Consider the following 115,343-nt stretch of genomic DNA (forward strand, 5'->3'; position numbering starts at 1 on the left):
TTTTTATTTACTAGATATGCAAAATTTAATTTGATAAAGCATCGTCACTAGTTTTGATTAGCGACTATAAGTCAGAAATAATGGAGTAAATAAGATGACCATTGAATTTAATAAAGATAAATCTCTATTTAGCAAAAAGGTAGTCTTTGACGCCTTAACTTTTGATGATGTCCTACTACTACCTTGTTATTCAGAAACTCTACCACATGAAGCAAACGTAAGTAGCTATATTTCCAGTACTATAAAACTACAAAGTCCTATCATATCGGCCGCTATGGATACAGTTACAGAACACGAACTTGCAGCATGCATGGCGAGATTAGGAGGACTTGGGATTATTCATAAAAACCTCACACCTGATGCACAAGCCGAGGAAGTTCGTTTAGTTAAAAGATCAGAAAGTGGTGTTGTTGCAAATCCAATTACAATCTCCCCTCTTGATACTATTCAAAAAGCTAAACTCATCATGCAACAAAGAAAAATTTCAGGCCTACCTGTAGTAGATAATGAAAAACTTTTGGGTATCGTCACAGGAAGAGATATTCGCTTTGAAACAGATGAAACTAGACACGTTAAAGATATCATGACTGAACGAGCAAAACTTATAGTTATGACTAAAAAAAGCAAAGATGCTCCTTTTGATCAAAATTTATTTGAAAGCGTTAAATCACTTCTACAAAAGCACAGAATCAAAAAGCTTCCAGTTGTAGATGAGCACGATAAATTAGTAGGACTGATCACAAGAAGAGATATAGAGAACGCAATTCGCTATCCTATGGCGAGCAAAGATTCTTCAGGAAGACTTTTAGTTGGGGCTGCAGTGGGCGTTACCCCCTTTGATCTAGAACAAAGAATTCCTGTATTAGTAGAAGCAGGTATTGATGTTCTTGTTATAGATACAGCTCATGGCCACAGCAAGGGCGTCATTTCAACAGTCGCAAATGTACGTAAACAATATGGTTCGAAATTTTCAATCGTCGCTGGAAATATTGCTACAGGTGAAGCCGCAAGAGCTTTAGCCGACGCTGGGGCTGACTGCGTAAAAGTTGGAATAGGACCTGGTTCTATTTGTACTACTCGTATTGTTGCTGGAATAGGCGTACCTCAAATAAGTGCAATTATGAATGTTGCTGAAGCACTGCAAGGAACTAATGTAAAAATAATCGCTGATGGTGGAATTAAATTTAGCGGAGATATTGTAAAAGCTTTAGCCGCAGGGGCTCATACTGTAATGCTAGGCGGTCTTTTAGCCGGAACAGAAGAGTCCCCGGGAGAAAGAATAAGCTTTCAAGGTAAAGTTTATAAGAAATACAGAGGAATGGGCTCTTTAGGTGCAATGAAACAAGGCTCAAAAGATCGTTATTTTCAAGGCACCCAAAGCGATAACAATAAATTAGTCCCAGAAGGAATTGAGGGGCAGGTACCTTATAAAGGATCATTAAATGAAGTGCTTCATCAATTAGTTGGTGGAGTTAGAGCCGGAATGGGTTATGTTGGAGCAAAAAATTTAACGGAACTTCATCAAAAAGCTCAATTTGTAAAAATTACTGCCGCTGGATTACGCGAAAGCCATGTTCACGATGTTAATATTACTGAAGAAGCACCAAATTATAGTTTGAGCAGAAGTTAATTGATTAGTTAAATAAAATACTAAAAAAAGGAAAAATCATGATACTTGTTATTGATTTCGGCTCACAATTTACTCAATTAGTCGCAAGAAGAATTAGAGAAATTTCTGTTTACTCTGAAATAGTCCCATTTAGTAAAGCAGAATCAAGAATTATTGAATTACAAAAACAGAACTTACTTTCAGGAATTATTTTTTCTGGTGGGCCACATAGTGTTTATGAAGAAAACTCACCAAAAATTAATCTAGATCTAGAGAAAATTGGAGTACCAATTCTTGGTATATGCTACGGACTACAATTAATTAATTATATGCTTGGAGGCGTTGTATCACCAGCAAAAAATAGAGAATATGGCTTCGAAAAAATATTAATTTCAGGGAATATTGGGAAAAATAATCCATTATATTCTGTTAAAGGCATCGAAGAAAACATTGTTTGGATGAGTCATGGAGATGAAATTACTGAGCTTTCTGACAAATTAGAAATAGATTCTAAAACTAGAAATAATGTTGTTTCTTCATTTCACCATAAAAATTTACCAATTTTTGGTGTTCAATTTCATCCCGAAGTGGAACATTCAAAATATGGGAAAGAAATTATAAAATATTTCGTAGAAGAAATTTGTAACGATAAAAAAGTCTGGAACAGCAATTTGCAAATCGAAAGAGCTGTTGAATTAATACGTGAAAAAGTAGACGAAGAAGGGCCTGACACACAAGTTATATGTGCATTAAGTGGCGGTGTTGATTCTTGTGTAGCTGCAGTTTTAACACAAAAAGCAGTTGGTAATAAATTATTGTGTTTATTTATTAATAATGGCCTTTTAAGAAAAAATGAATACGATGAAGTTTTAGAAAGATTCCAAAAAGATTTAAATTTAAATGTAAAAGGAGTTGATGCTTCAGAGTTATTCTTATCAAGATTAGCTGGGGTATCAGACCCAGAAACTAAACGTAAAATAATTGGAAATACCTTTATAGATGTTTTTGAATCAGAAACTAAACATCTTCCAAATGCTAAATTCTTAGTACAAGGAACTTTATATCCTGATGTTATAGAATCTATTTCACTTCATGGCACAAGTGTTACGATAAAAACTCATCATAATGTTGGTGGTTTGCCCGAAAAAATGAAATTTAAATTGATTGAACCATTACGTGAGCTATTTAAAGATGAAGTAAGAAAATTAGGTGCTGAATTAAATATTCCATATGATATGCTTCAACGACATCCATTTCCAGGACCAGGATTAGGAATTAGAGTTTTAGGCGAAGTAACAAAAGAAAAATTAAGTATCTTAAGAGAAGCTGATTCTATTTTTATCCAAGAATTAAAAAAGAACAACTTATATCATTCAACTTGGCAAGCTTTCGTAGTATTATTGCCCGTAAATTCGGTAGGAGTAATGGGTGATGGACGTACGTATGAAAATGTTGCGGCTATTCGATGCGTTAGCGCTACAGATGGAATGACTGCAGATTGGAGTAAATTACCTTACGACTTCCTTGCACATGTTTCTTCTAGGATAATTAATGAGGTAAAAGGTATTAATAGAGTTGTTTATGATATAAGTACAAAACCACCAGCAACAATTGAGTGGGAATAGTTTAAGCAAAGAATTTATTATGAATATTTATGATTTTGCTAATTTTGTTCCGGAAAAAGAAAAATTAACCGCAGTAATCATTACTTTGAATGAAGAAAGAAATATTGCGCGATGCATTAGATCTTTAAAATTTGTTAATGAAATTATTTTAATTGATTCAGGAAGCACTGATAAAACTGTTGAAATTGCAAATACTTTTAGCAATGTTACGATAATTTCTACTGAATGGTTTGGTTTTGTTGAAAATAAGCAAATAGGCATAGACCATGCAAGTCATGACTGGATTTTATGGGTTGATGCTGATGAAGAAGTTCCTGAGGCTCTAGCAGAGGAATGGATCACTAGAATTAATGCAGGGACTTTTCATGAAACAGCAGCAATTGATTTCCCTAGAAAAACTTTTTTCTTAGGGCACTGGGTTAAACACTCTGGTTGGTATCCTGGAAGAGTTATCCGTTTTTTTCATAAAAGAAGAGCTTATTTGAGCCAAAATATTCTTCATGAAGGAGTTATTCCTAAACCTGGATATACAATTGAGCATTTTAAGACTGATCTTTTGCATTATTCATATACATCTCTTTACCAATATTTTGATAAAATGAATAAATATGGACTTGCAGGTGCGAAAGAAATAGTTAGAAAGAAAAAAATAGTTTTTTTACCACAAATAATTTTGCAACCAATATGGACCTTTTTTAGATTTTATTTCCTAAAAAAAGGCTTTTTAGATGGAAGAATTGGTTTAATTATTTGTATAGGATCTGCTTTTTCAAATTTTATAAAATATTCTAACTACTTTTTTATGAAAAAATACAAATATGTTGATTTATATAATAAAAAAAATCTAACCTAGGATAGTTCATGGATGAAACAAAGCTTATTAGAAATGTAGTAATCAGCAGAACAGATAATATAGGAGATGTTGTTCTTACGTTACCTTTGGCAGGAATATTAAAAGAATATATTCCTGAAGTAAAAATTTTTTTCCTTGGAAAAAAATATACTGAACCTATTATTTCAGCTTCTAAACATATTGATCATTTTTTAAATTGGGACCTTTTAAAAGATTCTAAAAATTTAGCTTCAGAATTCAATAAAAACAAAATTGATACTATTTTTCACGTTTTTCCAAATAGAGAAATTGCTAAGGCCGCTTTCACTGCTAAAGTTAAGAATAGAATAGGAACCAACAGACGAATTTTTCATTGGCTTTATTGTAACAAAAAAGTTAACTTAACTAGAAAAAATTCTCAATTACATGAATCTCAATTAAATACAATTTTATTATCTCCTATAAACATTACAAAAGCATTTTCTCTTAGTGATCTTTCTAGTTACTATGGTTTATCAAAATTTAAATCTCTTAACAGAAATTTCATAAATTTAATTGATTCATCTAAATTTAATTTAATTTTGCATCCTAAATCAAAAGGTAGTGCTAGAGAATGGTCTAAAAAAAATTTTATTGATTTAGCAAATTCACTTTCAGGAAAGGAATATCAAATATTTTTTTCTGGTAGTAAAGAAGAACAACCATTTATAGAAAATGAAATTATACCATATTGTAATTCTAGCAAAAGTATAGCTGGAATATTTGATTTACCAGAATTTATATCGTTTATTAATTTATGTGATGGACTTATAGCAAATAGCACTGGGCCATTACACATTGCATCAGCCCTTGGCAAAAAAACAATTGGTTTATATCCACCAATTAAATCCATGACACCACAACGCTGGGCGCCAGTTGGTTTTAATGCAAATTTCATTGTTGGAAAAAGCAGTATTGAAAATCAAAATTGTCAAAATCCCTGTTTAGTAACACAAAATTGTGTTTGCATGAATTCTATACTACCAAAAAATGTAATAGATATTATTTCAACTTGGAGAAAAAATTTAGAATAGTTGCCTTAAGCAACTCCTTTCCGTAATATTAAATTATTAAGTATAAATTATTTTATACTTAAATTATAAAATCTAAAATTTTCTTGCTATCTGGAGATAAAAATGGATTATAAAATTAAAGATATTTCTCTTGCTGATTTAGGTAGAAAACAAATAGAACTTGCAGAAAAAGAAATGCCTGGTTTAATGACTCTCAGAGAAAGATATTCTCATTCAAAACCATTAAAAGGTTCAAGAATTGCTGGCAGTTTGCATATGACAGTAGAAACTGCAGTATTAATTGAAACACTAACACTTCTGGGCGCTGAAGTTCGTTGGTCAAGTTGCAATATATTTTCGACTGTTGATGCCGCCGCCGCTGCAATTGCAGCAAAAGGTATTCCTGTATTTGCATGGAAAGGTGAAACAGAAGAAGAATATATTTGGTGTATTGAACAAACTTTAAAATTTGCAAATAACCAAGGTCCAAATCTTTTATTAGATGATGGTGGAGACTTAACAAGCCTAGTCCATAAAAGATTTCCACATTTGTTAAAAGACATTAAAGGCGTTTCAGAAGAAACTACTACAGGAGTTCACCATCTTTATTTAATGGCACAAAAAGGTGAATTAAAAATCCCTGCAATTAACGTAAATGATAGCGTAACTAAAAGTAAATTTGACAACTTATATGGTTGTAGAGAATCTCTCCCTGATGGAATAAAACGGGCAACAGATATTATGATAGCGGGCAAAACTGTATTAGTTGCGGGATATGGCGATGTTGGAAAAGGCAGCGCGCATTCAATGCGTTCACATGGTGCTCGTGTACTGATAACTGAAGTAGATCCAATAAATGCTCTTCAAGCAGCTATGGAAGGTTACCAAGTCGTTCGCATTGAAGATGTTATTAAAGATGTTCATATTTTTGTTACTGCTACTGGATGCTGTGATATAATAACTGCAAATCATATGGCTCAAATGCGAGATCAAGCCTTAGTTCTCAATATTGGACATTTCGATATAGAAATTGATGTTGCTGGGTTAAAAGCATTCAAAGGAATTCAACAGATAAACATTAAGCCACAAGTTGATAAATATCGTTTTCCAGATGGGCATGAAATTATATTATTAGCAGAAGGTAGATTAGCAAATTTAGGATGTGCAACAGGTCACCCTGCTTTTGTAATGAGTAATAGCTTTACGAATCAAGTTTTAGCACAACTTGAGCTATGGCAAAATACAAGTAACTATAAAGTTGGTGTATATACTCTTCCAAAAAAATTAGATGAAGAAGTTGCTCGTTTACATTTAGAAAAATTAGGGGCAAATCTTACTCGCTTATCAAATAAACAGGCTGAGTATTTAAATATCTCGATAGATGGGCCATATAAATCAGAAAACTATCGTTACTAAAATTTCGATGATAGATTGTGAGATTAATTTCTCTTTTAATAAATGAATCTTAAAAAACTTCTCATTTAAATAAATAACATGTTATTGAATTGATATGTTTACTTAATTGATAACACCCCTCTTATTCAAATCTGGGGTAAAATCTAATTACAAAAATGAAGCCTTAATAAAGCCTCCCATTGCTAAAAATCAGAATATTTTATTTTAAATATTGAGTAATTCTTAAATACTTAAAATTAATTTCACAAAAGTAAGAAAAATATAAGTTTAAAAATCGGTAAAAAAATTAAAGCTATGGAAAAACTTACTTTAAATAACTCATAAAAAGCAATTAAAGATAATTTACTTGCTTTCTTTTTTTGTTACTAAAATAATTGCTAATAAAATCAAGAAAACAGATAGCCACTCAATAGGTTTGATGTTTTCATTAAAAATAACGTAACCCCAAAACAAACCTGCTAAAGCAACAATACAACCAACAAGACTATAAAATACCGGTCCAGCAATTCGAAGTAATTCGAAAAAAAGAATATATCCAATACTTGATAAAAATATTTCAATTAGAATAAATAAATCTGGCGTATTAAGCGGGAACGCAATAGGATGAAATGCTTTTGAAGAAATTACTAAAGGCAAAATAAGTATCGTTGAAGCAAAGAGCATCCCTGAAGATAATTCAATGGATGAAGTTTTGGTAGGTCGAAATTTTACCATGAAAATAGTACAAGATGCTAACAGAATTGGAGTGAATAATGAAAAAAGCATCCACTTATATTCAGAATAACTTGATAATTTTGGGAGAAATAAAATAAATAATCCTATAAAACCTATTAATATACCACTCAATCTTTGCCATGAATATTTTTCAATTAAAAAAATTAATGAAAATACATATGTTATTATTGGGGAAGTATTAACTATTAACCCCAGAATTCCAGATGGAACATGGGTTGCCGAAAAATACATAGTTAAATTTGGTAAAGCTATTCCAAGTAAACCACAAATAAAGTAAAATATAATATGTTTAATATTAGTTGGTGGAATTTTTTTATTCTTGATTATCGCAAAAATAAAAACAAGAACTGCAGGGCCCAAACTTTGCCAAAACGAATAACCCAAAGGAGTTATTCCACTTTCCATAGCAAATTTAGCTATGGAAAAGCTTGTACCCCATGTAAAACCCAAACAAAATAACAAAAAAATAGCGTAAAAAGAATTTTTTGAAATAGAAAAAATCATTTATATCCTTCAATTTAAAAGATAAAACTTTCTTAATGAAAAACCTGTGGGTGATATTCCCGGAATAACTAAGGCTATTTTTACACCACTTTTTCTAGCTTCAAGCAATAATTTAGAATAATTAGAATCTATTTCATGCGCAACTCGAAAACCGTTTTTCAAAATTTCAGGTTCTATTTCAGAACCTCGCATTAAGACAAAAAATAACCAAGAATCATCTCCATTTTTTTTTGCGAGCATTAACTCTTGTAAATGTTTTTGTCCTCTTTCTGTTACGGCATCAGGAAAAGCCCAGGTATTTTCTGATAACTTTAAGCTAACACTTTTAACTTCTACCCAGCATTTTCTTACTTGTTCTTTTGCTGATAAACAAAAATCAAATCTTGTTTTGGAATTAAATTTTACTTCTTTTTTAAATTCATTCCAATCCAAAAATAATTCATATGGAAATTCAGCGTTTAGTATTTCTTTATTTTTTTCTTTGCCAATAGTATTTGTAAATAATTCGTTGATAAAGTGATTTGCTCTTGAAGTATTTAAACATGCATATCCATCATCTAAAGAGAGCAGTTCTAAAGAATATTGAAGTTTTCTTTCAGGATTTTTCGAATCTAAAATATAAGCAGTAGAGTTTTCTATTAAACAACTTTTCATACTACCGCTATTTGCACAATGTACAGTTTTTAAATTACCCTCGGAATCTTTAACATCAACAAAAAATCGTTTATATCTAGAAAGAAACTTCACTTCTTCTAATTTAGATTGGTAACTTAATAGTTCCATATTAATTCATTTCATTTGAATTAGTTGAATTTACTTGGTTACGGCTTGCATAAATTTGTGTTATTGTTTGCATTGAAACAATATAATTTTTATTACAATAGTGACATTTCATCTCTAAATCTTCAGCTTTATTTAATATATCTGAAAGCTCACTGAGAGGTAATGTTACAATAACATTTTCAACTCTTTCTTGTGAACAAGAGCAAACAAACTTAGGATTAATACTTTTAACGGCTTTAGTAATATCTGGGATGAGTTTTTTAGATAAAACATCAGCGTCGTTATCAAGTAAAAATAATTCTTTCATTGATGGTAAAGAATCGATGTGCTTCTTTAATTTAATAGATACTTCTTCTGGAATATCAGGTAATTCTTGATAAATAACTCCAAAAGCATTCAGCTTTCCACTTACAGAATCTATCCAACTGCTTATTTTTAAGACAGTATTCATTTGATAACTTGCTGCCAAATGTTCGTTTAAAGCCTTTTCTAAAGAATTCGCTTTTGTAGAAGTAAGGCCTTCAAATAAGTTAGGTTTTTTTCTTTGTGAACGCATTGAGCGTACTTGAAATTCGGGAATAATATTGTTTCCAAGATCTAATTGTTTAACAACTTCAGAATTTTCGTTGCATTCAATATATCCCCGCGTTTCTGCTTGAAAAGAAGTTTCTGTACCAATAGTAAAGTCACCATTGCAGTGAAACCGCAGATTTACGCGTTCTTCATAATCTAAAATTGAAGACAAAAGAACACTTCCTAGTAAGGCATCTGACAAAAGAAGAGCTCTGTTTGTATTTAGATTATGTAATTGTTTGGCTTCTTCAACTAAGTGGCTCAAATGCAGCATTCTATAACTGTAATGAACTTTTGTATCCACCCCAAAAAAAAGATAGTCTTGAAACATAAAAAGAACCCCTATATATGCTAAAAAGAGTAAAGTTACTCTTTTTTCAGATATTTTCACATATAACAGAATCTGAAAGATTGCGACAAATTATTGAATATGAAGGTGTTTTCTTCAACTGGAAATATTTTCAATATTTTCATTAAGTTAAATATAATTAACCCTTTGAAAGCGAGTTCCCTATGAAGGTTCTTGTAACAGGTGGCGCTGGATACATTGGAAGTACTATTTGCTCCGCCCTTGAAGATAATGGCCATACGCCCGTAATTTTGGATTCGTTAATTACCGGCAAAAAAGAATTTGTTGAAAATAGAATATTTTATCATTCTGATATTACAGATAAATCAACTTTATTAAAAATCTTTTCAGACCATCCCGATATATCTCATACCATTCACTGTGCAGCACTAATTATTGTCCCAGATAGTGTAAAAAATCCTTATGAGTATTATAGAGAAAATGTAGCTAAATCCAATGAATTATTCAAAATATTAACTGACTTAAATTGTTGCAAAATAGTATTTAGTAGCTCCGCCTCGATTTACGACACTGTTCCAGGATTTAAAGTTGAGGAAAATTCACCTTTAAATCCCTTAAGCCCATATGCAAAAACTAAGTATATGATGGAGCTTATTTTAAATGATTTTTGCAGTGCATATTCAAATTTTCAGGCAATTTCTTTAAGATATTTTAATCCCATTGGAGCTGATCCTAAATTAAGAACAGGAATGCATATTAAAAATCCAAGCCACGTTTTAGCAAAACTAATTGAAACAGCGACAGGAAAAAGTTCAGTTTTTCAAGTCACTGGAACAAATTGGCCTACACGAGATGGAAGCGGAATAAGAGATTATATTCACGTTTGGGATCTTGCCCTTTCACACGTCAAAGCAGTAGAAAATTTTTCCAAGATATTTTCTGAAACCAACAATAGCTTTCAAGTAATCAATATAGGTTCAGGAAATGGTGTAACAGTTAAAGAGCTTTTGCAAGCATTTGAAAATGTTTACGAAGCTAAAATAAATACAGTAGAAACTATTCCTAGACCAGGGGATGTTGCTGGAGCTTTCGCAAGCTGCGATAAAGCAGCAAAATTATTAAATTGGAATACTTCACTAAGCATTGAAGATGCTATTAAAGATTCATTAAAATGGAATGAAAAATATCTAAAATTATTTTCGTAAAATTCAACTTTAATGATGGGGTTTGTAGAAAAAATATTAAGTATGATACTGATTTTTTTTCATGTGTAGAATAAATTGCTTAATTTACCTTACCTTCATAGGATGAAATACCTTCAACTTTCCAATGCCCTGAATGAATTACTTTATCTAATTCGAAATTCTGAGAGCTATTTGCTAGATAGTGAATATTTCTTAAAATTATCAAAGCATCAAAAATTTTTTCTTCTTCATTATAGTCATTGTCTTTTGGTTTTATTAAGTCTTCAAAGTAGTCTCTAAATTTACCATTTTTTGAAATATATTTAATAGAATTAAAACTACTATTATTGGATGATGAAAAAGACAAATTTTTTCCGGTATAAATAACTGGAATAGAAAAAATATTTGCTAAATAATTTAAATCATTTTTATCTTTAAAACTTTCAGGAACTATTATTGAATGAACTAAATCTCTAAAAATTAATTTTTCAGCGGCTTCTGAAAGGCTACCTTCATCAAGATTAGACTCAATTGGAATAATATTATATTTCACTCCATTAACTGCTGGTGACGCCAAAAAGCTTGATATAGATCGCAAAATATTTTGATTACTTTCCTGTCTATTTTTATTTATTGGAAGAATTATTCCAATTCTCATTTCTAAAGGGTCATCGCTTATTAATTTTATAATTCTTGTTCTAATTTTATCATTTGATAAATTTATACCAAAATTTAATAATAAACTATCTCTATTAGAAATAATATTCTTTTCTAATATATTTAGAGCAAGCTGTAAATCACCTTCTTTTATTTTTGCAAGCAAAACATTTTCAATAAAATTTGCTTGAAACTCATTGTCAATATTTTTATCAAAATTTAGAACTGAAAGCCTTGATTCAATATCTTCTACTTTTATCCTTTTATTTGAAGTATTTAACATATTTACTTCTATAAAATTGTTTTTTTTCATGAGAGCAAGTAATTGTTTTAAAAAATTTATTTCTTGTTCTTTATTTAATGATATTCTAGAAATTTCAGCAGATATTGCTAAAAATTTTGCTAAATAAATAGGTTGTAAATTTGGTATCCCAATTTTTTTAATTAAGTTTAAGCCATTTTTATAATCACTTTTCATATAATATAACTGTAACAATGCATATGAACAAATCGAATTCATTGCAGAAGGAAGAATATCTTCTACCAAAGATTCTTCTAAATATTTTAGATTGAAATCAATGTTTGCATTACTATTATTTATTAAAGCAACTCTACATTTTGCTATAGCAATTTCTTTTTTAAGAGAAAAATCATTTGAAATAACATTTTTATAAAACAGTGTAGCCTGTTTAAAATCCTTATTATAAAAAAAAGTCTCAGCTTTTTCAAAAGATGAGACTTGGCCAACAACTATAAGCGGAAAAAGTATAATAGAAATAATAAAAACTTTACTAGTCTGGAGCACCAACTCTAACCATAGCTGTACGCAATATTCTATCGCCAATTTTATAGCCGGCCATAAATTCATCTATCACAGTTTCCTGAGCATAAGTTGAGTCCACTACTTTTGCAATTGCATTATGATATGCAGGGTTAAAAGGAGCATTTTTACCAGGAAGTTTTTCAATTCCATGTTTTTTTACAGTGTCCTGGAATACTTTTGAAACAAGCTGAACACCTTCAACAATTCCTGCTACTTTTTTCCCTTCTTCAGTTTCAAAGTTTATTTGAGAACTTTCAATGGCAGACATTGCCTTATCAAAGGCATCAATGACAGGAAGAAGATCTTTCGCAAACTCTTGAATTGCATAAAGACGAGTATCTTGTTTCTCTTTTTCCATACGTTTTCTAGTATTTTCAAAATCAGCGGCTATCCGAAGCATTCTATCATGCGTTTCAGCTAATTTGGCCTGAGTTGAGGCGCATTCTGCCTCCAAAGCTGCTATTTTCTCAGCTTCTTCACCCAATATTTCAGAAGCATTTTCTTCGCCATTTTTATTGGGATCGGAAGTTGTATCACCAGATTGAACTTCTTCGGACGTGTAACTTATTTTATTGTGTTTTAACATATTTTATTCCCTCATCTAGATTATCTTTCACGATCTAAACTGTGATCGTTAAGAGTTTAAACACCGAAAAGCAGTGGTCAACAATAAAAATTTTGAATATAAGCATTTGGTACTTGAAAAGTCTTTACCTCTTTATAAGAATGAACAGCGTTTAGGCTTTATTACAGGAAAGGCTTGTTATGCTTGATCCAAAATTTATTAGAGATAATTTAGAAGAAATAGCTATCGCAGCTAAAAACAAACGCTTTGATTTTAATCCAAATTATTTCAAAGAGTTATACGAAAAAAGGTTGCAACTAATTAAAGATACTGAAGAATTAAGAAGCAAAAGAAATTCTGGATCAGATGCTGTTAAAAAGGCGAAGAGTAAAGAAGAAAGAGAAATCCTAGTATCTGAGATGAGAAAAATGGGGCCTTTGCTTGAAGAAGCCGAGAAAAACCTTAGAGAAATAGAAGCTGACTTTGAAAAACTTTTATTAGCGATTCCAAGCATTCCTTCTTCAGACACACCAGTTGGAGCCTCAGATGCTGATAATGTTGAAATTAGAAAAGTTGGAAATATTCCACATTTTTCTTTTCAAACAAAAGACCATATAGAGTTAGGCAAATCTTTGGGTATTATTGATTTTGAACGCGGAGCAAATATAGCCGGAAGTAGAAGTTACTTTCTTCTTGGAGCAGGGGCTGAACTGGAAAGAGCTGTTCATTCCTTAGCTTTAGATCTTTTAAAATCTAGAGGTTACAAACAACTGTCGGTCCCAGTATTAGTAAGAACTTCAGCTATGCAAGGTACCGGTTATCTTCCAGGTGGAGCTGATCAAGCATATTTTGTGGAAAAAGACGATATGTGGCTTGTAGGAACGTCTGAGGTTCCATTAGCGAGCTACCATCAAAATGAAATTTTGGAAGAACAAAGTTTACCAATAAAATATTGCGCTTGGTCTACATGTTTTAGAAGAGAAGCAGGAGCTGCCGGAAAAGACACAAAAGGTCTATATCGAGTGCATCAGTTTCAAAAAATTGAGCAAGTTGTAATTTGTGAACCAAAGATTGAAACTAGTGACAAATTGCATGCTGAATTGTTAAAAAATGCTGAAGATCTTCTACAGTTACTTGAATTACCGTACAGAGTTGTACAAGTCTGCACAGGAGATTTAGGGCAAGGTCAAGTTAAAAAGAATGATGTAGAAACCTGGATGCCAAGCCGTAATAATTATGGTGAAACGCATAGCTGCTCAAGTTTCTATGATTTTCAGGCAAGAAGATTGAAAATTCGTACTAAAGATTCCAATGGAAAATTACAGTATTGTTTTACTTTGAATAATACAGCAATCGCAACTCCAAGAGTGCTCATTCCACTAATTGAAAATCATCAAACAGTTGATGGAAGAATAAAAATACCAAAAGCTCTGCAAAAATATATGAATGGAGCAGAATACATTGGTTAATAAGGGATAAAAAATGCTTGCTTGTATCTGGGATTACTATGGTTCTTCTGCTTTAGGAACGGCCGAACATTTTGAAAAACATTTGCACGAATTTATTACAGCAAAAAAGGTGATAATAAAGCAAACAGGAGTAGTAAGTAAAGATACACAAGCATTTGTTTGGTGCGCCGGATTAAAAGCAGATTTAGAACTTATTATTTCAATTTTAAAGCCCAAATATTTTATTGAAGAAAAAGATTTTAAAAATTTTGAGATCTATCTAAAGTAATTCTTTAAACTTGTAAGCCAAATTTTTGGCAATCTCATTGTTCTTGTAAATTATTAATTTAAAAACATAAAATTATATTATTTTAAATTGGAGTTTTAAATGAAAAATATATTCGTCCAATTCTTCGTTACTTTATTCTGTGTTTTTATAATTGAAAATGTTTTCCCGTCTTCGAAAGATATTGTTGTCATAGAAAGCTATAGCAAAAGTCACAAGTGGGATACTGATTACTGCAAAGCTTTATCTGAAAAGCTTGGGAAAAAATATAAACTCACTTTTTTTGAAATGGATACTAAAAGAATTCCCAAAACTGAACATGAAAAAATGGCTGCAAAGGCATGGGAATTGATTCAACAAATAAAACCAATTTTAGTTATTCTTGGTGATGATGCTGCCCTAAAATTTGTAGGCCCCAACCTTGAAAATAATAAAATACGTTCAGTGTATTTAGGTATTAACAATAATCCAAGAGCATATTTTGAGAATGCTCCTAAGTATTTAACTGGAATTTTAGAAAGACCTCTAATTCGAAGATCTGCTCTTTTCATAAAAGAAATTATTCCAACTGCAAAAAATGTACTTATTATGTTTGATAGCGATAGAACCTCTGAAATAGTATATGAAGACTTTTTTTCCAGCAAACCTTCTGTTGTATTCAGTGGAATAAATTATGATATTTTTTTAAATAAAACTTTTCTTGAATGGCAAAAACATATAAGCAATGCACCAAAAAAATATGATGCTATTATAACTGGACTTTATCAAAGTATAACAGATAAAAAAGGGAAAAATGCGGACGAAGATAAAACAATTTCTTGGACATCTCAAAACTCTAAACTTCCTTTGTTTGCTTTTTGGGATGTTACAGTAGGTAAAAACAAAGCACTAGGAGGGCTTGTTATAACAGGATATACCCAAGGAAAAGCAGCCGCTGAAGTAGCAGAAAAACTTCTAGCCAGTCCAAATTTACTGCCAAGCTCACTTTTTCCAGTTTATTTACAAGAAGGTATATTTCTTTTTAGCAATCATGAAGTTAAAAAATTTAATATAAATATCCCTAGTGATATTAAAAAAGATAGTAAATATGTTGATTAATAGGAATGATCTAAAAAAATAGTTTCATAATCTTGTATTTCTTCTTTCTGAGAAAAAGCCAAAGCGTAATTATCATTAAAATTAACTATATAATTATTCCATTTTGAAAAATTTGATTCTTGATCACAATCAGCTAAATTTAAAATTTTAGGCTGTAATGATTTATTGTTCAAAATACTTAACAAATTAGGAGAAAAAAACAATCCAACCCCAATCCCCTTTAAAATTGCTTCTTTTAATGACCAAACTTGATAAAAATAATTTACTTTATCTTGAAATAATAGTAATTTATTAAAGTATTGCTCTTCATAATCAGAAAATATTTGAGACTTTAAGGATTCGAAATCAACTAAAGTATCTTTATATTCAATATCAATTCCTATTTCATTAATAAAAGATATACCTATTGCCAAATATTCTTTAGAGTGAGATATATTAAAAAATATTTTTTTATTAAATTTATCTATATTAACAAAAGGTTTTTTATATTTACCAGAATAGAATTCAATTAATTTATAACTTAAATTTAATTCACTAGAAAGTATTTTTTTTATAAAAATTCTTGTCATTAAATACCTGATTGTATCATTTAAAAATAAAAACTTTTCCGCTTTTATTATTTCATCATCGTTAATATATTCATTAAAATTATTTTTTAATACAATGTTAAACATAAAATTCTTAAACTCAAATTCACTATTTTTGAGAAATGGATTCGTATTTAAATATGGTAATTTTATAATAAATATTTTAGACTGTAATAAATTCTTCACAAACTACCTATAGTTTTCAAAAATGAAATCTCTTGCAATTTTTATATCGTCCGAAAAAAATCTGTCGCTTTCATAAAACTCAATCTTTGTTCTTAAGTTTTTGTAGATACTTAAAAGTTTTCCTGAAAATTTCTTAATATTTCTTAAATCACATGCTTGTAAAGCTGCAAGAAATTCAATTGCAACAACATAAGCCGCATTTTCTGTCATATCTAACAATCTATAGGCAGCATGAGTAGCCATACTAACATGATCTTCCTGATTTGCAGAAGTTGGAATACTATCAACTGAACAAGGAAATGATTTTGATTTATTTTCACTTACCAATGCTGCAGCAGTTACTTGAGCTATCATAAATCCCGAATTTAATCCACTATTATTAACTAAAAAAGGCGGTAAACCACTTAAATTCGAGTCTAGTAAGATTGAAATTCTTCTTTCAGATAGTGATGAAATTTCTGTACAAATAATAGCCAATATGTCTGCAGCGATAGCTACAGGCTCAGCATGAAAATTTCCGCCGGAAAGAAACTCATTCGATTCAAAAATTGAAATTGGATTATTTGTTACAGCATTTGCTTCTATTTCTAAGGTTTTTTCAATAGCATTTAATTGCTCAAAACAAGCACCTAATACTTGTGGAAGACATCGAAAAGAATAAGGATCCTGAATTCTACCAGATTTATTTAAACACTCAATTTCTATCCCGTCAGCAAGAAGATTACGCATTTTTTCAGCAATTATTATTTGCCCTTGGTGACCTCTTAATTCATGTATTCTTTTATCAAATGGTTCTGTATTGCCTTCAATAGCTATGAGGGAAAAAGCGCTTGCTTCTAAACATGCTGACATAATTGTTTGTGTTTTAAATAGAGATATTAAGGCAATTGCTGTCGATACTTGCGTCCCATTTAACAATGATAACCCTTCAAGCGGTTGCATTTCTAATTTGACTAACTTGCACTCCTCTAAAGCCTGTGACGCAGAAATTATTTTTCCATTTTTTCTAACACTTCCAATCCCTATTAATGGGGCAACCAAATGAGCTAACGGCGCTAAATCACCAGAAGCGCCTACTGATCCTTTAACTGGAACACAAGGGTAATATTCTTTATTAATTAAAGTTAAAAGAGAGTCTAAAACCTCAAAACGTATTCCAGAATATCCCCTTGCTAAACTAGAAATTTTCATTAACGCTATTAATCTTACTGACGAATCATCAAAAAATTCACCAACTCCTGTGCAATGCGATTTAATTAGGTTATGTTGCAAAGTTGTTAAATCTTTTAATTCTATCCTAGTAGATGCTAATTTACCAAACCCAGTATTCACTCCATAAACACTTTTTAAACTATTATTACTTAACAAATTTTTTATATTTTCTACTGACTGATTCATCGAAGTTTTTGCTTCACTACAAAGAACATATTTTTCATATTTACCAAAGTAAATATCTTTTAAATTTGAAATACATAGTTTACCTGGATTAATTATAAAATTATTGCTATTATTCATAGAACCCTCATTATATATTTCGCTTTTTTATTATTAATAATTAATTGAATTTTCATACTTAAGTCGTGTCAAAGCAAGTCCACCACTTATACTCCAAACATTTTTGATTCCAATCCTTCTTAGACTTTTCGCAATTGCTAGTGAGCGATTACCCGTAGAACAAAGCAAAGCTATAGGTTTATTTTTATTTTCATTATTAATTACATGATTAAAAAAATTAACAATTTTAGTTAAAGGAATATTTTTTGGAGCTTTTTTAAAATTTAAAATTTTCCAATCTTTAAATAGAATAGATTCAGCATTTTCTCTTATATCAATTATATCGTAAATATTTTCATCTAAGTCATCAATAGTTATAATTGGTAAACTTTTATCTGTTAATACAGAATTATTAATTGTCCCACAAACTAATTTTCCTTGGATATCTGTTTCTAAAAGTTGAGAATCTATCAATTTTTTTTCTGTGAAAAAGTCAATTTCATTCATTAAATTTACTGGATCGAATAATTTTTTTAGCAAGATATTATTTCTTTTTTCGGTACCCCATGTCGTAACAATTGATTGATTATAATCATGTGCTGGGCAAAGAACAGTATTTGCATGAAGCTTATTATCAAGATTTCTTAGTGTATCATAAAATAATTTATTATCACTTATGCTAAAATCAGTTCTGCCTAAGCCACCTATGAGAACAGTATCCCCAATAAATACACATTCAATTTTTTCATCTATTGAACATTTATTTTTTAAAAAATAGCTAACACTATCTAAAGTATGGCCTGGTGTTTCAAATCTTTCTAATTCCCATGTGCTTGAGTTAAAATTGAGAATGCATGTCTGTGAATTCCATCCTAAGGGATCAAATGCAGTATCTTTTAGTGATAGTTTTTCTAAAAGAATAGATCTTGCTGAAAGGTGATCCGCATGGGAATGTGTATCTAAAACAGCTTGTAACTCTAAATTCTTACATTTTATAAAACTAATTAATCTATCAATACTCTCAAAAGTTGGATCAATAATGACACAAGATTTTGTATTAATATCAGAAATCAACCATGTATTTGAAGAATCATATTCTAATTGGGTTATTCCATGAATTAAAGAATTTTCAGATTGATTTTCTGATTCATCACTAATTTTACAGGTTAAGTTTAAGCATGAATTACGCAAAGCCTTTCCTGCTGCTTGAATATTTTTTATCCCTAGAAATATTTCTTCTTGAGAAGTCGTCAATCCAAAAGAAAGTCTAATTGCTGAGGCTTTTCTCCACTCTGGCAAATTCATTGCTTCTAAAACATGACTGTATTCAAGGGATTTAGAATTACATGCAGAACCTCCACTTAAACTCACTCCTGCAGCATCAAATACCCGCATTAATTCTTTTGATGAAAATCCATAAACTGAAAAATTCAAAGTAGTTGCAACAGAATTTTCCATGTCTGTATTTATTTCAATAGTTGGAAAAGCTTCCATTAAAGTGTTTAATAATAACTTTCTATAATTTAGTAATTCATGATTAGATTTAAAATGAAAATCTATACAGCCATCTTTAATTTTATTTAGCTTTTCCAATATAACACCAAATGCGGCTATTCCTGGATGATTTTCGGTTCCAGCACGAATTCCTCTTTCTTGTCCTCCTCCAACTATTAATGAACACTGAGGCGCGTTATCTCTCAAATATAAAAATCCGACACCTTTTGGAGCATGTACTTTATGTCCACTAAAAGTGGCATAGTCTACACTTAATTCATTAAAATTTAATGATAATTTCCCTAAAGCTTGAACACAATCAACTAACCAAAAAACTTTACTAGCTGAACTCCTAATTATTTTTTCTATTTCTTTCAAATTTGTAATTAACCCTGTTTCGTTATTAACCGCCATAGTGCATAAAAAAACAGTTTCATTTAGATACTCTTTAATTTCATTTAAGTTTACATGTCCTTTGTCATCAACATTAATTTGCATAATTTCAATATTTAAATCTAAAATTTTTTTCCAATGTAATATTGAATTATAAACAGCTTTATGTTCTGTTTTTGAAATTAATATTTTCTTTTTTTGAAAAGATACATCTTTTTTAGATTGTTCTTTAATCCAATTTAATACAGAAAGAACAGAAATTTGAATAGCTTCTGTTGCACCACTAGTAAAATATATTTCTGATGACTTAACATTTAGCAACTTACTCGCTTGTAACCTTGATTCCTCTAATATTAATTTAGCTTCTGCTCCTGCAATATGTGAACTACTAGGATTTGCATATACTCTTTCCATTGACCAAAGAGCTGCTTGGCAAGCATCTTTTAAAATTGGAGCAGTTGCGTTGCAATCAAAATATACTTTTGAATTACCATTAATTTGATTTTTGCTCATTATGCCTCCATTTCAATTTTTTATCTAGTCTTTTTTGATTACCACACATAAGTTAATATTACTATTTAAAATTGTTAATTTAAAAATTTTTATTTAACTATGATTAAAAAATTTTCTAATCTTAAAATTTTTACTTTTTAGATTTAATAAAAAATTTATAAAAGTCATTTTTTTGATATCTAATTTCTTTTTTCTAGTGTTATTATAATAAATTACTATATCCTGCAGGAGTTAAATAAATGATAGATTATCGAAGAATAATTTTTTCTTTTTTAGCTTTTTTTATAATGGTTGGGTATGCTATGGCTGACAAAACAGATTCAAAATATGAAAATGTAGATAAAAATAAAAAGATAAAAGAACTTTCACCAATGCAGAGAGAAGTTACTCAAAATAATGGCACTGAAGCTCCCTTTAAGAATGAATATTGGAATAACAAAGAGGAAGGAATCTATGTTGATGTTGTTACGGGGGAACCTTTATTTAGTTCTTTAGATAAATTTGATTCTGGGACAGGCTGGCCAAGCTTCACGAAACCAATTGATAATAAATTTGTCCAATTTAAAGAAGATAAATCTTTAGCCATTGAAACACGGACTGAAGTGAAATCAAAATTTGGAAACTCTCATTTAGGACATGTATTTGATGATGGTCCAGGGCCAACGAAAAAAAGATATTGCATAAATTCAGCTGCTTTAAAATTCATTCCTGTATCTAATTTAGAAAAAGAAGGTTATGGACAATATCTTTCCTTATTTAAAAAACTAAAAAAAGAAAAGTAATAACTTCTTAATTACCACAGATCCAGTATCCATACCCATTAAAATTAAAATTTTCAGTTGTTGCTTTTGCTCTAAAGTTTAATTTTATTAAAGAGGATAAATTTGGGTGAGAATAATCAGTCCAAGGTATCGTCTGGTCCCAAACAAACTGCTGAACTTCTATATTATTTAAATTTTTATATATATTTACACCAATATCTTGTTGAAATGAATACATTTTTATAGGCAAAATTCTTGAAACGACTATTGAATTATCAATTTTTACACTATAATTTGTAACAATTTTATTTTCATTAGCCGCTGAAACTGAGGCTAAATTAACAGTATTTATATAAAATTTTTCCCCATTTACTTTTTCTAAATTGAATTTCACATACTGCCCAGAAGTAGCTGGATTTTCACTTTTAATTATTAAATATTGATCAGAATTCTCTTCACTTTGTGCAGCATTAGAAACTTCTAAATTTTGAGATTTAAATCCTTCTTTAATATAAATTGGTTCAACTTTATTTTTTGAACTTACTAAATTATTTGATGAAGCTGCGTTCCCATAGATAATTAAAGGTTCTCCACCACCTGTGCAAGGATAGAATATTTTTACTCCATTATCATCAAAGTAACTTCCATTTATGTGCTTTATATTCGCATATATATTCCCCGATAGTATTAAAGACAAAGAAATTTTAATTAGTTGATTAAGCATAGTAATTCCCTACTTTTAAATATATTTTGAATTTAAGTGATATGTCTCACCAAAATATTGTTTGGTCAAGAATGATTTTGAAATTACTAATAATTTATTTATTTTTAAATGATTTTAAAAATACTACATAATAATTATCACTGCTTAATATATAAATTTATTTTATTAAATTTAGTTTAACTATTTTATTTCTTTTATAATAAAATATTTTTAAAAAATTTATTGATATTTTTATTAATTCAAAGTAAGTTTCAAAAGTCCGTAACTAAAAGTTATGCCTTCCATATATAAAATCCAGAATTTTCACAAGGAGTTAATTCCATTATGAAACTAGGAATAAAATACTTATTTATACTATTCTTCAATATATTATTAACTAATCAGGCCATGACAAAAAACTATTGCCCTCCTGAATTAGATGCTTTAGATTGTATAAAATTTTTAACAGCAAAATATTCTTTAAATTATTTAAAATTAGGAGAAGAAGTACTTCAAAATGAACTTAAAGTAATCGAGTACGAATTAGTTTCACAAAAATACCCAAACAACGAATATTATCCAAGTACAGAATGGAAACATAATTTAAAAATATTTATTCCAAAATCTTATTCAAAAAATACAACACCTATTTTTTATGTAGACATAGATATTAAAAATAAACAGGATGAAGAATTTTTTGTAAATATTTCAAATAATACTTCTTCAATTGTTATAAGATTAACAATGGTTCCAAATCAACCTATAAGTTTCCCAAATATTGCAAATTTATTTGAAGATGATCTAGTCGCCCACACATGGAAAGTATTTTTAGATGATCCAATTGAAAATAAAACAATGCCCTTACATTTACCAATGGCATTGAGTATTATTCGCGCTTTTGATCTTATTCAAGCCGAGTTTTCAGCAGATAACTATAACATGAGTAGTTTTATTTTATCAGGTGCATCCAAAAGAGGTTGGGCGGCTTGGCTTGCCACACTTGCCGATGAAAGAGTAAAAGCTATTATTCCTATAGTTATTGACGTCTATAATATTAAAAATCAATTTCTAAAATTAAATAAAGTTTATGCTAACCACTGGCCTATTGCATTGTATCCTTACTATAAAATAAATTTATATAAATATCTTGATGCTGAGAACTTTAACTCTTTAATTCAAATTGAAGATCCTTTAGCATATAAAAATTCAGGTAAACAAAAAAGATTAGAAATTCCAAAGTATATCGTTAGTTCAAGTGGAGATGATTTCTTCTTGCCAGATTCAATATATGATAGTTATATTGATATCCCTGGTGAAAATATTTTTCGCTATATCCCAAACTCAACACATTTTATAAATAAGAGTATTATTGAAGAAAGTATTATTCAATATGCTAATGCACTAAATTCTAACACTCCTGGTAAAAAATTAAACTTTAAATTTTATGAAGATAAGTTTGGAGAGAAAGTCAAAATAGTAATTGAGCTTAATAAAAGCATTAAATACATATCACTTTGGGAAGCAATAAATTCTCATGAAAGAGATTTCCGTTACTCTTGTGGAGTTCAATATAAGAAAAGAAAATTAGAGATAAAAAACAATGCAAAGTTTTTTTCTATTTGGATAAAAAAACCTAAATTAGGGTGGAAAGCATCGTTCATTGAAATAACACATGACAACAATTTTATTCAAACAACTCCTAATATAGTGTTACCTAAAAAAGAATATCCTATGAATATCATAAATAACAAAAGCAAATATTGCAGTTCTCTTCCATTACATTAAAATAAAATATTTTGGATCAATAAATTAAAGATATTTAAAAATAATAAATATTCATATTAGTTAAATTATATTTAAACCTTTACCAACAGTATAGTTATAATTAAATTAGTATACCTAGTTATTATTTATTAAGAAATTTATATACTTTATATATTTGTACTAAATTATTAATTGCACTTTTCAACTATTAAAGAATGTTGCTTTTTTTAAATTTAAAATTTAAATAAAAATTGTTTTTATTATTTTTAAAAACAATTGAAATTTTAATAGGAGAGTTTATGATTAGTAAAAAATTTATTTATAATTTTTAGTTCTTTATTTTTTACACCAATATTTGCAACAGAATCTAAGTTATACAATAAAAATATAAATTTAAATAACAATACTGAGCATTTAATAGATTCAAAAATTAACAATTTAGTCAATAATGATTCTCAGGAATCACTTAAAGATAAATATCCTATTGATAATAATAAAATATACTTTTTTGAAATGGAAAAATCTAAAGAATTTCGAAAAAAAATTTCAGTATCTTTTGACAAAGCTTATTTAGAAACAGAAAATTTAAATAAAATAAAATATTATGAAGAAATTTCTGAATATTATAAAAGATGTGATATTAAAAATGGAAAATTTAACATAATTCAACTTAATCAAATTAAAAGTTTAAGCTTAGAAATTGGTGATGAAATTAGCAAGATGACAAGTAAGATATACGAAATTAAAAAAGAAATCACAGAAAAACCTACTAGAGTTGAATTATATGTTCAATACTATATCAATTATAATTTACTTATTCTTATGAAAAATGCTTATTATGCCACCTACAATGCTGCACCACCCTATAAATTTGCTGAAAATGCAAAATCTGCGGCTGCAATTTATAATAATAATTCCAAGGCTGATTATGCAAGAGAACTAAGAAAAAAAGCTGATGAGGCTTACAAATTAGTTGATAAAGCATATAAACTATATGCTGGTGCTGATAAAAGTAATAAGAATGAATTTTTAGAATTAAGAAAAAGATTCTATGAAGCTGAAGATCTTGCTAGAAAATTAGATGATGAAGCAGACTTTGCATTTAATTCTATAAGGTAATGATTTAAATCAAATTAAATATCCAAGTTGAAATTTGTTGAATAGCATCTTTTTACTTACCATACCATTAAACATTTTCTCAATTAAGACATATGTAAGTCTATCATTGCAAGACAGTAAGTAACTAATAAATACATTTTTTGACTTGTATCATATTCATGTAAAAAAATCTTATAATTTCTATCATTTTAAACTTTTATAAAGAATTTTTCTTATTTAGATGAAATTTTAAAGAATTTAAAGTATGCAACATAAAAGCATTTGATTTTTCTTCATTTTCTTTACTAATTCCTATTAATCTATTAGATTGCATATGTATAAAACTTACAATAATCCTATTTCTATCATTATAAATCTGTTTCAACTCAATATTTTTAAATAATTGATTTGAGTATTTAATTATTTCATTTCTTCTTTTTTGAATTAACTCTTCTAAATTTGAAAATATTTTATCCTTATACCAATGTAAATTATTTTTCATAAATAAATCTATAATATATTTTCTACTTTTTCTAAATTCTTCGATAAATTTATTTTTATCATTTCTTAACATCAACCAATTTAATTTTTCATCAAAATTAAAAGAAAAATTCTCTAAAATTTCTAAAGCTAAAAAACTGTTAATATGAATTAAAAGGTACTCTTTCTCAATTACTTTTTTATTTTTAATTAATAAACAAGCTATTTCGCTATCATACATAAATATTTTTTCTGCAAGGTGAATTAAATCAGGACCTCCATATCTTTCAATTTCAGGTTCGTAAGAATCTATACAACATGAGTTAAGAATACCATTTTTAGACACTTCATCAAAATATGAATTATATTTTTCCAATAATTCATTAGAGTATTTTTTATCTTTCAATAAAATACGAAGTCTGATATGTTTTTTTGGATCTTGATACCTAATAAAAAACCAAGTTTCAATTTCTATTTCTTTCTTAACTTCTTGAATAAAATTAACAATACATTTAGAAATAAATTCATCTTCTCTATAACTATTGAAGTACAATTTTGAATAAAACCATTCACCACCAGGTATAAATTTACGAGTACAATTCAGAGAATTAAATTTTCTAATAATTTCTATTGATTTATCAGTTTTTTTGTTAGATTTCAAAGGAGATACTATTTCATAACTAAATACATTTTTTAGCCCATAGGAATTCATAAAAGAAATTTCTAAGTTTTCCTGTAGTAATAGTTTTCCATGCCGAATAAACTCTTTTTTTAGCTCTTTTACGTGATCTTCTTTTTTTAAATCTAATAAAATTTTATTATCAGCATGAATCAAATTGATGTAATCTGGGACATTCCAAAATTTTTTCCATGCACAAAAAATTAAGAGAAAATCTTTTTCTAGATCATATTCTTGTTTAAATTGTTTTAAAGATACTAAAGAAAGGTTCCAGGATTTTGGATAAATTATTATGTTTTCATACTCTATTCTCGGCACAAAAGTTAAATTACTAAATTCAGTTAAAGGTATGCGATTCCAAAGAGTAAATCTTTCAAAACTAACTTCTCTCAGAAAGCGGACAATATTAGGCGCATTCTTAAAATTAAGCATATTCGATGCAACAAAAACAACTTCTTTTTGATACTTCAAAGATTTGAAGTATAGTCTTTTTCTATTAGCACAAACAACAATATCGTTTAGATATAAATTGGAATTATTTTTTTCTTGAAAAGTATCCAAATGAAGCTGATAACTCCAATAACTTTTACCAAGAACAACATTAGCTCCTCTAGAATTTTGAGGTGAAAATATTAGCTCGCAAAATATTATTTCAGGATACTTATCTTCAAAATTTTTTATATGAGAAGATAGATCTGATATATTTTCCTCTGAAAATAAATTTGTAAATCTACCAAAACTTGCACAAACGCTATATGAATTTTGAATTGAAGAAAGATATATTTTTAAATTGTTATTATCTTCACCATTAATTATTTGAAAATATACTTCTATAGAATCTGGAATATTATCAGTATTTATATTTTGATCTTGAATAAATTTTAAATCTTTTCCTGATAATGTTATGCATTCTGTTTTTTCTTGATATGAATAGAAAATTTTATCATATAAAAATTTTATTCTATCTTCACTTTCTGCATCTTTAGTTATTTTTTTTCTACTACTCTGTGGAAATTTATAGTCTGCTGGAGCTCCTAATCCCAGATTTTCATCAAGTAATTCCAGAATTCCCACTTCCTTTGCAAAACCATATTTAATTAAAAATTCTTCATGATACTTTCGTATTTCGTTAAATCCTAGATATAATTTAGTAAAAGATATAAAAAATTCTGATACTCTACTTAAATTCAATTTAAATGCATTTTCTAGTGAAATTTTTTTATTGATTGAAGTACTTAAATCTATTTGTAAAGGGCTTTTAACATAATTACTTTTTTGCATTTCCTCAATAATAATATTTAGTTCATTTATACCTTCACCAATTTCTAATTTTTCATATATATCAATCTGCTTTTTTAATTTCAGTAAGTACTTATAATTTTCTTCTTGCTCTGGCCAATAAGAAAGTTTTAAAATCAATTCAGACAAAATATCAAATTTTCCTAAAATTGGTTTAATTTCAGTTATAATGAATTCATTATTAATTAATTCTTGAAGATATTCATATATATTCACATTATTATTCAATTTAAAATTATTTTTTATCTTCTCAACAAGTTTATTAATCTCAAGTTCATTCTTTAAATTTTCAAAAATAAATTTCATTAGTGAATTTATTTTTATTGACATATCTTTATCAAAATTTAATTTTTTTTCCCCTTGTTCAGTATTTATTACACTATTAGAGGAGTAAGAAAGATAAATTCTATCACCATTTTCATATGCTATTGGACTAAATTTTATTTTTATATTTGGAGTCTTAGTGATATCTTCTTCTATCTTTTTTACAAATTTATATATCCACTCCATATCAGGTCGAACTGCTTTGTAATACTTAGAATTATCAGTAGTCAAGTTTTGTACATCAGAGTAATATCCCATATTAACTGCAGCGAAATATCCATATGGAGTTGCTCTAGTGCACGAACGAGAAAAATATTTTAAAATACCTGATTTTAATTGATCTATTTTTTTTAAATCTTTTATTTTTTCTTTTTCAAATAATTCTAAACTATTATAAAGTGATTTACTTGATGCTAAAATTGCTTCTTTAAATTTCCCATAATATTTTTGCTTCAATAAATATTCCAATATATCTTCATTACTATTTAAATAATCAATAAAGTAATTATTTGGAAAAAGAGGCGTTCTTAGCATAAAAAATGAATTTGCACTATACATGTTTTAAATCCAAGTTAAAAATTAATATAAAAAATTAATATGTATACTAAAACAGAAGAATACTTGATTTTTTTGATGTTCTCAACAAGAATCGCATACTAAGTTTACATAAAGAAAACGTGTTAAGCTTTTTATTAACTGAAGAAAGCTATCCCCATAACTTTAAAAAATAATTTTATGACACTTCTATTTTTAAAAATTTCAAAATTTATTCCATAGTTCAATCACCGAATAAAAATTATACTAAATTTTTAAGCATAATAATATTATTAATGCATACCAACAAAAATTCAACTAGCAAAATTTTTAAATTACTTGCTATTTTTATATTTTTTGTTAAATTTTATTTCAATCCAAAAATTAATTTTAGACTATTTTTAGCGAAACAAGTTTTTGTAATTTTTTTCCTAGAAAAAATTCATATATTAAATATTATTTTTTAAAAATATCTATATTTCAAAGTATACTACAGTTTAGTAACAAATTATTTATTCTATAGTATTGACAGCAAAAAATTTTTTTGTAATAATTTTTAAAATTTCGTGTACGTGTGTTTAAATAAAATTTGCAACAAGGAGGAATTATGAGTAGTCAAGTCATGGTTTTGGATGATATCAATTCGCTAAGATCTGAATTAAATAAAATCCCAAGAGCAAAACTTCAATTTTCAAAAACGGTGATAGATTTATTGAGTTCTTACAATATTAGTGTAACAGGTGATCTACTCGGTAAACTGACACTAGCTACTTGTAATGAGATAGTTAGCAGTGACGATGACGTTCGCACAGTTTGGACAAACTAACAATGAATCTTTCAGGTTCAGAACTTGAAGGAAGATTTAAAGAAGTTGCAAAATCGATTTATATTGGTGAATTAATATCTGAGTCATTTTGCAACGATCTTCTTTTAGAGATTCGTGATTTTCAGGATTGGAAACAAGCAAAAATTGCAATTTCAAGAAAAAATAATGAAGGAATAAGTGAAATACTTGAAGTTATAGATACCAATCACCGAAGCGCGAATAGTATAAGACTTTCTGATTTAAATTCAAATGAAATACCTATAATTGTTCAGTCTTTAAAAAAAATTCAAACCTTAGTCGGGGAATTTGCTACAAAGGAATTTGGATTAACTTTCAATGAATTTGGAGATGCTGAACTCATTCGCTATAATGTAGGTGGTTTGTTTAAACCTCATACAGATGCACATAACGAGAATTCTCACAGAGCCCTGACAGTAATAACTTATCTTAATGATAATTATACTGGAGGAGAGACTTATTTTCCCGATCAAAATTATAAATGCATTCCTAAAACGGGACGTGTTTTATTTTTTCTTTCAAGTGAATTACATGCAAGTTTACCTATAATAGAAGGAAATAAAAATATTATCGTTTTTTGGGCATTTTATCCAGGCTCAATTGGGCGTAAAAATATTAAAAGCTTTCCTTAAAAAATATAATTATTTCTAAACAAAAAAAGTGCAGAGATTCTCAAGTTTTTGAGACCTCAAAGGAGTTGATTTGACAAAATTATGCTCAACTTACATTCCAAAATTCATTCCAAAATTCATTCCAAAAAAAATACTGAAAGCTATGCGAGCAAATCTATCCCCATGGCTCGGAGCTAATAATTACGATAATTGGTTAAATATTATCAGCTTAATGCCGGAAACTAGTCGTTTATATTTAGAAGTGCATCCTTTTTCAAAAAAACCAAGATGTGATATCATAGTGAGCATTTTGCAATCTGATGGTTCATTATCAAGTTGGTTAAATCACTCTAAATCTAAAAGATCTCTTAACTGGCAAAAGACGTCCTCACTTTTAGAGAAATGGCAGGATCAAATAAATTCAAAAGAAGGCAATTTGCGAACAATTTGTTTTCTTTTATGGCTAGAATTTGATATTTTTGCTGACCAAACCGATATTGGTGATCCTTCGCTTTTTATTTCACTAACACCAAAAGACAATATCAATGACCTTAAAGAGGAAATAAAAGTTTATCCTGAACTCTATGAAGCATTTTTAAATTTCCAAGAAACTATACAAAATAGTACTGAATTGTATGAAAAAGTTATGAGATACAATCCAATAGCATTAGGAAATATTGGTCTTATGGCTTCACGACAAATTAAAAATGAAGCACTCCCACTAAGAAGTTGTTGGCGTTGTGATAATATTGACCATTTTTTTTATATTCTGAAAATAGCAAAAGTACAAATACAAAGTTCAATGTTAGCTTCAGAATTATGCTGGTTACAAAATATAAGAGAATATATAAACTCTTATATGCTTCATTTAGATAATTATAAAAATTTTTCAGATGACTTTTCTTTAGAAGTAAATGTATTTCATCCTAATTTTAGTTTATCTGAAAAGAGAGAAAAAGCTATTTTAGATGAAGTAGAAAAACTCGGATTTTTGACTAATGAACAGAAGATTACTTTATTAAATTTCAGTAATTGTAATATAATTGATAATGAATTTAAATATTATTGTTCTCTTCATCACATAAAAATAAAAATAACGATGTATAAGATACAAGAAATAAAATGTTACTGGTTAGTAAGACCAAGTAGTGTAAAATTATAAAATAAGGAATATTCAATATGAATAATTTGCCCATTGGATTAAGGTCGGATATTTTATTTTTTAATTTTAGAAATAATGTAATAGAGAAAAATGACTACATAGTATTGTATACTTTAAATAATCTAGATTTTTTTTGGGGTAATTACTTGATTTTGAAAAATCCTTTATCAATTGGAGATTTTGAAAAATGGACAAAATATTATCAAAATGAATTTTCAAATATTTCTAGTAATAAACAAATGTGTTTTAGTTGGCCTGGTGATCTGAGTTATATTGAACTGAATAAATTTAAAGAAAATAATTTCATTTTTTTTGACAGATTAACAATGACTGCGAGAAAAAAAGATATCAAATGTAAATATTATAACAATGAAGTTCTCTGTAAGAGAATGGTAACAAATGATGATTGGGAACAAGTTTTAAATTTTCAATTTAAAATTAATGAATTTTTAAATAAAAAAAAATCTAAATCATATATAGAAAAAAGAGTTTTTGAATTTAAATCTTATACCGATAATAACCACGGATATTGGTATGCAGCATTTTTAAATGGTGAAATTATTTCAGATGTAGGATTATACTGGAATGATGAGTTTGCTCGTTTACAAAATTTAAAAACATTAAAAGAATATAGAAAATTAGGAGTTGCACAAACATTAATAAAATATGCAATTGAAGATTCAAATCAGGAGTTTTTTACTCTTGAAGCAGAAGAAAATGGTTTGGCAATAAATATGTATAAATCAATAGGATTTACAGTTCAGGAAAAGAAATATGGTTTATATAGTTCTAGTATTTAAAAATGTAAGGATAAGTTATAAATATTTTGTTTATTAAAAAAGAATTACTAAAATAGTATTATAATATTTCAGCAGTAATTCAAAAATATAAATGAAAAATTGGATTTTAAAAGAAAAGACCTACTTTTATTTCTAAACGTAGGTCTTAAAGATATTCAGTTCTATCTGATTATATATTACATCATACCTGGGTATCCGCCACCTGCTGGCATAGCTGGGGCTTTTTCATCTTTTGGTTTTTCAGCAATCATACACTCAGTAGTTAACAATAAAGAAGCAACTGATGCTGCATTTTGTAATGCAGAACGAGTTACCTTAGTTGGGTCAATAATTCCCACAGCAACCATATCTTCATAGCGCTCTTCTTTTGCATTGAAGCCGAAGTTCACAGTGGAGTTTTCACGCACTTTGTTTAATACAACTGATGGTTCGTAGCCACCATTTGCAACTATTTGACGAAGTGGTTCTTCAGTTGCACGAGAAATAATATCAATACCAAAACGCTCATCATTAATTACTTTAGAACGTAAAGCTTCTAATACTTTTTGTGCACGAATAAGAGCTACACCGCCCCCTGGAACGATTCCTTCTTCAACAGCAGCGCGAGTTGCATGCAATGCATCTTCAACACGAGCTTTCTTTTCTTTCATTTCAGCTTCAGTTGCAGCTCCTACACGGATAACAGCAACGCCACCTGATAATTTAGCAAGACGTTCTTGAAGTTTTTCGCGATCATAGTCAGAAGTTGTATCAGCCATTTGTTTTTGAATTTGTTTAACTCTAGCTTCAACTTGAGTTTTATCACCTTGGCCATCGATGATCGTAGTATTATCTTTGTCACAACGAATGCGTTTAGCAATACCCAATTGTTCAATTGTGGTTGTTTCTAACTTCATTCCAAGCTCTTCAGAAATAACAACACCGCCAGTTAAGATAGCAATATCTTCGAGCATAGCTTTACGACGATCTCCAAATCCAGGAGCTTTTACAGCTACAATCTTAAGATTTGCACGTAAACGATTTAGAACTAAAGCAGCTAGCGCTTCACCTTCAACATCTTCAGCAATAATTAATAGTGGTTTACCAGAACGAACTACTTTTTCTAGAATTGGAACTAAATCTTTTAAGGAAGATAGTTTTTTATCAAAAATAAGGACATAGGAATCTTCGTAGTTTACTTCCATTCTTTCAGCATCATTTACAAAATAATTTGAAAGGTATCCGCGATCAAATTGCATTCCTTTAACAACATCAAGTGTTGTTTCCATGCCTTTAGCTTCTTCAATTTGGATAACACCTTGTTTGCCAACTTCTTCCATGGCCTTAGCAATAATATTACCTATTGTAGTGTCAGAATTGGCAGAAATTGTACCAACTTGAGCTATTTCATTATGACTAGAAATTGGTTTGCTAATTTTTTTCAATTCTGCTGTTACTTCAAGCACAGCTTTATCGATACCACGTTTTAAATCCATTGGATTATGCCCTGCTGCAACAAGCTTTACACCTTCACGGTAAATAGCTTGGGCTAAAACAGTAGCTGTAGTTGTTCCATCACCGGCAACATCAGAGGTTTTGGAAGCAACTTCCTTCACCATTTGTGCACCCATGTTTTCAAATTTGTCTTCTAGTTCGATTTCTTTTGCAACAGTAACACCGTCTTTAGTAACATTTGGTGAGCCGAAAGACTTATCAATAGCAACATTACGACCTCTAGGCCCCATCGTAACTTTCACTGCATCAGCTAATGTATTTACACCAACAAGAATTTTTTTACGTGCATCTTCACCGAAATTGATCATTTTTACTGACATATTAAACTCCTAATATTACAAATTAATTTAAAAATTAACCAATGACGCCAAGAACATCATCTTCACGCAAAATAAGGTGTTCTTCACCATCAACTTTGATTTCAGTACCGCTGTACTTACTAAATAAAACTCTATCGCCTACTTTAATGTCTATTTGACGAACTTGCCCATCAGCAAGAACTTTTCCATTTCCAACAGCTACAACTGTTGCTTCCACTGGCTTTTCTTTTGCATTGTCTGGAATGAGAATGCCGCCAGCAGTTTTAGTCTCTTCCGCAACACGCTTAACCAAGATACGATCTGAAAGTGGACGAATCTTCATATTGAACCTCCAAAAAGAAGAGTGGATGAAAACCACATAATGATAAGACATAGAAAATTGAGGGTCTTTTTGCCCCCGAAAACCTTACCTGGAAAGTAAACAGTGCTTTGAAAGTGTCAAGACTTTATTTTTATCTTAAAAAAGGATTTGCCTATTTGAAGCTTAAACCAACCGTTTCTATAGAAATATCATGGTGAGATTCTTTATTTACTGAATAAAGAATACCTTTTTCATCTTTTATCAAGGCAACTGGAATATCTTTACTTTTCCAGTAGGCAGCAACAAGGCTACCTTTTACTACTGAATTTTTAAATTGATCTAACACGGGTTCAAATAAATCAATAGAATAGCCTAATTTTTGTAGTTTTTTATTCGTAGTCAATAGAAAGAGTTTGTCTTCACATTTGATAAGCATTTTTGGGATATAAATATGCTGTTTTTCAATAAAAAGTAATTGCAAAGGCTGATAAATACCTTTGTTTTCCTTCAAAATTTTATCAAAGTTTTCAAAATTTTTTGACAATTCTTCTCTTGGTAATCTATAATCTGAATTATCAAGTGAATTGGATCGCGTATTTATAAGAATAAAACTGGAACTTTCGAGAGCGTAAGCGTAGTAATTTTTTATTAAAACACTTATCAAAAACAAATAGTACAGAGGTTTAATCATGAAATATTACACCATAAATATTAACAAAAGTGCACCGCACGCTTCTCATTACCCTAGAATTTTGGTGAAGGCAATGATCTAAAATTTGGACACTATTCTTCTGTTTGGCGGACAGTTAAACCACAGGATCTGAGAAAATTCATAACAAATTCATAGTCTTCATTTTTATATGCCGTACGAAATACAACATTTTTAATACCTGCCGTGATTATTGCCTTTGCACAATCTCGACACGGGCTAAAAGTGCAATATAAAGAAGAATTTCTTAAATCCTGTCTTGAAGCCGCTATAGCGTTTATTTCAGCATGGACAATAAAAGGATATTTATCAGGGCGAAGATTTGGGAGATTCTTATCATCACTTCCCGGCGGAAAACCATTATATCCTGTAGCCAATATTCTTTTATTCTCATCAACGAGAACTACTCCTACTTGCGTTTCACCATCATGGCTGCGTTTCGAAACAGCTTCAGCAATTCCTATAAAGTAATTATCCCATGAAGGGCGTATGATATTTTTTTTATTAGAATAATCTATTTTCAATACTGGATAATGTTTTTTTTCCTCTTTTGAGAAAATAATTTTATCATTCATAATATTATATTTTCCTTATATTCACCAAATACTTCGCGTAATATATTGCAGATTTCTCCAATACTTGCATAGGCTTTTACAGCATTAAGAATGTAAGGCATCAAATTATCCGAACCTTGTGCAGCACTTTTTAATTTTACCAAAGCTTCTTTTACCGCATTTTGATCTCGAGAATTTTTTATCTTTTTCAATCTTAAAATTTGATTTTTTTCAACACTTTCATCTATTTTTAAAAGATTTTCGACTGGTTTTTCTTCGATAATAAATTTATTTACCCCAACTATAACTCTACTTTGATTTTCAATATCTTGTTGATACTTATAAGCAGACTTTTGAATAGACGCCTGAACGAAACCCTGCTCAATTGCTTTTACCATGCCACCAATTTCGTCAATTTTTTTGATAATTTCAATTGCTTCTTTTTCTATTCTATCAGTTGTTGCTTCAACATAATAACTCCCAGCTAAGGGATCTACTGTTTCAGCAACACCGCTTTCATATGCAATAACTTGTTGAGTGCGTAAGGCTATTCTTGCAGAGTCTTCAGTAGGTAGAGCCAAAGCTTCATCTTTAGAATTTGTATGTAAACTTTGTGTTCCACCCAACACAGCAGCTAATGCTTGAATTGTGACTCTTACTATATTGTTATCTGGCTGTTGAGCCGTAAGAGTTGAGCCAGCTGTTTGGGTATGAAATCGTAACATCCAACTTTTTGGATTTTTTGCTTGAAATCTTTCGCGCATTATTTTTGCCCAAATTCTTCTAGCTGCTCTAAATTTACCAACTTCTTCAAATAAATCAGTAAAGCTATTAAAAAAGAAAGATAATCTTGGAGCAAATTCATCAACATCTAATCCAGATTTTATTGCAGCTTCAACATAAGCGATACCGTCAGCTAAAGTAAATCCAACTTCCTCAGAGGCAGTGCTACCTGCTTCTCGTATATGATAACCGCTAATAGAAATAGTATTCCATAAAGGTACAGATTCTTTACAAAAAGAAAAAATATCTGTAATTATTCGCATAGATTGAGTTGGTGGGTATATATAGGTTCCTCTAGATATATATTCTTTTAATATATCATTTTGAATGGTACCTCTCAGTTTATCGCTTTTGACACCTTGTTTCTCAGCTACCGCAATATATAGTGCTAATAAAACAGCTGCTGAAGCATTAATTGTCATAGAAGTTGAAATTTGTTCTAAAGGAATATCAGCAAATAAGATTTCCATATCTGCTAAAGTGTCTATTGCAACTCCAACTTTTCCAACTTCACCAGCGGCTTCAGGACTATCAGAATCATACCCAATTTGTGTTGGCAAATCAAAAGCAACGCTCAGTCCAGTTTGTCCTTGTGCTAATAAATATTTATACCTTTTATTGCTTTCTTCAGCAGTTGCAAAACCAGCATATTGACGCATGGTCCACAAATTACTTCTATACATTTTGCTGTGAACTCCCCTTGTAAAAGGAAATTCACCTGGAGAACCCAATTTTTCTTGATATTCATCTTGTGTATTATTACTTAATGGAAAATAAATTTCATCAATATTAGCACTAGAGGCCGTTAGAAAATCTGACTTACGTAATAAATTTTTTTTCTCCTTTGACATTAACATCCTCCAATAATGTTTTATACCTTAGGCTTATTTTTTTGAATTCTTCCTGGAAATCCTTCCCAAAATTCTTCATTAAAAATTGAAATTAATAGATCATCAATAGTTGGAAAATATTTTTTTTCTGGCGGGTTTTTTAAGGTTACAAATTTGTCTTTCCCCCAAATTAACTTCCCATTATTTGTATCTACTAGTAAAAGCGAAATTCCGCCATGCAAAACATAAATGTCATTGTTTGAACTTGAATCTAAATTTTTCAATACAACTAATAAAGCAGTATCAGCATTTAATACTTTTAAAGCAAGTTTATTTAACTCAGAAATCCATACGCTATCAGGGGCAACACAATAACTATAAAATTCCACAAAGTTTTTTCTACTTAAACAGGATGAAGTTATTACTGATCTTATTATTGATTCTCTCGAAGAAAAACGACTTGATATAGCAGTTAATCTTTGATTCATGTTATTTAATATATCTGATTTTTCTTTAATAACTACATTATTAACAACACTAAATGAATATCCATTTATATTTGGCTGGTCTTTAAATGCCTCCATTACTTTAGCTTCAAGCTTTGGAATAAATTGATGTGTATTAATAATTGCAGGATCAATTACCGCAGCTTTTGAGGGATCTGGTAACACAAATGTAGGAACGGCAATAATGGAGGCAGGATTAATAGCTTCATATCCCTCTTGAATTCCTTCATTTAAAGGTTTTAAAGACTGACAGCTACTAACAAACGTAACAAATATTATAAAAACAAATAATCTTAAAATAAGATTTTTTAAATACATTTTTGTTCCTTCTAAATAAACAAATGATCTAATCTCTACTTATTATTAATCCTTCTAATTGTCTAACTGTTTTAAGGATTAACTCATTTTCTGATTTTGCTAGCATCCCCAAAACACTCGATAAATCAGGATCTAAAGTAGCATATAGATGGTATAAAGCATTTCTTACCAAACCAGAATATTTAGCTCGTGTAGCTGCAGTTCCACCAAACCATTTTTCATATTGAGTTTCATCCATCAAGGCAACCTCTTTTACATTTATCATCAAAAAAGGAGCATGTACTTGAGAAAATTCTTTGATGATGGGGAAGCCTGTTGTAACAAAATTATATGGGCAAACTTCTTGACAAATATCGCATCCATAAATTGTATCTTTGAAATGCGGAAGAAATTCATTGGGCACAATATCTCTATGTTCTATCGTCAAGTAAGATAAACATCGCTTTGCATCCAAAAAGAAATCAGGCAAGAGCGCCTGTGTGGGGCATGAATCTAAACATTTTGTGCAATCCCCACATGTTAAATTCAGAATAGGATTTAATTTTGATTCACCCCTATCCAACAATACTTTTGTCGGGATATCGGTAAGTAAAGTCGCAATAAAAAAGAAACTACCCATTCCAGGCCTTATCAGCATTGTATTCTTTCCAATAAACCCTAATCCAGCTTCCCTAGCATGAGCTCGATCAAAAAAGGGGATTGAATCAATGACTGGTCTAAAATTAAATTTTAAATCCAAATAAAGTTGTAAATTTTTTGCAATATCAGTAAGATTTTTCTTTAGTATTTTATGATAATCTTTTCCATAAACATAGCGGGAAATAAGTTTTTTACTATATATTGAATTATTTTTACTAACTATACTTTTATGATAATTTTCATCTTCAATTTTTCCTCTAATTCTATGTCCATATGAATAAGGAAATAAGAAAATTAATGCTGTTTTACAATTTTCAAGAACCAACTGAGGATCTTTTCTAGCTTGAATATTTTTTTGCAGAAAATGCATTTCAGCATGAGCACCAGAATTTAACCAAAAATCAAAAAATTCTTTATCTTTTGCAAGATTATTATTCTCATTTTCAAATGAAAATAAAGATGAAGCCAATACATTTTTCTCGATTAAAAAATCTTGAATATTTTTTTTTAGTTTCATGATTTTATTCTAACACTACTGGGATCCGCGTGGACAATAACATCACTATCAAATGAACTTTCTAAGGATTTCTCAATTTTCTCAATTATTAAATGAACTTCATTAAATGTTAAGTTATCAGGAAGTGTTACATGAAAATCAAAAAAATATTTGTGCCCACTTTTTCTACCTCTAAATCTATGTATATCTTCTATTCTATTATCTGTATTTTTTATAATTTCTTTTGCTTTTAACTTAACTTCATCAAGTATATCATGATCCATTAATTCATTAATACTAGTTTTTATTAAACCAAAGGCTCCATAAATAATATAAATTGAAAAAACAAAAGCTATTATTGGATCTAAAATTGGATTACCTAAAATGATAACAAAAAAAATAGCTAAACCACTTGCTAAATTTGTTACTAAGTCAACTTTATAATGCTCCGAATCTGCTAATAGAGCAGGGCTATTTAATTTTTTCCCATTATTTTTTAACAATTTTGTAACAAAAAGACTTACTGCTGCTGCAAAACCAAAAAATATTACTTGATTCCAATTTGCGTGAAAGTGTATTTTTACATTGTCAAAAAAGTAATCATAAATTTGTCTACCACTTGAAGCTATAATACCAATTGCACCACCTATTATTAAGCAACCTTGACCAAGAGCTGCAATACTTTCTACTCTTCCATGCCCATAAGGATGATTATCATCAGCATCTAATCTTGAATAGGCAACAATTTTTCTATTTATTAAACTTACAAGCATATCCATTGCACTATCCCAAGCAGATAATGCTACGACTAGAGATCCTGATAAGAGAAACAAAGAAAACTTCCCAAGAGCTAAACCTGCTGCACAAAGAGCCGCAATTAGAGCTGTTCTTTGCGCTAATTTTGAATTTAATTGTCCTTTATCTAGAATGTTATCATTCAACATTTTGTGAATCCTTATTATTTTTTTAAGTAAACACGTTGATAAAAAGGAATCCCTTTATTTATAAATAATTTTTGAAATGCTGTCTCGTAAGGCCCTCCAATTATATTTCTTGGTTGAGCCCTAGGTTGGTTGTTATCTAAATCATCTGCAACAAATCCAGAATTTAACAACAAATCATTTGTCTGAGTAAAATATACTTGATGATCTGATTTAAACCAAAAAAATCCGTTAGGTTTAATTTTTTGATAAACAGCTTGGATAAATTGTTGGTTAAGTAATCTATTTTTTTCGTGGCGATCTTTCGGCCAAGGATCAGGGAAAAAGACACAAATTCCATCCAAAAATTGTTCAGGTAACAGCTCATTTATTAAGTATCTTGCATCACAAATTGCAATCTTGCCATTCGATATATTAAATCTTTTTAGTTTTCGAGCAGACTTAACTACTCTCTTATACGTTATATCAATACCTAGGAAATTCATTTTATTGTTTTGTTCCGCAAGTTCAATAACATTTTTTCCCATATAACAACCAACTTCAAGAATGAAAGGATTCTGCATTTCTTGAAAAACATTTGGAAAAATATTTTGTAGTTCTGATTGGGTAAGTAAATATTCAGATAGTTGCAATGCTTCAGACAAATAAGGATTTTCGTGTCTATCTGGAGCCTTTTCGCCACTCCGTAAATTGTCAATTATAGTGCCAACTTTTCTCATTTCTATACCTTTTTAAATTCAATTTTTTGACCAATTAAAAACTTGCCCATACTGGCACCCGCAGGTTGCCGAAAAGCTTGCAAGGAATCAAGCCAAAGTTTGGTTTAAAAGGAAATATATGCAATTCATGTTTGAAAAAAAATTGCAATATCTAAAAATCTTCTTAACAACATGTTCAGCCATGTTTCAAACGCTTATTTTTGCTTACAAGTTTCCGGAATCATTCCCTTATTCTCCATTATCAAAACGAGAGTATTATACCCATAAAACTTACGCTAATGAAGAATGTACTCCAAAAGAAATAGATCCACAGCAAATGAAATTGGCAATTGTAGAAAAGTTAGTAGGGAGTAATGAATATAAAGTTGGCTGGGATTTTTATACTGGACAAGAAATACCAACATATCTCAGACCTGCAGTTGGAGGAGAAGTACAAATAATGCGTTGTTTGCCTCCTGGTAAATGGGTCTTTGTGGGGAAAGGGAATGTAACGGGTGTTAATGGCAATATTGTTGAGGCATTAATTTCCGGCGCTTCGGATATTGAATCTCAGTATGGGAAAATCCCTAATGAATATATAACAACTGCGAATATTTATTGGAAACCTATGGTAGGGGATACCATTTTTCCAATTGAAAAACATATAAATAGAAAAATCTCTATCAGTCCAAGAGTAGAAATTTCTTTTCAAGATCTTTTTATTAGCAGTGATTTAAACCAATTTTCTTATGAAATTTCCAAACAAGGAGAGGATATTTTAAAAGAAAAATTTAACCAATTTAAAAAATTGAATGGCAGAATTTTAATAGAAGCCTTTATTTTATCTAGTGGAAATAGAGAACAATTACGAATTGAAAGTTTAATGAGAGCTCAATCTATATCTAAATACTTAGCTAATTTATATAATATAGAAAGCAATCAAATTGTTACTATAGGATATGGAAACGATTGGATTCAAAGCGGATTACAACCTGTAAAAGGTTGGCCAAATAATAATGTAACTAGCGGCATAATTATAAGAATGCTTCCAGCAAATTTTAACTAACGCATCTTTCTTAAAACTTCCGAGCTTTTTATAGATCCTACCTGAGATAAACCTATAGCTTGCTTTACAGTCAATTCTTTTATTCCGCCAAGTTCGTCTGCTTTTCTTTGAATATCAATATTAAAATCTGAAATTGTAAATAATTTACAATCCTGAACAAAGAAAAAACCTTCATGAAAGGCTACGACCTTTCTTTCTAACTTAGCACAGAGTACTTTTTCTGTAGGTAAATCTGCTAATAAATTTTCTTCAGGTACTTTAATTACTGAATTATCTACCTTCCTAGTAACTTGGATAGGTGTGCCAAATTTAAATCGATTTAGAAGTTTTTGATCTACTGAATATATAGGTTTACTTTTAGTTGAAAAAATTTCAATATCACTAAATTTATTAAACTCTCTTTTTTTACAATCTTCAATGTAATAAAATTTTTCGTTGTTAGAAGTTAAAACTTCTTTTTCATATTTACTACAAATCATCTGAAAAGATTCGGCATTTTTTGAAGAATAATCTTTATAATACTCATCTGAATTGTATTCCTTTCCAATTTCTAGCTGCGCATAAACATGTACTGGAAGGGCAATAATTTTTTTTCGTTGATCTTGAATTAGTTGATTAGATACCTCAGCATCTTTAACAAATAATAATTTACAATCTTTAACATAATATATTAAATCAACATAAGTAACTAACTTATTATTTATAAAACTACAAATTTCATGTTTACTTTTTTTCTGAGAAAAAAAACTTTCACTATTACCTAAAATCACTAAAGATTTTTTTTCTTTTACTTTTTCATCATCTTCATTAGCAAAACTATAAAAAAATGTAAGCATAAAAAAAACTGAAAATAATTTAGTAATTTTTAAAACTGCGGAGATAAAACTTTTCATTCAATGTTCTCTTTAATAAAAACACTTACATATATATAAATGTTTCACAATATTAATATTGCAAAGACATAAATTTCAACCTAAACTCAAATCTACTTTGATTGTAGGAGGATGAGTGCAAGCTTCTGACATAGTTTCTTTGCATAACGTACATCACGCTTTTTTACCTAATAAACCTATTCTGCAAGAATTAGACCTCAAGATACAAAAAGGGGACTCTTTAACCATTCTAGGACCTGGAGGATCAGGGAAAAGCACTCTTCTTAAGGTTATCTTAGGTATCATTAAACCGCAATCTGGAACTGTGCAAGTACTAGGTAAAACTATAAATAATTTGAAAGATCATGAAAAATCTGAACTATTTAAAAAAATGGGGATGGCTTTCCAACAGGGAGCCTTGTTCGATTTTATGACTGTAAAAGAAAATATCTTATTTGCCATGGAAAATATGACTCAATTTTCTAAATTTGAGCAAGAAGATAAAGTAAAACAGTTCTTGTCCCAAGTTCTTCTGGCACATGCTGCTGATAAAATACCTAGTGAGTTGTCGGGGGGAATGCGCCGAAGAGTTGGATTCATTCGTGCGCTTATCACTAATCCTGAACTTGCATTATTAGACGAACCTACGGCAGGTCTTGATCCCGTTACAACAACGATAGTCATAGATATGATTCACAATATTGGACGCAGTATAGGAACAACAATGGTTAGCGTAACATCCAATATTGATGTTGCGTTTCGTTTTGCTGACAATGTTGCCATCTTAAAAGATGGTAGAATTGTAGGCAAAGGAACAAAAGAAGAATTACTTTCTTTAAATGATCCTTGGATTACAAATTTTTTAACTATAAGAAAACACAATTTTGATATTTCTTAAAAAGTCATAATTGTGTTTTATATGAAAAGATAAAATAATGGATAGTGATAATGATGTTTTAAAATGTAGAGGAATAAAAACTCACAATTTAAAGAATATTGATATAGATATTCCATTAAAAAAATGGATTGCAATAACTGGAGTTTCAGGCAGTGGAAAAAGTAGTCTTGCTTTTGATACTATTTATTCAGAATCACAAAGACGTTTTTTAGAAACTTTAGGAACTTACGAAAGACAATTTCTTCAAGGATTGCCTCAAGGAGAATTTGATGAAATAAATAATATCCCTGCCGCTATAGCATTAAAACAGAGCAATAAGTCTAGTGATCCTAGAAGTGTAATTGCTTCGGCCTGTGATCTATCTGAACCTTTCAGAGCTTTGTTTATTTCTTTGATGGAACCTTCATGCATACAATGCGGATCTCCTGTTTCAATACAACAAGCAAAAGATTTATTAAAATACATAAATTCTATCTATGATAAAGAATCATCATTTTTATTAACAGTTCCTTATGAAATATTGAACAAAAAATATATTGAAGATTTAATTATTGAGGGATATTCAAGAATAGTATTCAACAAAAATATTGTGGATCTTGAAGATTTCACTAAATTAGAAAAAAAGTATCCTATTCAAATTGATATTATTCTAGACAGAATTAATAAAAACATTAACTTAAATGAATTGGAAAATAGAATTGAAACTATCTGGTCACAAGTAAAATTTTCACCAAAATTTTACTACATAAATTTATTACTAATAGATGATAATTTTAAATTAACTAACCCTAAAAAATTTCATGTCCAACCTTTTTGCAAAAAATGCGAAAAACAAACTACAATCATACAACAAAGTGATTTAGACTGGCAATCAGTTTTAGGTGCATGTAAAAAGTGTCAAGGTCTTGGTAATATTCCTGTATTAGATGATAATAAAATTATTCCAAATAAAGAATTATCTTTATCAGAAGGAGCAATTAAGCCTTGGACATCTGAAACATTTTCATGGTTGCAGGAAGAATTAATAAAATATAGTAAAAAAAATGATATAAATATTAATTTACCATACAAAAACTTGTCAGAAAACCAAAAAAAATTAATTTGGCAATCATCAAATACAAGCAACAATAAAAAAGTAAATAATAAATTTATTTCAATTTCCGATTTTTTTGAGATATTAGAAGAAGAAAAATATAAAAGCACTTCAAGAATTCTGTTAGCAAAATATAGAAAATATATTTTATGCCCTGATTGTGAAGGAGCTAGAATAGGAATTGCTGGTAGAAATGCTCTTTGTTTTGGAAAATCTTTTCATGAAATTTTTCAACTCGAAATAAAACATGTATTAACTTGGCTTATTCAATTAAAATCAGAGAATAAATACTCTCTGACACTCCAACAAATTTCATATATATATGATGAAGTTTTTAAAAAAGTTAATTTATTAAGTAAACTTGGTTTAAGTTCAACTCATCTCTTTCGAAGATGCAAAACTCTTTCTGGAGGAGAGTATCAAAGAGTGCTCTTAACCAGAGTTATAGGTAACGGATTGACGGATGCTTTATATGTTCTTGATGAACCTAGTATAGGACTTGGAAAAACCGAAATACCTACATTAATAAACTGCTTACAAGAATTAAGAGATTTAGGAAACACAATTATCATGGTAGAACATGATAAAGAATTAATTTGCGCCGCTGATGTTATCTATGAACTTGGACCTGGAGGTGGCGAAGAAGGCGGTCAATTACTAAAATTAAAGAATGGAATTCCTTCTTCTTTTATTACTAATCTCCAAGATAAAAACAAACATGATAAAATCAGTAATGAAAGAATTTCTTCTCAAAATACTTCTATATATTTAAAAAATTTTTCAGCATTAAACTGTGTTAATGTAAATGCAGAAATTCTTCTTCAAAAGTTAAATGTAATAACAGGACCTAGTGGAGCAGGTAAATCCACATTGTTACAATATGGCATAGATGCAGCATTAGAAAAATTAATAAATTTAAATATATCAAATAATTTATTGACCGATTTGGATGCAAAAATTGGTCAATGGGATCAAATTATAGTGCCAAAAAATTTTATTGATAATTATGAAATCGTCAGTGTTGAACAAAAAGCATTACATAGGACTTCTACTAGTGTTCCAGCAACTATTTTGGGATTAATGGATATAATAAGAAAAAACTTTGCGCAAACAAAAGATGCGAAATTAAATAATTTAACGTTATCAGATTTTTCTTTTAACGGAGCTGGTGCATGCGAAAATTGTAATGGAAAAGGAGTTATTCAAGAAGATCTATTTTTTCTTGGAGAAGTTGAAAAAATTTGTCCTGATTGCAACGGAACAAGATATCGTAACGATATATTAAAGATAAAATGGTTAGGAAAAAATATTAATGAGTGGTTAACAACAACGTTACTCGAATGCAGAAATTTACTTGGAAAAACTCCAGGTTTTGCTAGAAGTTTGACTTTGTGTTGTCAACTTGGCCTAGGCCACATTCCTTTAGGATTAACAACCACATCTATGTCAGGTGGCGAGGCTCAAAGGTTACGTCTTAGCGCCGCATTAACAAAATCTGCAAAAAAAATATTTTGTATTCTTGATGAACCCACTAGAGGACTGTCAGAAAAAGATGTCGGAAATCTTTTAGAATCAATATTGCAACTCTGTGTTGAGGGGCATACATTTGTTGTTGTTGAACATCATGAACTATTTCAAACTCAGGCTCACCATCTTATAAAATTAGGCCCAGGTAGTGGTGCTGAAGGTGGTAAAATTGTAGAAAGATGGTTGTTGAAAACTAATAGTTAAGAGTTGGTATTCAATTAATTTATTAGAATCTTTTCAGGGATGACAGAAATGTTAAAATCAATTTTGGGAAATACTACGAAACAAATTGAAGTTGTTAAACGTGGAAATGGTGAAAAGTTCATAGAAAAAATTTATGGTGAAGACGCTATGAAAGTTTTTTATGGGAGTTCAGCCGGCGCGGTTTTCACTGAAAAATTTCTCACAAATAAATGGTTAAGTAATATTTATGGTGCTTATAATGACTCAGGAGCAAGTAAACATAAAATTGAAGAATTCGTAAACTCTATGGAAATCAATGTAAGTGAATCTGATAAAGATATATCAGAATATAATTCATTTAATGATTTTTTTGCAAGAAAACTGCATCCAAGAGCCAGACCCATCAATCGCACTCCTAATGGAATAAATTCTCCTGGTGATGGAAGATTACTTGTTTTTCCAAAAATAGATGAGTTTACAATTACATATTTAAAATGGGCGCCTATAAAACTTATTGATTTATTCAATGGCAATGAAAGCCTAGCAGAAAGATACAAAAATGGTTCTTGTGGGGTATTAAGACTTTGCCCCGCTGATTATCATAGATTTCATTTTCCAGTTTCCGGGAAAGCTGGGGTAACAAAAACAATACAAGGTTTATTACATTCGGTAAATCCCTACGCTTTAGAACAAAAAATTCCTGTCTATTGCTTAAATAAACGAACAATTTGTGAATTAGACTCCGATCAATTTGGTAAAGTATTGCTTTTAGAAATTGGTGCACTTTTTGTTGGAACAATAGTTCAAACTTATCGCCCAGGAATGCAGGTAGAAAAAGGCGATGAAAAAGGGTTCTTTAAATTTGGCGGTAGTACCTGTATTTTCTTTTTTGAACATGGAATAATGAATTTCGATAGCGACCTTATCCATTCATCTAAAGAAGGATATGAAACTTTAGTCCAAATGGGTGAAAAAATAGGTACCTTATCCGAAGGAAAAGGACATGTCACAAGTTGATGTTAGTGTAAAAGCACATCGTGAGTTTAACATCAACTTCCAAGATCTACTAGAATTAACTAATACTTGTTTTCAAACGAAAAATTATTTAAATAATTTTCCCCAAGTTTTCAAAGAAGCTTACAAAGAGTTCTTGTTCCTTTTAAAAAAAAATAAAGAAACTGTTTCTTTTTGCACTCTTTATCCACTCTCATTCATTTTAAACAGTAATCTTAGAATAAGCGCCTATTGTATTGGTAGCGTTTGTACTCATCCGAGTTTTAGAAATCAAGGTTTGGCACTTCAAACCATTCAGCTTGCCGAAAAAAAAGCAAAAGAGAATCATGCTGATTTTCTTTTACTATTTGCAGATAATAATCAACTTTATGCAAAAATGGGTTTTAATTCTATTGGTAAAACATATCTAGCACCACTAAGTAAATCACTAGAAAATAAGAATTACTATCAAAATTATTTAAATTTATCTAACAATATTAAATCTCATAATACTAAAAATAGTATTGTTTTTAAGAGTTTTTGTGAATTAGAGAACCTTAGTGAAGATATTAAAGCTAAAATTTGGCGTTTTATAGTTTTAAATTCACAACAATCAGAATCTATTCTTTCTTATCTTGAATTTAAAGACATATTAAAAATTAAAAACATGCTTTTATATACAGCCGAAATAAACAACAATATTGTTGCCACAAGTTTTCTAAATAAGGGTGATGATTTTATAAATGTTATCCACGCTAATTACTTTACTGAAAAAAAATATATTTTAAATTTAATATATAATATTTTTATAATTAATAATGAAAAAGATTTAATATTTTTTCCTGGTTCTTTTCACAATTTATTTAAAGATCTGTTTAGTTATATAAATTTACCATTAATGTCAATTAAATCATTAAATGAGAAAAAATTTCCTATAAAGTCATTAAATAATTTATGCAGTAATGATTGTTTTTTTGTTAATAGTTTACAGGGCACTTAAAAGCATACTAAAATAAAAAGATAAAGCTCTTTTGGAGAAATATATGCTTGAATCTAATGCTTTAGAAAATGAAACTTCTATTCAAATGACAATTTTAATGACTCCAGATATGGTAAATTTTTCTGGAAAAGTTCATGGTGGAGCTATATTAAAATTACTAGATCAAGTTGCATATGTGTGCGCATCTAGATACTCAGGTCACTATGTTGTTACTCTATCAGTTGATCAGGTTTTTTTTCGCCATCCTATCCATGTTGGTGAACTTGTTTCTTTTTTAGCATCTATTAATTTTACAGGCAGATCTTCAATGGAAGTTGGCATTAAAGTTGTATCAGAAGATACTAAGTCAAGGGTCGTTAACCATGTTCTTTCAAGCTATATTACGATGGTTGCAGTAGACGAAAACGGAAAATCTGTAGAAATTCCTCAAATTAAAATTGTCGCAGAAAAACAAAAAGAGCGGTATGATTCCGCCCTGCAAAGAAAAAAATTAAGGGAACAGCTTTGGAAGAAGTAGATTAGTTACTTCTTTATTATATTATTAGTATATACAGAATAACTATAAAAATTTGGAGCTGCATCTAATGATTTAGCAAAAATCACTTTAAAACTAACAGTTCCACTTGACGGAAATAATTGTGGAATACTTCCATTTTTTGTAATTTCATATGAAGCAATAGTAATATTATTACTTGATATTGCCTTTATCTTATTCTTTATACTTGGATTTGTATCTGTTTTAATTGCTTTAAAATATGCATCAACTTTTTCATAACTTGATAAATCCTTGGATGAATCAACTACTAAATATTCTTGTGCTGGATTTTTTGTATTAATAAAAATGTAGTGACCATTATAAAATGTAAATTTATTTGAAAAATCGTGATGTACTTCAAATTTGGTACTATCTACAGAATATACTGGAACTGAATTTACTAAAATATTTCTGTTTGTATCAATTGTAGGGACAAATATTTCAACCCTTGTAAAAGGAGTTTCATAATTACTAATAACTGTAAATAATTCACTTATAACAATTGATATTATAGGATTTGCAGAAAAATCTACAGGTGTAATATTAGCAACAGAATAGATTATCGGTGAAAATTCTGCAGAATTAGATTTTAAATTAAAAACAATTGGATTGTCAGAAAATTTTTGAGTTAATTTCGAACTTTCAGCAGAGACAGTGTACTCGGCAATAACGGAATTACTATTTTTAACAGAAAAGCCTGTTATTTTTAGTTCGCAATTTGTATCTCCTTTTTTAATAATTAATCTTTCATTACTCGTATCATCAAGATTCCATTCTTCATTATCAGCCTTACCAAAACAGTTACTATAAGTACCTTTTAGCACAAATGTATTAGCCTTAATTTTATTATATGTATCTTCAATTTTAATTTTATTTTCTAAATTCATTGAAACTTGAACTTGGCCTACAGAAACAGGATCAAAAGTTTCTGTATAGCGATTTTGTTCTCCTGAACCGCCACGTTTACAACTCATAACCAGTGGTATAGACAACAGTGAAACCAAAGATAAACAAACATATTTTTTCATAACAAAACCTCTATTATTTAGTTTTTAAATTGATTTTATTTCATTTGCGCAAAATCAAGCTTTAGCAGCTGGGTGTTTTCATAGAACAAAAAAAATTTATGATCAAGGTCATTTATTATTAAAATTATTTTATATTTACTTTTATTTTTTTATATTTCACATAAAAACAATAATAACAAAAATAAAATTATTGTTTATTAAATTAAATAAAGATAAAAAAGATTACCATAAAATTTTTATTTTTTAATAAAAACAAATAATTATAAAGTTTCTTGAAAATTTTCTATAACTTCCACACTAGCTTCAGAAACATAATTTAGTTTTTGCAGAATGCTAAGTGATCTCGATATTGTTAAGTTTTTTGGAATTTTTACTAAATAATAACCAATATTTGGGTATCTTTTTATAATTTCAAATGACTTATCTGTAAATTCTAAATTATTTTTTGTTTTAACAATAATAACTCCGCTAAGGATCCCAAAATTTTCGTTTGAGTTGTTATAAACAACCTGATTTGTATAGCCTAAATTTTTAGCGTTTTTATCCTGAGTAGTTTTATGAATTGAAAAATTTTTAGTCTCAAGAACAAACTCACTTTTATCATTTTCAATAGCATTTCCATTTTTTAATTTATTTTTTCTATAATTAGCAATAAGCTCAGGATAAACTGTGTATTTAATTCCCCCTTGTACAAAACTTTCACCTTTATTAAATTTTTTTAATAAATCTTTCTCATTAATTGTATAATTGTCATTATTCATATCTTTTTCGTTACTTTTATTTTCTAAAATTTTCTCACTTGCATAACTACAAATTTGCGCAGATAAAGGTAAGAAAAAACTTATAATGGTTAAAATTGCTTTGAGTTTCATAATATCTCCATAACATTTTTAAAGTAAATTAATTCAATGACCAGAAACTTTTAATTTCCAACCTTTAAAAGTTGCATCAATTTTGTGAATACCAGTATTAATTATTCTTAATTTCCATTTACCGGCGCTTTCTTCTCCATAAAAAGCGTTTGATTGGAGTTGCATGTCAGTCAAATTTCCATTTTTTGAAAATGCATTAGCTGCATTCCAAATAATACTTTTAGTCCCGCTTGGACTAATCAATTCTAAACTATTGTCACCAATATATTTACTATTTAAAGAAACTCTTATTTGTAAACTTTCAATTACTAAAGAATCTTTTTTATCAATTTGAATTTCGGAAGTAAATCCATTTAAATCACCTGATTTAATTAATTCATTGAAATTCATTCCCACGGGTTTTACCCAATCATTTTCGATATAATTTCCTAAAATGCTACTATAATTTTTTGCTAATTTAACAGCTTCTGCTACATTTATTCTGCCAAATCCGTACCAGTTTGAAAAATGAAACCCTGCCTTATTTGTTACCCAACCTAATTCTGCTTGATAATTGCTACCATTTTCTAATTGAATATTAATTCCATTAAAACTGCTATCAACTTGCGTTGCTGTTTTAGCTAAAATATATTTTACATCACGCCATGTTAAGTTTGGATTAGCTTCAAGAATTAAAGCTATACTTCCAGACGTAACGGGAGTTGCTGAAGAAGTACCATTCATCGAATTTGTATAATTACCATTTTTATTTTCGTTGATATCACAAGCATTAAAAGAATTTCCTATTTGTAAAATAGGATCTTTCTTTGTATAGTCTATAACTTTACTTGCGCCATATTCTTTACCACTCACGTCTGTAGTAAATATTGCTGGTTCTCCAAGAGTTGGTCTGTATTTTGACCAATCAATTGTTTCGTTAATATTTTTTAATTTTTCTTCTATCCAAGCCTTATTTTTTCCAAACTCTCCACCAGGGGCGCTGATCCATAAAGAAGAGCCTGTTGTAGAATATGATGATTTTTTTCCCACTGCGTTTAATGCACCAACAGTTATAACTTCAGCCATTGTTGTTTCAAAATTCATATTGGAATTTTGACAAGATAGCTTAAATTTAACTGCACTTTCACAACTACTATCAGATCCTAAACCAAGACTGCTAAAGCCATTTCCAGCAGCTTTTACATAGATGGCACCTTTTCCATTTCTTAATGTTTTTGTACCTAATTTAAATGCTTCAGCAGATGCTTTTACTGAAGGAACATCTTCTTTTAGCTGACTCAAATTATTTGATCCAAAACTCATACTAAAAATATCATTTCCTTTAGCTGCGTCTGAAGCACCTAAAGAATCTAAAAAATTTTGAAAAGTTTGGCCTTCTCGAGAAATAGTATTATAACCTGCTAAATGTGCTCTTGGTGCAACTCCTGAACCTCCAAATCCTAAATTACTGCGCATTGCAATTATCCCAGAAACCATTGTTCCATGATCACGATCATCATCGTGCGTTGGAGAAGGATCATTTTTGTCAAAACCATTGTTTCTAAAATTAATTGACCAAGTTTTAGATTTATTTATTACATTTTCAATATTTGGAGATAATGAAGGATGTTTAATTTCTAAACCTGAATCTACAACACCTACATAAACACCATTTCCACTGAGGCATTCATTTTTCAAGACAGAGTAAACATTGATATCTTCTCCTTCTTTAGGACTATCTGTAGTAAAGGAGGTACTTCCAGTGTTGTATAAATGCCATTGGTACTTTCCTAAAGGATTTTTACTTTCATCCAAAAGATCTGTACAAAATTTATCAGTTGAAACAACCGAATCTGGTTTATTATCTTCATCAATCAGCAAATCATTTGATTTATTTTCTTCAGGATATTTATTTTCTGATTTAATGTTTTCACTATCATAATCAATATTTTTTTTACAAGATGACAACATAGATATAACTAAAGCAGAAAATAATGCGATATTTTTAAATCTAATTTGCATTTTTACTCCAAAAAATTAATTATGAGAGAGAAAATCTAAAATTAAACTACATTGGTTTCTTGAAATTTTCTAAAACTTCAACATTAATAGAAGATTTCTTTTCTCCATCAACTGTAACACTTGCTGGATTCAAAGATTTTAATTTATCTGTAGCTTCCTTTATCTGAACATTTTCTGGATACTTAATTACATATAATCCCATATTTTTATATGATTTTAAAACTTTATAGTTACTATTAGGTACTTTTATTTTACTTACTTCAGGATCTACTTTTAAAATTATATTTCCAGTTATTACTGCAAATTTTTTAGTTTTATTATTAAAAGCTACTTTATAGTTTTCATTAATTCTAACATCACCGCTATCATTTTTAGGAGAAATTTTTCTATCTACGGAAACTTTTTGCTTTAATTTTTTATTATCACTTCCTTCAAAATAAATTTTAAATTCACCTTTATCAAGCAATACAGTTTTTGGAGCGCTGACATTTAAATCAAAAGAATTTTTTCCAGCACTCTCATCATTAGAAAAATCCCGAAGATCTTCTTTACCAGTTGATGCCTTTAAACCTTTAAATATTGTATAATTCATTCCGCCTTGAACAAAATTTTCTTCTACAGCTAAATTCTTTTTAACGCTTTCAATAAATTTTTTCTCTTCAATTTCTTTTGACTTTTCATTATCTGATAAAGACAAATCACTAGAAAAAGAGTTTTGAGAATTATCAATAGCAAAAGAGTTGCTGCTATATAACAATACTAAACCAGAAAGGAGTAAGAATGACTTAGATTTCATAATATTTTCCTCAATTTTATATTTTTAAATCAAATTGTTATCCAAAAAATTCTTTACAATGGCTGTTTTGAACCAGAAAACTGTAATCGAATTCCTTTAAAAGTAACATTTTTAGAATTTAATCCTGCATTTATAATTTTTACAGACCAGTTTCCTGAACTATTTTCCCCATAAAATGCGTTACTTTGTATTGGCATTTTTACTAAATTCCCATTTCCAGCAAAAGCATTTCCTACATGCCAGATAATACTTTTTGTTCCACTTGGTGAAGTTAATTCTATACCAACATCTCCAATATAATCGCTATCAATAGATACTTCTGCTCTTACCGATTCTATTTTCATATTATTTGGTTTACTTACAGTAGGTATATTGTAAACAATTCCTTTTGCACCTACAGGCACACTAATCGAAGTTGCAAATCCTCTAGCAGGATGCCAAGGAAGTTCAACATAGTTTCCTAAATTAACATTGTAGTATTTTGCTAATTTAACAGCTTCAGCTACATTAATTCTTCCGAATCCATACCAGTTTGAAAAATGAAACCCAGCTGCATTTGTTGTCCAACCATCTTCCACTTGATATTCATCTTGATTTGCTAATTTAACTTTTACTCCTACAAAATCTTTATCAACTTTTGTCGCAGTTTTAGCCATTATATATTTCACATCACGCCAAGTTAGATTTGGATTTGCTTCAAGTATTAATGCTAAACTTCCTGAAGTAACAGGTGTTGCAGAAGAAGTACCATTCATTGTATTTGTATAATCAAAATTAGGATTTAAAAGATTTCCATCATCATCTGAAGCTGTACCAGCATTAAATGAATTTCTTATACTGAAAACATCGTCAAGATTAAATTCACTATCTGAATTTACAATTTTGCTCATTCCATATCTTGAGCCCATAACATCAGTTGTTACTATAGCTGGTTCACCGAGTGATGGCCTTAAAGTTTTCCAATCGACAGATCTCCCAAATCTTTGATAATTTGCATCTATCCAATCTTTATCAAATCCAAATTCTCCTCCCGGAGCACTTATCCAAAGAGATGATCCTGTTGTTGAATAACTAGTTTTCTTTCCATTTGCATTTAATGCGCCTACAGTGATGACTTCTGGTATAGAATTATCTGTATTCATATTTGAATCTTGGCAAGACACTTTTAACTTAACAGCCATTGAGCATGAAGCTACACTTGCAGGATCTCTTCCTAATTTAGAAAATCCATTACCAGCAGCCTTAACGTATAAAGCGCCTTTACCATCTCTTAAATGTCTTGTTCCATATTTATATGCAGTTAATGCCCCTAAAGTAATGGGATCATCAGATGATATTTGCTCAATATTGTTATCTCCATAACTCATATTGAAAATATCATTACCTTTTGAATCATCAGATCCACCAAGTGAATCAACAAAATTTTGAAATTGTTGAACTCCAGCTTCTGCTTGAATAATATTGTAGCCAGTAAGTTTCGCTCTAGGAGCAACTCCCGAGCCTCCAAAACCTAAATTACTGCGCATTGCAATTATTCCACTTACCATTGTTCCATGATCATCATCGTCATCAGCAACTGGGGAAGGATCATTGCTAAGTAAGCGATTATCTCTGAAGTTAATTGATCTTGCTTTAGTATTATTTTCAACATTTTTCTTTAAAGATGGATGTGATATTTGTAAGCCAGAATCAACAACTGCAACACTAACTCCTTGTCCACTGATACAATCATCTTTTAATACTGTATCAACATTAATATCTTCACCTGGAGTACCCGGTGAGGTTGCAAAAGCTTTTTGACCTGTATTTTTCAAGTGCCATTGATACTTCCCTAAAGGATTTTTTGACGAATCAGATAAATCAGTACAATGTCTTTCTGTGTCTCCAGCATTTAAAACATTAGAGTTTTGTGTAGAAAGATATTTATCTTCTGCATTATTTGCTGAATTATTTGATTTTCCGCATGATGACAGAAAAGAAACGGCAAAAGCAGATACAGAAAAAAGCGCAAGATATTTGCCATTTAAACTCATAAAATTTACCTCATTATTGAGTATCTATTATAATAATATTATTTGTATTGACTGAATAGCCAAATTACAAAAAAGTTTTTTAATTGTCAAACTTTTTCTTATTTTTATTTAAATATTTTGCTTTATTTTATCTTAAATTTTTGGTAAGCTATTAAATAACAAAAAATGTGAAATCAATATATTATATTTTACAACACAAAATTGAATATTTAATTTTTAAAAAAACAAAATCGTTTTTAGAAAAGTAAAATTTATTTTTTTGCTCTTTTTTAAAATTAAATATTATATTTTACATTTGTTTATTTTAGAGTTTAATTCTCATAAAAATTTTTAATTTTTTCTTTTTTAAAAAATATTACCATACAATTAAGTCTACTTTTTCATCAGTACTTTCATTTGGCAGATCATCAAATAAAAATTTCTCAGAAGGAAGACAAAACACTGCCGTGATTTGGTTTCGATTCATATTTAAAAACCTGTCATAATACCCTCCTCCATACCCAAGCCGATAACCCTCCCTTGACGCAGCTAATCCCGGGATAAAACACAACATAGGGGGCATAGAATTATTGTATTCAAAACAATGTTCCTCTTTTTTCTCTAAAATCCCGTACTTATTAGTGTAATAGTTTTCCTTGCCATCACCATAATTGAACCAAAGAAGTTCTTTCCCTTCCCGAACTGCTGGAAATAACCAATATTCTTCTGCAAATCGCGCTATATCAAGTTCAAATTTAATTGGGAAATAACAAGCTAAGAAAAGTCTTTTAGTTGCCAATTGTTCTTTTAATTGTTTTTCAGGAATTTTAAGTAATTCTAGAGCCCGAAAGAATTGTTTAGCTCCCCAATTAACATCAGTCGACTGTTTGAATAATTTTTCTCTTTCTAAAAGCAATATTTTTCTTAATAACTTTTTTTGTTCAGGAATAGGCAAATTAATGTCTTTATCATTTAGAATATCTTTTAATTTTCTCATTTTCGTCTTGTCGCCTCCTTTTAATTAGAATAACCTATATTTCGTTTGTTAACCTGCCCTAAGGAGATAAGCCATGGCTTTATCAGAAACTCTTGTAAAAATGTCACCAGTAAAAGGTGAGTATTATCTTGTTGAAAGAGAAAAAATTGACGATTTATACCGCAATGCTGGTCATAGTGATGAAGATGAAGTCCCAAATTTTATTACTATTGATGGAAAAGAATGTCTTTTTACTGAAAATTTTATAGAAAAAGATGGGAAAGAATATGAAATAGTTATGGTAGCTAATGGCTTCTCCTGGGAAGACATTATTATATATGATGAAGATGAGTAAAATCTGCATCATATATTACTTTCCAATTCTCTATTTCCTCTCTTAATATTTGTATAATCTGCAAAAAAAATTACCTACAGGCAAAATTTTCTCTTATATTAGTCAAATTTACGTATATTTATTATTGATATTCTTAATTAATAATTCCATAATTCAAGAAATAAATCTACTTTTTTGAAGATATTGACTATGAAAATGAAATTGCAAGCAAAATCTTATAAGTTAGTAATGACAATAAATCTGTTTACTTTGTTACTTTCAGTAAACTCAGCAGCTAATTCAGAAGTAAGTAAGGAAAAAACATCTATCACAATAGATGGTGAAGCAGAACCTGCTAGTTTAGCCGATATTCCGCTACCAAAATTTAATTATGATATTGACTCATTTGATTCAGGTTTTAATCCCCATAAAGAACTAATTCAACTTTTAGATAGGCCAAACGAATTAACAGGAATGACTGATCTTGATTTTATGTTGGAGTTTCCAATTGATAAGTAAGGAAAGTTTATGCTAAATGACATTTTTTTAATGTACCGAAATGGTGAAATAATTCCTTTTATCATTTTAGCTTTTGTTTCTGTAGGCTATATAATTATCTTTGAAAAATTTATTATACTTCAATTTGTTTATCGCATTAATTTTGAAAAATTCAATACAACTATAAAAAAAATGCTTGCTGCAAATGACATGGAAAGAGCTAGAAATTTTACAAAAGCAACTTCAAAAACTGCCGTACCAATGCTCACTTTGAAGGCTATAGATGCATATGAAAATGACCCTATGCGGGTGAGGGCTACAGTATCGGAAGAAAGTCTCCGTTTTTTCCCAAGAGTGAGAAGAAGAATCAGTCAACTTCCAAATCTGGCGGCAGCGAGCGTCTTGCTTGGAGCGATTGCAGCAGTTCAAGGGATCTGGAGCTCATTTAGAATGGTTGAGGGATTAGAACTAGGATTAAAAAGCTTTACTTTTTCTAATGGTCTTTCACATGCGTTACTTCCTTTAGCAATTTCATTAGTTTCTGCAGTTTTACTAATGATCCCATTTGGAATTTTAGATGCAATTGCATGGAGGTTGGAAGCAGAAATGGAGCACAGTCTTTGTGTTGTTCTAAATATTCTATCTCCTGAAATGCAGCCAATGTTTACTGGTGGTGCTTCAGTAGCAACAAATCAAGAAGAAGCTGAAAGTTTTTCCAGAAGTAATTTAGATGGTGATGGTGGACACGAAAGAATGGAGTCGAAAGGGAAAAAAGATGATAGTGCCGATGCGGGTCTACAAGAGGTTCCTGACGAAGAAGAAATTATCTAGTTATTCTTGGACATATTGGGGTTTTGCACTCATTACTACGATAGGTATTGGGTTTTTGTTTACAATTGTTGAGTTAATAAAAACACATGATAGAAAAATAGTTTTTTATAATCTTCGGACATTAAATACTGAAAATAATCGCATAAAAGCAGTTGCTAATGAAACATATTTATCAAATGATTCGCCTACATTTATTTTTATTCGAGACAATGTCCTTTTCGGTACTTTAAAAAGTGTAGTTGCGCCATTACCAAATAATGACTTATTAATTTTAGGAAAAGACTGGAAATATGATTTTCTAAGTAAAATAGGAAGCTATAAGTATAAAAGTAAAATGTTCCCAAGCGGTGTTGTTGGTGTAATGTTTGATTCAGAATTTTCAAATAATAAAACGGTCGAAATATTGCAAACAATATATGAAATTATCGAACAACAAAATTTAGCAAACAATTATTCAAATAAAAAATATTCACCTTCGATAGTTTTATTAGATATGTTTAAAAATAATTGAGGAATAAATGTTTACTCTAGCTACTAAAAAATTTGGGGTTTGGAGAGAAGAAAGAGCAATAACAGTTATTAGCTATAAATTAATGTCAAGACAATTTTTATTTTCTCTGGCAATAGCCGCATTTATAAGCTGGACAATTTTTATTATATCTTTGAAAATTAGAGAAGAATTTTTCCTGTTTGAATCTGCATCAAAAGCTTACAGCAGTTTAGATAAAATTAAAAAACTCCAAAAAGGATTTTTCGTCCGTGAAAGAAAATCAGCTATTACTATTTATTTATCTCATGAACAGGAGACAAATAATTTAAGAATTATTTTTGAAAATGGAAAATCATTTATATTACCTAAAGATGGTCAAAAATTTCTTGATTATTTTGAGGATAAAAGAAAAAATATCATGTTAACTGCTTTGTTAATAAGAGTCCCTGATCCTGCTATTTCAAGAGTAAAAATATGGTCAGATAGAACAATCTCATTTCAAGATTTAAAATATATTATGAGAGTTTTTTCTCAATTTGGATATGATGATTTTGATATTGCTGTTGAAAGGTAACAAATGCCAAGCAACAAGAAAAAAATATTAAATCAAAACACATTTTTATTTCTCCAAGTTTTTCAAACTGGTGCTTTACAAATTGAAAAAAAAGTTAAAATTGATTCTTTATTAATGAAAAAAATAAAAATAGGTGATAAACCAAAATGTGATTTATTTATCCCATATGCACGTACGTTACTTGAAATGGTATTATTTAAAATAGGAAGAAACAAAGTCGATATTATTTTAGACCCAAGACTTGAAGGATTTTTATCAACTGGGAATAAATTTGGAAACTTTAAAGACTTCACTTCACCAAGAGGATCACTACTACAACTTACTTCTATAGAAGATCCCTTAGCTGTTTCTTTAGATTATGGTTCTAGAGGAAAAATTCAATTTAATGGTTTTGACATCACCTTTAAAATTGAAAAAGAAAATACAATAAAATATTCCCCAAAAGTTCAAGGTCTAGAAAGAAATATTTTTCAAATGCCTGAATATGATGTACCAATAGAAAGAAAGGTAATTCCAATAAGCATTTTAGCAACAGGACTAGCTTTTATACCTATTATTTTTTGGTTGTTAAAAGCGCCTCTTGTTCCTTTTGCAGGTATAATTAATTTACCTGATGAAATAGCAATAAAAATAATTTCTCCTGAAAATATAAGATTATTACCATTTGTATACAAAACAAAATACGATGGAAATGATAATAAAAAATTAGCGATATTTTGGATTTTTGAACTGATGAAAAGATGGGAAAATGCTGAAATTGGAAAAAGTTCAGAATCGGTAATTCCATTTCTGCAAAATGCACATGATTATGTTGATAATTCAAGTAAGATAGAAAATTGGGAAAAAACAATATACGAAAATAATAAAAATTTAGAAATACAAAGAACAGCAAAAGATGCTGATAGATACTTTTCTTTTTTAAAAACATATCCCTCCATATCTAGTTCTGTATCTGGACTAAACGGTGGATCTCAATATTCAGTTTTATTAAAAAGAATAGATCAATTACAAAAAACTGATCAAGCAATTATTGAATATTTAGATGAAGAACATATTATACTGAAAGAGTTTTATGCAGAAAAATATAAAGCAAGAAAGTTAGGAATAGTAGATCCTCCATCAACTGGACAAGTCATTGGACCGCAACCTGATAAATCTTTTATAACGGAATTTAAAAACTTTAAAGATGCTGAAAGAGAAGCTGCTATTGCAGAAGAATCAGAATATAGAAAAAAAATGTTAGAAAAGTATAAATTTGACAAAAACAATAAAAATTCAATTATTTGGATATCGCAAAATAGCCTGATAATCCCTTCTGATTATAGAAAGAAAAATGATAACTTTAATTTTGATTTACAATACAATAATTTAATGCACAACGCGTATTATTCAGTCGGTATTTTTAAAATTCCTCCACTTCCTCCTCCAAAAGCGACAATTGACACTCAAATGGTAGATTTTGTTATTTTTAATAAGAAAGAAGAAATAAGATCTTGTTACAATTCAGCAATTAGAAAGCATCCGGGTTTGCAAGGAACTATGACTATCAGTTGGAAAATACTTGAATCAGGAAAAGCTGCTGATGTTTCAGTAGTTGAATCAAGCATTTTTGATAAAAATTTGATAGCTTGTCTTGAATCAAGACTTTTGGTGTGGAATTTTCCAAAACCAAAAAATGGATTTGTAACTGTTACTTATCCTTTTCAGTTTATTATTACAAAGAACAAATGATTGGATTATAAATGGATTCTAATTTTCTTAAAATCATCCCACTTGGAGGTTGTGGTGAAATCGGGATGAATATGACAATTTTAAATGTCATAGATAAATTTTATTTTATAGATTGTGGTGCATTATTTCCTGATCCATCAAATGTAGGTGTTGATCTAATTCTGCCTGATACTAAGTTTATAGAAGAAAACCAAATTCAGCCAGAAGCTTGGCTAATAACCCATGGTCACGAAGATCATATTGGAGCTCTTCCCTTTATTTATAAAAAATTCCCTGCACCAATTTATGGAACAGAATTTACAATAGAATTAATTAAGTCTAAATTTGAAGAAGCTGAAATTTATGACGCAATATTTAATGTGTGGAATTATTTTGAGCCCGCATATTTTAGAAATATAAAATTAACAATATTTCCTGTAAATCATAGTATTGCTCAGGCATCAGGATTTTTTATTGAAACCAAATTAGGCAATATTCTACATATGGGTGATTTTCGCATCGATAAAAATCCACCTGAAAAAACAATGACTCATGAAAACATAAAAAAAGTAACTGAAGGAAAAACTGTTACTTTAATGATGAGTGACAGCACAAATTCTTTCCAATTAGGAACAGACTTCAGCGAAGCAGATGTTTCTCCCCAATTTATTGAATACTTAGAAAAGGAAAAAGGGGTTGTATTAATAGCAACATTTGCAAGTAATATTTGGAGACTACAAAGTATATTAGAAGCGGCTTATTTAACTGGTAGGAAAGTTGCATTTTTAGGTAAATCACTTTTAAAAAATACTGAAATTGCTGGCCGTTTAAATTTACTTAATGTTCATAATAATGTTTTTATTGATATTGCTGACATTAAAAATTTTCCCCGCAATGAGGTTTGCTTAATTTGTACAGGTAGTCAGGGCGAATCTTTTTCAGGATTGCATCGTATTGCATGGAATAATATTAATGAATTTAAAATTGATGAGAAAGATACTGTTATTTTTTCCTCCAGAATGATTCCAGGGAATGAAAAACAAATTGATAGCCTCATTACCCAATTCACAAGAATTGGCTGCAAAGTAGTTACAGCAAAAGAAAATAATTCCATTCATGTGAGTGGTCATGGATATCAAGAAGATTTAATTAAATGTATTGAAACAGTTAAGCCAGAAAGTTTTTTACCTGTCCATGGTACTTATAGACACCTCAAAAAACACCGAGAAATAGCCGTTTCCTGTGGTGTTGATCCACAAAATGCATATTTAGCTGAAAATGGTGATGTAGTTGTTGTCGGACCCAAATTAATGGGAGTAGTAGACACCGTAACAAGCGGTAGAGATTATGTCTGTCCAGGTGGAATATTTTCTCAATCTAGTCAAATTTATAAAGACAGAATTGCTTTGGCACATGGAGGTATTGTTGTTGTATCTCTGAATTTCGAAGCAAATAACTACAATTTGGTAAGCGATCCTGTTGTTGTTGTGAAAGGCGTTCCCATTGATAGTAAAGAATTAGCAAAAAAAGTTCCTATGATTTTTAATAATGTTTTTGATCAATGCGCAAAAAAAAGAACTTTTTCTCCTGAGATACTCCAAGAAGATATGCGAGTTGCGATTAGACGATTTATAGAAAAACGCTTAAACTTTAAGACAAATGTATTAATAATATTCCAGCACATATAATTATGGAATGTTTCTTTTAAATTCCCATTTGCATATATAAAAAGAAATTTAATTTTTATGTTTTATATATTATAATTAATAACTCCTTCTCTAAAATTATTAAATATTAATAATAATTAATTATTTTTATTTTAATTAGTTTTTTATTATTGCATTTTTATTTTTTTCAGGTATTTAAAGTATATAATTAAAATTTAATATCAATAAAAGGATTATTTATGAAAATAAATAACTATAAATTTGTGCTAACTGCTGGTGTTGCATTTTTTATTCTATCGTTTAATTATAATTTTGCATTTGCCAGAAAAAAATTAAATTTAGAAAATTCATCAACACAATTTTACTCAAATAATAACTACTTAGTCGTCGAAGCTTATTCCGATGATATTATTCATATTGAACTAGGAAAAGGTGACAAAAATAGTATAAAACTACCCTTATACACTACACCAATGATTTCAAGTTCAACTCTTTTTAGAGGTCCTGAAAAATTTCAAAAAACAAGTAACAGTGTAGAAACTAATAGCTTAGCAATAAAAATAAATTCTGATCTTTGCATTAGTTTTTTTAATAAGAAATTGTCTTACTCTCTTGCAAATATATGTCCTGAAAATTTAGATCAACCAACGAAAGATATTTATATTCAATCTGATCAAAATAGAAATGCTTATGGTTTAGGGCAATATTTTTATGATCCAAATTATGCAAATGGTGACTGGATTGGTAGAAAATGGGAGCCGGGTGAATTTGGAAACTCGTTTATAGGTTTTGCAGGTGGAGCCAATTCAAAAATTCAATTTCCTATACTTTACGCTCTAGGTAACGACAAACAAAATTATGCGATATTTATAGATAATCAATATAAAATGAGTTGGGATTTTACTAATACTTCTAAATGGAAAGTTTCGATGTGGGGGGATCAAATTCGTTACTTTATTATCGCTGGAAAAAATTTAGAAGAATTAAGACAAAAATACTTATCTCTTACTGGTAATCCTTTAGTGCCTCCAAAGAAAATGTTAGGTTTATGGATTAGCGAATACGGATATCATAATTGGGATGAAGTAAACGTAAAACTAGATCATTTACGAAAAAATAACTTTCCGGTAGATGGTTTCGCATTAGATTTATATTGGTTTGGCGGAACAAAAGGCATGGGCACTGTTTCCTTTGATCCATATTCATTTCCAAATGCAGCACAAAATGTAAAAAAATACAAAGAGCAAGGGGTAGAATTTATTCCAATACAGGAATCGTATATTTCTGAAAACGCGTTAGCTCCAAGTGAAAATAAAACCGATTATTCTGAATTACAAAGACAATGTTTTTTAGTTAGAAAAAATAATACAAATTGCACTCCCGTATATTTTAAAGATACTTGGTGGGGAAGTGGAGGAATGATTGATTGGACAAATCCCCAAGCAGGTGATTACTGGTTTGCCAAAAAAGAAGTTCCTTTAATTCAGATGGGAATTAATCAATTTTGGTTAGATTTAAATGAACCTGAAATGTACGATTCAAATGCCTATTACTATGGTTTAAATATTAATGGAGTGCTAAAAAATAGACATGCGGATGTTGCAAATTTATATGCATTTAAATGGATAGAAAGCATTTATCGTGGTTATTTGACTAAAGCAAGTGATCCAAAATTTCAAACTAGACCTATTTTCATATCTCGCGCAGGTGCTCCTGGCATGCAACGCTTTGGAGCAGGAATGTGGTCAGGCGACATTGGCGCAAATTTAGGAGCAATAAAAGCACATATTAATAATCAAATGAATGTTTCTTTAAGCGGCATTGATTTTTATTCAGCAGATACAGGCGGATTCCACAGAAATGCTTTTGACGGAAATGATATACAAAAATTATACACAATGTGGTTTGCAAATGCTGCTCACTTTGATTTTCCTATTAGACCACATACTTGGATGGGTGAAACAGATAATTCAGAAACAACTCCTTCTTTAATTGGTGATTTTAATTCTAATAAAGAAAACTTACTTCAAAGATATTCCTTGTCACCTTACTATTATTCACTTTTTTACCGTGCTTATTTGTACGGAGAAGCTGTTATTCCACCTTTAGTATCTGAATTTCAAGATGATTTAATGGCCAGAGCAAACAGCAGTGAAAAATTGATTGGAAAATTTTTACTTGCTAGTTCTGTTTATCAATATAATGACCCTATTAGAAAAGATATTTATTTACCTGCTGGGCGTTGGCTAAATTATCATACACTCGATGAAGTTACAGCAACAGGTAAGACATTTCTTAATTTCCCAACATATATCGATAGTAAATTTAAAGTTCCTTTATTTATCCGAGAAGGAGCTATCATTCCACAAATGCTAGTTGATGATAAAACTTTAAATATTTCTGGATTAAGAAAAGATTTTTCGCAGAATAATGATTTAATTTTAAAAATATTTCCAAGTGAAAATCCAACAAGTTTTGTGCTTTATGAAGACGATGGCGAATCAATTGATTATAAATCCTCAAAGTTTTCACAAACAGTAATTTCACAGAAAAAAAATTCAAATTTAACTAGTATTGTTATTAATCCAACCAAAGGAAGCTATAATGGATTTGTTGCAAATAGAAATATTAGTATTGAACTAGCACTTCCTAGCGAGGAAATAAATTCTGTTTTCTTCGCGAATAATAAAGTACCAGTATGTACTAATAATAAAAACAATTGTTGGATAAAGTCTTCTAGAAATTCATATTCAATATATTTAAGTAACATAACTAAAAATAATAAAACTGAATTAACTGTTTCAAGTAGTAAAATAAATGAAAAATATACTCAATATAGTTTTTCATGTTTAAATGCCCAAACAAATATTGGTGAATCAATTTATATTGTTGGGAATATTCCAGAACTTGGAAATTGGAACATTGAAAACGCTATCAAGTTAAATCCGGTTGATTACCCTAATTGGAATGTTTATCTTCCAAATATCCCCTCAAATACAAAAAATATTGAATGGAAATGTGTAAAAAAGAAAGATAATAAAATATTACAATGGCAACAAGGAACAAATAACTCATTTCAATCAACTGATAAGGGCTACGGTGGAAGTTTAACGGCTAATTTTTAAAATCATGTTGAGTTCCTGTTAAATAAAAAACTAGGAAAATATTTCTTTTAACTATATTTTTTTTTATTCGATAGAAGAAAAAATAGGTATAAAAATGAGAATTTTCCTTACTTTTAAAATTATTCTTTTTATTTACATTGCATTCTTTTTCATTTTTCAAATAGAAAATGTGTATGCTTCTTCTAATAATGAATCTTCAGCTGGTGCATTAGTAGCATTATTTGAACCAAACTATGGAAAGTTTGGGACAATTGCTACTGGCGCGGGGCAACCTCCATTTCCAGAAAATATGCTGCTTATAGGTGGTGATGCCACTTTTATGCGTAAGGGTTTTTTCACTGGTGGCAGAGTAATGTATGGCAGCACTACAACGAGCAGTGTTAGTACTTCAGCCAGTACATATGAAATTACAAATTTTGGAGTGAAATCGGGTTATGGGATTGATTTATCCATAGTTGATTTTAAATTAGGCTCTTTTTTTGGAATTGGTAATTTAAATTACTCGACAATTAATGGTTCACAAAGTGGGAGCATTAATGTGGATTATCTTTTTTTAGAACCATTTTTAATGCTAGGAGTTTCTGGCGGTAGGAACTTTAAAGCAAGTTTAGGAGGAGGATATCACTATACTTTTCCATACAAAGTAACAACTTATGGTGCTACTTTATTATCAGATCCTTCTCAAGCCACAATTTCTGGTATAATGATAACCTTTTTAATCAGCTTTGGTGATTTTAGTGGTGGTGGAAAATAGAATTTAAAGGCGAATAAGACTTCCGCCCCAAGTAAATCCTGCACCAAACGCAACAGTAAGTACGAGATCACCTTTTTTAATTCTACCTTCTTCTAAAGCTTCATTAATACAAATAGGAATTGTTGCAGATGTTGTGTTTCCATACTTGTGTATATTATTAAACACTTTATCTTGTGATAAATTCATTTTTTCACGCACCATTTCACTAATTCTCAGATTGGCTTGATGCGGGATGAGGCAAGCAATATCATTTGCAGAAATTTTATTTCTTGCCATTAAAGTTTCAGCTACTTCGCACATTCTATTTACAGCATGTTTGAAGACTACCCTTCCATCCATTTTAGGATGCCAATCGCCATTTTCATAGGTTTCAGGACTTAAAAATCCTCGGGTGGCTGTACCAGGAGTTCTCAATAAAAGCATTTCAGCTCCGACTCCATCACTTCCTAATATAGTATCAATCACACCTGAAGATTGGTTAGAAGCCTGAGGAATTTCTTCTTGTGTACATTCTTTTGCTTCACAAATGACCGCCGCAGCTCCATCACCAAAAAGGACAGCGACATTTCTTCCATTGGTGGTTAAATCAAGCAATTTACTTTGTACGTCTGAAAAAACTAAGAGTATCCTTTTATACTGACCGCTTTTTAGCATGGCATCAGCAAGTTGTGTGGAATAAACAAAGGCACTGCATTGGACTCGAATATCAATTGCAGGAATAGTTGGAAATCCTAATTTATGTTGTACGATAGGAGCAATACCTGGAAAATAATAGTCTGGTGATAACGTTGAAGCTATAATATAATCGAAATCAGCAGGTTTTAAATTAGATTCAGCTAATACTTTTTTAACAGCTTCTATTGCAAGATCAGAAGTCGCTATCGGTTCCTCTACGAATCTGCGCTCTTTAATTCCAGATCTTTCTGTTATCCAAGCATCATTTGTATCCATTAATTTACTTAAATCGTTATTCGTCACTCTTCCGGGAGGAAGATAACGAGAAAAATGGGTCATCACTGTCTTAAAATATTTTGCCATGTTTATACTCTCCTCTAGCAACCATGACTTAGGAATTAAAAGTCCTAACCTAGGAAGCTTATCATGGCAAATTTAATTAGATGTGCAAGAAATAATTATATTCTGACATGAAATTTTTAATATTAATATTAGGCTTTTTAGCCTTTTAGGCATAATTTAAAAACTAGGAAAATATATGTTAAAGCAGTTATATATTCAAAATTTAGCCATTGCTGAAAATATTGTGGTCAACTTTAAAAATAGCTTGAATGTCATTACTGGTGAAACAGGTGCGGGAAAATCCTTACTTGTCGATGCGATGAGCCTTTTAAGAGGGGCTAGAGTTGATACCTATCTTATTCGAACAGGTGAAGAAAGTGCTTTGATTACAGGTATTTTTTCGCCACAAAAAAATAAATTCACAATATTTAATTTGCTTGAAGAGTATGGAATCCCTGTTTATTCAGATGATCCTGAAGAAATTATTCTCAAAAGATACATCCAACGCAATGGCAAACACAAATCAACTGTGAATGAAACAATTGTAAGTACAAAAGTTTTACAACACATTGCGGCCGAACTTATTGACATTAGTAGCCAATTTGAAAATCAAAAACTTCTTGATACGGAGTCGCATACCTATTATTTAGATGAAATTGCTAATAATATTGAAATATATAAAAACTATATTACGACTTACCTTCTTGCCCATGAAAAAATTAAGATAATTAAATCCCTAATGCATGAACAAAATCTTTTAAAGAGAGAAAAAAATTTATATGAATTTGAATTATCGCAAATAAAGGAATCAAATATTAATGCTACTGAATTTAAAGAACTTGAAGAAGTCATTGCTATAGGAAAAAAATCAGCAATAATTAAAAAGAATTGCCATGAAATTATCTCAAATTTAAGTCAAAATGACCCAAGCTGTATGGATATTTTAAAAATATCTAAAAAAACAATTGAAAAAATGTATAGACATAGCGGAAATAACGAATTTGCAAATTATTTAGAACAAATTGATTCAATTATTTTCTTAGTAGAAGAGTTTTCTCATAAGCTAGAAATAACTTCAGAAAAGTATACTGTAGAAGAAAGTAATTTACATCAAGCAATTCAAAGAATGGATACTTACAATAAAATACTGCAAAAATTTGGACCAACCATTGAAGATGCTTTAATATATAAAAATAAATGTGAAGAATTTCTTAGTAAAACTTTAACAATTGATTTAGAAATTGAAGCAGAAATACTCCAATGTGAAGAAACAATAAAAAAATGCTTATATTTATCAGAACAATTATCAAAAAACAGAAAAAATAAATTATCTTTACTTACTCAATCTATTGAAAAAGAATTAAGTGAATTAGGCATGGAAAAATCAAAATTTATTTGTGAATTAAAAGAAAACAATAAAATAAATGACTTTCAAGAATTATTTAATTTTATTGAAAAACCAATTTTTAGAGAAGCTATTACTAAATTTCAACAGCTCTCTAAATTTGGGAAGGAAAAAGCGCAATTTCTTCTATCAACCAATGTTGGAATAGAAGCACAACCAATAGATAAGGTAGCAAGTGGCGGGGAACTTTCACGAATAATGCTAGCCATTAAAAATATTTTATTTGGTAACAATTCAATGAGCGTATTTGTTTTTGACGAAATTGATACAGGAATCAGTGGAAATATTGCCGCAAAAGTTGGAAAAAAATTACTCGAATTTTGCCGTGGTAACAATGAAAACATGAGTAGACAAGCTATCTGCATAACACACTTGCCACAAGTTGCATGTTTTGCCCAAAATCATTTTGTTGTGATAAAAGAATTTACAAGTAACAGAACATCTACAAAAATATTTGAAGCGAGTGAAGAAGAAAAATTAAAAGAAATTGCTATTCTTCTGTCTGGTGAAGAAGTAAGTGCTGAAAGTATTGCCCAAGCAAAAGTTCTTGTCCAAGAAGCACACAAAAATATTAATTAAATAAATTTAAAAAATAAATTACTCTAAAAAAAATTAAAATATTTTTCTTGCATATGTTTGATGTTTTGATATTGTATAAGACAAATAAAAAAAAATCAAATAACATAATTAAAAAAGAGAAAAATATGAAATATATTTCAACAATAGCAGCAATTTTATTTTGCAATTTATCTTTCGCTTCTATAAATTTAGAAATAGAAAATAAAACAGATGAATCAATAACTTTTAGTACTAAAAAAGATTACATTAGAAGTGAAAAGGAATCTTATTATAAAGTAAATAATTTAGACCCTGATAATGCAACTGAATTACCAAAATCAAAGCATTTTATTTATAAAAATTATATTGTCGACATACGCGATACACAAATTCCTTGCGCGTGGATTAATATTTTAGGTCACACAAAAGAACAGGGTAGGGGACTTGAAATTTATATTAACTACCAAAAAATTGGAACTATATGTGCAAACAAAACCAATATTTTAACCACGAAACCCAAGGCAAGAATTACAATTTACAAAGATTATGCCCAAAACACCAATTTCCATTTTTATAATATTGGCTGGTGGCCAAACGAAACTATTTTTCCTTCGAGTATTAACATTAATTTAACCTACAGTGTTTTAGAATTTTTTGCAGAACACTAATTTTATGGTTTTCCTTCATTCATCTTTTTCCTAGCAATTCTTAAAAGAGCTGCTCGCTCATTCGCTAACCAACTGCCATCTATAGATGGTTTAAAAAAAATAGTTGGTTGTTGTTTTTTCTCTTCCTTCTTTTCAACAATGGGTTGTTGTTTAGTTTCTGTCTTTTCTTCTTTTTTCACTGTATGGGTGGAACTAGAATCTTTCTGGGAAGGTTTATTTTCAATATTTGAATTTACCTTTGAATCGTTTTTATTATCACCATTTTGTTGTTTCTTTGCTTTGTCTAATTCTCTCATAGCATTTCTCAGCAAAATAGATCTTTCATTTGCTAACCAACTACCATCTATGGATGGTTTAAATAAATCCCAGCGTTTCGTTCTTTTTAATGTTTTTTCAATCGTGTAAATTTCATTTTCAAAAAAACTGCCATTATCATAATAAGAATTCATTACAACACTGTTACCTTCAAAATTATCCTGAAAATAAGCATTGATGCGAAAAATGGTTTGATTCTCATTTTTTAAATTTAAATTACATACAGTTTTTTCACATTGAATAATGACTTTGTTAACTTCACTATATTTTCCTTTATTTTCTTCTAAATATTTCATGAAAAATAAATTATAATTTTCTGGAATATTTTCCTCATTTTGGTTCGCAAATAAAACAGTTTGGAAGTATACAAATAGAAAAAATGCTACAATTCTGATTTTCATTACACCCTCCTTGGTTGTTTAGATTGAATTCTATTTTTATATTTAGTATAATGAAATTACAAGGAAATATTTGGTTTGAAGAATGGTAAGGTGGTTGTTACTTTATAGTATGATGATTTAGGGAGTTAAGGTTTTAGTGGGATAAGCTCTATTATCCTGCTAATTCCTTAATGCTTATTGATTTAGCATGGAATTAAATATTGTTACGTTTTTTTAGATGCTACCCAGTAAGGCTGGGTACACCATCTTGGTAGCATTTGCTATATAATTAAAAATCCTTATTTTATATGGATAACATTTCTATACATGAACAAACCTAGATGGTTTGCCTGGAACACATACTTTAAACAAACTCTCCTGAAAATTGTTTATTTGATATGTACTGATTATAGATACAATTGCTATGTGTATGATTTCAAATAACATGTGCGGAGATTCCCTAAGTTTTATGAAATGGTTATTAATCTGAGGAATGTTTAAATGAGTAAGGTAAATTTAGATGCTTTAATACCAAGAGAAGATTTTAAAAACGATAATAGTTATGACGAGATTAGTTTTAAAAAAAATGATTTCTCTATATCTGACCTTGAAAGTTATACTGCGCTTTATTTAAGAAAACCAGATTTTCAAAGAGAAACAAATGAATGGGATAAAGAAAAAATTGCCGATTTTATAGAAAGTTTTTTAAATGGAGATTTAATTCCAGCTATTATTTTATGGAAAGCAAAAAATGGTTTGTTATTTGTTATTGATGGTTCTCACAGACTAAGTGCATTACTCGGATGGGTAAGAAATGATTACGGTGATGGGGAGATATCTAAGAAGTTCTATAATCAAATACCAGAAGAACAGATTAGTATAGCAGAGGATACTAAAAAACACATTAGAAAAAAAATTGGATTATATAGTGATTATAAACTTGCATTAACAAATCCAGATAAAGTAGATGAAAAAATACGCCAAAAACATAGAAATCTTGCGTCTATAGGATTGCAGTTACAATGGGTGAGTGGAGATCATCAAAAAGCAGAGCATTCTTTTATTAACATTAATCAAAAGGGTTCACCTATTGACGCAACAGAATTAAGATTAATCAAAGGGAGATATTTAGCAAATTGTATAACATCAAGAGCAATAATTAAAAGCGGAGAAGGACATAAGTATTGGTCAAATTTTGATAAAAAAAATCAAGATAAAATTCAAGATACTGCAAAGGAAATACATGATATTTTATTTTTACCGAAACTTGAAACACCAATAAAAACTTTAGATATACCAATAGGAGGCCAAACATTCAAATCACAAACTTTGCCATTAGTCTTTGATTGCGTTAATATCATTAATGATACTAGCAGTAAAGATATATTAAAAAATAACAAAGATGATGGCAAAAATGACAAAGATGGTACAGAAACTATTAAATTTTTAGAAAAAACTTTAAAAATTATGAGACGTATCAATAGTGATCATGCTTCATCTCTGGGATTGCATCCTGCTGTATATTTTTATTCTCAACATGGTAGGCATAAACCTGTTTCTTTATATGCAATAATCGCATTAATTAAAGAATTTGAAGCAGATCCTAAAAAATATCATCAATTTACAAAAATAAGAGATAAATTTGAAGATTTTATTATAAAAAATGATGATTTAATATCACAAATTACAAGAAAAAAACGTGGCGGTCGAGAGGCATATAACGATATTAAAGACTTATTTTTAGAAATTATTAAGTTAACTGAAGTAAATAGTGAGAATATTTTTAACGATATAATTAAAATTAAAAAGTTTAATTATTTAAAATCAGATAATCAACAAAGTACTCTACTTACATCAAGTGAAACTAAGTCTAATGTGTTTCTATCAAGAGCTCTTGACGGTTGTATTAAATGCTCTATATGCAATGGTTACTTGCATAAAAACTCAATTACCATGGATCATATATTAAGAAAGAGAGAAGGAGGAAGTAATAATGTTAAAAATTTGCAACCTGCTCATCCTTATTGTAACACTACTTTTAAACAATAACTCTTTCTAATAAGTACACGATAAGGTTCATTACTAAATTGACCAATTATCTTGTTTAAATATCTAAAATTAAATGTAAAATTTGTAACTTTCGAAGGAATAAAACGAACTTTTTTTACAAATAATAGTAAGTGCCTCAAATCCTGCATATTAATCTAGATCTTAAGAAGGGCTAATTGTAAGTGCGGCTGTCTCAAACTTTTTAAGAATATCTATAGTTTTCTTAGTATCTTCATCATTTATATCACATACAAAATATATCTTTTTACCTTCAATAGACCCTATAGATGATCCTATTAAAATACCAAAATATTCTGGTTTACTTTCTTTTTCAAAATGTAAAACAATAGGTCTATCATGCCAATTATTTGAATTATAAAGGTTAATATTTGATTTATCTTTGAAAAATTTTTTTACTTGAACAATATCTACAGTTTTTCCATTATTTTTACGACTTACATCACTATAAATTTTGATTTTAACACTATTGAATTTTTTAATTATTTCATCAATAAATTTTTTTGCATTTTCATGCCCTTTGTCTTTATCATTTGATATGTTTAAAAATAAGTAAGGATCTACAATTGATATTCCTTTAAGAATAAGCTTTTTTTCTTGATGATTATTAGAAATAATCTCTTGTATTTTCTTTATAATTTTATCATTCATTCCCTCGTTATTTACATTATTGTCAAAATTGCTCATCAGTCGGTATAAATCTGTAACTGGAAGCATTATTTTGCATATTTTTGGCAACAATAAATTGCGTATTTTTAAAAATTTCCAATGACCAAGCATTCTCTAGCTGCTTCTACTACTTCTTTAGAAATAGAAGAGAGATGATTGACATCCATAATTCGTATGCATTGTTTTAAAAGTCGATTAATTAATCTGAAGTTTCCATTTGTTATTCGAGTTAAAGCAGAAATAGCCTCATTATCAGAGAAATTATTTATATCAATATTTACGTTAAGTAATTTAATTTGATTTTTTATAATAAAAATAACCTCTTCATTACTCAAAGATTTAAATGAGTGAACAAATCCTATTCTTGAATATAACTGTGGAAAACGCGCAAGCCTTTTCTCAATTCCTGGCATTCCTATTAAAATAACAGTGAGTTGAGGATCCTGTGGAGATTTACGGAATTTTCTATCATATAAATCTCTAATTTCTTCAAAACCTTTTGCATTAAGTCTATCAGCTTCATCGATTATTATTGTTTCAACATATTGTTTCAATTTTACTGGTGTTTCATTTTTTCCATAAATAAAACGTTCTTTTGCCTCATTAAAATTAAATATTGATTCTCTTAATTTAGATTCAAATTTATTTACTGTTGATGATACGTCTGGAGTAAATAATACTGTATTAAGATCATCATATGATATATGTGTTTCATAATCATATGATGATGAAACTCCTTCAATATCAACAAGAATTTCCTTCCATTTTGAAAATTTCATAGCAGATTCTGTTTTACCTACTCCAGGTGGGCCATAACATAAGCCAATAAATTTTTCTCTATGGCAAGCCTTACAGAATTCAACAAATCTTTTATATTCTTTTGTTAAAATAAAATTATCAGTCTGATTCATAAAGCTTTAGTTTTATCCTCTTTTCAGTTTTTTTCGGATTAATTTCTATACTAGTTATCTTTTGTTTTGAATTCAGTATAGCATCTACTAGTGATAATTTATTTTTTATTTCATTTTGTAAATATAATCTTTTCGAGTTTCTTGCGCTTTGAATTTCCTTTAAACTTACAGCTTCTTTCTCTAGATCCACACACACTGGTTGACATAAATATGTATTGTTGTAAAACACTCTTATACTTGTTAAATCATTCTGGTCAAATCGAATAATAATATCTTCACCAATATAATCTGCAAGTATAGGATCTAAATATCGCAATCCTTGAAATTTAATACCATCTCTTCCAATTTTACGAGGCCTTATTGAAGTAAAAAGAAGCAAATCTAATTGTTCTATTGATTCAGGAAGTCGAGGTAAAAACCCATTTTTTTCCCATCTATTTTGTGGAGTATCATTATTTATAGTATCTAATTCACTTTGATTATATTTTAGAATGAATTTATGTATTAAAATCTCTAATTCAGCTAAATTTAATTTTGCCTTTGGTGATTTAGAACCAGTAAATCCATCTAATTCAGAAATTAATAATTGATTCAAGGTTCTAAAAAAACGTTCAATCTTTCCTCTTCCTCTAGGCATTCCTACATTTGAAAAAATAAGTTCAATCTTTAAATCAATACAAACCTGTTCAATATGTTGTGAAGTAAAATCTGATCCATGATCTGTATAAAGTGTAGAAGGTATGCCACAGATTGACCAATTAGATTCTTTTTTCTTCCATATACCTTGCCTTAGTGCCAATGATGTTTTTTTTGATGAGGGAGCCATAAAAGAAAGTTCATATCCGCAAATACCTCGACTATAATCATCAATAATAATTGTTAACCAAGGCTTATTGATTTTTTTATTCCCATCACAAGTTAATAAAATATCTAATAGCATATGATCTGCTTGCCAAATTTCATTGGGTAAGCTTGATTCACGGATATATAATAAATCAAATTTATCTTTATATGCTTTTGTTCCTTCATGTGCCAAAGTTTTTAAGTCTTTAGGTATATTCGTTACAATATTACAAATTGTTTTATAGCTTGGACATTTCATATTTTTTGATTTTGAAAATTCTTCTATTTTTCTATAAATACTAGCTTTACTTAAATGTGAGTTTCTTAGATGAATTCCTTCTATAATTATTTGCAATTCTTCATTATAAACTCTATTTTTACCTTCATCACTTCGTTTAGTTCGAGATAAACCTATTAATCCATTTTTGCGATATTTACTTATCCAACTTTGTAAAGTTCTAAAAGAAACTTTTTCTTCTGAACAAATTACTTTGAGTTTCTTTATTTTTTTTAAAAAAGGTTCAATAATTCTATAACGACGAATAATTTCAGATTGAGAAGATTCTGGAAGTGATGTAAGAAACTTGTTTTCTAAATCTTTTTTTTCTTTTTTCATAAATTGTTTTCAGAAAATATTGATGTATTTTCGATACGAGAACTTGCTGGTAACCAACGATAAAGTGTAGGTATTGAAATACCAAGACTAGCAGCAACGTCTTTTGGTGGAGTGCCACTAAAAAGTAATTTTTTAGCAGATTCAAGTTTATTTGCAGTCATTCTTCTTTTTCTGCCACCTATTCTACCACGTTCCTTTGCTGCTTTTAAACCTGCTTTAGTTCGTTCTACGATAAGTTCTCTTTCCATCTGTGCAAGAGCAGCCATTGTATGAAAAAAAAATCGCCCAGAAGGAGTAGATGTGTCGATATTATCAGTAAGGCTTTTAAATTGAATTTTCTTTATTTCAAGTTCCTTTACAAAATCGATCAGGTCTTTGATATTTCTTCCAAGGCGATCTAATTTCCAAACAACAAAAGTATCTCCTTCCCTAAGCTGTTCCATAGATTTCTCCAAACCAGGTCGAGCAGATCTACTTCCGCTTGCTTTATCAACAAAAATTTTATTACAACCAGAATTTTGTAAAGTTTGTTGCTGTAAATCTAAATTTTGTTCTTGAGTTGAAACTCTTGCATATCCGATAAGCATAGTTACTTTGCTCCTTCTCAAAACTCATTAGAGAGTATCAGGATGAGAAATTAGAATCAAGAATGGTTATTGAGAAAGAAGTTTCCTAATAAAATTTGGATTTGAAATATTATAAGGGAGTATTCTCAAAAACGACCGTTTATGAGAATTTTTATTACCTTAAATATAGTCAAAACTTTAAAAGCACTGAAACTACTTATTGAAATATTTCTTATTCCACCACTTCGAGGGTTTGTGCAAAAAACTCCATACTAAAAATTGAATAGAAATTTCCATGGTGTCAAATAATTTAGATAAACAAGTTCAATCTCAAGCCGACAAAAAATTCATGCAAACACAATATACCTCTATCCAAGACAATTTATCTAAATTTTACCACAGATGGAAAGACTATTCAAAAAATGAAAGGCAGGGTTATCAAACCTTTCTCACAGAGTTTTTCAATTGTTTTGGAATTGTATTTCATAATCCAAATGATCTTCCTTTTGAAGTAAATACAGGAAATGGATTTGCAGATGCCTTTATCAAAGACATAGTTATCATTGAGATGAAAGACAAAAATAAATTTAGAACAAAAGCAGATTTATTAGATCAACTGCCACAAGCCTTGAAATACTGGGAAGCTAAAAAGAAAAATGTTCCATATCTTATCCTTTGTAATTTTCATGTATTTATCATCTATGATACACGTGATTCAAAAAATTATTCTTTGAAAATATCAGAACTAGAAAATAATGTTGAATCTTTCTATTTTTTATTAAAGCTAAATCCTACATTTATACCTGAACAAGAAGAAGTAACGAAAAAATCTGCACAACTCATGGGACAATTTTATAAATCTTTACGAATGAGACTTAAAGATCAAGATGAAGAAGTTGATCTATTTGTGCTTCAATGCTTGTTTTGTTTATTTTCTGAAGATATTGGATATTTACCACCACAAACTTTTACAAATTGCGTTCACAGAATCAAAGATGGAGAAGATAATTCCGCCAATATTTTAAGTACATTGTTTAAAATGATGGATGAAAAGGATTTAAATCGTAAAAAAGGTCGATTTCAAAACGTTCGTTATTTTAATGGCCCTTTGTTTTGTATTAAACCAGAAATTGTATTGAATGATAATGAGGAGGAATTACTTTGGCAATCATGTCAACTAGATTGGAAGAATGTCCGTCCTGAAATATTCGGAGCATTATTTGAATCCAGTCAAACTAAAAAGATAAGACATAATGATGGAATGCATTTTACATTTGAAGAAGACATAATGAAAGTGATAAAGCCATGTATTCTTGATTTTTGGAATGAATTAGTAAGTAATTGCAAATCACTTGCTGACTTAAGAGAGGTGCACAAAAAACTTAAAACTTATCGGATTCTTGATCCAGCGTGTGGTTCAGGAAATTTTCTTGTAGTGGCATATCGTGAGTTAAAAGCTATAGAAGCAAAAATTTTTATGGAATATAAACAACTTTCCGGAGAAACCTATGAAAAAGTACAAGAGATATTAGAATGGTTTCCAATTACAAATATGTATGGAATTGAAATCAACCCATTTTCTTCTTTTCTTACAAAAGTATCACTATGGATTTCAAAAAAGCTAATTCGTAATCAATATAAACTTACAGAACCAGATCTCCCTCTTGAAGATTTAAAACATATTATTTCAGCAGATGCGCTTGTTGTTCAATGGAATGATGTTGATGTTGTTGTTGGAAATCCTCCTTATATTGGATGTAAAATGATAAGGAAAGCGCGAGGGGATAAATATTTTAAATGGCTTGGTGAAAGGTTTAGAGATCATAATAAAATGTCAGACTATTGTACCTATTGGTTTGAAAAAGTATTTGAGGATGTTCGTTTAGGGGTTAGAGTTGGTTTTGTGTGTACTAAAACAATATCTCAAACAAATAGCAGGAGAGCCAGCCTTGATAAAGTAATTGAATCTGGTGGAACGATATTTAACGCAATCTCTCATCAAAAATGGTCTGGTGAAGCAAAAGTTCATGTAAGTATTGTAAATTTTTTAAATAAATCTAATTTCATCGGAAAAAAAGTACTCAATGGAAAAGAAGTTGATATAATTAGCAGCAGGTTATTGGCATTCCAAATGAATGAAGAAGCAAAAATCATATCTGCAAATCTCAATAAAGCATTTCAAGGGATTACAACACTTGGAAAAGCGTTTATCATTTCAGACAAAGAAGCACGAAGTTTGTTGAAAGTTTCAAAAAATAAAGATGTAATTAAACAATTTTATACCGCTAGTAGTGTGGTAGATGATCCTCAAAATAAACCTTCAGAATGGATAATTGATTTTCAAAATTGGCCAATTGAAAAGGTAAGGCAGTACCCTGAAGTCCTCAAACTTTTAAAGAAAAGGATTGAAGATCAAAAAAAGACGACAAGAAGAAATAAAACGCGAAATCAAAGTAATGAATATTGGTGGCAGTTCTGGAGATCTCGACCAGATCTTCGAGCTGCAATTTCAAAAATAAGACGGTATATTTTGGTCTCAAGACATACTAAATATCCTATCTTTATATTTGTTGATGCAAAAACAGCTTTACCTGAAGACTCTACAGTTGCAATAGCTCTTCAAGATTATGGGTCACTTGGAATACTTCAATCAAAATTTCACACTGATTGGTATAAATATCAATGCTCAACTCTTGGGTATAGTTTAAGATATACAAACACGACAGTTTTTCAAACTTTTCCGTTTCCTGAGAGGATTGATCCAAAAGTGGGGCAATATATGGAACAAATTGATGAAACTAGAAAACAAATTTGTCGATCAGATAATATAGGTTTAACAACATTATATAATAATATGAATGAAGGAAGTTATGATCTTTTAAGAAAGTTGCATAAAAAGTTAGATGATTCTGTTGCTGATTCATATTCTTTTGATCGTAAATGCATTCATTCTCAAGATCTTATAATTGAATTTCTCATTTCTCTTAATTATGAACTTACTAAAAACACATCTAAAGTTTCGTAAGATTCAGCTTCAACCTTTACTATTTATAGATGATTTATATGTTTTTGCATGAAGAAATTGTAAAAAAAGCGCAATTTATTCTTTCCATGAATATGCAAAATAATGTTTCTAGTTACAATAAATCATCTTCATTTTCTTGAGAAAAATTTTCATTTAAATCATTGTTTTTATAAGGACAATTATCTTTATAACATTTTTTATAATCATTATTTATTTTTTTATCTAATAACCATGATTCAATAAATTCTTTGGTATAGATACGCCTGCGAGTTAGATACAAAAAATCTAATTCATTAGAATAATTTCCAAAATTATCATGCGATTTAACTTCTGGAAATGTTCTAAAAAAATTTATTTTATCATCAGATTCTGCCCGTGGAGGAAAACCCATTAAAAAGCGAATAAACCATTCTTCCATGATAATCGACCTCAATGATTTATGGTTAAATATTCCAAATCTAATTCACCATCCAAATAAATTCAATAAAATCATCAAATTACTTTATTATTACTTATTTATTGAGTAATCTAGGGTTACAACTTATCTGATCTGCTCATCAAATTAACCAAAGAAAAAAGGAAGCGGAATAAATCCCCATTTAGCAGGATAAGTTGAGTTATCCGGTGAGTATAGAATTCCAAGAAATGTTCCTTTCACAACAAACCCTGGAAACTTAGGAAAATAAGATTTTCTAGTTTTTAAAATTTCAGACGGGAACTATCCCTTTTTTCTCCGGATAACTTTTTAAGCTCTTATGTTGACAAGGTATCGTTCCGTACATGTTAAAGAAGTTCTATTTAATTTATAATCAATAAAATCAAATCTAAAACATTATGCGGATTTAACAGGACAATTGCCTTCATCTTGTATATTCATCATCAAGAGAGTTAAACCATTCAGGATCTGGCTCAAATTCATCATGTTGTAAATTAACATCATCTATTTCAAATTTATCTTTAGAAAGATCAATATTTAGATCACATGTTAATCTAAATGGTACACGTAGAAATTTATGATTTGTTGCTATGTGACAATCATCATATTCGACCTCACAATTAATTGATAATTTTGCAATACCATTCAAATATACTTTTATAATAACATTTTGATTATCAATAATTTCCTCAAATTTTGTATCAATTAAATCCAATTTTTTTATTTCAATGTCATGTATATCCATTCCTTCATGATAGTCACTTGGCTCAAATTGTTCAAGATATATATTTTCATTTATTATTAACGATTTCATGTTTTCAAAATTTTCTGAAATATATTTTTTTGATTTAAAATAAACATTATCATCTATTTCTTTAATGTATATATCTGTAAATTCCTCAAGTCTTTTTAATAAAACAATATTTTCATTATCTTTAAAGCATTCTTCATAATCAGGATCTCCAGACATAACTATTGCACGATTGTTTTTTACAAATGATTTTATACATTTTATATTGTAGGCATCTGGGAATTCATTCTTTTTAATTTTAAATGGTGGCTTTTTTTTAAAATAATCCTGTAATACATCTTTCATTGATATATCTGTAAATTCTGAAATATTTTCAACTTTAAAATCTTCCATAAATTTAAGAAAAAAGTCTATTTCTTCACTACAATTAATAATTTTATCGACATTTTCAATTGTTTTCTTTATGTGTATATTCGATTTTGATTTTTCTATTGCATCGATTGATTCACTATATTTCTTCTTTGCTTCTTCAATTATTACATATGTTGTAATTATTTTAATATGTTTATTCTCAGAAGCTTTTTTTATTGTATTGAATTTAGAATTATTAAAATCGTATTTTTCACTTGTAAATACTTGTGAATCAATAAATATATAGACCGTATTTATCTCATCTTTAGAAAACCACTCATGTAGTTTATTTTTTTTTTTCAAGATGCTGCATTTAAAATATTCCTCTGTTAGATTTACTTATATTTTTAGCCTATTTTAAATTAAACATTTATACTTAATTTAAATTAATATATTTTATCAACAAATATATATTTTTAGTATATATAAAATAAGCACAAATACGAGTACTAAAATAAAAATATAAAAAGACAATGGTATCTTATCTTTATAAAAATTTAATTTTAGTTCTTCATTAATCCAATCAATTTGATGTTGCCAAAAAAACTTGTAGTGGGCATACCAATCACTTAAGAAAACTTGTTTACTAATACTAATATTATTATAACTTTCATTAAATTTATCCAGAGAAGACTTTTCATTATCAAAGTTATTTTTTTCGGAATGTTTAACTTCAAAATAAAGATTCCTAAGATCATTATATATTTTAGTTAATTCTTTCCCTTTTTGTTCATAGGAGTTCTTTGTATCACAATAAAATCCGATATAAAGGCTTGAAAGACCAATAATTAAAAAGAGAGCCGTTATGTATTTACCAGAGAAAAAATCGACAAATAGACCTAAGATACCTGCCGCAAATGAAATAAATCCAATCCAACCAGGAGCTTTCTCTACAATATCAAATGTTGCAAAATGTTTTTTAGCCCCAAAACCAACATTATATGCTGATTGAGCTATCAATTTAAGTAAGTCTTCTTTACTCATTCAAATTTCCTTATTCAATTGGGACTAAAATACTGTCTTTTGCAACAACTACCCCGTTCTTAATTGCGTAACATTCTACAATATGATCTCCTCTAAATTGAGTCTCCTCATTCCTATTTAAATAACCTGCATCATCAAGAATTTGCCCTCGAATTAAATTTCTCTTTTGTGCTTCTATTCCTTTATTCAATACTTTCCATTTTAGTTCAAAAGGCTCTGGAATATCATTTTCAATTACTTTAAACAATAGATTATTTTTTGGTCTTAACTTAAATATTCTATCTAATTTTTCTAATAACCAAAAATTTCTAACTCCATTTTGGGTAACTTCACAATCTAATTTAATATGATATCGAATATCAATTGGATACCTATCTTCAATAAATTCTTCAGTATTATCATAATTAATTTCTGAATCTCTTTTTTCATCTTTATCCGACGAAGCTAATGGGAAAGGTTTTCCAAATATTTTTATCCATTTTTTATTAACTCCTTCAGAACCTTTGGCTTCAATTGCTTTTAAACATAAATCATATGCTTCTTTAGCTTTCTTTTGGAAACTTTTTTTAACATTTACTCTTTGCTTACTTCCAGGAGCATAATAATATGTTTGTTCAGATGGAAGATTTAAAAGATAATTAAAAAAATCTTTTACTAATGAATCAAATGAAGAGTAACTTTTTTCATCATAATCAGTAGTATCATTTAAGAAATTATATGATAAAGTATCAATCAATAAACCTCCCATTTCAATACCATGTTTATTTTTCCAAGCTCTAGCCATCTTACAAAGCTCTCTTAAATTACCATTTTTCTTTTTATTCAACTCCGAAATAGCATCAATTTCTTTTCTTGGATCTGTATTTTTCCAAGAACCACCATCATTCGTATCTGGATATTTAAAACTCCCATCATCTTCTTCAAAGGCAGGTAAAATTTCAAATGTTTGACCATCTGTAAAAGAGACCGTTACAACTTGTCCATCTCCACTCATTTCTGTATTAGGGTAACGCTCTTTTATTGCTTTTTTAGTTTCTTGTAAAAGATAAGACTGTTTTGTTTTAAATCTTTCCCATTGATCTTGAGGAAGGAAATAAATCATATCTAAATCAGAAATATCTTTAATAGCAGTATGTCTTCCATAAGATCCAACTTGCAAACTATTATTTGTTTTTGACTCTGTATCTCTAAAATATTTATTTAAAGAAGCTGTAATTTCAGCATATCTACTACTTATAATATCTTCATTATCAATTTTTAAATTCTCTAAAAATTTTTCGAACATATTTGCTACAGACATTACTGACATTCCTTTTCCCTTTCTTCAAGAAACCTAGCATGGTCCTCATAAGTGAATTCCGAGTAAATTGAAGTGGTTTCAATTCTAGAATGTCCTAACATTTTTTTAAGAGCAGGTAAGGGAACAGGCTCACGATTTAAAGCGTAACCCTTTGGATCAAGTGCAGCACGAGCAAACGTATGTCTTAATCTATGAGGTCCAAGACAAACATCTAAATTTGCAAGCCGCCCAATTTTTTGGGTGATATAATGAACCCCACGAGTGGTTAAAACGCCTCTTTGTCCTATGAATAAAAAATCAGAATAAACCCATTTGGGAACCTCTTTTCCTTTTTTAAAAAACGCTCTCCTATTTTTTTTAAAATATTATTTCTTGCACAAAGCCAAGGTTTTAATTCTTCTCTTGCATCTAAATTTAAAGGAACAAGACGTTCCTTTAATCCTTTTCCTTTTCTAACAAGAACTTTTCCCGTTTTTTCTCTGATTTCATGATCAGAAATACGAATAGCAACAAGTTCACTTGCCCGAAGCCCTGCATGACGTAATAAAGTAATAATCGCTAAAGAAAGACCATGATCTTTTTCTTCTAAATTATCGGCAAAACGGAATACTTTATTGGACTCATTGCAATCAATGGATTTAGTGGACGTGCGGACAATTAGAATTTGTTTTAAATTGCGAAAGGGATTTTGCTTATCAGCAACATCAAGGTCAGATAAAAAGCCGCAATGCTTTGGATTCTACGTTTGATAGTGGATGCTTTATGACTTTTTGCAATCAAATTCTCACGGTAGTTTCTTGCTGTGCTCATGCCGATGTTTTTGGCAGACGAGTAACCGCCGCCACTTTCTTTAAGCCACTCCAAAAATTGTCTCACATCCCTTTTGTATTCACGAAGACTCGCCTGGGTAAGATCCTTTATTTCGAAAAACTGAACCCAGTGATTAAAATCGTCCCATGCTTTTTCCAAAATAAGCCTTTTCCGATTAGCAGTCGAGATTTTGCTTGGATCTGCAATTGCACCTCAAGTCTAGTCTGCATGAAATCGCAAGGCAAAGTGGGCATTCGAAAAAGTAAGGAGTACCTTCAAATTCATAAACTTGTCTGCTAATGGAACTTAGCGGAAAAGTATGAGAAGAAAAACTTGCATATATAATCTTCAAAAAATATTTAATAATTTCAAAATATTATACAAAAATGTAATATTATAATTGATATTTTATTTTGGATAATACCTTTATAAGGGCTTAGCCAAAAAAAAATATCAGCTGATTTAAACTCATTTTTGTATTGCTGTTTAATTTTAGCTACTCTCTTATAAGGAGAGTAGCTAAAATTAAACAGCAAGATGATCCTAAAAAAATATTCAAGATTACCAATTACTTGCTTTATGCATGAGAAAAACTCAGGGTAAAATAATATTTTAAGAATTATTTATAGCTATTCAGCATTTAAAAATTACAAATTGATTTGATTTCTTGGAATTCTTTAGAATTAAAATAAATTTTATAAATGTTTCAATAGCATTTTTAGTTTTATTATTTTGTATCAAGCTATAATTTTCATTTATAACTGCTTCAATATACTCTTTTACATACTTATAAAAAATAATTGTTTTATAATCTTCCAATTAAAATTCTGATGCATCAGCTGAAATTTTATTTTTTAAAGTAATATCTGACATACATGTTTTTAAATTATCATAATCAAAAATATAGTATTTTACTTCAATATTATTTTTGCTGTATTTTAGCAAACAATATTTAATTTTTCAATTGTTGGATTTTCAGAAATCAACATACGAATTAATAGAAAATAGAATCAAAAAAGCAAACCTTGAAATAAAAAACCCTGGGTTCATTACCGCAGCTTCCCACGGAAGAGGAATAGCCCAAGGACTCATTACTACTATCGTACATTAAAACGGAAAAATCAAAGAGATTCCTTTGGAATTCAAAAGACTCGTATCTGCAGAAAGATACAATGCTGACAAGGTATCCTCAATAGATAGGGTAAAATCAATATTGGAACAAGGCTATTAATTTAAGAGAAGATTTTATTTAAAAATTCGTTTTGATCTCTTATTTTTTTCATATATATATCATCATTTATTCAAGTAATTAAGAAAACAAATTTAATTGCATTTTATTCTAATATAAAATAAGGCCGATATTCTTTTCATAACATCCTATTTACAAGTATAATTTCGACCCTCTTTTCATAAATCAAAACTTAAAAAATTTTAATTTATCATAAATCATTCCATTTTAAACTTTCACTACTCACTTAAATCTCACCCTTCCAATTGCTCACCAATTTTCATCTGCAACCAATTTTAAAAGGCATTCAACGAAATATTTCAAATTTTCCTTTCTACTTCAAAAACACTTTTTTTAGATAATGTGATTGATAATATTAATTTTATTTAATACTATGGGATTAATTAAAAACCCAGATAGTGGGTACTAAAGTAGACAGTGCAAATAAATTTCGTCCTTTATTTGCAGCTAAATGCTTCAAATGCTTATTATAGTACCAATGCCAGTTAAGAGTTGAGAATATGTATTTAGAAAAAGAACATGTACTTAAAAAGGCATGCAGAAAATCTTCCGAAAACATGTACAAGCAAGCCCTTTGTTGAACGGACTTTAGATGCCGTTTGAATACCACTAGATTCAATTAGCCAGTTGAATAGGATTTCAATTGATTGTCTAATTGAACTAACAGATTTTGAATATACTTTTTCATCGTATGAGAGAGTTTTTTTACTTCTTGAAAGTTTAATTGGAGTATGCAAGTTAGAATTTTTTTTAGCCAATTTTTGTTTAGTAAATTGATCGCAGTACGCTCGATCAGCAAATAGTTCTGAGTGATTTAAATTTAAAAGATCATTCTTAACCGCTGTTAAATCATGTGTTGCAGCACGTGTTATTTTCATTGATACCGGGGAAGCAAGGCGTTTATTTTTAAATAAAGCAGTAAGATGAAGTTTCAATCCAAAATAAAAAAAGATTTTTGGAAGAGCAGAAACCAATTGAAGAAATTTCTTTTGCTGTATTACATTTGTGAGCTCTAAAACCCTTTGCCAAGATAATTGGTAAAGAGTCAATTAGAACGAAAGGTTTAGTAGTATTTGAATTTAATTTGAACTTTTTATTCTGTAAAAGGAATTTAGAAAGTTCAGGAAAAAGATGATTCAGATTGTTAAGTCTAAATAAAAATCCTTCATAAGAAGGTAAATTTGGAAACCATTCACTAAGGAAATTTTTTGTAAATTTAAAAATTGATTTTATATTTTTAAGTTCATTCAAAATTCCAAAGATGTAAATTGTGATGGTTTCTTCATCAGTAAACGAAGGATTTGAATTAGGACTTATTTTTAAAAAAATGTAGGGAGAAAGTTGAGAAAAAAATTTGCAGGAAGTAAGGTAAACGGTAATGAGTTGGTTCTGCCAATCCATTGGTAGCTCCTTTGTTACTTTGTTTTAAGCAACAATTAACTAACAAATTGGAGCTATTTCTTCAATCTTCACAATATTTTTCTCAACTCTTAACTGGCATTACCACTATATATATCAAAAATATTTGGTTTCCATTATTAAATGAGATCTGCCTATGAAAATATCGATTCTTAAATTTTGCATTTTGTTTGCATTCTATTTTCTTCTAGTTCTAAATTTTCCACTAATCACTGGATACTTAGAAATAGAAAAATTAATTCATTTCAAAGATTATTTAGAATTTATATTGGTTTTATTTAATATTTTATCAATACTATTTCTAGCATTATTTCTAATAAGTTTTACTTACTTAACAAAAGCATTCTTAATTATTTTACTTTTTCTTTCATCATTAAGCTTTTATGCAATTACTAATTACAATGTTGATTTAAACAACGCAGATTTAGTAAGAAGTTTTTTTACAACAACAATTATCGAAGCTTCATCATTTTTAACATTAAAATTTTTTGTTACAATTTTCTTAACTTTCATTCTACCAACAATATTTATTGCTAAATCAAAAATTATTTATCCTAAAATTCATAAATTTCTGCTGCAAAAAATTATTCTTTTCATTTTAATAACTTGTTTTACCCTAAGCACATTTTTAAATCATCAGGTCTATACTTCTCTAGCTGCAGAAACAAAAACTTCAGATATGATTGCAAAAAATTTTATTCCTCTAAATTACTTGCATGGGTTAAAAAGATATATAAAAGTTTCAGTTAAAAAAAATAGTAAAGAAAAATTTATAACTTTCAATTCAAGCAGAATTGATATTCCTAAAAAGGAAAATAAGAAAACAATTTTTATTTTTATCTTAGGAGAATCGGCTAGAGCAAAAAATTTTTCCTTAAATGGTTATAAAAGAGAAACAAACCCTCTCTTGAAAACACAAAATATTTTTAATTTTAGCGATTTTTATTCTTGTGGTACCATTACAAATGTTTCACTACCTTGCATGTTTTCTAGCTATGAGAGAAAAAACTATTCATTAGATAAATATGATCACACTGAAAACTTACTAGAAACAATTGCAAAAAACAATTATAAAGTTGAATGGTATGACAATGGTATGGGTAGCCAAGGCGTGACCAGAAATGTAAAAGAAATAGTTTTAGGTGATTTTTATTCTTCAAATTTCGATGAAGTTTTACTCAAATCCATGCCAACAAAACAGCAATTGGAAAATGATAAAAACGATTTATTTCTTGTTTTGCATCAAAGAGGAAGTCACGGGCCAGACTACAACAATCGCTATCCGAAAGAGTTTCAAAAATTCTTACCCATATGTAATAATGTAACATTAAAGTCATGTTCTACTGAAGCTATAATAAATAGTTACGATAATTCAATTTTATACACAGATTATATTATTAATTACACAATTTCATATTTAAAAGAATTAGGAAATGAATCATACCAAACCGCCATGTTATATGCCTCAGATCATGGGGAATCTCTTGGTGAATATGGATTATATATGCATGGTGAACCATATTTTGTTGCACCAATAGATCAAAAACATATTCCATTTATTTTATGGTTTTCTGATTCTATGCAACAAAGAAAAAATATAGATGAAAAATGTTTAAGAAATAAACTGAAAAACTCATTTTCGCATGACAATATTTATCACACAGTTTTAGACTTTTTAGAGATAAAGTCATCCTCATTTAAACCTGATCTAAGCATTTTAACCAATTGCGCAACTTCTGTTACATAGAAATTAAGAAGCTTCACCTTCATGAAAGTCTAGACTTTTATAACTAGTTTCTTTTAAACTAAATAAAGCAATGACACCTAAAGTAAAAATAATTGTTGCAGACAAAACTAACCCAACCCAAATTTGATGAAATTGTCCCGCCATCCATGGGACAAAGGCGTTCATCACAATTAATGAACAACGAGCTAAATTTGATATTACAGAAGAGGCAATATTTCTTTGATTTGTGCCAAAGCTTTCTGCTGCAAAAACCATAAATATTCCTGAATAACCACTGGCAAGACCGATTAAAAGTAAAATAGTATAGTACAACTGAATGGTGAGTAAGTTTCCTAAAGAGAATAACGTAATTGCAAGAAGCATAATAAAAAGTGCACTAAAAATAGATTTTTTCCTACTTGCAGTTAATTTAGCTAGGTAAGGAAAAAAGTAGGCTCCAAAAAATGAACCGATAAAGTAGATAGCTAAAGAAAGTCCCTGATTTATTGTTTCTTTAATTCCTACTGATTTTGCTACTTCAGGAGCAAAATTTACAAAAAATGCCATAAACCAAAATGGAATTATCGATAATAAAAATGCAATTAGTTTTCTTAATGAATTTTTATTTAGAAGCAATAATTTTAAACTTCCACGTGCAATATGCTGTTTATTTTTTAAATTTTGAAAGATAATAGAATCAGCAACAGATATTCTTACAATTAATAAAATTAACCCTGCAATCCCGCCTACGATAAATAAAGTTTTCCAAGCAAAGAAAGTTCCAATAAATGCAGCTAGCATTCCACCAATAACACCTGATGAGTAAATTATTCCCGAAGCCCTACCTCTTTCTTTTGTATCAAGAATTTCACTTAATAATGTAATTGAGGCTGCAAATTCACCGGCTAAGCCCACTCCTGCTATAAACCGCATAAATGCAAACATAGGGACCGATGTGACAAAAGTATTTAAAATTATTGCTATAGAATATACCAAAATACCTAATCGGACTGCCGACATCCGACCAAATTTATCACCCCAAATACCACTTAAAACCCCACCTACAACAACTCCAAGTGCTTGGGAATTAAACATTAAAGAACTAACTTTTAGATATTCATGCTCAGGAACTCCTAATGAAATTAAGACAGGAATTCTTACCACAGCAAAAATAGTGAGATCAAAAAAATCAATCATATAGCCCAAAGCTAAGATAAAAATTATAAAATTAGGATTTGTTTTCATTTATTCGTTTCCTTAATTGGATCAGAATTATAATTGTGTAACAACTGCATAAGCTGATTTCTTTGTAACTTTCCTAATGGAGTTCTAGGTATTTTGTCAATAAAGTAATGCTTATTTAATCTTTCAAAAGGAAAGACTTGCTTATTAAATTTTTCTATCACATTATTTATTAGAGAATTTTGCTTATCGTTTTCACTCTTTTCAAAGACGATTGATATTTTATTTTGCAATCTATTATCATTTTCTACTATTATTGCCGAATCAATTCTTACTTTTTGTTCAGAAAGAATATTTTTCATAATAAAATCTAGCCTAGTAAGAGAAACAGATTCTCCACTAATTTTTATAACATCATCAATTCTACCAATAATAGAAAGATAACCTTTGTCGACTCTTCCAATATCACAGGTTTTTAAACAATTAATTTTTTTGTCATTACAACTTATTTCATTCAAAGGATTGATAAATTGATAATTATTATAATTAAACTTTACATAACCAGTTAATAAAGAATTGCCTGATATAGTTATACAACTATCACTATCTAAAAAAACATTTAAGTGCTCTAAAATTTTTAATTTAGGAAAATCTTCTTGCTCTGACCAAAATTCATTTATATTACTTGTTGCAACCTGAGAACAAGTTTCTGACATACCATAACTTAAGAAAATTGGCCATTTTAAAGCTTTTGCTGCTTTATAAATTGAGTAAGATAATCCGCCCCCTCCTACAATTACAGCTCTTAAATATTTAGGACAAGTTAAATTTAATGCTATTATATCGTAAATTTGAGTTGGCACTAATGATGTTACTGTTACTTTTTCATTTTTTAGCAATTCAACAAAGTTTACAGGATCCCATTTAGCAGAATAGTTAGATAAATCTAAATGCTTTGCCCCAGATAAAAATGCTCTTGCATAAGTAGCTAAACCTCCAATATGAAAAATAGGTAATGGATTTAAAATAATATCTTTTGCAGTTGTATATAGATGTTTATTAACAGACTCAGCACTATTTAAAATTGCTTTCTTATTCAAAGCAACTAACTTTATATCTTCAGGAGATACAGCCGTTGATCCTGAAGTTGCTAAAAAAATATGATTTGACAAATTAAATTCTGACTCAATTGCATTTAATTTAAATTCATATGTTGGCATAGCTTTGGGATTTAAGAAGATATGCGAAGATTCAGAAAGCCAGTCTATACTTTTCATATCAACTCCTTCCAATTCTCTTTTTGTAAATATTCATCAAATCCAAATCCTGTTCCTTCTCCTGATGGAATGAGCTTTGAATCTTTAATAGAAAAAGTTTCTGAATATTTATTTTTTTCATATAAAGAATGGGTTAAAAATCCACAATGAAAATTATCAAAAATATTTCCTTTTTTTAGAAACAAACCAGCTTCATATAAGGCACATAGTTGTCCTAACGGATGATCCATATAACTAGTAAAAACTAAATTTGATTGAAAATTACTGTAATTTAATTTTTGCACAGCAGGTTTAATAACATAAAAGTCAACAGGCACTTCATGAATACTTGAAAGCTGATTATCAGTGAATCTATCTAAAGCTAAATTAAGATTTAAATATCTTTCTTTAATATGAAAATAGCCCTTATAAAATTCAGGAAATGGGTCTTCAATAAAATCTATTATGTTTAAATAGGGACGAATTATATTCAGAAACAATTCAAATAATTCTTTGCTTAAAGTATTATTAAAATCAATCCTTACTTTTATTTTATTTTCACACAATATTTCAAAAATAGTAGTCAATTTCTGTTGAATTTCTAAAATATTAATACCAAGTTTTATTTTTATTTTTTCAAATCCCTGATTTTTAAGTTCAAGAATAAAATCCAAATTTAACTCATTAAAATCAACCACTGTTAAGTGATTTTTAGGATTTATAATTTTAGTTAAAATATTTTCTTTTTTGCTTCTAAATTTCGCATCTAAATATGAAAAATAAATGCATTTCATCAATTGATTATTTAATATCTTTGCTTTTAAATTTTCAAGTTGCTTTATTCCTTGTAAATCACCTAGCTCTGGCCAAGTAAATAAATCGCAATAACCATTGCCTAATTTTTTAAATTCAAATTTTAGTAAATATCCTTTTCTTAAATTTAAATCAGATTTACTATTTAGCTTTTTTAATGGGGCTAAATGATATTCAGAAAAATATATTTTATTAATTTGAGCGAAAATATTCATATTATTTTATCTAAAAAACTTTGCTGTAATTATTTTTTCTTCATCTATAAGTGCATTATTGTTATAACTTTGTTCAAAAATATTTAGACTTTCATCTTGAGATATCGCAAAAAGAATAGTTGTTCTTGTCCCATATTCTTTTCCAGAAATAAATAAAGATGAAAGAAAGATTTCTTGTTCCTCTGAAACACCTGTTTTTGGCAATAAACTTAATTCATATTTTTTAGAGTTCATCATTTCATTCTTGAAATAATTCCAAAGATCGGCAATAGATTTCTTTCGATTCTGGAATGAGTTCACAAAAGATAAAAATTTAGATTTATTTTCTACTACTTTAGGCCATTTCTCATCAAGAGAACCATTGCTTAATCCATAAATATATTTTTCTTTAGTAGAAGTATTTGCTATTTTTTTTGCTAATTTTTCTTTGCTATTATAGTAATAAATTGTTTCAGAATCTGAAAAAATTAGATTAAAGTAATTATAATTATCATTATTTTGTTCTAAGTATTTTACATAATCAGAACAATTTAAATTAGAGCTCAAAAAATGTGGGATAATCTCACCTCTTGAGCGAAGATCTTTTTTAAAGGATCTTAAATCTCTTATATTTGTAATTATTGCCCATCTTGTTTTGATTTTATTTTGACAAGCAAACCAAGTGCCTCTTTTGGAATCATCCCGAGGACTAAATACAGAGTTACCATATTCAGTCAATGAATGATTCCAACCATTTATCATTCTGGCTTTTCTCCCACGATATTCATCTCTATTTGAGATCAATAAAATAGGAAAAGATTCAAAATGATTTATAAATAAGAAAAGAGTACACACAAAAATTTACCCTATTAATATGCCTATGCTAAATAATATTCCAAATAGTAGCTGCAATAATGCTGACATTCCTAAATATTTATTAAAAATTCTTGAAGGTTCTTGATGAAATAAATCTTTTACTATTTTAATAGCCAAAGGTAAAGTAACAAAAGGTAAAAGAGCGCTCCAAGAATTAATTTCATAAAACCAATAAAGATGAATGCTATAAGTAGAAAAATATAAAAACAATATTTCATATTTTGCAAAGCAAGGACCAAATCTTGCGGCTAATGTCATTTTTCTAACTTTTCTATCTTCCAAATAATCACGGTAATTATTTATAGAGATAAGAACGGTAGCAAGTAACCCAACTTCAAGGCCAGCTATAAGAGCGGCTGTATTTAAAAATCCTGTTTGTAAATAAAACACTCCACCAACAGCAACTAAACCAAAAAATAAAATAACAAATAACTCACCCAATCCTTTATAAGCAAGAGGATAAGGCCCTCCAGTATATAAGTACCCAAAAAGTAACGCAACAAGGCCAATTACAATAATAGGAAAACCGGAATGTAACACTAAAGGAATAGCTAATAAGACTGAAATTAAAAAACTTAAAAATCCACCGATCATCACCTGTTTGGCGGATAGTAATCCACTTTGGGTGACTCGCTTAGGACCTAATCTGTTTTCGTTGTCAGCACCTTTTTTAAAATCTAAAGCATCATTAATTAAATTTGTACCAATTTGAATAAATATCGTTGAAAATAATGCCAGAATACTAAGGAAACAAATTTTCTGATAATTAACTGTTAACGAATAGTGAAATGATAACATTGTTGAAATTAAAATAGGAGTTACTGCTGCTGATAATGTTTTCGGACGAGCAGCAAGTAGCCAAGGATAAATTCCTTGTTTTGTAGTCAGAGCGTCAGACATGATACCTCAAGGAAATCTATCAAATTTATCAAAATTAGGTTTACGTTTTTCTATAAAGGCATTTTTTCCTTCTTTGGCTTCTTCGCTTAGATAATACAATAAAGTGGCATTGCCAGCAAAATCCAATAATCCAATTTGTCCATCACAATCAGCATTTAATGCTGTTTTCAAACAGCGTAGAGCAAGTGGGGAATGTTGCATCATTTCTCTGCACCATTTTAAAGTTTCTTCTTCTAATTTATCTACTGGCACCACATGATTTACCAGTCCCATTTCTAAAGCTTGTTGCGCATTATATTGACGGCAAAGATACCAAATTTCACGCGCTTTTTTTTGCCCAACAATACGCGCTAAATAACTGCTTCCTAATCCGCCATCAAAAGATCCTACTTTAGGACCAGTTTGCCCAAATTTTGCATTATCTCCAGCTATCGTTAGATCACAAACAACATGGAGGACATGCCCTCCACCAATTGCATAACCCGCAACCATCGCTACAACTGGTTTAGGCATTGAACGAATTGATTTTTGCACATCCAAAATATTTAATCTTGGTAACCCATCTTGCCCAACATATCCGCCATGGCCACGGACTTTTTGATCTCCGCCAGAACAAAATGCCTCTTTTCCTTCACCAGTTAAAATAATCACTCCAATTTTTGGATGATCTCTACATACTTCAAAAGCTTTTAGTAACTCATTTACAGTTTCTGGTCTAAAAGCATTTCGCACATGTGGGCGATTAATTGTTATTTTTGCAATACCATCTTCAGTTCTCTCTAGTTTAATATCTTCAAAATCTTGCATTTTATGCCAATTGTTTTGATTCACTTCTGACTCCTTCAACAAGTGTTTTTAAAACCAAAAAAGTTATTTAACTGAAAAAAATTATATTTCCAAGTTATATAACTTTTTTTTATATAAAGTTATTTAATTCATTTTTTACTTATAGCTTGGCCATGCTATTTCAAGAATTTCTAGTATTTCATTTTCACCTATTCTTGAATTTTCACCTAATTTAACACCTTTACTCGTTTCCATAACTTTTTTTGCTATGTGTTTTAATTCTTTTTTAGGAATTTTATATTCAGAAAGTCTTGTTTTTGCTCCTAATGATCTAAAAAATTTCTCTGTTTTATTAATAGCAGTTTTAGCAATTTTTGCTTCAGAATTATAATCTAAAGAAAATACATTTTTACCAAATTCGACTAATTTTTCTTTTTTATAATCATATTCATGTTGGAGTAAAGCAGGAAGAATTACGGCAAGAGTCTGAGCATGATCTAGCCCAAATAATGCCGTTATTTCATGACCAATTTCATGCGTGGCCCAATCCTGTGGCACTCCTTTCCCAATCGTGCCATTTAAAGCTTGGGTAGCACACCACATTATATTTGCTCTATTATTGTAATCCTCTTTTCTTTTTATTGCTTTTGGACCTTCTTCGATCAAAGTTTTTAAAATGGCTTCACTTTGTCTGTTTTGTAACGGAGAATTTATTTTATAAGTTAAATATTGTTCAGTGACATGGACAAAAGGATCTATAATACCATTTATAACTTGTCTTTCTGGCAAAGAAAACGTAACAGATGGATCAAGTATTGAAAATTCTGGATAAGAATGTGCTGAAAAAAAACCTTTTTTTGCATTCACGCTTCGTCTGGATATGACACTGAAGCCATTCATTTCTGAACCAGTTGCGGGTAAAGTTAATACACAACCTAGTGGAATTGCCTTTTCACTTTGAGCTCCCATGACCAATTCCCAAGGATCATTCTTTTTATATTTAGCTGCACTTGCTATAAATTTACAACCATCGATAACCGATCCTCCACCAACTGCTAAGATAAAATCGATTTTACATTTTTTACATAACTCAACAGCTTTCATTAGGGTTTCATATTCAGGATTTACTTCAATACCTGAAAACTCATAAACATCTTTATGAATTAATGCTTGTTTAATTTGTTCATAAACGCCATTTTTTTTTATTGAACCACCGCCATAAGCAAATAATATTTTTTCTTTATTTTGTAATAAAGTTGGCAGGTTTCCAATTGTATCTTTTCCAAAAATAATTTTTACCGGATTAAAAAGTTCGAAATTTAACATATATTTTTACTCTTTAAATTTATAAGTTAATTTTAATTCTCTTGCAGCCTTAACTTCATCAACTTTTTCACGAAATGCTTTTTTTGGATAAGACTGTGCTGAATCTTGCAAAGTAACTACTTCTTTAATTGCATTAATAAATCTATCCAGTTCATCTATACTTTCAGTTTCTGTAGGTTCAACCATTAAGGCATTTTTTACACACAATGGAAAATGAACTGTAGGTGGATGCATCCCATAGTCAATCAAAGCTTTTGCAATTTTTGTTGTATCCCAACCAGATTCTTTTTGATTTTTATCATTAAAAACGACTTCATGTAAGTGATTTCCTTCTACAGGAATATTTAATACATCTTTTAATTGGGATTTAATATAATTAGCATTAAGAATTGCATTCTCACTCACATTTTTTAAACCATCTCTTCCTAAGGCTTTAATGTAACACCAAGCTCTAATAAACATTCCATAATTACCATAAAATGCTTTTACTCTGCCTATCGTTTTTGAAAAATTATAATTTAAATTATATTTTCCATCTTGAACTTCAACTCTAGGAATAGGTAAAAAAGGTTCAAGTTTTGCGCTTACCGCAATAGGGCCGCTTCCTGGTCCACCACCACCATGTGGAGTAGTGAAAGTCTTATGTAAATTAAATTGAATAACATCAGCTCCATAGTCACCAGGTCTACTCAACCCAAGAACAGCATTCATGTTAGCGCCATCAATATAAAGTAACGCATCTTTATCATGTAAAGCTTTTGCAATATCTTTAATATTTTTTTCAAATATTCCTAAAGTATTTGGATTTGTAATCATCATTGCGGCTACATCATCATTTAACACTGCTTGAACAGAATCTAAAGAAACAGATCCATCACTTCCAGTCTGAATTTGAACAATATTATAACCCGCTAATGCAGCGCTAGCAGGATTTGTTCCATGCGAAGTATCAGCTGTAATTATTGTTTTCTTCTGTTTCCCTTTATTTCGGTGATAGGCAGAAATTAATAATAGTCCTGTGAATTCACCTTGGGCACCAGCACTTGGTTGTAAGGAAACAGCTGGCATTCCTGTTATTTCTTGTAAATCTTCTTGTAATTCATACATTATTTGTAGATGCCCCTGTGACCATTCGATAGGGTCATAAGGATGAAGTTCACAAATAGATGCACTTCTTGCTACCTCTTCATTTAATCTAGGATTATGCTTCATGGTGCATGATCCTAAAGGATATATTCCTAAATCAATTGCGTAATTCCACGTTGAAAGACGCGTAAAATGCCGAACTACTTCGGGTTCAGATAATTCTGGAAGTCGGGCTTTATTTTTTCTTGTTACTTTATTGTATAATAATTTATGATCTATTTTTGGGACATCTAGTTTAGGCAAACCAATTCCATATCCACCTTTACGAGATTTTTCAAAAATCACTTCTTCTTCTAAAACTATATTATGACCTGTAGTTTTTTGTAAATAATTCATTTTGAATATCATCCTCATCCATATTTTTTTATTAAATCAACAAGTTGATCAATTTCATCTTTGGTTTTCTTTTCTGTAACAGCAATTAATAACGAGTTTTTATCTTCTTTATAAAATCGTTGTAAAGGAATTCCAGGTGCTAATTTATTCTGTAAACATTTTTGAATAAATTCTGAGGCATTTGTTTTTAATTCTAAAGTAAACTCATTAAATGTATTAGATTTTTGATATTTTAATTTTGCTTTATTTGTTTTTAGTATTTCTGATTTTGCATATTCTGCTTTAGAAAGATTTTGTTCAGCTAATTCTACAAAACCTTCTTTCCCAACTAGGGACAACCAAATTGTAGCCCATAAAGCACACAAATTTTGATTAGTACAAATATTTGATGTCGCTTTTTCTCTTCTAATATGCTGTTCACGAGTGCTTAAAGTCAGAGTAAAACTTTTTCTGCCTTGACTGTCTACAGTTTCACCACATAATCTACCAGGCATTTGTCTTACATATTCTAATTTTGTGGTGAATAAACCTACATAAGGCCCGCCATAACTTTGGGGTAAACCAAAACTTTGACCTTCACCAGTTGCAATATCTGCTTGATATTCTCCTGGAGTTTTTAGCAAAGCTAAACTTAGTGGCTCTGTTACATTAGCAGAAAATAACGCTTTTTTTGCTTTTGTTTTTTCTGCTAATATATCCATGTCTTCAATACAACCAAAAAAATTAGGACTTTGCGCTATAAAAAGTGCTACATCATCCCCTAAAAGAGAATCTAACGCTTGGGTTGATGTTTTGCCGTCTTCAGAAATTGGTACGATAGAAACTTCAACACTTAAATTTGTTAAATAAGTTTTTAATACTTCAATATATTCAGGATGAACTCCAGCAGAAACTAAAATTCTTTTTTTCTCTGCATTAATTCTTAAAGCCATCAAAGCTGCTTCTGCCATACTAGTTGCACCATCATAGTGCGAAGCATTTGATATTTCCATGCCAAAAATCTCAGCAACCATGCTTTGATATTCAAATAAAGCTTGCAAAGTTCCTTGAGAAAATTCTGGTTGATATGGTGTATAAGAAGTTAAAAATTCACCCCGTAACGTTAATTGATTCACAACTGCTGGAATAAAATGATCGTAAACACCAGCCCCTAAAAAACTTAATCCATTTATTTTTTCCCTAGATGAAGTCATTATTTTTGCTATTTTTCTTTTTAATTCTAGCTCAGATAATCCTTCACCTATATTTAAATTTTTTTTAAATTGGATATCCTGTGGTATTCCTCTGAGCAAATCTTCAAAATTATCTACACCACAAATCTTTAAAATATTATTTCTATCATTTTCTGTTGTTGGAAGTAAACGATGCTTTAACATATTTTATCCTTGTGAAAAAAAAAGACGGGTCTGAAACCCGCCACTTTTATTTTAATTTTTAATCTTTACCAGATATATACTTTTCGTATTCTTTTGCACTTAGTAAATTAGTTGGTGGGTTTTTTATTTCAACTTTAATCAACCAACCATTATTATAGGCATCTGTTGCTAAGCTTTCAGGTTTGTCAATAATTTGTGAATTTATTTCAGTAACAGTGCAAGAAGTTGGAGTATAAAGTTCACTTACTGTTTTTGTTGATTCAATTGTTCCAAATGCATCATTTGCATTAAATGTAGTACCAACTTTAGGTAACTCTAAATAAACAACATCACCTAATTGTTCAATTGCAAATTTTGTCACACCTATTGAAGCCTTATTTCCTTCAATTTTTATCCATTCATGTTCTTTTGTATATTTTAGTTCTTCAGGATAAGACATAAATATTCCTTTCAAAAAGTAAATTTAATTAACCTTGCGCACTTCCTTGGACATAAAATGGTTTTTTTACAACAACAGCTGGTTTTTTATCGCCTCGTACGTCAATCCAAATATTGCTTCCAATTTTTGCAAATTCAGAGGTGACATATGCCATCCCAATATTTTTAGACAATGTTGGAGAAGGGCTACCACTTGTAATCAAACCTATTTCAGAACCATTCTCAGCAGCTGAAAATACTTTATAACCATGTCTTCCAATAGCCTTATCTTGCATTTCAAACGCTATTAACTTGGTTTTAGTTCCGGATTCTTTCTGCATTAGTAAAGTTTTTTTCCCGATAAAGTCAGGCTTATCAAATTTTGTAATCCAACTCAAACCACATTCCAATGCAGTTTTAGATTGATCCATATCATTTCCATAGAGTAAATATCCACACTCCAAACGGAGAGTATCTCTAGCGCCAAGGCCACATGGTTTTACTCCTAACTCACTACCTGCTTGGAGCAAAGCTTTCCATATTTTTGCTGCTGAAGACGCTGGAACATACAATTCATATCCCAGCTCTCCTGTATAACCCGTCCTTGCAATAATAGAGGGAGTTCCCAACACCTTTCCTTCTGCAAAATGATAATAAGCTAAATCATGAATTTTTACGTCTACAACTTTTGCAATTAATTCTCTGCTTTTTGGCCCTTGAACAGCTATTTGCGCATAATCATCACTCAAATTTTCTATTATAACTCCCTGTTTGGGACAATTTTCTTTTAACCATGCTAAATCTTTTTCAATATTACTAGCATTGACACAGATAAAAAATGAATCAAGTCCTCTTTTATAAATGATAATGTCATCTATTACAGTTCCATTTTCAGTACAAAAAGCATTGTATTGGGCTTGTCCAATTGTTAATTTAGATAAATCATTAAGTGTGGTGTATTGCAGGAAATCAAATGCGCCTCTCCCAATTACATTGATTTCGCCCATGTGACTTACATCAAAAAGACCAACCGCATTTCTTACACATTTATGTTCATCAACTAATCCAGAATATTGAACTGGCATAGACCAGCCAGCAAATGGAACCATTCTTGCGCCAAGAGCTATATGCTCTTCATAAAGTGGAGTTAATTTTAACTTTTCTTCAGATGTCATTTAGTTACCCTCGGTTTAAGGTTAAATTTCTGCAACGTATCATCTTGACTTGAAAGTTATTAGTCAACAAAAAGGAAAAAATCTTTGTAATATTCTTATTACAAAGATTTTTTAAAATACAGTGGATGTATGAAGATTTTGCTTTCAGATTATTTCTTTAACATATCTTTGTTTCTATTATAAAAATCTATAGATTCTTTAATAACTTTTTCAGCTTCTTCTTTTCCTTGCCATCCAACAATTTCAACTTTTTTGTTTTCTAACAACTTATAAGTTTTGAAAAATTGTTCGATTTCTTTTAAATAATGCGGATTAATTTCTTCTAGCTGTTTGATGTCTGTTATATGTTTGAACTGCGGATCATCAGAATGAACAGCAAGAATTTTATCGTCAGCATCACCACCGTCGATCATTTTTAAACAGCCGATTACTCGAGCGTCCATCATGCTAAGTGGGTGTACAGGATCTTGCCCTATCACCATAACATCTAGGGGATCACCGTCATCACAATAAGTTTGAGGGATAAAACCGTAATTAATAGGATAAAACATTGGGCTAGAAAGAACTCTATCTAGAAATAAAAGACCTGAATCAGCGTCTATTTCATACTTATTTTTTGAACCACGAGGAATTTCAATAATAGCTGTAACAATTGAAGGAACTTTTTCACCAACGCTGACGGAATGCCATGGGTGCCAAGGATTAACTGACATATTTTAACTCCAAAATGTTTATAAAATAGTTTATCATTCTCACCCAAAAGTGCTTTAAGGGAAGAGTGATAAAGAAGATGGTCTGTTGTACATGCAGATAGCACTTTTGAAAAGAAAAATGAATGCTTTAAGTTCGAACAAATTAAAAAAGGTTATTTTTATGACAGAAAAAAAGAAAACCAAACCTATTAAATTGGAATGGAGCGGTAACATCGCTTCTGTAGGGCAGGAGTCACCAGTAAATTTAAAGAAATCGGAAACTAAAGAAGAAAAAAAACAGCCCAATGCTATTCAAGGAAAATTAAAAATAAGAACTGAAACAAAAGGTAGGGCAGGAAAGCCAGTAGCCATATTATTTAACTTTAGCGATCCGGAAGCACATAATCCAGAAAGTCTAAAACTGCTTTGCTCAAAACTTAAAACTTCTCTGGCCTGCGGCGGAACAGTTGAAAATAATGAAATTGTATTAACAATTCGTGAAATTAATAAATTAAAAGAAGTACTTAAAAATTTTCAATTAAATTCTAATTAAAAAAAATCTTAAGAAAAATAAAATCATAAAATAAACATTAATAATGATTTTTATTAAATATTAAATTTTGGTAACTTTTATAAATAAGCAATACAAAACTTGAACAATATTAATTTTTCTTGTAGAGATATTGTGACTTTTATTTGCTATCAATAGTCTACCAATAACAAATTCATAAAATATATGTCGTTAATTTATAGTCAAGGAAGGTTTTAAATTGAAGACAAAAGTAACAAAGTTCAATGGACTATATGTTTGTTTGCATATTCCCGAATTCTGGAATGGAAAAACAGTATTGTATGTTCATGGAGGCCCTGGAAGTCATTCATATGATTTTGAATGTGGAATTCAATCTTTTCCCCAATTAAAAAATTCTATGTTTGCTTTTATTACCTATGATCAAAGGGGCTCAGGCCGCTCTGAGAACAGTTCACAAAGTTTAAAAGAACTTTCACACGCTATAAATATAGAAGACTTGACCTATCTAATAAAAGATTTACCAAAAATCTTTAATTTAGATAAGATTGATATTGTTTTTGGGCATAGCTATGGTGCCCGTTTAGTTTATGACACTTTATGGAAGCATCCACATATAAACATTTTGTATTTACTTGTAGGCACAAATATTTATCCAAATGATGCTTTTAATACTTCACTTTTTCTTGATTTACAAATATTGAAAAATACTCAGCCCGAAGAATATGAGCTTGCTTTAAAATTAATTGTAAATAATAATAAAGAACCTTATTTACTTTCACCAAAAATAAGAAAACTTTTTAACTGTCTGAGTAGCAGACAGACAGCAAGGCAACATTTTTATTGGGCTAATCCTAAAGTCCAAACATGGTGGAACAAAATAAACACAAATAGTAAAGTTCATGATAATGATGAAGTCTACTTTAGAATTGTTGAAACATTTAATGATGAAAAATTTAATACAGGAAATTATGACCCCAGTCATTTATGCCAATTTGGAAAATATATAATTGGTTTTCATGATATATTAATGAATGGTACAACAACGTTTCCTGAAATTAAAAATAATATTATTAAATGTTATGCTTCTTCGCACTACCCACAGTTTGAAGAACCAGAAATATTTATCAATGCATTAAGAAGTTTATTACATGAAGAACAAAATTATACCCCAAATTATAAAAATGTTAGTGGCAATGCTTAATTCTATATTTTAAAATTTAGAAAATGATTTTTAAAAATCAGCTCTCACCCAGCCTAAAATTATGTTACTTTTATCAGAAAAATCTTCTTTTTTATAATTTTTATAATTTACATCATAAATAACGAATTTATTATCTTTAGCCACTAAAGCCAGCCTTCTTGAATATTTTTCTTTTTCTTCCCAAACTGAATTGTTATAATTTGCTTCAGCTATATCTACATATCCTTCAGAAATATTCACATTTACTATCACCGCAACATGCCCATATGGAAGATTTTCATCTTTTCCAGATTTTTTATAAATTAATAAATCACCTTCTTTTGGAATCGTAGTTTCACCATTTGAAGTTTTAATAAGTTTAATTTTTTTTCCAGTTTTTAAATCTTCCGCCGAGGTAAGGTCAAAAATTTCATTTGCGGTATCTACTGATCCAAAAGTGATATTTTTTTGAGTTATCCACCACCGTCTTGCATACTCAACGCATTGCCATTTAATTCCCGTGTATACATCTTTTTCATTTTCTTTTTTAAATGAATTTGGAATGGGCTTTACACATTCCGAACGACAATTTGAATAGGCGCTAACTCCATTACTAGCACCTAGTTTTTCTCCATATGGAGTGACGCACTTATTCACGGCTGAATTTTCACAATATTTTGTTAAATCAGCAGCAAATATAGAGGAATAACTTAAAGACAATAATAATATTATTTTTTTCATAACTCTCCTAATTAGAAAAAGTATAATGCAAAAATGTGGTCAAATTTTTAAATTAAAGCATAATGCTAAAAAATTAAAAATACTTAACCTTACTTTCCTCTTCCAACAAAAAAGTTTAGCATGGTATAGCCAAGATCACCGCATTAACATAAAGGAAAAAAAAATTGAATCTAATTGATTTACTTAAAGAAAAAATACCGCCTGAAAAGTTATTTAAATTGCTTCGCTTTTGGCCTCCATACTTAGGAGCTGGTATTAAAGTTACAAATGTCAGTACAGATATTTTGAAGCTTGAAGTCGAAATGGATCTCACTTGGTATAACAAAAATTTTGTGGGCACTCATTTTGGAGGCTCACTTTTTGCCATGACAGACCCATTTTACATGCTAATGCTGATAAAAAACTTAGGAAGTAGCTATATAATTTGGGATAAATCAGCAAAAATTGAATTTATAAAACCAGCAAAAGGAAAAGTCAAAGCTCATTTTGAATTTACAAAAGATGAGATTGATGAAATTAAATATAATTGTGACATTAAGAAAAAATATATCTTTAATAAAGAAATATTTATTTTCGATGAAATAGGAGAATTGGTAACAAAAGTGGAAAAAACTTTGTATGTTAAAAAATCTAACGTTACTTAGATCTTAAAATATCAACTATAACTTCAATAATATTTTCAACATAATCACTATTCTTTTTTAAATCTTTCTTTATAACATTGTAACTATCAAAAATAAGCGAATTTACTAAACTATAAATAATAAATCCATAAAATTCAGCCGTATATTTGTTTGATATTTCTCCGATATTTTGCAATTTATTAATTTTTTTAATCCATAAATGAGGAGACATATTACTTTCAATCTTAAAAACATCTTGGCTATCTTCTAATTGTTGCCATTGCATCAGCCTTTTGATTCTTGGATCACTATTGTAAAAATTAATTCTAGAAATTACGATACTGTTAATCAATTCAATTAAAGTATTGCTTTTTAAATTTTCCTTAACAGAGTTAGATAAATTTACATTTAAAAGATGCTTTTTTACTGTTTTCCAAAGCTCAAGTTTATTTCCTACATGATGATAAATTAAACTTTGGTTAATTCCTGCTTCTTTAGCTATTTCACTAATTGAAGCTCCTGAAAATCCTTTTTGAATAAAAAGATTTGTTGCAGCTTCGATGATTTTTAATTTTGTTTTTTTCATATCAGCACCAGAATATAAAATTTATCTATTCCCAAAAATAATTATTGTTAATTCATTAAATTTCCATGTTAATGAATTTTTCTTTTAAATAATGGAAAACAAAAAAAATCAAGTTTAATTACAACCAAAACAACAGACTAGCATGCTAGAAGCAAATTAAATTTATAAACAATAAATTTATGACATAAATTATTTGATAAAAAACAAAATATTGCTGAAAATAATTTTAAAAGTTAATTAGGAGTTAAAACATGAAAGAAAAAAATGAAACAAGTATAGAAATTGAAAAATATGAAAGAAAAAAAATTTATGACTATTTTTTAATATTTCTTCACTGGTGGAATGCTTTATCAATTTTTTGCTTAATGCTAACTATTTGGATTAAACCTTTATTAAAATCTTTAAATAATTGGAAAGAAGTTCTTTATAGTTTCCATACATATATTGGATACGCTTTAATATTTGGATTAATTTTACGAATAATATGGGGAATTATTGGACCAAAACATGCAAGATTTATTAATATGTTTCAACCATCACTATACTTTAAAGTTATAAAATTAAAAAAATTTAAACTTTTAAAAAGCCAAGATTGGGGGCATGATATTCTTGGTAGTTTAGCATACTTAAAAGTTTATATACTTCTTTTTATTCAAGCATTAACAGGTTTATACTTAGCAGGAAAAGTTTTGAGTATAGGTCCATTTATGAATTTTATGGTATTTACAAGTGAGAAAACAATCTCAGACAAAATTATGAAAAAAACTCATGAAATAATTTTCTATATATTAATGATTTTTATTATAATTCATATTTTTATGTTAATTTATACTGAAGTAAAAGAAAAATTCCCTGTTGCACAATCAATGCTAAGCGGTTTCCAATATCGGAAGAAAAAATAATTAATTCATTTGTTTGAAAGTTTGTGTGTATAAGAATTTATCAGAATTTCCTTCATATAAATGCAATTCTAGTGAGCCATTTTCTTTGATTGAATACTTCATATTATAACTTACTTTCATATTATTTCTTTCAAATACATATTTATTCGTTGTTTCAAAAGAGTTAATATCAATTTCATCTCCAAAAAAATGTGCTTTTCTATCTCTAGAGTCTAAAATTAATTGAGCATAAAATATAAATTCACTTCCAGATTTTATATTTAAGAAACATTCAGAAAAAAATTCTCTTTTTGCTTTAACATCACAATAAGCTACAACATATTCTCTTCCCCATTTTGTCACAAAATATTTTCTATCAAGACAAGCTTCTTCCTCTTTTGTTATTTTTACTTTTGCAGTTTGTATATTTATTCCTTGCAAAAACTCTTTTGATTGTGAACTAGCAATTTTACAACTTTGATTTATATTTTCTTGATCTGGTTTAAATTGTTGTACATACTGTTTTATTATATTTTGATCAACAATTTGTGAAACATGGTCATGAGATTCAGATGAAAAAGCATTAAAATGCATAAGGAAGATATTAGTCAGAGAAAAACAAGATATGAAAGAAATTTTTTTCATATTGAATCCTATTTTATTTGAATTATTTTAAACAAAAATTGAAGAAATAGATTGATCTAATTACGAATAGAAAAAAAACTAATAATTTTTAAATTTTTTATGTCTATTTATAACTAAAATCAAAGTGATGTTATTATATTTTTATATTTTGTCAATAATTTTAAATAATTATTTTTGGTATGTTATTTTAATTTTATTATTATTTCCAAAGTAACTTTATTAATTTATTCAAATTAATAATACAAATGTACATCGTATTTATTTCTTGTATTTGAAATGCAAACACTTTTAAGAATAAACTAAAATTCTATTATTGTAATTATATTGTAATAATTATAATTAATTTTTCAAAATATAAAATTTTATATAGATTTATGCTTAAATTTAGTGCATAATTTAATAACCTACATTCTAAGGAACTTAGGAGAAATAGGAGATTTTCATTGGAAAAAGATAGTAATTTCATAAATTTACATAATACATCGCTGCTAAAAGCTCTTGCTAATAGAAAAGCCTATTTTGACTCCCTTTCTCCTGCAAAAAGAGAAGAAGCATATAAATTTCAAGAGATTATAGATAGTGAATTAGCCAAAGCTGGCAATCAAGCAAACCGCATGTCTGTGATTCAAAGGTTAATGCGTGAACAACTTCTAGAGCTGCAAAAACAAACAAGCTCCCTTGCAGGAAGCTTGAAAGAATTAGGTGAAAACATACATTCATTAAAACCTGAAAACTTCGAACATTAATCATACCACAAAATAAAACTCACAAAATGTAACTAAGATTTTCACAATCTTGTTATAACTAATATTCAAAAAATCCCCCCCCTTTCTCTTCAATTAAAATCATTGTAATGTCGCAACACTGTTTATGCATTTGTTTTCGAGCAGGCATAGGGTTAGGCACCCGTTTTTTTTGATATTTTAATTTTGGAGAGTTTCATGAACATTCATGAGTATCAAGCTAAGGATTTACTTTCCCGTTTTGGACTTAGTATTCCACAAGGTAAATTAGCATACACCGCTACTGAAGCTGAGTGGGCTGCCCGTAATTTAGGCTGTGGAAAAGATGGAAGAATTGCAGTTGTAAAAGCTCAAGTTCATTCAGGAGGAAGAGGTAAAGCTGGTGGGGTGAAACTTGCAAAAACGCCAGAAGAAGCTTTTTCTGCTGCAGAAAAAATGCTTGGAATGACTCTTGTTACAAATCAAACTGGCCCACAAGGGAAAAAAGTTCATAAATTACTTATTGCTGAGGGATGTGATATTGAAAAAGAATATTACTTTGCTTTAGTAGTGAACAGAGAGACGGCGACTATTGGCGTTATGGCTTCAACAGAAGGCGGCATGGATATTGAAGAAGTTGCTGAAAAACATCCTGAAAAAATAATTACTGCAGATATTGATCCTACAGTTGGATTACAAGATTTCACAGTCCGTAAATTAAGTTTAGGTCTTGGTTTCGGACTAGGAACACCTCTGGCAAAAGATTTTGCAAAAACTTTAAAAGGCCTCTATCAAGCTTTTCTTACATATGACTGCTCAATGGTTGAAATTAATCCACTCGTTCTCACCAAAAAAGGTTCATTGGCAATACTTGACTGTAAAATGAGCTTTGATGAAAATGCGATGTTTAGACATCCAGATATTGCTGATTTAAGAGACTATGAAGAAGATGATCCAAGAGAATTAGAAGCTTCAAAATATGGATTAAGTTATGTTTCACTTGAAGGTAACATTGGCTGTTTAGTTAATGGAGCTGGATTAGCTATGGCAACCATGGACATAATTAAACAAACTGGAGGACAACCTTCTAACTTTTTAGATGTTGGAGGAGGCGCCAGTCAAGAAACAGTAACTCAAGCTTTCAGAATTATTCTTCGTGACAAAGCTGTTAAAGGTATTTTTGTAAATATCTTTGGTGGAATTATGAAATGCGATGTCATTGCAAACGGTATTGTTGCCGCAGCTAAGGAACTAGGATTAAAAGTACCATTAGTCGTTAGACTCGAAGGTACAAATGTTGAGCTAGGGAAAAAAATATTAACAGAATCAGGATTAAATATTTTAAGCGCATCGTCCATGGCTGATGGAGCGCAAAAAATAGTTCAAGCTGTAAAGTAACAAAATCTTAAAGGAAAATAATTATGTCTATTCTTGTAGGTAAACAAACAAAATTAATTTGCCAAGGAATTTCTGGTAGCGCTGGTAAATTTCATTCAGAAAAATGCGCAGAATATGGAACAAATTTAGTTGGAGGAGTTGTTCCTGGGAAAGGCGGCTCTACAGTTTTAGATAAACCAGTATTTAATACAGTAGCTGAAGCTATGCACAAAACAGGTGCTAATGCATCTATGGTTTTTGTACCTCCACCTTTTGCAGCGGATTCTATCTTAGAAGCGATCGATGCTGGTATTGAATTGATTGTTGCTATCACTGAAGGAATTCCAGTACTAGACATGTTGAGAGTTAAAAAAGCTCTTCTAAATGCTGGTGGTAAAACAAGGTTAATAGGACCAAACTGTCCAGGAGTCATTACCCCAGGTGATAAATGTAAAATAGGTATCATGCCCGGACATATCCATCTGCCTGGACGCATTGGGATTATTAGTAAATCAGGAACATTAACATACGAAGCCGTAGGCCAAACTTCTGCTTTAGGAATAGGGCAATCAACTTGTGTAGGAATTGGCGGAGATCCTATTAATGGTACAAGTTTTATTGATGTTCTTGAAATGTTTCAAAAAGACCCTGAGACAGATGCTGTAATAATGATAGGGGAAATTGGTGGAACTTTAGAAATTGAAGCTTCTGACTGGATTAAAAGGAATATGAAAAAGCCAGTTGTAGGCTTTATAGCAGGTCAAACTGCTCCTAAAGGAAAAAGAATGGGACATGCCGGAGCTATTATTAGCGGCGGAAAAGGTACCGCTGAAGAAAAAATAGATGCTATGAAATCATGTGGCTTACATGTCGCAATGAGTCCAGCTGATATGGGCATAACTTTGAAAAAGGCATTAGGCCTTTAATTCTATTACCGGTGATTAATGAGAAGAAATGCCAATTATTAGTTCGATAATAATTGGCATTTTTATTTTTGCAAGATACAATATAGGTAACTTATAAGACTAGTAAACTATAATTTTGGTAAATATCTATGCAATACTCCCAAAATGTCATTGGAAAAAATTTTTTCTATAAAAACTCTTTGCTATTTTTTATTTTTATTTTCACAGCCATATTTATTTTAATTGAATTAAAGAATGGAAGATATTGGCAAAGTGATTTTGAAGTATACTACAAAGCTGCCGTACGAATGCTAAATTCTGAAAATTTATATAGAATTGTAGAAGATAATTTTTATAGATATAAGTACTCACCTGCAGCAGCTATTCTTTATACACCATTTACTTTATTACCATTTGAAATAGCAAAATATTCATACACTTTTTTTCTTAGCTTTCTTATATATATAATAATAAAAATATCATATAAAATGTCAAAAATTGATGACAATTATATTCAAACTTATAAAAATAAACTTTTTGTATATTGTATTATCATGGTTGGAATTGCAAATAATTTTACTCGAGAATTGCATCTTGGACAAGCTAATATAATAATTCTATTTTTTTCTTTATTTTCTGTTTATACCAAAGATAAAAATCGTTTTCTTTCAGCTTTTTTTCTAGCGTATTCTGGTATAATAAAACCATATTTTATTTTATTCATAGTATACTATATATTACAAAAAGAATTTAAATATCTTCTGTATTTAATTTTGTCTATATTAATAATATCATTTATACCATTAATATTTTTTAATTTCAATTCTTTTATTGAAAACTACCAGTTATGGTTTAATGAAATAAAAATAGAAATTTTAAGAGAAAGAAGTGAAATTAGTTATGGCAATATATCAATATTCACTTTTTTCGATAATTTTTTCATTAGTATCTTAAATTTAAAAAAAGAATTATCTCATATTATTACATTATCTTTAACTGGAATTTTTACTTACTTATTTTTAATTGAATCCAAAAAAAAATTGGATAAAAATTTACGATCATTTTACAATTTTTCATTTCTATTAAGCTTAATACCTTTATTAGCTTCAAATGGAAGAAGTATTTACATATTTTCATTTCCTTTAATTTTTCTTACATCATTTATTTTTAAAAGAAAAAATAACTTACTTATTACTTTATACATTATTGCTATTTTTCTAATTGGTATTAATTTTGGAGATATTCAACTTATATCGACATTTATAAGAAAATACTCTTTAATGCCTTTAGGAGTATTAATTCTATTATCTATATTGTTTTATAATGTAAAAAAAATAAAAATAACAAATACTGCAGGAATTTAAATTAATGAAGAAATTCAATTTTTTTTTCTTATTCTTAATATTCTCTTCTTTAAAAGCTTTTGGACAAGATAGTAATCTTTTAAAAATTGGTTATTTCGATATCAAACCATTTTCATATTATGACGAAAAAAAAAGAAAAGATACCGGAATTATTTTAGAATTTTTAAAAGAGAAGATTCTTACCTTTAAAAATAAAAAAATCGTATTTCAACAATATCCTTTGTCTAGAGTATTAACTGAATTAAATTTAAATAAAATTGACGCTATTGCTTTTCTAGCTAAAACAAAAGAAAGAGAAAAGAATTTTAACTATACAAAAACCCCCATCTATACTTCAAATAGTTTTATGACCTTCTTAAAAACTTCACCAATAAATTATATTAAAAATATTGAAGATATAAAAAATGAAACGATTGGAATTGGACAACATGCTGCTCTTTGTGATTTCTTAGAAAAAAATAGGGACCAACTTACTTTTGAAGAATCATCAGCAGAAAATTACAATATTGTGCTCATCAATAAATTACTATTTAATAGAATTTCTGCTGCTTATACATATTTACCAGATTCATTATATTATGAAGCTAAGAAGAGCAACACTTTAAAGCAATTAAAATTTATCAAAATACCGGAAAGTCCAGTTTCGGTTTATTTTGTCCTTTCAAAAAATTTTATCCCAAAAGAGCAAGATTTAATTGAAAAAAATTTAAAAAATAATCACTTACTATATAAACCAGAATTTAATTGAATTGACTTTAATTTTTTTCCAAAATTTTCTGTTTCAAGATTACATGGTTTTATTTCTACTATGAGTTTCATGTTATTTATAAACTCAAAATTTATATCATTTAGTTGATTAATATCTTCTATTAACTGATAATTAATATTCCACATTTCAGCCCAAGATTTAAATTGCAAATCATGGTTATTCTTACAAAAATCAACCGTTTCCCCACCAAGTACACTATTAAATATTTGCCCCCCAGAATTATTAATAATAAATATTATAAATGCTATATTTTTATTGTATTGAGCCCAAAGACTCTGCAAATCATATAATGTAGTTAAATCACCAAATATGCCAATATTAAGTTTATTCTCAACAGCACAGCCTAAAAAAGTTGAAATTTGACCATCTATTCCATTTGCTCCTCTTGAAGCTTCAATTTGCAAATCTTTATTTTCATATGTGGCAATAAGATCCCAAGTTCTTATAGGCAAACTATTTCCTAAATAAATAAGACTTTTCTTTGGTATCTTAAGAGACAATTTATGTAAAAAAGAATGTTCAGAATTAGGAAATTCATTTAAAATTTCTAAAGCACTGCAATAATTGTCATAAGATTGATTAATTAATAATTCCATTTTTTTATTTACAATATTAAAATCTGACAATAAAATTTCTTTTAGTTTAGGAAAAAAATCTCTAAAATTTACTTGTAAATGATCGGCCTTATAAGAACCAGAAAAATGAGACTCAGAAATTGATAACACATTTAATTTTAAATTACTTTCATCAATTTCACGCCAAATTTTATGGGTAGGAGTATTCCCAATTTTTAAAACACTATCAAAATCTAACTTTAAATGTTTAGCTCTTTCCCATAAATTATTTGCAAATAAAATTTTAATTTCATTTAATTCTTCGCATTCACGCAAATTTGAAATTGATTCAAGATAAACAGGTCTATTTAAATACCTTAAAAAATTAATTAAAACTGATTTATTTTCAATATAATTCTTCGAAACAAGAACTAATAAATTTTTACTTTCACTGATAAATTTTTTGAATACTTCAAATTCATTTGAGTAATTTAAAGTTAATTCCCCAATATTATCTTTTATTAAATTATCAAAATTATATTCTTTTATTTCATTAGACTGCAATGGAACATCAAAGCAAGGATTTATATGAATGGGTTTATTTTTCCTATAACAAGAAATATTAAATTCATCGTGCGCTTCAATATCAATACATACTGAGACATAGTTTCCAAATATATTTTTTTGTTCAATAGTTTGGGGCGAACCAGTTCCTCTTTGCTTTTTAGGTCTATCAGCAGTTACTACTACTAAGGGTAAATCAGAATAATAAGCTTCAATAACAGCAGGAAATAACTCAGCTACTGCTGTGCCAGAAGTAACAATAACAGCAACAGGTGAGTTTAATGCTTTCATTCTTCCTAATGCATAAAATGCCAAGCTTCTTTCATCAAAATGGCTATAAATTTTTATTTCTTTATTACTTAATAAAAGTTCTATTAAAGGAACATTTCTTGCACCTGCACAAACATAAAATTCCCTAACTCCCCACTGCATAAGATTTTTAATAATTTTGTAGGAAAACTCAGAATTCATAATTTAATCCTAGATTTTTAATAATAGATTGGATTTTAAATTTTATTTCATTCATTTCTTCTTGATAAATACTTTCATTGATCACTCCACCTCCAGCGGTAATTTGCACATCAAAATTATCCCATTCAATACCTCTAATAAGACATACGCAAAATGATTTTTTATTACTCAACATAATTCCAAATGGTGCAGCAAAATTTTTTCGTTGGCTAGAATTAAGGAATGACTCTTCTATCCAAAATTGATTATTTTTTGGATAAATACCGACTGCAGGTGTTGGATGCAAAAGGTTTACTAATTTTAAAAAATTAAATTCCGAATTTAAATTCAAGTATATATCAGTTTTTAAATGAATAAGGTGAGGTAACTCAAATATAGTGGTTTGACCTATTTTTACTTCTCCATACAAATTTAAAGATTTTTTAATCCCTTCTATAACAAAATTATGTTCATTATTCATTTTTGGATCGTGCAAAAATTTATCTATGTCTACATTTATTTCATTTTTAATAGTTCCTGCAAGAGCGATAGTAAATATACTATTATTTTCTTGTAAAAAAATAAGTTCTGGACTTGCCCCTATTATTCCTTTATTCTCTTCCCAAAAACCATATAAATGACACTTATTATTTTTAATATTTTTAATTATATTTTTAATAAAATACAATTTGTTTTTATTATCTATTTCAAAATTACCTGGCAAGAAAGAAAATGGAACTCCTTTTTGAATGTTTTTATTTTTAATACTATTCTTAATTAAGTCATATTGATTTTTATAAAACAAATCATCAAATTTATTCCATTTTATATCTGGAATTTCAGAAATATCTCTCTCCAAAATGTTTTGAAATGTTTCAATAGAAAACTCAAAAAATTTATTCCCTTTAAAAAAAGATTTTCCATTTTTAAAATAAAAATCACTAAAATAAAAATAAGGATATGCTAAATTTTCATTTGATTGATATTTTTCTATAGATTCATACATACACCAAATTTTATTTTCTTGTGGCGAAGACACAAACATTCCAGAATTCAAAAATTCTTCTAAATTAAATAATTCCATTTAATTTCCTAGCAAACGTTTTGTTAATTGCATTTAACTTGCAATAAATCATATAAATTTTGAAAATCTACTGGATAAGGAGCTGTAAATTTCATTTCATTTCCATGCCGCGGATGAACAAATCCCAAATGTAAAGCATGCAGCATTTGGCGTGGAGAACTTTTTGTTACCGTAGCAAAAAGTTCTTTTTTATTTTTTAACTTATCAGGAATTTTAGAATAAAGTGAATCTCCAACTATTCCATTTCCTAAATATGCCATTTGTACTCTAATTTGATGAGTTCTTCCTGTATATAGTGAGCAGGAAACCAAAGAAAATTCTTCATTTCCAAACTCTTTAAGTAATTTATACTTCAGAATAGCTTTTTTCCCAATACCTTCTTCCTGAACGGAATATTTTAAGCGATTTTTTAAATCTCTACCATGCCAAGTTTCAATATTACCCTCTATTTTAGGCAATTTGCCATATACTATAGCATGATAGATTCTTGTTTGAGAATGTTCAGCAAATTGTTGCGAAAGGTGAGTTAAAGCCAATTGTGATTTAGCTACAACCATAACTCCACTAGTATCTCTATCAAGACGATGCACAATCCCCGCCCTTACAGGACCACCTAAGGAAGGTAAAGTCATTCCTGTGTATGCCAAAATAGCGTTAACTAACGTTCCTGATTGAACACCTGCTCCAGGATGAACAACCATCCCAGCTTCTTTATTTATTACTATTAAATCTTCATCCTCATATAAAATATTTAAGGGAATTCTTTCACCAACTGGTTCTTTATTGATTTCATTGAGGAAAGAAAAATCTATTTCGGCAATTTGATTTTTCTTTAGTTTATAAGAAGATTTAAAGAATTTATTGTCAATTTTAACTTTTTTATTCTCTATCAATTTTGTTGCAAATGATCGGCTAGGTATCATATCAAACATACGAGTTATAAAAATATCTAAACGCTGATTATCAAATTCATCAGGTACTTCAATGGTAACCACAGATTTTTCTTGCATAATACGCCAACCTATTTTTTAGGTTGACTAAGAAATTACTTCTTTTTCATCAACCTTTTTTTATTTCTATATATTTCTATGAGAGCTTCAACAAGCTCTTTTTTCTCTATTCCTAAATAACTAAGGTAAGAGCTAAAAAAGCCTTTTGCATAGACTTCAGCTGGTAAATTTTCAAAATGATCAGTCTCTATTGCCTCTAAATAATTCTTGCTTACTTTTATTTTTAAAGACATTTCATCAATTGATACATCCATTTTTTCTCTAATATTTTTTAAAAATAATCCATTAATATTATTTTTATTTCTTAACATTTCTTGAATACTGTTTAATAATAAATGGTTTTTAGTAGCTTCTGCTTTTATGTTTTTAGATTGAATTGGAATTTTTGCATTAAATATACTTTCAACTGGTTTAATTGAATGTGTTTTATTAACTAAATTAGATTTTTTTTCAATTATTTGATTATAAATAGGAGTATAATCATCATCGAATTCACTTGAGCTACTTTCTGGAGGATTATTATTTCTTAATGTTTGATGAGTCTTTTTAGGGAATAAGGTTGCTGATATAACAACTTCTTCTTGATCTAAAGAATTATCATCATCAAGATAGTTGACTAATTCTTGAAATGCTTTTTCTACTTCATCATATAATAATTGAGTATTTTGACTATTTTTTTCAGCTTCTTCAAGTTGTTTTCTTTTATTTCTATAAGCTTCTTCAATTTTTAGTAAGGAAACTTCACCTTCAGGCAATCCAAGGACCTCAAATGGATTCTTTCTTTTAAATTGTATTTCCATAATTTAACCAGCTTTTTCTTTACCTTGGTTATCAGCAAACATTTTAATAATTCTATCAGTTATATGATTAATGTTAACAGCTATTGTGGATAAAGGATAATCTATAATAAGAGGTCTCCTTACACGCACAGATTTCCATACTGCATCATCATATCTTGTTGAACCCAAAAATTGAGCAGAAAAACCAAAGTATCTGTTACAAATAACTGACATCGATTCACCAAGGTCTCGATCTTCTTTTGTTCTAACCTGGTTCATTATAATACCAATATTTGTAGCTTCAATCATATCTTTAATTTGTTTTC

The 115,343-nt window shown here is 29.2% G+C and carries 104 protein-coding genes (1 of these 104 only partly in view); 45 read left to right on the top strand and 59 right to left on the bottom strand.

Annotation, left to right across the window (positions count from 1 at the left end; genetic code table 11):
- Nucleotides 1-94 precede the first annotated feature (94 nt).
- The 5 genes from guaB (at nucleotide 95) to ahcY (ending at nucleotide 6,534) form a co-directional block, all read left to right on the top strand.
- On the top strand, nucleotides 95-1,630 hold the full coding sequence (guaB, locus tag QEJ31_RS06305; protein WP_280592934.1) for an IMP dehydrogenase: 1,536 nt from the start codon (nucleotides 95-97) through the stop codon (nucleotides 1,628-1,630).
- Between the two features lie 38 nt (nucleotides 1,631-1,668).
- Entirely contained in the window at nucleotides 1,669-3,234 is a 1,566-nt protein-coding gene (gene guaA, locus QEJ31_RS06310; protein WP_280592935.1) for a glutamine-hydrolyzing GMP synthase, read from the top strand.
- Nucleotides 3,235-3,253: 19 nt separating this feature from the next.
- Nucleotides 3,254-4,087, top strand: a complete 834-nt coding sequence (locus QEJ31_RS06315) for a glycosyltransferase family 2 protein (protein ID WP_280592936.1) — start codon at nucleotides 3,254-3,256, stop codon at nucleotides 4,085-4,087.
- A gap of 8 nt (nucleotides 4,088-4,095) precedes the next feature.
- Nucleotides 4,096-5,139, top strand: coding sequence for a glycosyltransferase family 9 protein (locus QEJ31_RS06320; protein WP_280592937.1), 1,044 nt, complete (start codon nucleotides 4,096-4,098; stop codon nucleotides 5,137-5,139).
- A gap of 102 nt (nucleotides 5,140-5,241) precedes the next feature.
- Nucleotides 5,242-6,534, top strand: a complete 1,293-nt coding sequence (ahcY, locus tag QEJ31_RS06325) for an adenosylhomocysteinase (protein ID WP_280592938.1) — start codon at nucleotides 5,242-5,244, stop codon at nucleotides 6,532-6,534.
- A gap of 342 nt (nucleotides 6,535-6,876) precedes the next feature.
- On the opposite strand, the gene QEJ31_RS06330 is transcribed toward ahcY, so the two are convergent.
- The 3 genes from QEJ31_RS06330 to QEJ31_RS06340 are packed head-to-tail and all read right to left on the bottom strand — an operon-like array spanning nucleotide 6,877 to nucleotide 9,460.
- Nucleotides 6,877-7,773 (bottom strand): DMT family transporter, encoded by an 897-nt coding sequence (locus QEJ31_RS06330; RefSeq protein ID WP_280592939.1) that lies wholly within the window; start codon nucleotides 7,771-7,773, stop codon nucleotides 6,877-6,879.
- Nucleotides 7,774-7,782: 9 nt separating this feature from the next.
- Nucleotides 7,783-8,556, bottom strand: coding sequence for a DNA/RNA nuclease SfsA (sfsA, locus tag QEJ31_RS06335; protein ID WP_280592940.1), 774 nt, complete (start codon nucleotides 8,554-8,556; stop codon nucleotides 7,783-7,785).
- A 1-nt stretch (nucleotide 8,557) separates the two neighbouring features.
- Nucleotides 8,558-9,460, bottom strand: a complete 903-nt coding sequence (locus QEJ31_RS06340; RefSeq protein WP_280592941.1) for an Hsp33 family molecular chaperone HslO — start codon at nucleotides 9,458-9,460, stop codon at nucleotides 8,558-8,560.
- A gap of 182 nt (nucleotides 9,461-9,642) precedes the next feature.
- Between QEJ31_RS06340 and galE the strand changes: the two genes are divergently transcribed.
- Complete coding sequence (galE, locus tag QEJ31_RS06345) at nucleotides 9,643-10,644, top strand: UDP-glucose 4-epimerase GalE (RefSeq protein ID WP_280592942.1); 1,002 nt, start codon at nucleotides 9,643-9,645, stop codon at nucleotides 10,642-10,644.
- 79 nt (nucleotides 10,645-10,723) lie between these two features.
- Here galE and QEJ31_RS06350 read toward each other — a convergent pair whose 3' ends face one another.
- Together QEJ31_RS06350 and QEJ31_RS06355 are read right to left on the bottom strand one after the other, a co-directional pair.
- Complete coding sequence (locus tag QEJ31_RS06350; RefSeq protein ID WP_280592943.1) at nucleotides 10,724-12,085, bottom strand: hypothetical protein; 1,362 nt, start codon at nucleotides 12,083-12,085, stop codon at nucleotides 10,724-10,726.
- Nucleotides 12,072-12,689 (bottom strand): nucleotide exchange factor GrpE, encoded by a 618-nt coding sequence (locus QEJ31_RS06355; RefSeq protein WP_280592944.1) that lies wholly within the window; start codon nucleotides 12,687-12,689, stop codon nucleotides 12,072-12,074. The genes QEJ31_RS06350 and QEJ31_RS06355 overlap by 14 nt, the downstream gene beginning before the upstream one ends.
- Before the next feature lie 179 nt (nucleotides 12,690-12,868).
- Between QEJ31_RS06355 and serS the strand changes: the two genes are divergently transcribed.
- The 3 genes from serS (at nucleotide 12,869) to QEJ31_RS06370 (ending at nucleotide 15,500) form a co-directional block, all read left to right on the top strand.
- On the top strand, nucleotides 12,869-14,137 hold the full coding sequence (gene serS, locus QEJ31_RS06360; protein ID WP_280592945.1) for a serine--tRNA ligase: 1,269 nt from the start codon (nucleotides 12,869-12,871) through the stop codon (nucleotides 14,135-14,137).
- A 13-nt stretch (nucleotides 14,138-14,150) separates the two neighbouring features.
- The gene (locus QEJ31_RS06365) at nucleotides 14,151-14,405 is read left to right on the top strand and encodes a hypothetical protein (protein WP_280592946.1); all 255 of its coding nucleotides are present in this window, start codon (nucleotides 14,151-14,153) and stop codon (nucleotides 14,403-14,405) included.
- Between the two features lie 99 nt (nucleotides 14,406-14,504).
- Nucleotides 14,505-15,500, top strand: coding sequence for a hypothetical protein (locus QEJ31_RS06370; RefSeq protein ID WP_280592947.1), 996 nt, complete (start codon nucleotides 14,505-14,507; stop codon nucleotides 15,498-15,500).
- Here the strand turns inward: QEJ31_RS06370 and QEJ31_RS06375 are convergent.
- From QEJ31_RS06375 to QEJ31_RS06385, 3 genes are read right to left on the bottom strand one after another with little or no spacing between them, the layout of a single operon-like run.
- Nucleotides 15,497-16,273 (bottom strand): 4'-phosphopantetheinyl transferase superfamily protein, encoded by a 777-nt coding sequence (locus tag QEJ31_RS06375; RefSeq protein WP_280592948.1) that lies wholly within the window; start codon nucleotides 16,271-16,273, stop codon nucleotides 15,497-15,499. The genes QEJ31_RS06370 and QEJ31_RS06375 overlap by 4 nt on opposite strands.
- A gap of 3 nt (nucleotides 16,274-16,276) precedes the next feature.
- Nucleotides 16,277-17,788, bottom strand: a complete 1,512-nt coding sequence (hutH, locus tag QEJ31_RS06380; protein WP_280592949.1) for a histidine ammonia-lyase — start codon at nucleotides 17,786-17,788, stop codon at nucleotides 16,277-16,279.
- 33 nt (nucleotides 17,789-17,821) lie between these two features.
- Nucleotides 17,822-20,167, bottom strand: coding sequence for an aminotransferase class V-fold PLP-dependent enzyme (locus QEJ31_RS06385; RefSeq protein ID WP_280592950.1), 2,346 nt, complete (start codon nucleotides 20,165-20,167; stop codon nucleotides 17,822-17,824).
- A 302-nt stretch (nucleotides 20,168-20,469) separates the two neighbouring features.
- On the opposite strand from QEJ31_RS06385, the gene msrB reads away from it, so the two are divergent.
- A complete protein-coding gene (msrB, locus tag QEJ31_RS06390; protein ID WP_348524551.1) occupies nucleotides 20,470-20,949 on the top strand; it encodes a peptide-methionine (R)-S-oxide reductase MsrB in 480 nt (159 codons plus the stop codon).
- Between the two features lie 7 nt (nucleotides 20,950-20,956).
- Here the strand turns inward: msrB and QEJ31_RS06395 are convergent, their stop codons facing one another.
- Complete coding sequence (locus QEJ31_RS06395; protein WP_280592951.1) at nucleotides 20,957-21,652, bottom strand: hypothetical protein; 696 nt, start codon at nucleotides 21,650-21,652, stop codon at nucleotides 20,957-20,959.
- A 324-nt stretch (nucleotides 21,653-21,976) separates the two neighbouring features.
- On the opposite strand from QEJ31_RS06395, the gene QEJ31_RS06400 reads away from it, so the two are divergent.
- Both QEJ31_RS06400 and QEJ31_RS06405 read left to right on the top strand, forming a co-directional pair.
- Nucleotides 21,977-23,416, top strand: coding sequence for a PhoPQ-activated protein PqaA family protein (locus QEJ31_RS06400; protein ID WP_280592952.1), 1,440 nt, complete (start codon nucleotides 21,977-21,979; stop codon nucleotides 23,414-23,416).
- A gap of 492 nt (nucleotides 23,417-23,908) precedes the next feature.
- A complete protein-coding gene (locus QEJ31_RS06405) occupies nucleotides 23,909-24,514 on the top strand; it encodes a hypothetical protein (protein WP_280592953.1) in 606 nt (201 codons plus the stop codon).
- Nucleotides 24,515-24,710: 196 nt separating this feature from the next.
- On the opposite strand, the gene QEJ31_RS06410 is transcribed toward QEJ31_RS06405, so the two are convergent.
- The gene (locus QEJ31_RS06410) at nucleotides 24,711-27,833 is read right to left on the bottom strand and encodes a lantibiotic dehydratase (RefSeq protein WP_280592954.1); all 3,123 of its coding nucleotides are present in this window, start codon (nucleotides 27,831-27,833) and stop codon (nucleotides 24,711-24,713) included.
- A gap of 583 nt (nucleotides 27,834-28,416) precedes the next feature.
- Between QEJ31_RS06410 and QEJ31_RS06415 the strand changes: the two genes are divergently transcribed.
- The 4 genes from QEJ31_RS06415 to QEJ31_RS06430 all read left to right on the top strand — a co-directional run bounded on the left by QEJ31_RS06415 (nucleotide 28,417) and on the right by QEJ31_RS06430 (nucleotide 31,226).
- Nucleotides 28,417-28,635 carry a hypothetical protein gene (locus QEJ31_RS06415; protein ID WP_280592955.1) on the top strand — a complete coding sequence of 73 codons (219 nt, stop codon included), beginning with the start codon at nucleotides 28,417-28,419 and terminating at the stop codon, nucleotides 28,633-28,635.
- A gap of 2 nt (nucleotides 28,636-28,637) precedes the next feature.
- Nucleotides 28,638-29,285 carry a 2OG-Fe(II) oxygenase gene (locus tag QEJ31_RS06420; protein ID WP_280592956.1) on the top strand — a complete coding sequence of 216 codons (648 nt, stop codon included), beginning with the start codon at nucleotides 28,638-28,640 and terminating at the stop codon, nucleotides 29,283-29,285.
- A 70-nt stretch (nucleotides 29,286-29,355) separates the two neighbouring features.
- The gene (locus QEJ31_RS06425) at nucleotides 29,356-30,426 is read left to right on the top strand and encodes a hypothetical protein (protein WP_280592957.1); all 1,071 of its coding nucleotides are present in this window, start codon (nucleotides 29,356-29,358) and stop codon (nucleotides 30,424-30,426) included.
- A gap of 17 nt (nucleotides 30,427-30,443) precedes the next feature.
- On the top strand, nucleotides 30,444-31,226 hold the full coding sequence (locus QEJ31_RS06430; RefSeq protein ID WP_280592958.1) for an N-acetyltransferase: 783 nt from the start codon (nucleotides 30,444-30,446) through the stop codon (nucleotides 31,224-31,226).
- A 176-nt stretch (nucleotides 31,227-31,402) separates the two neighbouring features.
- On the opposite strand, the gene groL is transcribed toward QEJ31_RS06430, so the two are convergent.
- The 9 genes from groL to trmB all read right to left on the bottom strand — a co-directional run bounded on the left by groL (nucleotide 31,403) and on the right by trmB (nucleotide 39,836).
- Nucleotides 31,403-33,040: a chaperonin GroEL gene (gene groL, locus QEJ31_RS06435; protein ID WP_280592959.1), complete on the bottom strand. Its 1,638-nt coding sequence runs from the start codon at nucleotides 33,038-33,040 to the stop codon at nucleotides 31,403-31,405.
- Nucleotides 33,041-33,074: 34 nt separating this feature from the next.
- Entirely contained in the window at nucleotides 33,075-33,362 is a 288-nt protein-coding gene (gene groES, locus QEJ31_RS06440) for a co-chaperone GroES (RefSeq protein ID WP_158998608.1), read from the bottom strand.
- Nucleotides 33,363-33,513: 151 nt separating this feature from the next.
- Nucleotides 33,514-34,032 carry a hypothetical protein gene (locus QEJ31_RS06445; protein WP_280592960.1) on the bottom strand — a complete coding sequence of 173 codons (519 nt, stop codon included), beginning with the start codon at nucleotides 34,030-34,032 and terminating at the stop codon, nucleotides 33,514-33,516.
- Between the two features lie 92 nt (nucleotides 34,033-34,124).
- Nucleotides 34,125-34,625: a dCMP deaminase family protein gene (locus QEJ31_RS06450; RefSeq protein WP_280592961.1), complete on the bottom strand. Its 501-nt coding sequence runs from the start codon at nucleotides 34,623-34,625 to the stop codon at nucleotides 34,125-34,127.
- The gene (locus QEJ31_RS06455) at nucleotides 34,622-36,238 is read right to left on the bottom strand and encodes a methylmalonyl-CoA mutase family protein (RefSeq protein ID WP_280592962.1); all 1,617 of its coding nucleotides are present in this window, start codon (nucleotides 36,236-36,238) and stop codon (nucleotides 34,622-34,624) included. The genes QEJ31_RS06450 and QEJ31_RS06455 overlap by 4 nt, the downstream gene beginning before the upstream one ends.
- Before the next feature lie 20 nt (nucleotides 36,239-36,258).
- Nucleotides 36,259-37,041: a hypothetical protein gene (locus QEJ31_RS06460; RefSeq protein ID WP_280592963.1), complete on the bottom strand. Its 783-nt coding sequence runs from the start codon at nucleotides 37,039-37,041 to the stop codon at nucleotides 36,259-36,261.
- A gap of 28 nt (nucleotides 37,042-37,069) precedes the next feature.
- A complete protein-coding gene (gene queG, locus QEJ31_RS06465) occupies nucleotides 37,070-38,197 on the bottom strand; it encodes a tRNA epoxyqueuosine(34) reductase QueG (protein ID WP_280592964.1) in 1,128 nt (375 codons plus the stop codon).
- Entirely contained in the window at nucleotides 38,194-39,120 is a 927-nt protein-coding gene (locus tag QEJ31_RS06470) for a cation diffusion facilitator family transporter (RefSeq protein WP_280592965.1), read from the bottom strand. Before QEJ31_RS06470 ends, queG begins: the two co-directional genes overlap by 4 nt.
- Nucleotides 39,121-39,134: 14 nt before the next feature.
- Nucleotides 39,135-39,836: a tRNA (guanosine(46)-N7)-methyltransferase TrmB gene (gene trmB / locus QEJ31_RS06475; RefSeq protein ID WP_280592966.1), complete on the bottom strand. Its 702-nt coding sequence runs from the start codon at nucleotides 39,834-39,836 to the stop codon at nucleotides 39,135-39,137.
- 127 nt (nucleotides 39,837-39,963) lie between these two features.
- Here trmB and QEJ31_RS06480 point away from each other — a divergent pair, with 127 nt between their 5' ends.
- Nucleotides 39,964-40,881 carry an OmpA family protein gene (locus tag QEJ31_RS06480; protein WP_280592967.1) on the top strand — a complete coding sequence of 306 codons (918 nt, stop codon included), beginning with the start codon at nucleotides 39,964-39,966 and terminating at the stop codon, nucleotides 40,879-40,881.
- Here QEJ31_RS06480 and QEJ31_RS06485 read toward each other — a convergent pair.
- On the bottom strand, nucleotides 40,878-41,774 hold the full coding sequence (locus QEJ31_RS06485) for a hypothetical protein (protein WP_280592968.1): 897 nt from the start codon (nucleotides 41,772-41,774) through the stop codon (nucleotides 40,878-40,880). The two genes, QEJ31_RS06480 and QEJ31_RS06485, sit on opposite strands and share 4 nt — an antisense overlap.
- Before the next feature lie 115 nt (nucleotides 41,775-41,889).
- On the opposite strand from QEJ31_RS06485, the gene QEJ31_RS06490 reads away from it, so the two are divergent.
- The 5 genes from QEJ31_RS06490 to QEJ31_RS06510 are packed head-to-tail and all read left to right on the top strand — an operon-like array spanning nucleotide 41,890 to nucleotide 47,964.
- Nucleotides 41,890-42,651, top strand: coding sequence for an ATP-binding cassette domain-containing protein (locus QEJ31_RS06490; RefSeq protein WP_280592969.1), 762 nt, complete (start codon nucleotides 41,890-41,892; stop codon nucleotides 42,649-42,651).
- A 37-nt stretch (nucleotides 42,652-42,688) separates the two neighbouring features.
- The gene (locus QEJ31_RS06495; RefSeq protein WP_280592970.1) at nucleotides 42,689-45,475 is read left to right on the top strand and encodes a hypothetical protein; all 2,787 of its coding nucleotides are present in this window, start codon (nucleotides 42,689-42,691) and stop codon (nucleotides 45,473-45,475) included.
- A 48-nt stretch (nucleotides 45,476-45,523) separates the two neighbouring features.
- Nucleotides 45,524-46,471 carry an archaetidylserine decarboxylase gene (gene asd / locus QEJ31_RS06500; RefSeq protein WP_280592971.1) on the top strand — a complete coding sequence of 316 codons (948 nt, stop codon included), beginning with the start codon at nucleotides 45,524-45,526 and terminating at the stop codon, nucleotides 46,469-46,471.
- The gene (locus tag QEJ31_RS06505) at nucleotides 46,458-47,447 is read left to right on the top strand and encodes a GNAT family N-acetyltransferase (protein ID WP_280592972.1); all 990 of its coding nucleotides are present in this window, start codon (nucleotides 46,458-46,460) and stop codon (nucleotides 47,445-47,447) included. Before asd ends, QEJ31_RS06505 begins: the two co-directional genes overlap by 14 nt.
- A gap of 43 nt (nucleotides 47,448-47,490) precedes the next feature.
- On the top strand, nucleotides 47,491-47,964 hold the full coding sequence (locus QEJ31_RS06510; protein WP_280592973.1) for an acyl-CoA thioesterase: 474 nt from the start codon (nucleotides 47,491-47,493) through the stop codon (nucleotides 47,962-47,964).
- A gap of 5 nt (nucleotides 47,965-47,969) precedes the next feature.
- On the opposite strand, the gene QEJ31_RS06515 is transcribed toward QEJ31_RS06510, so the two are convergent.
- The 6 genes from QEJ31_RS06515 to QEJ31_RS06540 form a co-directional block, all read right to left on the bottom strand.
- Nucleotides 47,970-49,010 (bottom strand): hypothetical protein, encoded by a 1,041-nt coding sequence (locus QEJ31_RS06515; RefSeq protein ID WP_280592974.1) that lies wholly within the window; start codon nucleotides 49,008-49,010, stop codon nucleotides 47,970-47,972.
- Between the two features lie 260 nt (nucleotides 49,011-49,270).
- A complete protein-coding gene (locus QEJ31_RS06520; RefSeq protein ID WP_280592975.1) occupies nucleotides 49,271-49,882 on the bottom strand; it encodes a hypothetical protein in 612 nt (203 codons plus the stop codon).
- A gap of 33 nt (nucleotides 49,883-49,915) precedes the next feature.
- On the bottom strand, nucleotides 49,916-51,883 hold the full coding sequence (locus QEJ31_RS06525; RefSeq protein WP_280592976.1) for a S8 family serine peptidase: 1,968 nt from the start codon (nucleotides 51,881-51,883) through the stop codon (nucleotides 49,916-49,918).
- Between the two features lie 46 nt (nucleotides 51,884-51,929).
- Nucleotides 51,930-52,679, bottom strand: a complete 750-nt coding sequence (locus QEJ31_RS06530; protein ID WP_280592977.1) for a hypothetical protein — start codon at nucleotides 52,677-52,679, stop codon at nucleotides 51,930-51,932.
- A 53-nt stretch (nucleotides 52,680-52,732) separates the two neighbouring features.
- Nucleotides 52,733-54,712, bottom strand: coding sequence for a S8 family serine peptidase (locus QEJ31_RS06535; RefSeq protein WP_280592978.1), 1,980 nt, complete (start codon nucleotides 54,710-54,712; stop codon nucleotides 52,733-52,735).
- A 355-nt stretch (nucleotides 54,713-55,067) separates the two neighbouring features.
- Nucleotides 55,068-55,688 (bottom strand): 5-formyltetrahydrofolate cyclo-ligase, encoded by a 621-nt coding sequence (locus QEJ31_RS06540; protein ID WP_280592979.1) that lies wholly within the window; start codon nucleotides 55,686-55,688, stop codon nucleotides 55,068-55,070.
- A 73-nt stretch (nucleotides 55,689-55,761) separates the two neighbouring features.
- On the opposite strand from QEJ31_RS06540, the gene QEJ31_RS06545 reads away from it, so the two are divergent.
- The 9 genes from QEJ31_RS06545 (at nucleotide 55,762) to QEJ31_RS06585 (ending at nucleotide 65,650) form a co-directional block, all read left to right on the top strand.
- Nucleotides 55,762-56,022: a hypothetical protein gene (locus tag QEJ31_RS06545; RefSeq protein WP_280592980.1), complete on the top strand. Its 261-nt coding sequence runs from the start codon at nucleotides 55,762-55,764 to the stop codon at nucleotides 56,020-56,022.
- 189 nt (nucleotides 56,023-56,211) lie between these two features.
- A complete protein-coding gene (locus QEJ31_RS06550) occupies nucleotides 56,212-56,520 on the top strand; it encodes a hypothetical protein (RefSeq protein WP_280592981.1) in 309 nt (102 codons plus the stop codon).
- Nucleotides 56,521-56,529: 9 nt separating this feature from the next.
- Complete coding sequence (locus QEJ31_RS06555; RefSeq protein ID WP_280592982.1) at nucleotides 56,530-57,330, top strand: MotA/TolQ/ExbB proton channel family protein; 801 nt, start codon at nucleotides 56,530-56,532, stop codon at nucleotides 57,328-57,330.
- A gap of 55 nt (nucleotides 57,331-57,385) precedes the next feature.
- Complete coding sequence (locus tag QEJ31_RS06560) at nucleotides 57,386-57,841, top strand: hypothetical protein (protein WP_280592983.1); 456 nt, start codon at nucleotides 57,386-57,388, stop codon at nucleotides 57,839-57,841.
- 7 nt (nucleotides 57,842-57,848) lie between these two features.
- Complete coding sequence (locus tag QEJ31_RS06565) at nucleotides 57,849-58,394, top strand: hypothetical protein (protein WP_280592984.1); 546 nt, start codon at nucleotides 57,849-57,851, stop codon at nucleotides 58,392-58,394.
- Nucleotides 58,395-58,397: 3 nt separating this feature from the next.
- Nucleotides 58,398-60,125, top strand: coding sequence for an AgmX/PglI C-terminal domain-containing protein (locus QEJ31_RS06570; protein ID WP_280592985.1), 1,728 nt, complete (start codon nucleotides 58,398-58,400; stop codon nucleotides 60,123-60,125).
- Between the two features lie 11 nt (nucleotides 60,126-60,136).
- Complete coding sequence (locus QEJ31_RS06575; RefSeq protein ID WP_280592986.1) at nucleotides 60,137-61,792, top strand: ribonuclease J; 1,656 nt, start codon at nucleotides 60,137-60,139, stop codon at nucleotides 61,790-61,792.
- 218 nt (nucleotides 61,793-62,010) lie between these two features.
- The gene (locus QEJ31_RS06580) at nucleotides 62,011-64,896 is read left to right on the top strand and encodes a TIM-barrel domain-containing protein (RefSeq protein WP_280592987.1); all 2,886 of its coding nucleotides are present in this window, start codon (nucleotides 62,011-62,013) and stop codon (nucleotides 64,894-64,896) included.
- Nucleotides 64,897-64,990: 94 nt separating this feature from the next.
- Nucleotides 64,991-65,650 carry a hypothetical protein gene (locus QEJ31_RS06585; RefSeq protein ID WP_280592988.1) on the top strand — a complete coding sequence of 220 codons (660 nt, stop codon included), beginning with the start codon at nucleotides 64,991-64,993 and terminating at the stop codon, nucleotides 65,648-65,650.
- Between the two features lie 3 nt (nucleotides 65,651-65,653).
- On the opposite strand, the gene QEJ31_RS06590 is transcribed toward QEJ31_RS06585, so the two are convergent.
- A complete protein-coding gene (locus tag QEJ31_RS06590) occupies nucleotides 65,654-66,688 on the bottom strand; it encodes a beta-ketoacyl-ACP synthase III (protein ID WP_280592989.1) in 1,035 nt (344 codons plus the stop codon).
- Between the two features lie 175 nt (nucleotides 66,689-66,863).
- Between QEJ31_RS06590 and QEJ31_RS06595 the strand changes: the two genes are divergently transcribed.
- Nucleotides 66,864-68,651, top strand: a complete 1,788-nt coding sequence (locus QEJ31_RS06595; protein ID WP_280592990.1) for an AAA family ATPase — start codon at nucleotides 66,864-66,866, stop codon at nucleotides 68,649-68,651.
- 125 nt (nucleotides 68,652-68,776) lie between these two features.
- The gene (locus QEJ31_RS06600; protein ID WP_280592991.1) at nucleotides 68,777-69,298 is read left to right on the top strand and encodes a hypothetical protein; all 522 of its coding nucleotides are present in this window, start codon (nucleotides 68,777-68,779) and stop codon (nucleotides 69,296-69,298) included.
- A 2-nt stretch (nucleotides 69,299-69,300) separates the two neighbouring features.
- Here QEJ31_RS06600 and QEJ31_RS06605 read toward each other — a convergent pair whose 3' ends face one another.
- A complete protein-coding gene (locus QEJ31_RS06605) occupies nucleotides 69,301-70,014 on the bottom strand; it encodes a hypothetical protein (RefSeq protein ID WP_280592992.1) in 714 nt (237 codons plus the stop codon).
- A gap of 480 nt (nucleotides 70,015-70,494) precedes the next feature.
- On the opposite strand from QEJ31_RS06605, the gene QEJ31_RS06610 reads away from it, so the two are divergent.
- Nucleotides 70,495-72,042: a DUF262 domain-containing protein gene (locus tag QEJ31_RS06610; RefSeq protein WP_280592993.1), complete on the top strand. Its 1,548-nt coding sequence runs from the start codon at nucleotides 70,495-70,497 to the stop codon at nucleotides 72,040-72,042.
- Nucleotides 72,043-72,204: 162 nt separating this feature from the next.
- On the opposite strand, the gene QEJ31_RS06615 is transcribed toward QEJ31_RS06610, so the two are convergent.
- Genes QEJ31_RS06615 through QEJ31_RS06630 form a run of 4 tightly spaced genes read right to left on the bottom strand, consistent with a single transcriptional unit; the run spans nucleotide 72,205 to nucleotide 75,686 of the window.
- On the bottom strand, nucleotides 72,205-72,777 hold the full coding sequence (locus tag QEJ31_RS06615) for a hypothetical protein (protein WP_280592994.1): 573 nt from the start codon (nucleotides 72,775-72,777) through the stop codon (nucleotides 72,205-72,207).
- A gap of 38 nt (nucleotides 72,778-72,815) precedes the next feature.
- A complete protein-coding gene (locus QEJ31_RS06620) occupies nucleotides 72,816-73,640 on the bottom strand; it encodes an AAA family ATPase (RefSeq protein ID WP_280592995.1) in 825 nt (274 codons plus the stop codon).
- A complete protein-coding gene (locus QEJ31_RS06625; protein ID WP_280592996.1) occupies nucleotides 73,627-75,099 on the bottom strand; it encodes a Mu transposase C-terminal domain-containing protein in 1,473 nt (490 codons plus the stop codon). Before QEJ31_RS06625 ends, QEJ31_RS06620 begins: the two co-directional genes overlap by 14 nt.
- Nucleotides 75,096-75,686 carry a recombinase family protein gene (locus tag QEJ31_RS06630; RefSeq protein WP_280592997.1) on the bottom strand — a complete coding sequence of 197 codons (591 nt, stop codon included), beginning with the start codon at nucleotides 75,684-75,686 and terminating at the stop codon, nucleotides 75,096-75,098. The genes QEJ31_RS06625 and QEJ31_RS06630 overlap by 4 nt, the downstream gene beginning before the upstream one ends.
- 274 nt (nucleotides 75,687-75,960) lie before the next feature.
- Between QEJ31_RS06630 and QEJ31_RS06635 the strand changes: the two genes are divergently transcribed.
- On the top strand, nucleotides 75,961-78,690 hold the full coding sequence (locus tag QEJ31_RS06635) for a DNA methyltransferase (protein ID WP_280592998.1): 2,730 nt from the start codon (nucleotides 75,961-75,963) through the stop codon (nucleotides 78,688-78,690).
- A 112-nt stretch (nucleotides 78,691-78,802) separates the two neighbouring features.
- Here QEJ31_RS06635 and QEJ31_RS06640 read toward each other — a convergent pair whose 3' ends face one another.
- From QEJ31_RS06640 to QEJ31_RS06670, 7 genes are all read right to left on the bottom strand, one after another.
- On the bottom strand, nucleotides 78,803-79,108 hold the full coding sequence (locus tag QEJ31_RS06640; protein ID WP_280592999.1) for a hypothetical protein: 306 nt from the start codon (nucleotides 79,106-79,108) through the stop codon (nucleotides 78,803-78,805).
- Between the two features lie 442 nt (nucleotides 79,109-79,550).
- Nucleotides 79,551-80,591 carry a PIN domain-containing protein gene (locus QEJ31_RS06645; protein WP_280593000.1) on the bottom strand — a complete coding sequence of 347 codons (1,041 nt, stop codon included), beginning with the start codon at nucleotides 80,589-80,591 and terminating at the stop codon, nucleotides 79,551-79,553.
- 96 nt (nucleotides 80,592-80,687) lie between these two features.
- Entirely contained in the window at nucleotides 80,688-81,272 is a 585-nt protein-coding gene (locus QEJ31_RS06650; protein WP_280593001.1) for an SLATT domain-containing protein, read from the bottom strand.
- Between the two features lie 10 nt (nucleotides 81,273-81,282).
- Nucleotides 81,283-82,572 carry a nucleotidyltransferase gene (locus QEJ31_RS06655; RefSeq protein ID WP_348524552.1) on the bottom strand — a complete coding sequence of 430 codons (1,290 nt, stop codon included), beginning with the start codon at nucleotides 82,570-82,572 and terminating at the stop codon, nucleotides 81,283-81,285.
- Nucleotides 82,573-83,241: 669 nt separating this feature from the next.
- Complete coding sequence (locus QEJ31_RS06660; RefSeq protein ID WP_280593003.1) at nucleotides 83,242-83,541, bottom strand: site-specific integrase; 300 nt, start codon at nucleotides 83,539-83,541, stop codon at nucleotides 83,242-83,244.
- A 1,596-nt stretch (nucleotides 83,542-85,137) separates the two neighbouring features.
- Nucleotides 85,138-85,605, bottom strand: a complete 468-nt coding sequence (locus tag QEJ31_RS06665) for a transposase (protein WP_348524546.1) — start codon at nucleotides 85,603-85,605, stop codon at nucleotides 85,138-85,140.
- Nucleotides 85,538-86,032 carry a hypothetical protein gene (locus QEJ31_RS06670; RefSeq protein WP_280593005.1) on the bottom strand — a complete coding sequence of 165 codons (495 nt, stop codon included), beginning with the start codon at nucleotides 86,030-86,032 and terminating at the stop codon, nucleotides 85,538-85,540. The genes QEJ31_RS06665 and QEJ31_RS06670 overlap by 68 nt, the downstream gene beginning before the upstream one ends.
- Before the next feature lie 154 nt (nucleotides 86,033-86,186).
- Here QEJ31_RS06670 and QEJ31_RS06675 point away from each other — a divergent pair, with 154 nt between their 5' ends.
- A complete protein-coding gene (locus QEJ31_RS06675) occupies nucleotides 86,187-87,797 on the top strand; it encodes a sulfatase-like hydrolase/transferase (protein ID WP_280593006.1) in 1,611 nt (536 codons plus the stop codon).
- Between the two features lie 3 nt (nucleotides 87,798-87,800).
- Here the strand turns inward: QEJ31_RS06675 and QEJ31_RS06680 are convergent, their stop codons facing one another.
- The 12 genes from QEJ31_RS06680 to QEJ31_RS06735 form a co-directional block, all read right to left on the bottom strand.
- Complete coding sequence (locus tag QEJ31_RS06680; RefSeq protein ID WP_280593007.1) at nucleotides 87,801-89,021, bottom strand: MFS transporter; 1,221 nt, start codon at nucleotides 89,019-89,021, stop codon at nucleotides 87,801-87,803.
- Nucleotides 89,018-90,235 (bottom strand): class I adenylate-forming enzyme family protein, encoded by a 1,218-nt coding sequence (locus tag QEJ31_RS06685; RefSeq protein WP_280593008.1) that lies wholly within the window; start codon nucleotides 90,233-90,235, stop codon nucleotides 89,018-89,020. The genes QEJ31_RS06680 and QEJ31_RS06685 overlap by 4 nt, the downstream gene beginning before the upstream one ends.
- On the bottom strand, nucleotides 90,232-91,242 hold the full coding sequence (locus QEJ31_RS06690; protein ID WP_280593009.1) for a hypothetical protein: 1,011 nt from the start codon (nucleotides 91,240-91,242) through the stop codon (nucleotides 90,232-90,234). The genes QEJ31_RS06685 and QEJ31_RS06690 overlap by 4 nt, the downstream gene beginning before the upstream one ends.
- Nucleotides 91,243-91,248: 6 nt before the next feature.
- On the bottom strand, nucleotides 91,249-92,076 hold the full coding sequence (locus QEJ31_RS06695) for an NRDE family protein (RefSeq protein WP_280593010.1): 828 nt from the start codon (nucleotides 92,074-92,076) through the stop codon (nucleotides 91,249-91,251).
- A 6-nt stretch (nucleotides 92,077-92,082) separates the two neighbouring features.
- Nucleotides 92,083-92,997: a 1,4-dihydroxy-2-naphthoate octaprenyltransferase gene (menA, locus tag QEJ31_RS06700; protein WP_280593011.1), complete on the bottom strand. Its 915-nt coding sequence runs from the start codon at nucleotides 92,995-92,997 to the stop codon at nucleotides 92,083-92,085.
- Nucleotides 92,998-93,003: 6 nt separating this feature from the next.
- Complete coding sequence (menB, locus tag QEJ31_RS06705) at nucleotides 93,004-93,828, bottom strand: 1,4-dihydroxy-2-naphthoyl-CoA synthase (protein WP_280593012.1); 825 nt, start codon at nucleotides 93,826-93,828, stop codon at nucleotides 93,004-93,006.
- Nucleotides 93,829-93,939: 111 nt separating this feature from the next.
- Entirely contained in the window at nucleotides 93,940-95,109 is a 1,170-nt protein-coding gene (locus QEJ31_RS06710) for an iron-containing alcohol dehydrogenase (protein WP_280593013.1), read from the bottom strand.
- Nucleotides 95,110-95,115: 6 nt separating this feature from the next.
- Nucleotides 95,116-96,591: an aminomethyl-transferring glycine dehydrogenase subunit GcvPB gene (gene gcvPB, locus QEJ31_RS06715; RefSeq protein ID WP_280593014.1), complete on the bottom strand. Its 1,476-nt coding sequence runs from the start codon at nucleotides 96,589-96,591 to the stop codon at nucleotides 95,116-95,118.
- Nucleotides 96,592-96,605: 14 nt separating this feature from the next.
- Nucleotides 96,606-97,967 (bottom strand): aminomethyl-transferring glycine dehydrogenase subunit GcvPA, encoded by a 1,362-nt coding sequence (gene gcvPA / locus QEJ31_RS06720; protein ID WP_280593015.1) that lies wholly within the window; start codon nucleotides 97,965-97,967, stop codon nucleotides 96,606-96,608.
- A 58-nt stretch (nucleotides 97,968-98,025) separates the two neighbouring features.
- The gene (gene gcvH / locus QEJ31_RS06725; RefSeq protein WP_280593016.1) at nucleotides 98,026-98,406 is read right to left on the bottom strand and encodes a glycine cleavage system protein GcvH; all 381 of its coding nucleotides are present in this window, start codon (nucleotides 98,404-98,406) and stop codon (nucleotides 98,026-98,028) included.
- Between the two features lie 28 nt (nucleotides 98,407-98,434).
- Complete coding sequence (gene gcvT, locus QEJ31_RS06730) at nucleotides 98,435-99,559, bottom strand: glycine cleavage system aminomethyltransferase GcvT (RefSeq protein ID WP_280593017.1); 1,125 nt, start codon at nucleotides 99,557-99,559, stop codon at nucleotides 98,435-98,437.
- A 149-nt stretch (nucleotides 99,560-99,708) separates the two neighbouring features.
- Nucleotides 99,709-100,272: an inorganic diphosphatase gene (locus QEJ31_RS06735; protein WP_280593018.1), complete on the bottom strand. Its 564-nt coding sequence runs from the start codon at nucleotides 100,270-100,272 to the stop codon at nucleotides 99,709-99,711.
- Nucleotides 100,273-100,432: 160 nt separating this feature from the next.
- Between QEJ31_RS06735 and QEJ31_RS06740 the strand changes: the two genes are divergently transcribed.
- Together QEJ31_RS06740 and QEJ31_RS06745 are read left to right on the top strand one after the other, a co-directional pair.
- Complete coding sequence (locus QEJ31_RS06740) at nucleotides 100,433-100,804, top strand: translation initiation factor (protein WP_280593019.1); 372 nt, start codon at nucleotides 100,433-100,435, stop codon at nucleotides 100,802-100,804.
- A gap of 217 nt (nucleotides 100,805-101,021) precedes the next feature.
- A complete protein-coding gene (locus tag QEJ31_RS06745) occupies nucleotides 101,022-101,984 on the top strand; it encodes an alpha/beta hydrolase (protein ID WP_280593020.1) in 963 nt (320 codons plus the stop codon).
- A gap of 30 nt (nucleotides 101,985-102,014) precedes the next feature.
- Here QEJ31_RS06745 and QEJ31_RS06750 read toward each other — a convergent pair whose 3' ends face one another.
- Entirely contained in the window at nucleotides 102,015-102,704 is a 690-nt protein-coding gene (locus QEJ31_RS06750; protein WP_280593021.1) for a CHAP domain-containing protein, read from the bottom strand.
- Between the two features lie 164 nt (nucleotides 102,705-102,868).
- On the opposite strand from QEJ31_RS06750, the gene QEJ31_RS06755 reads away from it, so the two are divergent.
- Nucleotides 102,869-103,348, top strand: a complete 480-nt coding sequence (locus QEJ31_RS06755; RefSeq protein ID WP_280593022.1) for a DUF4442 domain-containing protein — start codon at nucleotides 102,869-102,871, stop codon at nucleotides 103,346-103,348.
- Here the strand turns inward: QEJ31_RS06755 and QEJ31_RS06760 are convergent.
- The gene (locus QEJ31_RS06760; protein WP_280593023.1) at nucleotides 103,341-103,913 is read right to left on the bottom strand and encodes a helix-turn-helix domain-containing protein; all 573 of its coding nucleotides are present in this window, start codon (nucleotides 103,911-103,913) and stop codon (nucleotides 103,341-103,343) included. The two genes, QEJ31_RS06755 and QEJ31_RS06760, sit on opposite strands and share 8 nt — an antisense overlap.
- A 251-nt stretch (nucleotides 103,914-104,164) precedes the next feature.
- Here QEJ31_RS06760 and QEJ31_RS06765 point away from each other — a divergent pair, with 251 nt between their 5' ends.
- Nucleotides 104,165-104,815 (top strand): cytochrome b/b6 domain-containing protein, encoded by a 651-nt coding sequence (locus QEJ31_RS06765; RefSeq protein ID WP_280593024.1) that lies wholly within the window; start codon nucleotides 104,165-104,167, stop codon nucleotides 104,813-104,815.
- Here QEJ31_RS06765 and QEJ31_RS06770 read toward each other — a convergent pair whose 3' ends face one another.
- Entirely contained in the window at nucleotides 104,816-105,439 is a 624-nt protein-coding gene (locus QEJ31_RS06770) for a hypothetical protein (RefSeq protein WP_280593025.1), read from the bottom strand.
- 443 nt (nucleotides 105,440-105,882) lie between these two features.
- On the opposite strand from QEJ31_RS06770, the gene QEJ31_RS06775 reads away from it, so the two are divergent.
- From QEJ31_RS06775 to QEJ31_RS06795, 5 genes are all read left to right on the top strand, one after another.
- Entirely contained in the window at nucleotides 105,883-106,185 is a 303-nt protein-coding gene (locus QEJ31_RS06775) for a DUF3135 domain-containing protein (RefSeq protein ID WP_280593026.1), read from the top strand.
- A 195-nt stretch (nucleotides 106,186-106,380) separates the two neighbouring features.
- Complete coding sequence (gene sucC, locus QEJ31_RS06780; RefSeq protein WP_280593027.1) at nucleotides 106,381-107,559, top strand: ADP-forming succinate--CoA ligase subunit beta; 1,179 nt, start codon at nucleotides 106,381-106,383, stop codon at nucleotides 107,557-107,559.
- Between the two features lie 23 nt (nucleotides 107,560-107,582).
- Nucleotides 107,583-108,464, top strand: coding sequence for a succinate--CoA ligase subunit alpha (gene sucD / locus QEJ31_RS06785; RefSeq protein ID WP_280593028.1), 882 nt, complete (start codon nucleotides 107,583-107,585; stop codon nucleotides 108,462-108,464).
- 128 nt (nucleotides 108,465-108,592) lie between these two features.
- Entirely contained in the window at nucleotides 108,593-109,807 is a 1,215-nt protein-coding gene (locus tag QEJ31_RS06790; RefSeq protein ID WP_280593029.1) for a glycosyltransferase family 87 protein, read from the top strand.
- 4 nt (nucleotides 109,808-109,811) lie between these two features.
- Nucleotides 109,812-110,555 carry a transporter substrate-binding domain-containing protein gene (locus QEJ31_RS06795; protein WP_280593030.1) on the top strand — a complete coding sequence of 248 codons (744 nt, stop codon included), beginning with the start codon at nucleotides 109,812-109,814 and terminating at the stop codon, nucleotides 110,553-110,555.
- Here QEJ31_RS06795 and menD read toward each other — a convergent pair.
- The 5 genes in view from menD to QEJ31_RS06820 are tightly spaced (at most 35 nt apart) and all read right to left on the bottom strand, a layout consistent with a single transcriptional unit that may run on beyond the window.
- Complete coding sequence (gene menD / locus QEJ31_RS06800) at nucleotides 110,525-112,165, bottom strand: 2-succinyl-5-enolpyruvyl-6-hydroxy-3-cyclohexene-1-carboxylic-acid synthase (protein ID WP_280593031.1); 1,641 nt, start codon at nucleotides 112,163-112,165, stop codon at nucleotides 110,525-110,527. The two genes, QEJ31_RS06795 and menD, sit on opposite strands and share 31 nt — an antisense overlap.
- The gene (locus QEJ31_RS06805; protein WP_280593032.1) at nucleotides 112,155-113,228 is read right to left on the bottom strand and encodes a chorismate-binding protein; all 1,074 of its coding nucleotides are present in this window, start codon (nucleotides 113,226-113,228) and stop codon (nucleotides 112,155-112,157) included. Before QEJ31_RS06805 ends, menD begins: the two co-directional genes overlap by 11 nt.
- A 23-nt stretch (nucleotides 113,229-113,251) precedes the next feature.
- The gene (locus QEJ31_RS06810) at nucleotides 113,252-114,238 is read right to left on the bottom strand and encodes an RluA family pseudouridine synthase (RefSeq protein ID WP_280593033.1); all 987 of its coding nucleotides are present in this window, start codon (nucleotides 114,236-114,238) and stop codon (nucleotides 113,252-113,254) included.
- Between the two features lie 35 nt (nucleotides 114,239-114,273).
- Complete coding sequence (locus QEJ31_RS06815) at nucleotides 114,274-115,038, bottom strand: helix-turn-helix transcriptional regulator (protein ID WP_280593034.1); 765 nt, start codon at nucleotides 115,036-115,038, stop codon at nucleotides 114,274-114,276.
- Between the two features lie 3 nt (nucleotides 115,039-115,041).
- On the bottom strand, nucleotides 115,042-115,343 hold the end of the coding sequence (locus QEJ31_RS06820; RefSeq protein WP_280593035.1) for a P-loop NTPase. The gene runs 886 nt beyond the window's last position; 302 of the gene's 1,188 nt are visible here — the last part of the coding sequence; the start codon falls outside the window, past its right edge — the gene reads right to left on this strand; its stop codon occupies nucleotides 115,042-115,044.

The organism is Pigmentibacter sp. JX0631 (genome assembly GCF_029873255.1).
GTDB lineage: Bacteria > Bdellovibrionota_B > Oligoflexia > Silvanigrellales > Silvanigrellaceae > Silvanigrella.

Excerpts from the sequence above, each read along its gene's own strand:
- guaB (WP_280592934.1), top strand. The coding sequence starts at position 95 with ATGACCATTGAATTTAATAAAGATAAATCTCTATTTAGCAAAAAGGTA.
- guaA (WP_280592935.1), top strand. The coding sequence starts at position 1,669 with ATGATACTTGTTATTGATTTCGGCTCACAATTTACTCAATTAGTCGCA.
- QEJ31_RS06315 (WP_280592936.1), top strand. The coding sequence starts at position 3,254 with ATGAATATTTATGATTTTGCTAATTTTGTTCCGGAAAAAGAAAAATTA.
- QEJ31_RS06320 (WP_280592937.1), top strand. The coding sequence starts at position 4,096 with ATGGATGAAACAAAGCTTATTAGAAATGTAGTAATCAGCAGAACAGAT.
- ahcY (WP_280592938.1), top strand. The coding sequence starts at position 5,242 with ATGGATTATAAAATTAAAGATATTTCTCTTGCTGATTTAGGTAGAAAA.
- QEJ31_RS06330 (WP_280592939.1), bottom strand. The coding sequence starts at position 7,773 with ATGATTTTTTCTATTTCAAAAAATTCTTTTTACGCTATTTTTTTGTTA.
- sfsA (WP_280592940.1), bottom strand. The coding sequence starts at position 8,556 with ATGGAACTATTAAGTTACCAATCTAAATTAGAAGAAGTGAAGTTTCTT.
- QEJ31_RS06340 (WP_280592941.1), bottom strand. The coding sequence starts at position 9,460 with ATGTTTCAAGACTATCTTTTTTTTGGGGTGGATACAAAAGTTCATTAC.
- galE (WP_280592942.1), top strand. The coding sequence starts at position 9,643 with ATGAAGGTTCTTGTAACAGGTGGCGCTGGATACATTGGAAGTACTATT.
- QEJ31_RS06355 (WP_280592944.1), bottom strand. The coding sequence starts at position 12,689 with ATGTTAAAACACAATAAAATAAGTTACACGTCCGAAGAAGTTCAATCT.
- serS (WP_280592945.1), top strand. The coding sequence starts at position 12,869 with ATGCTTGATCCAAAATTTATTAGAGATAATTTAGAAGAAATAGCTATC.
- QEJ31_RS06365 (WP_280592946.1), top strand. The coding sequence starts at position 14,151 with ATGCTTGCTTGTATCTGGGATTACTATGGTTCTTCTGCTTTAGGAACG.
- QEJ31_RS06370 (WP_280592947.1), top strand. The coding sequence starts at position 14,505 with ATGAAAAATATATTCGTCCAATTCTTCGTTACTTTATTCTGTGTTTTT.
- hutH (WP_280592949.1), bottom strand. The coding sequence starts at position 17,788 with ATGAATAATAGCAATAATTTTATAATTAATCCAGGTAAACTATGTATT.
- QEJ31_RS06385 (WP_280592950.1), bottom strand. The coding sequence starts at position 20,167 with ATGAGCAAAAATCAAATTAATGGTAATTCAAAAGTATATTTTGATTGC.
- msrB (WP_348524551.1), top strand. The coding sequence starts at position 20,470 with ATGGCTGACAAAACAGATTCAAAATATGAAAATGTAGATAAAAATAAA.
- QEJ31_RS06395 (WP_280592951.1), bottom strand. The coding sequence starts at position 21,652 with ATGCTTAATCAACTAATTAAAATTTCTTTGTCTTTAATACTATCGGGG.
- QEJ31_RS06400 (WP_280592952.1), top strand. The coding sequence starts at position 21,977 with ATGAAACTAGGAATAAAATACTTATTTATACTATTCTTCAATATATTA.
- QEJ31_RS06405 (WP_280592953.1), top strand. The coding sequence starts at position 23,909 with ATGGAAAAATCTAAAGAATTTCGAAAAAAAATTTCAGTATCTTTTGAC.
- QEJ31_RS06410 (WP_280592954.1), bottom strand. The coding sequence starts at position 27,833 with ATGTATAGTGCAAATTCATTTTTTATGCTAAGAACGCCTCTTTTTCCA.
- QEJ31_RS06415 (WP_280592955.1), top strand. The coding sequence starts at position 28,417 with ATGAGTAGTCAAGTCATGGTTTTGGATGATATCAATTCGCTAAGATCT.
- QEJ31_RS06420 (WP_280592956.1), top strand. The coding sequence starts at position 28,638 with ATGAATCTTTCAGGTTCAGAACTTGAAGGAAGATTTAAAGAAGTTGCA.
- QEJ31_RS06430 (WP_280592958.1), top strand. The coding sequence starts at position 30,444 with ATGAATAATTTGCCCATTGGATTAAGGTCGGATATTTTATTTTTTAAT.
- groL (WP_280592959.1), bottom strand. The coding sequence starts at position 33,040 with ATGTCAGTAAAAATGATCAATTTCGGTGAAGATGCACGTAAAAAAATT.
- groES (WP_158998608.1), bottom strand. The coding sequence starts at position 33,362 with ATGAAGATTCGTCCACTTTCAGATCGTATCTTGGTTAAGCGTGTTGCG.
- QEJ31_RS06445 (WP_280592960.1), bottom strand. The coding sequence starts at position 34,032 with ATGATTAAACCTCTGTACTATTTGTTTTTGATAAGTGTTTTAATAAAA.
- QEJ31_RS06450 (WP_280592961.1), bottom strand. The coding sequence starts at position 34,625 with ATGAATGATAAAATTATTTTCTCAAAAGAGGAAAAAAAACATTATCCA.
- QEJ31_RS06455 (WP_280592962.1), bottom strand. The coding sequence starts at position 36,238 with ATGTCAAAGGAGAAAAAAAATTTATTACGTAAGTCAGATTTTCTAACG.
- QEJ31_RS06460 (WP_280592963.1), bottom strand. The coding sequence starts at position 37,041 with ATGTATTTAAAAAATCTTATTTTAAGATTATTTGTTTTTATAATATTT.
- queG (WP_280592964.1), bottom strand. The coding sequence starts at position 38,197 with ATGAAACTAAAAAAAAATATTCAAGATTTTTTAATCGAGAAAAATGTA.
- QEJ31_RS06470 (WP_280592965.1), bottom strand. The coding sequence starts at position 39,120 with ATGTTGAATGATAACATTCTAGATAAAGGACAATTAAATTCAAAATTA.
- trmB (WP_280592966.1), bottom strand. The coding sequence starts at position 39,836 with ATGAGAAAAGTTGGCACTATAATTGACAATTTACGGAGTGGCGAAAAG.
- QEJ31_RS06480 (WP_280592967.1), top strand. The coding sequence starts at position 39,964 with ATGTTTGAAAAAAAATTGCAATATCTAAAAATCTTCTTAACAACATGT.
- QEJ31_RS06485 (WP_280592968.1), bottom strand. The coding sequence starts at position 41,774 with ATGAAAAGTTTTATCTCCGCAGTTTTAAAAATTACTAAATTATTTTCA.
- QEJ31_RS06495 (WP_280592970.1), top strand. The coding sequence starts at position 42,689 with ATGGATAGTGATAATGATGTTTTAAAATGTAGAGGAATAAAAACTCAC.
- asd (WP_280592971.1), top strand. The coding sequence starts at position 45,524 with ATGTTAAAATCAATTTTGGGAAATACTACGAAACAAATTGAAGTTGTT.
- QEJ31_RS06505 (WP_280592972.1), top strand. The coding sequence starts at position 46,458 with ATGTCACAAGTTGATGTTAGTGTAAAAGCACATCGTGAGTTTAACATC.
- QEJ31_RS06510 (WP_280592973.1), top strand. The coding sequence starts at position 47,491 with ATGCTTGAATCTAATGCTTTAGAAAATGAAACTTCTATTCAAATGACA.
- QEJ31_RS06515 (WP_280592974.1), bottom strand. The coding sequence starts at position 49,010 with ATGAAAAAATATGTTTGTTTATCTTTGGTTTCACTGTTGTCTATACCA.
- QEJ31_RS06520 (WP_280592975.1), bottom strand. The coding sequence starts at position 49,882 with ATGAAACTCAAAGCAATTTTAACCATTATAAGTTTTTTCTTACCTTTA.
- QEJ31_RS06525 (WP_280592976.1), bottom strand. The coding sequence starts at position 51,883 with ATGCAAATTAGATTTAAAAATATCGCATTATTTTCTGCTTTAGTTATA.
- QEJ31_RS06530 (WP_280592977.1), bottom strand. The coding sequence starts at position 52,679 with ATGAAATCTAAGTCATTCTTACTCCTTTCTGGTTTAGTATTGTTATAT.
- QEJ31_RS06535 (WP_280592978.1), bottom strand. The coding sequence starts at position 54,712 with ATGAGTTTAAATGGCAAATATCTTGCGCTTTTTTCTGTATCTGCTTTT.
- QEJ31_RS06540 (WP_280592979.1), bottom strand. The coding sequence starts at position 55,688 with ATGAGAAAATTAAAAGATATTCTAAATGATAAAGACATTAATTTGCCT.
- QEJ31_RS06545 (WP_280592980.1), top strand. The coding sequence starts at position 55,762 with ATGGCTTTATCAGAAACTCTTGTAAAAATGTCACCAGTAAAAGGTGAG.
- QEJ31_RS06550 (WP_280592981.1), top strand. The coding sequence starts at position 56,212 with ATGAAAATGAAATTGCAAGCAAAATCTTATAAGTTAGTAATGACAATA.
- QEJ31_RS06555 (WP_280592982.1), top strand. The coding sequence starts at position 56,530 with ATGCTAAATGACATTTTTTTAATGTACCGAAATGGTGAAATAATTCCT.
- QEJ31_RS06565 (WP_280592984.1), top strand. The coding sequence starts at position 57,849 with ATGTTTACTCTAGCTACTAAAAAATTTGGGGTTTGGAGAGAAGAAAGA.
- QEJ31_RS06570 (WP_280592985.1), top strand. The coding sequence starts at position 58,398 with ATGCCAAGCAACAAGAAAAAAATATTAAATCAAAACACATTTTTATTT.
- QEJ31_RS06575 (WP_280592986.1), top strand. The coding sequence starts at position 60,137 with ATGGATTCTAATTTTCTTAAAATCATCCCACTTGGAGGTTGTGGTGAA.
- QEJ31_RS06580 (WP_280592987.1), top strand. The coding sequence starts at position 62,011 with ATGAAAATAAATAACTATAAATTTGTGCTAACTGCTGGTGTTGCATTT.
- QEJ31_RS06585 (WP_280592988.1), top strand. The coding sequence starts at position 64,991 with ATGAGAATTTTCCTTACTTTTAAAATTATTCTTTTTATTTACATTGCA.
- QEJ31_RS06590 (WP_280592989.1), bottom strand. The coding sequence starts at position 66,688 with ATGGCAAAATATTTTAAGACAGTGATGACCCATTTTTCTCGTTATCTT.
- QEJ31_RS06595 (WP_280592990.1), top strand. The coding sequence starts at position 66,864 with ATGTTAAAGCAGTTATATATTCAAAATTTAGCCATTGCTGAAAATATT.
- QEJ31_RS06600 (WP_280592991.1), top strand. The coding sequence starts at position 68,777 with ATGAAATATATTTCAACAATAGCAGCAATTTTATTTTGCAATTTATCT.
- QEJ31_RS06605 (WP_280592992.1), bottom strand. The coding sequence starts at position 70,014 with ATGAAAATCAGAATTGTAGCATTTTTTCTATTTGTATACTTCCAAACT.
- QEJ31_RS06610 (WP_280592993.1), top strand. The coding sequence starts at position 70,495 with ATGAGTAAGGTAAATTTAGATGCTTTAATACCAAGAGAAGATTTTAAA.
- QEJ31_RS06615 (WP_280592994.1), bottom strand. The coding sequence starts at position 72,777 with ATGCTTCCAGTTACAGATTTATACCGACTGATGAGCAATTTTGACAAT.
- QEJ31_RS06620 (WP_280592995.1), bottom strand. The coding sequence starts at position 73,640 with ATGAATCAGACTGATAATTTTATTTTAACAAAAGAATATAAAAGATTT.
- QEJ31_RS06625 (WP_280592996.1), bottom strand. The coding sequence starts at position 75,099 with ATGAAAAAAGAAAAAAAAGATTTAGAAAACAAGTTTCTTACATCACTT.
- QEJ31_RS06630 (WP_280592997.1), bottom strand. The coding sequence starts at position 75,686 with ATGCTTATCGGATATGCAAGAGTTTCAACTCAAGAACAAAATTTAGAT.
- QEJ31_RS06635 (WP_280592998.1), top strand. The coding sequence starts at position 75,961 with ATGGTGTCAAATAATTTAGATAAACAAGTTCAATCTCAAGCCGACAAA.
- QEJ31_RS06640 (WP_280592999.1), bottom strand. The coding sequence starts at position 79,108 with ATGGAAGAATGGTTTATTCGCTTTTTAATGGGTTTTCCTCCACGGGCA.
- QEJ31_RS06650 (WP_280593001.1), bottom strand. The coding sequence starts at position 81,272 with ATGAGTAAAGAAGACTTACTTAAATTGATAGCTCAATCAGCATATAAT.
- QEJ31_RS06655 (WP_348524552.1), bottom strand. The coding sequence starts at position 82,572 with ATGTCTGTAGCAAATATGTTCGAAAAATTTTTAGAGAATTTAAAAATT.
- QEJ31_RS06670 (WP_280593005.1), bottom strand. The coding sequence starts at position 86,032 with ATGGATTGGCAGAACCAACTCATTACCGTTTACCTTACTTCCTGCAAA.
- QEJ31_RS06675 (WP_280593006.1), top strand. The coding sequence starts at position 86,187 with ATGAAAATATCGATTCTTAAATTTTGCATTTTGTTTGCATTCTATTTT.
- QEJ31_RS06680 (WP_280593007.1), bottom strand. The coding sequence starts at position 89,021 with ATGAAAACAAATCCTAATTTTATAATTTTTATCTTAGCTTTGGGCTAT.
- QEJ31_RS06685 (WP_280593008.1), bottom strand. The coding sequence starts at position 90,235 with ATGAAAAGTATAGACTGGCTTTCTGAATCTTCGCATATCTTCTTAAAT.
- QEJ31_RS06690 (WP_280593009.1), bottom strand. The coding sequence starts at position 91,242 with ATGAATATTTTCGCTCAAATTAATAAAATATATTTTTCTGAATATCAT.
- menA (WP_280593011.1), bottom strand. The coding sequence starts at position 92,997 with ATGTCTGACGCTCTGACTACAAAACAAGGAATTTATCCTTGGCTACTT.
- QEJ31_RS06710 (WP_280593013.1), bottom strand. The coding sequence starts at position 95,109 with ATGTTAAATTTCGAACTTTTTAATCCGGTAAAAATTATTTTTGGAAAA.
- gcvPB (WP_280593014.1), bottom strand. The coding sequence starts at position 96,591 with ATGAATTATTTACAAAAAACTACAGGTCATAATATAGTTTTAGAAGAA.
- gcvPA (WP_280593015.1), bottom strand. The coding sequence starts at position 97,967 with ATGTTAAAGCATCGTTTACTTCCAACAACAGAAAATGATAGAAATAAT.
- gcvH (WP_280593016.1), bottom strand. The coding sequence starts at position 98,406 with ATGTCTTATCCTGAAGAACTAAAATATACAAAAGAACATGAATGGATA.
- gcvT (WP_280593017.1), bottom strand. The coding sequence starts at position 99,559 with ATGACATCTGAAGAAAAGTTAAAATTAACTCCACTTTATGAAGAGCAT.
- QEJ31_RS06735 (WP_280593018.1), bottom strand. The coding sequence starts at position 100,272 with ATGTCAGTTAATCCTTGGCACCCATGGCATTCCGTCAGCGTTGGTGAA.
- QEJ31_RS06740 (WP_280593019.1), top strand. The coding sequence starts at position 100,433 with ATGACAGAAAAAAAGAAAACCAAACCTATTAAATTGGAATGGAGCGGT.
- QEJ31_RS06750 (WP_280593021.1), bottom strand. The coding sequence starts at position 102,704 with ATGAAAAAAATAATATTATTATTGTCTTTAAGTTATTCCTCTATATTT.
- QEJ31_RS06760 (WP_280593023.1), bottom strand. The coding sequence starts at position 103,913 with ATGAAAAAAACAAAATTAAAAATCATCGAAGCTGCAACAAATCTTTTT.
- QEJ31_RS06765 (WP_280593024.1), top strand. The coding sequence starts at position 104,165 with ATGAAAGAAAAAAATGAAACAAGTATAGAAATTGAAAAATATGAAAGA.
- QEJ31_RS06770 (WP_280593025.1), bottom strand. The coding sequence starts at position 105,439 with ATGAAAAAAATTTCTTTCATATCTTGTTTTTCTCTGACTAATATCTTC.
- sucC (WP_280593027.1), top strand. The coding sequence starts at position 106,381 with ATGAACATTCATGAGTATCAAGCTAAGGATTTACTTTCCCGTTTTGGA.
- sucD (WP_280593028.1), top strand. The coding sequence starts at position 107,583 with ATGTCTATTCTTGTAGGTAAACAAACAAAATTAATTTGCCAAGGAATT.
- QEJ31_RS06790 (WP_280593029.1), top strand. The coding sequence starts at position 108,593 with ATGCAATACTCCCAAAATGTCATTGGAAAAAATTTTTTCTATAAAAAC.
- QEJ31_RS06795 (WP_280593030.1), top strand. The coding sequence starts at position 109,812 with ATGAAGAAATTCAATTTTTTTTTCTTATTCTTAATATTCTCTTCTTTA.
- menD (WP_280593031.1), bottom strand. The coding sequence starts at position 112,165 with ATGAATTCTGAGTTTTCCTACAAAATTATTAAAAATCTTATGCAGTGG.
- QEJ31_RS06805 (WP_280593032.1), bottom strand. The coding sequence starts at position 113,228 with ATGGAATTATTTAATTTAGAAGAATTTTTGAATTCTGGAATGTTTGTG.
- QEJ31_RS06810 (WP_280593033.1), bottom strand. The coding sequence starts at position 114,238 with ATGCAAGAAAAATCTGTGGTTACCATTGAAGTACCTGATGAATTTGAT.
- QEJ31_RS06815 (WP_280593034.1), bottom strand. The coding sequence starts at position 115,038 with ATGGAAATACAATTTAAAAGAAAGAATCCATTTGAGGTCCTTGGATTG.